The following is a 91,807-nucleotide window of genomic DNA, read 5'->3' as shown; positions in this document are numbered from 1 at the left end:
GCGCCACGCGCGAATCGCCTTCGGCCACTGCGCCACGCGCGAATCGCCTTCGGCCTCCGCTCCCGTTGGTCGCGCCAGGGACTCTCGTCCGTTGGAAAGAACCGCAGGTTCCTCCACTGCGCGAGACGAAAAGACGTCTCGCTTCGGTCGGAATGACAAGGCGGGTGTGCGTACTTGGCGTGCTTTGCGTCTTTGCGCTGAAGAGCGATCGGCGGAGTGGTACGAACCCCTCTATGCTCTCCGTGTCCTTTGTGGTGAATGGGGTTATTTCTTTTCCCGAACAAGCGGAGCTTGGACGGGGCACCCTCATCCCCGCCGTTTGAGGAAGAACCGCAGGTTCCTCCACTGCGCGAGACGAAGTGCGTCTCGCTTCGGTCGGAATGACAGATTCATTGAGATTCGAGGGAGCCCACCCATGACCAACGGCGTGTCATGGGTGGGCTCCCGGCCTGATCGCGACCAGCGGGAGCGCGTGCCGAAGGCAATTCGCGCCACGCGCAGTGGGGGAAGGCAAGGGGCCTGGACGGCCAGTCCCTAGATTTCGGGGAAGAAGTCGAAGAAGGCGTCGATGCTCTGGCGGAGCTGGGCTTCGATCTGCTCACGGGTGCCTTCGAGCAGGTGCAGGGTGACGCCGGCCTGGTTGCCGTTCTGCAGATTGACGGTGCCTTCGCCGACGGTTTTGACCTCATCGGCCGGGAGCAGGCGCATGCCGTAGACGAGCGCGAGGTTAGCCATAATCGTTTCTCCTTTGCTTGCCAGTGAGAAGGGGCGGACAGCCTGAAAGCTGCCCGCCCCTCGGATTGTTTCCTGAGTTTTAGCGGCCGTGCTCTTCGAGATACTTCTCGACTTCGAGCGCAGCCATGCAGCCGGATCCGGCGGCGGTGATGGCCTGGCGGTAGCGGCGGTCCTGCACATCGCCGCAGGCGTAGACGCCGGGGACGCGGGTCATGACGTTGTCATGCGTGCGGACGTAGCCGTCGTCGTCGAGATCGATCTGCCCGGCGAACATCTTGGCGTTCGGCACGTGGCCGATGCCAAGAAAGAGGCCGCTGATGGGCAGCTCGGAGAGCTCACCGGTCAGGGTGTCGCGCAGTTTGAGGCCGCGGACTTCCTTCTCCTCGACGCCCAGAACTTCCTCGACCGCGGTGTTGGTGCGGAAGACGATATTCGGGTGGGCGATGGCGCGTTCGAGCATGATGCGCGAGGCGCGGAAATGTTCGCGGCGATGGAGCAGCGTGACCTTGGAGGCGAAGCGGGTCAGGAAGAGAGCCTCTTCCATGGCTGAGTCACCGCCGCCGACCACGGCGATCTCACGGCCGGAGAAGAAGAAGCCGTCGCAGGTGGCGCAGGAGCTGACACCGTGGCCGATGAGAGCCTGTTCGGACGGCAGACCGAGCCAGCGCGCCGAGGCGCCCGAGGCGATGATCAGCGTGCGGGTGTGGATGGTCTCCTTGCCCAGGTTCAGCGCGAAGGGGCGCTTGGACAGGTCCACGGACACCAGGTGGCCCATGCGGAACTCGGTGCCGAAGCGGGCGGCCTGCAGCTTCATGTTCTCCACGAGTTGCGGACCCTGGATGCCTTCCGGCCAGCCGGGAAAGTTCTCGACCAGCGTGGTGATGGAGAGCTGTCCGCCGGGCTCATGGCCTTCGAGGACGAGGGGCTTGAGGTTGGCACGAGCGGCGTAGATGGCGGCCGTGAGGCCGGAACAGCCGGAGCCGAGGATGACGGTATCGCGAATCTCAGAAGACATAGTCAGGGCTTTCCAGATTGTAACCGTCTGACTATGACAGTGGACTGTCATAGTCGAACAGTGAACGCCATAGTTTGATGAACCAGGACGTTCTACGATTCATGCCGTCCCGATGACACCCTTATCGGCCCAAAAGAAGTGATTTTCAGTGCGTTGGGCGGAGACGCGCATCGGCCATAGCTCCGGCGGCGATGGCGAGCCAGTAGACGGCGATGTCCCAGAGGGAGAAGAAGCGGCCGAGCAGCAGGATGCCGGGCAGGGTGTGGCGAAAGGCGTCGAGTCCGGGTGCGTGGTAGAGCTTGATGCATTCGACCGCCGTGGCAATGAGTCCGGCGAGCAGCGCGGTCCGGGGGATTGGCCAACTGGAGACGAGCGCCGAGACGATCCAGTAGACCATCAGCGCCCATAGCGCCGAGCCTCCGTACTTCACGAGGACGTAGGGGAGTCCGAGCGAGACGAAGCGGATCGCGAGGCCCGCGGCGATGGTGACCAGGATGAGGGTGAGTGTGAGTGCTAGGGGGCGAGGAGGCATTGGTGCAATAACGTTAGTATCTGAACATGGCGAATGAAGGAACAGTGCTGTATCGTCCCGTTGGTCAAAAAGAGTTGGATCTGATCGCAGAGTTAGATTTCAGGGCATTTCCGCCTCGTCTTGAGTGGCAGCCGATCTTCTATCCCGTGCTCAACGAAGAATACGCCAGCTTTATCGCACGCGAGTGGAACACCAAGGACGAGGCTTCCGGCTATGTGGGTTATGTTCTTCGCTTCTCAGTGCAGTCGGAGTACTTGTCGAGCTTCGAGGTGCAGAAGGTCGGTTCAGCAACCGCCCTTGAATATTGGATTCCCGCCGAGCAATTAGACGAGTTCAATCGCAAGATTATCGGGAAGATCGAGATTATCTCGGAGTACAGACCGACGTCTGTCTCGTGATTTGCTTGCTGGCGTGGGTACCTGAAACAAACCTCTTTGAGGGTTTGGCGTGCTTGGACGGGTGGCCCATTCAAGCCCTCTTTTGGCTTGAGTGGGGCGGCGTGACTGCCGGACAGAGTACTTCCGCAGCTCTTTCCCGTTTTCTTGCCGTCCATGCCGATTCGATCTCGACTCTTCCATCGATGCCCGTAGCGTAATGCCGGAAGCTGCTCCACGGCCAATCGTCGGGCCGTTCGCACAGTCCGCGCCTCACCGGATTGCGATGGATATATCGCAGCTTTTCGAGGAATTGCGCCTCATTGCGCACGTTGAAGTCGTAGTAGAGCTTTTGCCAGAAGTGCTCTGCCTCGCCGATTCGTCTCCGCGCCACACCTTGCTTGAGCGACTTGAGTGCATCGGCCAACGTGCCTGTACCGGGCTCGCTCAGCAGCAGATGGACGTGCTCGGGCATGACGACGTATCCATACACGGAAAGATCGAAGCGGATTCGGATGCGCTCGAGCGCGCTCTCGAACGTACTTGCGGCCTCTTCACTTGCAAGCAAGACTCGGCGCTGATAACAGCAAAACGTCACGAAGTGACTTTGACCGGAGGCCTGAAAGCGAACGAGCCGCGATGGCATCGCTCCAGCTTAGGAGGCTGGTCCGCCCCACTCAAGCCAAAAGAGGGCTTGAATGGGCCACCCGGATTTCATTTTGGGTTAGAAGCTGCCTTATCTCCCCAGCGCCAGACCCGGGTCGGCGGATAACGTCTCCGGCGCGAAGTCGCGGCTTAGGAACTTGGGCCACGCGGCGGCGGCGATCATTGCTGCGTTGTCGGTGGAGAGTGCGAGCGAGGGGAAGGCGATGTATAGGTCGCGGTCGGCGGCCTCGGCGGTGAAGCGGACGCGCAGCTCGCGGTTGGCGGCGACGCCTCCTGAGACCAGCAGCGTGGTCGCGCCGAGCGCCTCGGCGGTGCGGAAGGTTTTGCGGCGGAGGTCGTCGACGACGGCACGCTGGAAGCTCGCAATCAAATCCAAGGTCGGCTGGTCGCAGACCGCCAGCACCTCGGCCAGCGCGGTCGAGGGCTTCGCGTCGGGCATCGTGGCCAGCACGGCGCGACGATGCTCGATGGATGCCTGCATCTCGTGGACCTGCGTATAGCGGAGCACCGCAGTCTTGATGCCGCTGAAGGAAAACAACGTGTCTGGTATTTCGTGCTGAAGATCATCGCCGGAAGCGAAGGCTGTGCTGCCTTCGGAGAGATGTTCATCCTGCTCCTGCGTGGCCATGTACGAGGTGATGCCCTTGCGGCCTCCGCGATGGGCCTTGGCCTTGATGTTCGAGATAGCAAACGGCACGGCGTGCGGGTTGCCGTGCGCGGCCAGCGCGTCGATCCACGGGCCGCCGGGGTAGCCGAGGCCGAGCAGCTTGGCCACCTTGTCATAGGCCTCGCCGGCGGCGTCGTCGAGCGTGCGGCCCACGTTGCGGTAGCTCCAGCTTTCGCCCGTGTGGCGGGCGAGATAGAGATGGGTGTGTCCGCCGGAGACGACCAGCGCGAGCACGGGACCATCAGGCAGTTCGCGGTCTTCGGCCTCGGCCAGCTGCGCCTGCTCGAGCAGGACAGCATGGATGTGGCCTTCGAGATGATTGATGGCGATGAGCGGCTTGCCGAGCGCGAAGGCCAGCGCCTTGGCGTAGCTGATGCCCACCATGAGCGCTCCGGCGAGGCCGGGGCCGGAGGTGACGGCGATGGCATCGATCGAGGAGAGCGCGAGGCCGGCCTGTTCGACCGCCGCTCGAACCACCGGCACGATATTGCGCAGATGCTCGCGCGAGGCCAGCTCCGGCACCACGCCGCCGTAGGGCGAGTGGGTGGCGATCTGCGAGGCGACGACGTTCGAGCGAATGGCCGAGCCGCGCTCGACGATGGCGGCGGCGGTCTCGTCGCATGAGCTTTCGATGCCGAGGATAAGGCCGGTGGGCAGGGTCGCGAGGGTCACCGCTCTATGTTAGCTGCTTCGCGCGGCACGCCTTCGGCACGCGCTCCCGCTGGTCGCGAGCTTGGATGGGTAGGGTGCCCGACGTCTCGCATTTAAGACGTGGGATGGCACGATCCCCGACGGTGGGGATGATTTCAAGCCGATTCAACGGAGATAAGAACGATCGATTCGCTTTCGGCACACACTCTCACCGAGTTGCCGATACGGGATTTCACCGGTGCTTTTCTCTGTTCCGGCATCGAGGCAGGAAGTGTCCCGGACGTAGGATTTGTGCGTGCGATTCCGTGCCTTCCTCCTGCCCGTCTTTGTCTGCCTCTGTGCCATGCCCGCTCGGGCGCAGGAGTTCTCCGTGCGCGCGGTGGACGCGAGCAGTGGGAAGCCTCTGAAGGGCATGCGGATCGCTGTGCGTTATGACTGCGGCAGTCCGGGGCCGGTGTGGAATCTGCAGATGCGATGCCGGCTGATGCAGCGCAAGACAGGAGCGGACGGCGTGGCGCATTTCCCGGAGGCGGGCTCGCTGCGCGCCATCGACAGCATCTACCCGGAGCCCCGCGCCTATGAGGTGGTCTGCTGCGAGATCGCGAAACCGGTCATCCCGGGCTCGGCAACCATCACATTCCGGCACAAATCCCTGGGCGAGAGGCTGGAGCAGCTTTTCGGGATCGAATAGACCTGCCATCGGCACGCGCTCCCGCTGGTCGCGGTTTTGAGGTCCGCGTTTAGGGGGAAACCGCAGGTCCCTCCACGACGCTTCGCTCCGGTCGGGATGACATGGCTTGGGGGTATGGGCGGAGAATAGGAACAGGGCTGCGCAGTGCGCTGCTTCTTCGGGTGAGGTGTGGGGATGGGGCAGCAGGGAAGCGCAGGGCAAAGTCATGCTGCGCAGCAAATCGCAACAGGGGTCGTCTCGCGCTTAAGAGCAAACGGTTTTGAGGCGTTCTTCGTAGGCGGATGCGTGCGCGATCTTCTGCTGGGGCGCGAACCTTCGGATTTCGATGTGGCCACCAATGCGCGTCCGGATGTGGTGATGCGAATCTTTCTGAAGACCTTTGCCGTGGGCGCGCACTTCGGCGTTGTGCTGGTTGCCAATGAAGTCGACGGCGAGCAGATCGTCACCGAGGTGGCGACCTGGCGCAGCGATGGCGCGTATTCGGATGGGCGACGACCGGACTCGGTGCGCTTCTCGGATTCTGCGGAAGAAGATGTCGTCCGGCGCGACTTCACCATCAATGGCATGCTGCTCGATCCGCAGGTGCTTGCGGAGACGGGGGATGTCGCAGGCGCGGTTACGGACTTTGTCGGCGGTCGCGCCGATCTCGAAGCCGGGCTGGTGCGGGCCATCGGCGATCCGTATGTGCGCTTTGAGGAAGACAAGCTGCGCATGCTGCGGGCGGTACGCTTCGCGGCGCGATTCGGGTTCGCCATCGAAACGAAAACAGCGGCGGCGATCCGGGCTCTGGCTTCGAAGATCGAGCAGGTGAGCCGCGAGCGGGTGCGTGACGAGCTGACACGCATGCTGACCGAGGGTCATGCGCGGCGGGCCTTCGAGCTGCTGGATGCGACGGGGCTGTTGCGCGAGGTGCTGCCCGAGATCGACCGCCTGCACGGGGTCGCCCAGCCGCCCGAGTATCACCCCGAGGGCGACGTGTGGGTGCACACCATGATGTTGCTCGAACAGTTGCCGGAGAGCGCATCGCCGACGCTGGCATGGGGCGCGCTGCTGCATGACGTGGGCAAACCCGCGACCTTTACGCCTGCGCCCGCCGACGGGACTGGAAGAATTCGCTTCAACGGGCACGTTGAGGTGGGAGTGAAGATTGCCGAGGATATCTGCCGACGTCTGCGCTTCTCGAATGACGACGCAGCGCAGGTTTCGTTGCTGGTCGAGAACCACATGCGCTTCGGCGACGTGAGGAAGATGAAGGAGTCGACGCTGAAGCGCTTCTTCCGGCTGCACGATTTTCCCGAGCATCTGGCGCTGCACAAGATGGACGCGAGCGCGAGCATCGGCGACCTGACGCTGTGGAATTACGCAAAAGAGAAGTACGAGGCGCTCTCGCACGAGGAGGTGCGGCCAGAGCCGCTGATCACGGGGCGGGATCTGATCGTGGCGGGGTACAAGCCGGGGCCGAAGTTTCGCGAACTGCTGGCCATCGCCGAAGACGCGCAGCTCGAAGGGCGGGTGCGCACGAAGGATGAGGCGATGGCGCTGGTGACAGCGCTCAGCGCTCGGATAAAAGCTTAAAAATATCTGTCATTCCGACCGAAGCGAACCGGAGGCGAGCGCAGTGGAGGAACCTGCGGTGAGGCTGCTCGCATTGGAAATTCCTCAATCTGACGGGCAAAGAACCGCAGGTTCCTCCACTGCGCGAGACAGAACTGCCGTTTCGCTCCGGCCGGAATGACAGCTTCTGCTGATAGAGGACAGTCTTCTAGGAACATTCTGTCTGAATGCTCTGTGCTCGGGATAGGACTACGGCTGGTTCGCGATCTTCGTCTCGCCGGTGTGGGTGTCGATCGACCAGGGGCGCAGCTCGGGCAGGGACATGTGGCCGTCGCCGATCTCGAGCGGCATCCAGATATAGCGGGAGTCGGGCAGGGTCTTCGGCTCCCAGCGATCGCCGATGTAAATCACCGAGGTGGTCTTTGAGCCGGTGACCTTGAGCAGGAAGGCGGACTGCGAGTCATAGGTGTTGGTCGCAGGCGGCGCGATGTTTTCGAAGGCGGTCCAGGGGCCGGCAAGCGTGGGCGCGGTGGCGTAGACGTTGGGGTTGGGCTTCCAGCCGGACATGTGCGAGCCGAGCACATAGTAGAGGCCGTTGAGGTGGACCAGCGCTCCACCTTCGAGCGGCGCGTGCACGAAGCTGGTCGATGTCTTGACGTCAAGGTAATCGTCGGAGAGCTGCGCGATATAGAAGCCGCCGGTGGGGCGCGACTCGAAGATGAGATAGGCCGAGCCGTCGTCGTCGACAAACTGGCCGATGTCACGGCTCTCCTGGTTGAGCGGGCGGAAGCTGCGCACGTAGGTGTAAGGGCCGGTGACGCGCTTGCTAGTAGCGACGGCGACGCGCGCCATGTCATAGCCGTGGCCGTGCCCACCGGGGCCGGGCCCGTCGAGATGCACATACATCACGTAAGTCTTCGTCTTCGCGTTGTAGAAGACCTTTGGCCGCTCGAGGATGATCCAGTCGCCAAGCTCGGCGGTGGGCTTGAGTTGGAAGACCTGCCCGCGATACTGCCAGTGCGCGAGATCGCGCGAGGCATAGCAGGCCACATAGCGCGTATTGGGATCGTTCGTGGGCGTGCGGTCTTCGCCGAACCAGTAGAAGAGCTTGCCCACGCGGATGACTCCGCCGCCATGCGCCTGGATGGGTACGCCGCGGTTATCGAGCCAGACGTCTCCGGGATGGATGAGGCTGGCAGGCTTCTGGGCGTGGAGAGTGAGACTTAGGCAGAGAACAACAGCGGCCAGGAGCAGGCGGTAGGGGCGCATCGGGGCCTCGGGAGTGGAGTCTGCGCAAGTATAACCACGCGAGGCATTTTTACTGCTTCCCACGTCTCAAGGGCGAGACGTGGGGCACCCGATTACACCCTATTCCCTACACCCTGCATTCTTACTGCTGCTGGGGTTGCGGGTAGGCCTGCTGCTGCTGGGGATACTGACCCTGCTGCTGGCCCTGCTGATCCTGTGCGGATGGGGCGGTGCCGCGGGGCAGATTCGGCTTGGGGCGGTCGATCAGTTTGAAGCCGTCACGGACGACGTAGAAGTTCTGCTCGGGCAGGTCGGCTTCGAGGAGATCGCCGTCGCGGCCGTAGAAGAGCTCCACCGAGACCGGGTTCTGCTCGCCGACGACGACGGTCGCGTGCTGGACGTCGACCTGATTGCCGCCGAGGCGGCCGCGGACGCTGGGGTCAGGGGTGATTTCGGTCGGGACGAGGAGGCCTTCCTGCTTGGGGATCAGCACCCACGAGGTCTGCGGCTTCTGGATCACGATCTGGGTGAGCAGCGTGTAGGCGGCCGGGTCGAGGTCGGCGAGCAGGACGAGGTGCTGGTGGCGGTCGACGGTGTTCTGGGTGTTCTTACCCTCGGCGCCGATGGCGAGCTGAAACTCACGGCCGGTCGAATCCGTGCGGACACCGAAGGTCACCGGCTTGCCGTTCACGTTGGCCGAGATCTGGCTGCTGACCAGGTTCAGTCCCTTGTCGACGTGTTGGGTCTGATTGAACGAGTAGTTGAACTTGGACAGGCTGAGCTTGCCCTGCGAGGTGAGGGTATAGCCGACGCCGGTGGGCTGGACGGTGCGGTCGGCCACGCCGACGGTCTTGTCGCCCTGGTAAAGGATGAAGTGCGCGGAGCCGGAGGGCAGCGATTGGGCCATGGCAGCCGCAGGAAGGGCAAGTACAGACAGCAGAAGAGCGTTCAGCAGGCGCATGATCGGTTCCTTTCCTAGTGGAGACGCGAAGTCTCCTGCACTTGGATAGAACCCGGGTTCGCCAAAAAAGTTGGACTGCCGTCCAGGCCTTTCGCCTTCGGCCTCCGCTCCCGTTGGTCGCGATTGGGGGGCCATATCTCAGGAGCGGGACATGGGGCACCCGGCGGGGTGAAGTCGCGCGATAAGAGAACCGCAGGTCCCTCCACTGTGCTCGCCTTTGGCTCGCTTCGGTCGGGATGACAGGCTTCTTTGAAAATCGTGCCAAATACAGGCAGTCAGAAGATGTATCGACACTCCTTGGTGCTGCCATGCGCGAACAGCCCCGCAGCTTTGAGGCTGCGGGGCTGTTCGTTTTCGTTTTCCGTCAAGATTCCAGTGAGACCCACCCATGACGAACGGCAAGCCATGGGTGGGGCACCCTGTTTGTCGCGACCAGCGGGAGCGGAGGCCGAAGGCGATCCGCCCTGCGCGCAGCAGCTAGGCCTTCTTGGCGGTGTCGAAGCGCTTGTTGATCTCGTCCCAGTTGACGACGTTCCACCAGGCGGCGAGGTAATCGGGGCGCTTGTTCTGGTACTTGAGGTAGTAGGCGTGCTCCCAGACGTCGTTGCCGAGGATGGGGAACTTGCCGTGGAGCAGCGGGCTGTCCTGGTTGGGGGTGGTGAGGATGGCGAGCTTGCCGCCGTCCCAGATCAGAAAGCCCCAGCCGGAGCCGAACTGCTTGGCGGTAGTCTCGTTGAACTGCTTCTTGAAGGCTTCGAAGGAGCCGAAGTCCTTGGTGATCTGTTCGGCGATGGCGCCGGTGGGCTCGCCGCCGCCATTCGGCTTCATGATCTGCCAGAAGAAGGTGTGATTCACGTGGCCGCCGGCGTTGTTGCGGACGACGGTGCGAATGTCCTCGGGGATGCTGTTGAGGTTCTTGAGCAGGTCCTCGGGGGTGTGCTTGGCCAGGTCGGGATGCTTCTCGATGGCGCCATTCAGATTGTTGACGTAAGTCTGATGGTGCTTGTCGTGGTGCAGCTTCATGGTCGCTTCGTCGATGTGGGGCTCAAGGGCGGCGTAGTCGTAAGGAAGGGGGGCAAGTTCGTAGGCCACTGCGATATCTCCTTGATTCAGTTAGCGATGTTGCGGTTGAGAATACCTGGGACGCTGGGGCTCGCATGAGCCGGCGATAGCTGCGTCCTCGATCATAATGGATGCGGAATATGAGGAAAGGGTGTAGGAACTGCTTCGCGCAGGGCGATTCGCCACTTCGCGTGGGGCGATTCGCCTTCGGCACGCGCTCCCGCTGGTCGCGGAGCTGGAGTTCTTCGTTCGGCCTGGAACGGATGGTGTACGGGTATTCGTGTTCCCACGTCTGAGAGTCCAGATGTGGACACCCTGGGCTTTTCTTCTTTTGCGTCTCTGTCATTCCGACCGGAGCGGCGGCAGGCCGCGGAGTGGAGGAACCTACGGTTCTTCGCTGGTCGGGGAAATTGTGGGTGGTTTTACTTTCCCACCCAAGCGGAGCCTGGATGGGGCACCCGTATTGTCGCTAATGAAGCGAAACGCAGGTTCCTCCACTTCGCTTCGCTCCGGTCGGAATGACAAATCTGTTGTTTGAGCCCTGAGCCCTGATTGCGGGGCAGTTTCAGCGCACGCGCTCCGCCCGGTATGCTGGTGAGTAAGAGAAGTGCAGGCCCCTCCGATGTGCTCACTGTGTTCGCTCCGGTCGGGATGACATGGAAAGGAAACCGCTCCCCCGCGGAAGAACAGCACGGTGATCGATGGTCCGTAGCCAGAGCTGCGGTCTGTACGACACAACCTTCGCGGCGGGATGGCGTCTCAACAGGCATGCTCGCCAGAAGCTGGAAAGATGAGTGCGTGGGATTGGACGGATGCCGGACCGTCGTTTTCTGGGTGAAGTGCATCTCTTTAAGAACACGACTGCTTTGACTCAAAAAGAATTAACTCGGAGACAGCTCCTGCGTAAGGCCGGGGCATCGGGCGTGTTCGCTCTTGGCGCACCGGCAGCGCTGGCGGCAGGCTTTCAGAACCAGACTCAGGCGCCGCCTGTGAAGCCAGGACAGGAGCCGAAGACCGAGCAGCAGGCCGCGCAGCAGTACAAGCCGACGCTCGGCAACTTCATCAACCGGCCTCTGACCCAGGTGTCGAGCGCCGCCGACCAGCTGCTGGACGACCTCGAAGGCCGGGCCTGCGACTTTTTTTACCAGGAAGCGAGCCCGAATACCGGCCTGGTGCGCGATCGCGCGACGGCGGTGGGCCAGTCGCTGAGCCGGGTAGCGAGCATCGCGGCCACGGGCTTCGGGTTGAGCGCGATGTGCATCGCGGCGAAGCGAAACTATCTCTCCCCTGCGCTCTGCGAGGCGCGCGTCGAGAAGACGCTGGCCTTCCTGCTTGAGGAGTGCCCGCACGAGCACGGCTTCCTCTACCACTTCATCGACATGGAGAGCGGGCAGCGTATGTTCGGCTCCGAGCTCTCGTCGATCGACACCGCGCTGCTGCTGAGTGGGGTACTGCTGGCGCGGCAGTATTTTGCGCACAATGAGCGGATTTCGGCTCTGGCGACCACGTTCTATCGCCGCGTGGACTGGCAGTGGATGCTCAACGGCGGCACCACGCTCTCGATGGGCTGGCTGCCGGACCAGGGCTTCCTGCAGCATCGCTGGGACATTTATTCCGAGCTGATGACGATGTACCTGATGGCGATCGGCTCGCCGACGCACCCGATCCCCGCCGATACATGGAACGCGCTGCAGCGGCCGGTGGTGAACTTCGGCGGCATCCAGTACATCAGCGGTGTGGCTCCCCTGTTTATCCACCAGTACGCGCATGCCTGGTGCGATTACCGCGGAGTGCGCGACCTGCACACGAACTACTTCAGCAACTCGATCGCGGCGACGCGCGCGCACCAGGTGTGGTGCATGGTGCTGGGGCAGAAGTTCAACTGGATCGACCAGGACCTGTGGGGGATTTCGGCCTCGGATTCGCGCACCGGCTACCGGGTGTGGGGTGGTCCTCCGGCGATGGGCGATCCGGACGGCACGGTGGTGCCCTGCGCGCCCGCCGGGTCGCTGCCGTTTCTGCCGGCCGAGTGCTCGCACGTGCTGCTGAATATCAAGGACAAGTATCCGAAGGCATGGACGCGCTACGGCTTCGTGGACGCGTTCAATCCCAAGGCGAACTGGTATGCGACGGACATTCTCGGCATCGACCAGGGGATCAGCCTGATCATGGCGGAGAACGTGCGCACGGGCTTCTGCTGGGAGTGGTTCATGAAGAACGCCGAGATCGTCCACGCGATGAATGAAGTGCAGTTCCATCCGGACCCTGAGGCGAATTCGCAGATTTTGTGAAGTAGCTTCTAGCCGCTGGCTTTGAGCTTCTAGCTGCTGGGGCGGCTGATCGCTGGACGTGGGGCGGATCGCCTTGGGCACACGCTCCCGTTGGTTGCGATCTGGGTTTGTGTGAGACCCACCCATGACGAACATCTGTCATGGGTGGGGCACCCGATTCTGTGCGGTGGAGACGAAAAGGGGTGCCCCATCCAAGCTCCGCTTGGGTGGGAGGTACGGACTCCCTCCCCTCTTCCCAGGCACCTCTCTGGATACCTCTGCAGAACGCTTTGCGGCCTTGGCGTCTTGGCGGGAACGGGATGTTCGCGGCGGTACACCCTCTCTGTGATGAGAGGTCTTTGTCCCCCCTCCCAGCAACATCGGCTTGAGTGGGCCACCCGGGTTCTTTCTTCCGCCCCCGTTTTTAAGTCGCCGGTTTTTCCGGATGAGGTCGACGGTGTTTGCGAAGGGTAGGGTGCCGGGCATCTGACCCGGTTGTGTCTTCTTTCCCGGTGCGTTTTTGGCCCGATTACGGAAACTTCCCGGCATTTCGTCTCAAGCTGGGGCGGTTGGGCGATACTTCGAGGCGAAACGAAATGGATCGATTCGCCGATCCGTGGAATCCTTAAAGACAGGCGCACCGCTTTCCGGGGTATCTCGCTGAGAATTCTTGTGGGATTCATCCTCCGGACCGGGGTGTGCGCTGTAGCGTGAGTAGCGTCAGAAGCACTTCCATCCCCTAACCGGCCCGCGTAAGGGACGCGCGGGTTTAGAGAGGCCGCCGGGTTCGCGGCCATGGAGAGCGCCCTGCAGATGAGCGAACTGACTCCGCAATACAACTGGCTGACGCAGCAGGGCCCCGCCTTTGGCGGTCCGGGCGTCACCCCGCGCTGGACCTCCGCCGTGAAATCGGCGGTCGGCACTGCCTATGCCGCTTCGAGCCGTGCCTGGTTCACGATTTCGCACGGCATCCTGAACGAGATCTACTACCCGACCATCGACCGTCCGCAGATGCGCGACATGGAGCTGCTGGTCACCGACGGCGAGACCTTCTTCCACGAAGACAAGCGCGATCTCGACCATGAGTTCGCTTACATCGATCCCGATGCGCTGGGCGTGCGGCTGACCTCGAAGGACCGGGGCGGCCGGTACACGATCGTCAAGGAGGTCATCAACGATCCGCACTACCCGGTGGTGCTGATGCGGGTGAAGATCACCGGTGACGAGGCGGTGCTGGCGCGGCTGAAGGTGTACGCGCTGCTTTCGCCGCACATCGACGGCGGCGGCGCGGGAAACTCGGCCCGGGTGGCCGATGTGGCCGGGCGCAAGACGCTGGTCGCCTACAAGAACCAGACCGCCCTGGCACTTTCCGCCAGCTGCGGCTTCGAGCGCGCCAGTGTGGGCTTTGTGGGCACGAGCGATGGCTGGCAGGATCTCCGCCACGACATGAAGATGGACTGGGAGTTCGGTTCGGCCGAGGACGGCAATGTCGCGATGATGGGCCAGCTCTGCGGACAGGCAGCTCGCGATTTCACGCTGGCCATCGGCTTCGGCGACGGTATCCACGCGGCGCTGACGACGACCACCGGCGCACTGTCCACTCCCTTCGAAAAACACTTAAAGCGCTTTCTGGAGCAATGGCACCGCGCGGACAGCCCGGCCGAGCTGGGCACGCATTCGACCGACGGCGGCCGTCTGGCGCAGATCAGCCACAACGTGATCCTGGCGCACGAGGACAAGACCTATTCGGGCGCGTTCATCGCCTCGGCGTCGATCCCGTGGGGTTACTCGAAGGGCGACGACGACCTGGGCGGCTACCACCTGGTGTGGACGCGCGACATGGTGCAGAGCGCTTCGGCACTTTTGGCCTGTGGGCGCGTGGACACGGCGCGCAGGGCGCTCACCTATCTGGCCTGCACGCAGAAGCCGGACGGCAGCTTCGCGCAGAACTTCTGGGTAAATGGCACGCCGTACTGGACCGGCATCCAGCTGGATGAGGTCGCTTTTCCGATTATCCTGGCCTGGCGCCTGTGGAAGGTGGACGGACTCGGCAACTTCGACGTCTTCCACTTCGTCGAGCGGGCGGCGGGCTTCCTGGTGCGCAATGCGCCGGTTACCCAGCAGGAGCGCTGGGAGGAGAATTCGGGCTACTCGCCCTCGACGCTGGCCGCGGTCATCGGCGGCCTGATCTGCGCGGCGGAACTGGCGCGGGCGCATGGCGCCGAGGAGCTGGGCAGGTTCCTCGAGGAGCATGCGGACTGGATCGAGTCGCACCTCGACGAGTGGACGGTGACCGAAGAGGGCGTGCTGCATCCGGATGTGAAACGGCACTACATGCGCATCCGTCCGCCGGCCTGTGGTGAGACCTATGCGCGCGAGGGCTGCGAAAAGGGCATCGTGCGGCTGGCGAACCGCGCTCCGGGCGAGCGGTTCGACTTCGAGGCGCGGGAGATCATCGACGGCGGCTTCCTTGAGCTGGTGCGTTACGGCATCCGCCGCGCCGACGATCCGCTGATCATCGATTCGCTGAAGGTGGTCGATCATGTGCTCAAGATCGATACGCCGAAGGGCCCCTGCTGGCGGCGCTACAACCATGACGGCTACGGGCAGCAGAAGGACGGCGGTCCCTTCGAGCATTACGGACAGGGACGCGCCTGGCCGCTGCTGACCGGCGAGCGCGCGCACTACGAGCTGGCCGCGGGCAACGACATCCAGGACCTGATCCACACCTACGAGAGCTTCGCTTCCGAGGGCGGCATGCTGCCTGAGCAGATCTGGGACGCTCCGGATCTGAAGCCGGAAGGGCGTCCGATGCTGCACTTCGGCGGCCCGGCCGGTTCGGCGCAGCCGCTGGTGTGGGCGCATGCCGAGTACCTCAAGCTGCTGCGCTCTGCGCTCGACGGCAAGGTCTTCGACCGGATCGAGGCGGTGGAAAAGCGGTACGCGCAGACGACGGAACGGCGGGAGTCGCCGATCGAGGTCTTCAAAATGCGCCGGCCGATCCGCAAGGTGAAGGCAGGCAAGCGGCTGCGGCTGGTTTCGCGGCGGCATTTCCGCGTGCTCTGGAGCATCGATGGCTGGAAGACGGTGCAGACGATCGACAGCATGCCGGTGGGCTTTCCGGGCACGTACGTGGATATTCCGACCGAGGCAGGGCGAGCGGCGCGGCTGACATTTACCATATTCTGGACGGCCGAAGACCGCTGGGAAGGCCGGAACTTTGACGTGGACGTGTTTACGGCGAGCTGAGACAGAGGCTGCCGCGTTCACGAAATTTTTGCAGATTGCGTCGGAATGCGGGCCGGGCGAGGCTCTGGCCGGTGGTTACGGCAAGCCCTGCCGCATTTAGGATGACAAGTGGGACACCCAACACCGAAAGGTAAGTGCATAGAATGAGCGATCTCGATCAACTGTCGATCAATACCCTCCGTCTGCTGGCCGTGGATGCGGTCCAGAAGGCTAACAGTGGCCATCCGGGAGCGCCGCTGGGCGATGCGCCGATTGCGTATCTGCTGTTCCAGAAGCTGATGAAGCACAACCCGAAGCACTCGAAGTGGTCCAACCGCGACCGTTTCGTGCTCTCGAACGGCCATGCTTCGGCGTTGCTCTACTCGGTGCTGCACCTGAGCGGCTACAAGGTATCGATCGAAGATCTCGAGCAGTTCCGCCAGTGGGATTCGAAGACCCCGGGTCACCCGGAGTTCGGCCACACGGATGGCGTCGAATGCACCACCGGTCCGCTGGGACAGGGCTTCTCGATGGCCATCGGCATGGCCGCGGCGGAAAAGCACCTGGCGGCTGTATACAACCGCGACCAGTTCCCCATCGTCGACCACTACACCTACGGCATCCTGGGTGACGGCGACCTGATGGAAGGCATCTCGCACGAAGTCGCCTCGCTGGCCGGCACGCTCGAACTGGGCAAGCTGATCTTCTTCTACGACGACAACCTGATCTCGCTCGACGGCCCGACCGACCTCTCCTACACCGAGGACGTGAAGAAGCGCTTCGAGGCCTATCACTGGCAGGTGATCGAAGTGCACGACGGCAATGACCTGGCTGCTCTCGAAGCCGCCGTGGCCGAGGCCAAGAAGGAAACCAAGAAGCCCACGCTGATCAAGGTCCGCACCGTCATCGGCTACGGCAGCCCGAAGGCCGGCACCAACAAGGTGCACGGTGAGCCGCTGGGCGCCGAGGGCGTGAAGGAAACCAAGAAGAACTTCGGTTTCCCCGAGGACAAGAGCTTCTACGTTCCGGAAGAAGCAGCCAAGAACTGGGGCAAGACGGTTGAGAACGGCGCCAAGTACGAAGCGGAGTGGAATGAGCTCTTCGCCAAGTACAAGGAAGCCTATCCGGCCGAAGCCGCCGAGTACGAGCGCGTCTTCGCCGGCAAGCTGAAGGAAGGCTGGGAGAAGAGCCTGCCCACCTGGGCTGCGGATGCGAAGCCGGTTGCGACCCGTACCGCGGGCAACCTGGTGATGAACGCCTTCGCCAAGGAAGTTCCGGAAGTCTTCGGCGGCGCGGCCGATCTGACCGCCTCGACCAAGACGATCTTCAAGGACAGCGCCAACTTCCACGTAGACCCGAAGGGCCGCAACGTCTTCTTCGGCGTGCGCGAGTTCGGCATGTCCGCGATGGTCAACGGCATGTCGGTGCACGGCGGCCTGATTCCTTACGGCTCGACGTTCTTCATCTTCAGCGACTACGCCAAGCCGGCTCTGCGCCTTTCGGCGCTGATGCAGTCGCACTCGATCTTCGTGTTCACGCATGACTCGGTCGCGGTGGGCGAGGACGGCCCGACGCACGAGCCGATCGAGCAGCTGATCGGCCTGCGCGCCATCCCCGGCCTCATCGATCTGCGTCCGGCGGACGCGAACGAGACGGCGGCGGCCTGGCGTGTGGCCCTCGAGCACAAGGCTCCGCACTTCCTGGCGCTTTCGCGTCAGGATCTGCCCCTGCTCGACCCCTCGAAGCTGGATATCTACGAGGGTGTGAAGCACGGCGCGTATGTGGTGGAAAAGGGCGGCGATTCGCCGGACCTGATCATCCTCGCCACCGGCGCGGAAGTCTGGACGGCGATCAAGGGCGCGGCCGAGCTGGCCAAGGAAGGCATCACGGCGCGCGTCGTCTCGGTACCCTCGACCAAGCTCTTCGACAAGCAGAGCGATGCGTACAAGGCGGAGATCCTGCCGGCGGGTATTCCCCGCCTGGCGGTCGAAGCCGCGGCGACGCTTGGCTGGTGGAAGTATGTCGGCTCGAACGGCGACGTGATCGGCCTCGACCGCTTCGGCGCGTCGGCTCCGGGCAACCTGGTCCTCGAGAAGCTGGGCATCAGCGCGGCGAACGTGGCGGCAAAGGGCAAGGCTGTGGTCGAGAAGGCCGCGGCGCTGGCCAAGTAACAACGGCTGGGCATGGCGTGCGGACTGCGAATGGTCCGCACGCCGGCTCCGGCGCAAGCGGTGCACGACGGCAAGGGCGCTGCCGGCAGTTTCCAGGCGACCACAGGCAGTTCCGGCCCGTCTTAACAGGTACAGGGTGCGCGATGGTGCAACGGCGCGACCTGTCACTCTCACCGCACAGCACGATTGAAACGACTCTGCATTTCTTTTCTTAACCCGCAACGACAGCAAGAAAGACAAGGGAAATCCATGAGCGAGATCACTACGGTTCTCTGGGACATCGGCGGGGTTCTGCTGACCAACGGATGGGACCGTTACAGCCGCGCACGGGTGCTCAAGCAGTTCGGCGTCGATGAGGAGAAGTTCGAGGCGCTGCATCCCGAGGCGAACGACGCCTGGGAGAAGGGCTTCATCACGGCGGACGAGTACCTGCGACAGACGGTGTTTACCGAGACGCGGAGCTTTACGCCGGCCGAATTTCTGGCGGCCATGAAGGCCGAATCGACGCTGCTCGAGAACACGGCGCTGCCGGTTCTGGAAGAGCTGGCCTTTTCGAGCTCCATCGGCATCGGCATGCTGAACAACGAGGCGAAGGAACTGAACGACAATCGCATCGAGAAGTTCGGCCTGCACCACTATTTCGACGTCTTCTTCAGCTCCTGCTATGTTGGGCTGCGCAAGCCGGAGGAGCGGATCTACCGGCTGGCGCTGGATGTGCTGCAGGTAGAGGGTGACTCGGTGGTCTTCATCGACGATCGCGAGAACAACGTCGAGGTAGCGAAGTCGCTGGGCATTCACGCGATTCATTACAAGGACAAGAGTCCGGACGATTTGCGTGCCGAACTGCTGAAGCTGGGCCTCGAGCTTGGCGGCGATCAGGACGACGACGGACAGGACGAAGAGTAAGACAAAGATTCGACCCGGGCTTCAGAGCGAGCGCGGGGCATCCAAACAAACGATTCAGGAAAACCGGAGGAAGCAAGCGATGGAACTGGGAATCATTGGACTTGGCAAGATGGGCGGCAACATGGCCCAGCGTCTGCATGAGGGTGGACACAAGGTTGTAGGCTTCGACTTCAGCGCGGAAGCGGTGAAGCGCCTGAACGACGCGGGCTCGAAGGGCGTCAGCTCGCTCGAGGACCTGGTCAAGAGCCTGACCGGCCGCCGCGCGATCTGGATCATGGTTCCGGCCGGCGATCCGGTTGACGAGACGATCGCGAAGCTCAAGCCGTTCATGAGCAAGGGCGATATCTTCATCGACGGCGGCAACTCGAACTACAAGGACTCGCAGCGCCGCTATAAGGAGCTGAAGGCGGAAGGTTTCGACTTCGTCGACGTAGGTACGTCGGGCGGTGTCTGGGGCCTGAAGGAAGGCTACAGCATGATGATCGGCGGCGATGACTCGCCGGTGCAGTACCTGACCCCGATCTTCGAGACGCTGGCCCCCGCGAAGGACAAGGGCTGGGGACACACCGGTCCTGCCGGCGCCGGCCACTTCGTCAAGATGGTCCACAACGGCATCGAGTACGGCATGATGCAGGCCTATGCGGAAGGCTTCTCGATCTTCAAGGCGAAGGAAGAGCTGAAGCTGGATCTGCCGCAGATCGCCGAGATCTGGCGTTACGGCAGCGTGGTGCGTTCGTGGCTGCTCGACCTGACCGCCGAGGCTCTGCACAAGAACCCGACGCTCGACGGCCTCGAGGCCTACGTTGCGGATTCGGGCGAGGGCCGCTGGACGGTCTTCGAGGCGATCGACCTGAACGTTTCCGCTCCGGTCATCACCGAGTCGCTGATCCGCCGCATCCGCTCGCGCGAGCAGAACAACTTCACCGATCGTATGATCTCGATTCAGCGCAACGCCTTCGGCGGCCACGCCGTCAAGAAGGACTAAGCGCGTTTCCTAGGAACATGGCCGGCGGTAGGGAGAATCCTGCCGCCGGCATTTTCAGATATATGTGCATGTGTGTCTCCCGGTGCTGCGACCACTTCGCGGGGTCGTGAATCCAACAGCAGGAACCATAGACAGAGAAAGCAAGAGAGCAAGGAGGAAGCATGGCGACCACAGAGATCAAAATTGCTCCGGAAGATGTAGCCAGCGCGGCTGGCGCACACGAACGGATTCCGGAACCGGGGGTCGTCGTGATCTTCGGCGCTTCAGGCGACCTGACCAAGCGCAAGCTGCTGCCGGCGCTGTTCCATCTTGAGCAGCAGGGCCTGCTGCCGGAAAAGATCCGCATCGTGGGCGTGGCGCGCCGCGACCTGGGCGACAGCTTCGCCAAGGATATGCGTGCCGGCATTCTCGAGTTCGGCGGCGTGAAGGAAGACGACGAGAAGCTCGAAGGCTTTGTCGACAAGGTCAGCTACCACGCGATGAACTTCGACGACGATGGCGGCTACGAGGCGCTGAAGGAGAAGCTGGCCGGATACGACAAGGAGCTCGGCACCAAGAACCGCCTGTTCTATCTCGCGGTGGCTCCGGAATACTTCTCGGATATCGTCGATCACCTCGGCAAGCACGGCATGGCGAAGTCGGACGAGGGCGCGGTGCGCGTCATCATCGAGAAGCCGTTCGGTCATGACCTCGAGAGCGCGAAGGCGCTGAACGCGGACATCAGCAAGGTCTTCGCCGAAGAGCAGATCTTCCGCATCGACCACTACCTGGGCAAGGAGACGGTGCAGAACGTGCTCGTCTTCCGCTTTGCCAACGGCATCTTCGAGCCGGTCTGGAACCGCAACTACATCGACAACGTGCAGATCACGGCGGCCGAGAGCATCGGCATCGAGGGCCGTGGGCCGTTCTACGAGAAGGCCGGCGCGACCCGCGACATCCTGCAGAACCACCTGATGGAAGTGCTCTCGTTCGTGGCCATGGAACCTCCGGTGAGCTTCGAGTCGGATGCGGTGCGGCAGGAAAAGCTGAAGGTATGGAAGGCGATCCGCCCGATCAAGGAAGAGAACACGGTGCGCGGCCAGTATGGCCCGGGCACGGTGGGCGGCAAGGAAGCGATCGGTTACCGCCAGGAAGACCGCGTGAGTCCGGAGTCGCAGACCGAGACCTTCGCCGCGGTGAAGCTCGAGATCGACAACTGGCGCTGGGCGGGCGTGCCGATTTACATCCGCGCCGGCAAGCGTCTGGCCAAGCGCGTCACCGAGGTGACGATCCAGTTCAAGCAGCCGCCGATGCGCCTGTTCGACAAGGCGACGAGCGGTCCGTGCGGCGAGGTGCAGCCGAACCTGATCACCATGCGCATCCAGCCGGATGAGGGTATCTCGCTGCGCTTCGGCGCGAAGCTGCCCAGCCCGGACATGACAGTGTGCCCGGTGGTCATGGACTTCAAGTATGCGCAGGCCTTCGGCGCGAATACCGCCAACGGCTACGAGCGCCTGCTGCTGGATGCGATGCTCGGCGACGGCACGCTCTTCGCGCATCGCGACGGCGTGGAAGTGACCTGGGAGCTCTTCACCCCGCTGCTCGAGGCGTGGACGAAGACCAAGCTGGACTTCCCGAACTACGACAGCGGCACGTGGGGACCGAAGGCCTCCGACGAACTGCTGGCCCGCGACGGCCGGAAGTGGCAGAAGCTATAACCAAGTGACAACCTTGACGGGGATCCGGATGCCGGATCCCCGTTTGGCATCAGAAAAAGAGTAAGAAACGCCCCAGCCGGGGCATTTCGCGGATGAAAAAGCTTTTCAAGCGGATTTAGGGATAATTGACTCACATGGCAAAGACAACGCAGGTAGAGTACCGGGTCTACGAGGGAGCGGCAGAGCTGAGCAGAGCGGCCGCGGAGCATTTTCTGGAGTCGATCCAGGCAGCGGTTGCGGCGCGCGGCATCGCGCGGGTGGCGATCTCCGGCGGTAGCACGCCGAAGCGCACCTTCGAGCTGCTGGCCAATGCCTCCGAGCGCTATGAAAAGGAACTGCCGTGGGACAAGATCGCGCTCTTCTTCGTGGATGAGCGCACGGTTCCTCCGACGGATAAAGACAGCAACTTCCGCATGACGAAAGAGGCGCTCCTCGATCACGTGCCGCTCAAGCCGGAGCAGGTGCATCGCATGGAAGGCGAACTGAACCCGGAAGAGGCGGCGGCGCGCTACGAGTCGACGATCCGCAACCAGTTCAAGCTCGAAGGCGCGGAGACGCCGGTCTTCGACGTGCTCGCACTGGGCATGGGCGACGACGCGCATACGGCCTCGCTCTTTCCGCACACCGAGGCGATTCATGAGCTGGCCAAGATCGTTAAGGCCAATCACGTTCCGCAGAAGGACACCTGGCGCATCACGCTTACCTGGCCGGTCATCAATGCGGCGCGGGATGTCTTCTTCCTGATCGGCGGCAAGGACAAGACCGATCCGCTGCACACGGTTCTGCAGGGCGAGTATGACGTGGAGACCTATCCCTCGCAGCTGATCCAGCCGAAGAGCGGCAAGCTGCTGCTATTGCTGGACAAGGACGCGGCGGCGAAGCTTCCGCCGGTGGGTGCGGACGGCGTGGGCCGTCTGGAGGTTACCCGATGATCCTCGCCGGCGACGTAGGCGGCACCAAGGTTCACCTGGCCCTGTATGAATTCCAGCAGGGCCGGCTGACCCATGTGCACGACGAGAAGTATCCCGCGCAGCAGCATGCGGGCCTGGAAGAGATTGTGCGCGAGTTCCTGACCGCGAACGGATCGCCGAATGTGACGGCGGCCTGCTTCGGCGTGCCGGGACCGGTACGCGGCGGACGGCTGAAGTTGACCAACCTGCCGTGGATTCTGGATACGCGCGAGCTCTCAATGCACCTGAAGATCGAGCACCTGTTCCTCATCAACGATCTCGAGGCGAACGGCTACGGCATTCCCGAGCTGGCCGCCGACCAGATCTTCGAACTGAGCGCGGGCGACTCGGGCGTGGTGGGCAATCGCGGACTGGTCTCGGCGGGCACGGGCCTGGGCGAGGCAATTCTCGTCTGGAACGGCAAGTCGCATACGCCGATGGCCTCCGAGGGCGGTCACGCCGACTTTGCGCCGCGCAACGAGCTGGAGATCGACCTGCTGCGCTACCTGCAGAAGGAGCTCAACGGCCGCGTGAGCTATGAGCGCGTGGTTTCGGGCATCGGCCTCAAGAATGTCTACAGCTTCCTGCGTGATGACAAGAAGCTGGAGGAGCCGGCATGGCTCAAGGAGCGCATGCAGCAGGAAGATCCGAACGCGGTGATCGGCGAGCTAGGTGAGTCCGGGGAAAACGAGCTGTGCACGAAGACGCTCGATATTTTCGCGGCGGTCTACGGCGCGGAGGCGGGCAACCTGGCGCTGAAGGTGCTCTCGGTCGGCGGCCTGTATCTCGGCGGCGGCATCGCCCCGAAGATCATGAAGAAGATGAAGGACGGCACGTTCATGAAGGCCTTCACCGACAAGGGACGTCTCAGCGACCTGCTGGTGCATACTCCGGTGCGGATCATCCTGGACAGCCGTTGCGCGCTGCTGGGCGCGGCGGCCTTTGCGGAAGCACGCGCGGCCGAGCTCTCCGGCGCAAGCGCAAGGGCAGCCTCACTATGACGACAGGCGGACGTTCGATGAAGAAGATGTTGCTGAGTGTGGCCGTGCTTCTGGGCTGCGTGCTGGCGGTGCCGCGTGCCTTTGCGCACGCGGTGCTGGTGTCGTCGACTCCGGCGATCCACGGCACGCTGCACGGGCCGGACGTGGAGTTTGTGCTCAAGTACAACTCCCGGGTGGACGGCACGCGCTCGTCGCTGACGCTGGTGAAGGTGGGCGGTGCTTCGCAGGCGGTGACGCTTGAAAAGCAGCCCGCGCCGGAGCAGCTGCTGGCGCACGCCAAGCTGGGCGCAGGCGACTATGCGCTGCGCTGGCAGGCAGTGGCGGCGGATGGGCATATCTCCCGCGGCGAAATTCCTTTCACTGTGAAGTAATCAGCGAAGTACTCGGCGGAAAGCAAACGAAAGTGGTCTGGTTCTCGCAGGTGTTCGACCTGCTTTCGGTAATCCTGCGGGCCTTCGGGCTCGCATTTGAGGCGCTGACACTGGGGGGATGGCTGGTCCTCTTCCTGGTGACAGCGCCTTCTGTCTTCAATGGCGAAGCTGTCTGCTCGGATGCCTCCCGGCGCGCGGTGGCGCGCGGAGCGGCGTGGACTGCGCTGGCTCTCGCCGTGGTGCAGGCACTGTCGGCGGCGGAGAGCGCGGTCGAGCTGATGAGCAGCTCGGGCATGCGCTTTGCCGAGGTGGCGTCGGCGGAGTTCTTCCGCGCAGATGTGGCCATCGTCGTTTCCGCGCTGGTGCTTTTCCTCCTGCTGCGGCTGATGGCGAGGAGCTCCATGCGCTGGCCGGTGTGGCCGGGCGCGATCTTCGCGCTGGCTCTGTTATCCGGTTCGGTGATGCTGAGCCACGCTCCCTCGCAACTCGAACATCGCGGACTGCTGGTGGTGCTTACGGCGGCGCATCATGCGGGCTCGGCCGCGTGGATCGGCGCCATGCCCTGGCTGTTGATCGCGATGCGGCGCGTCGGCGGCGAGCAGGCCCAGGTGGCGCGCACGCTGCATGCGATGGCGCGGCGCTTCTCGGCGATGGCCATAGTGGCTGTAGCAACGCTGACGGCTGCGGGCGCGGGCATGGCGTGGTACTACGTGAGGTCTTGGGATGGCCTCTATGGCACGGCCTACGGCGCGCTGCTGGTGGCGAAGATCGTGCTGGTTGCCGTAGCGCTCTGTCTCGGGGCCTCGAACTGGTGGCTGCTGCGCGCGACGCGCGGCGACGCGCAGCCGGTGCTGGTGCGGCTGCGGCGCTTCAGCGAGGCGGAGATCGGGCTGGGCTTTACGGCGATCCTGCTGGGCGCATCGCTCACGGCGCAGCCTCCGGCGGCGGATATCCACGCCGATCGGCTCACGGCGCACGAGGTGATGGCGCGTTTCGAGTGGAAGACGCCGCTGCTGACGACGCCGTCATTTGACAAGCTAAGCAAGCGGCAGGCGCTCAAGGACGATCTCGAGGAGACATCGTTCACCGGCGGGTCGGAAAACGATGCGATGGACCGTGCCTGGTCGGAGTACAACCACCACTGGGCGGGGATCATCGTGCTCGCGGCCGGGCTGCTGGCATGCTTTGCGCGGCTGGCCGACCGGGACCATGCGCCGCGTCTCTTCCGGGAGTTGCTGCGGGGTTGGCCGCTGCTGTTTATCGGCCTCGCGGTGTTCATCCTGCTGCGGGGCGACCCCGATGCGTGGCCGCTGGGGCCGAGGCCCTTCTGGGGCAGCTTTGCCGAGGCCGAGGTACTGGAGCACCGGATATTTGCGGTGTTAATCACCGGATTTGCCGTCTTCGAATGGGCGGTGGAGACCGGGCGGCTGCGGCAGCGGTGGGCGGCGCTGGTGTTTCCGGCGATGTGCGCTGCGGGCGGAGCCTTCCTGATGACGCATTCGCACGCATTGGGCGAGGTCAAGGACGAGACGCTGGTGGAGATGAGCCATACCGCGATCGCGGTCTTCGGCGTGCTCGCTGGATGGAGCCGCTGGGTAGCGTTGCGGCTGAGCCCGCGCGATGCGCGAGCTGCCGCGGTGCTCAACTGGGTATGGCCGGTGTGTCTCGCGCTGGTGGGTCTGGTGCTGCTGGATTATCGCGAAGGCTGAGGGACTGGCCGTCCAGGCCTTTGCTTCGCGCGACGCTTCTTTTGGCCGCGGATCGGGTCTGTGTATTCCCACGTCTCAGAATCGAGACGTGGGGCACCCAGGTTCTTTTCTTCGCCGATACAGATCTGTCATTCCGACCGGAGCGGCCGCAGGCCGTGGAGTGAAGGAATCTGCGCTTCTTTGCCCGATTCGGAGGAGAACTGCAGGTTCCTCCACTTCGCTTCGCTTCGGTCGGAATGACAGATGCTTCTATCTGAGCCCTGAGCCCTGAGCCCTGAGCCTGAGCCCTGAGCCCTGAGCCGCGGCCAGCGGGAGCGGAGGCCGAAGGCGAGCCGCCCTGCGCGCAGCAGCCCTGTGGATGCGATATCGTGAAAGAGGTGTCATTTTGCGGCGCCCCCGCGCCGGCCGGACGCTATTTCAATCCTGAGGCAGTGCATGTCTGCTTGTATCTTCCGCGTTCTGCGCGGCGCCGTGCTTTTTGCTACCACTGCGGTTACGTTTTCCGCCTTCGCGCAACGTATTCCTGACAATGTGATTCCCGAGCACTACGTGCTTTCGCTCACGCCGGACCTCAAGGCGGCGACCTTTGCGGGCAGCGAGAAGATCGATGTCGTGGTGAAGCAGCCGACCGATGCGATCACGCTGAACGCAGCCGAGATCAAGTTCGAGAGCGTTTCGGCGAAGGTGGATGGCAAGGACCTGAAGGCCGACGTCACGACAGACGACGCGAAGGAGCAGGCGACCTTCCACTTTGCGAAGACACTGCCTGCGGGGCGCATCACACTGGCCGTGGAATACACGGGCATCCTGAACGGGCAGCTGCGCGGCTTCTATCTTTCGAAGACCGCCAAGCGTAATTACGCGGTGACACAGTTTGAGCCGACCGATGCGCGCCGCGCGTTTCCGTCCTTTGACGAGCCGGGCTACAAGGCCACTTTCGATGTGAGCCTGACCGTCGATAAGAACGACACAGCGATTTCGAACACGAACATCATCGCCGATACGCCGGGGCCGATCGTCGGCGAGCACACGCTGCACTTCGCCACGACGCCGAAGATGTCGACGTATCTCGTCGCCTTCCTGGTGGGCGACTTCCAGTGCACTTCGGGCGAGAGCGATGGCGTGCCGATCCGCGCCTGCGCCACGCCGGACAAAGTGCAGTACACGAAGTTCGCGGTGAAGGCCGCGGAGTACGTGCTGCATTATTACGACACCTATTTCGGCATCAAGTATCCGATGCCCAAGCTGGACATGATCGGCCTGCCGGACTTTGAAGCGGGCGCGATGGAGAACTTCGGCGCGATCACCTATCGCGAGACCGACCTGCTCATCGACGAGAACACCGCGTCGGTGGGCGCGAAGAAGAATGTGGGCCTGGTGGTGGCGCACGAGATGGCGCACCAGTGGTTCGGCGATATGGTGACCATGCAGTGGTGGAACAACCTGTGGCTGAATGAAGGCTTCGCGACGTGGATGGAGAACAAGCCGATCGAGGCGTGGCATCCCGAGTGGAAGATGACCGAGGATGTGGCCGAGGGTCTGAATGGCACGCTGAATCTTGACGCGCAGCGCACCACGCGCACGATCCGCGCGGAGGCGAACACGCCGGACGAGATCAACGAGATGTTCGACGGCATTACCTATGGCAAGGCCGGCGCGATGCTGCTGATGGTCGAGAACTACGAGGGGCCGGAGACCTTCCGCAAGGGCGTGCATAACTATCTGGCCGCGCACATGTACGGCAACGCGACAGCGGAGAACTTCTGGGATGCGCAGACCGAGGTAAGCCACAAGCAGATCGACAAGATCATGAACAGCTTTGTGTCGCAGCCGGGCGAACCGATTCTGAACTTCACCGAAGCAAAGGATGGCAGCGTGCAGGTAAGCCAGCAGCGCTTCTTCCTGAGCCCGAGTTCCAAGGCCGATGGTCCGCAGCAGTGGTCGGCGCCGGTGTGCTTCAAGACTGGAACCGAAGGCGGCAGCTGCGAGGTGCTGAATGGGGATCAGGCGACGCTGAAGACGCCGCAGGCTCCGTTCTTCTTCGCCGACGCGGAAGGCAAGGGCTACTACCGCTCGAGCTATCCGGAGAATGTGTACAAGCAGATCGTTGCACATGTGAACGATCTGACGCCGGAAGAGCGCATCGCCCTGCTGGGCGACCAGTGGGCGCAGGTGCGCGCGGAGAAGGCCTCCGTGGCGTCTTACCTGAGCCTTGCTGAAGCGGTGAAGGATGACAGCAGCGCAGGCGTGGTGGGCACGGCGCTTGGCGCGGTGAATACGATCTACGGCCAGATTGCGGCGACGCCGGAAGACAAGGCATCCCTGCGTGCGTGGGTGGTGAAGACCTTCAAGCCGTCGCTCGATCGGCTGGGCGAAGCCTCGTCTTCAGACTCTCCGGATAAGCGCGAGCTGCGTGCGACGCTCTTCGGCGCGGTGGGCGGCATGGGCAAGGATCCGCAGGTGATTGCCGAGGCGAAGACGATCGCGGCGAAGTATCTCGCCGACCAGGGCTCGGAAGATGCAACGCTGGCGCAGACTGCGCTGGGCATTGCGGCGGCCAACGGCGACGCGGCTTTCTACGATCAGCTGCAGAAGATCGCGGAGACATCGACGAATCCCGAGCTGCAGGAAGAGGCGCTGCATCTGCTGGCGAGCTTCGAGAATCCTGAGCTGGTGAAGCGGACCTTCGAGTATGCGATCTCGGGCAAGGTGCGCAACCAGGATTCGCCGTTCCTGATCCTCGGCCTGATGCGCGGCTCGTCCACACGCGATCTCGCGTGGCAGCTGATCCAGCAGAACTGGGACAGAGTGAGCGCGCAGATGACGACGATGATGGGCGGCTACCTGGTGGCGGGCTCGGGCAGCTTCTGCTCGGCCGACAAACGCGACGCGGTGGTGGACTTCTACTCGACGCACAAGGTGCACGCGGCCGAGCGGGCGCTCTATCGCGCGAAGGACCAGATGAACGACTGCATCGAGCTGCGCTCGGCGCAGGAGCCGAAGCTGAAGAACTGGCTGGGCGAGTAGTTCGCGCTTCGTTGTACAGAAAGCGGGCAGGGGCTTCGGTCTCTGCCCGCTTTGTTTTGCAGCGGGGGAGTTCTGTTCCTACGTCTCAGAATCGAGACGTGGGCACCCGGCTTTCCAATCTAAGATGAAAAGCGGAGAGGTATTTGTGAGTACGTTTGCGGAGAGGCTTTCGGCCATCGAGGAGAAGATTGCGGCGGCGTGTGCGCGGGCCGGGCGGTCGCGGGACGAAGTACGGCTGATGGCGGTGTCGAAGACGCATCCGGCCGAAGCGATCGAAGAGGCCGTGGCTGCGGGCGTGCGTTTGTTCGGCGAGAATCGTGTGCAGGAGTTCGAGCGCAAGAGTGAGTCGTTGACGACTGTTGTGCGTGCGGGGGCGGTGCGCGAAGGAATAGCCGTGCATCTCATCGGGCATCTGCAGTCGAACAAGACGGCGAAGGCCGCGAAGCTCTTCTCCGGTGTGGATACGGTCGATTCGCTGAAGGTGGCCGAGCGGTTGAGCGAGGCCGCGCTGGCGCTGGGCGCGCAGCTGCGGGTGCTGGTGGAGATCAAGCTGAGTGATGAGGCGGCGAAGACCGGCGCGGGTCCGGATTCAGAGGAGCTGCGCCTGCTCTTCGAGCGGGCAGCGGATCTCAAGGGCATTGCGGTGCGCGGCGTGATGACGGTGCCTCCGCTCGATGACAACCCGGAGACGGCGCGGGCGTGCTTCCGGCGCCTGCGGGAGCTGCGCGATGGCTGGGCACAGGCTTACCCGCGGCTGAGTTTCGACGAGCTTTCGATGGGCATGTCGGGGGACTTCGAGATTGGCATCGAAGAAGGCTCGACGCTGGTGCGCATCGGCACGGCGCTCTTCGGCAAGCGCGAGTATCCCGCGGCTTGAACTTTCAGGACGCAGTGCGTGACGAGACCGGCGGCGTGAGCATCGCGGTCCGCGTGACGCCGCGCGCGAGCAAGAGCAAGATCGCGGGAATCTATGAAGATCCCGATGGCGCGCGGGTGAAGATCGCGCTGGCCGCGCCTCCGGTGGATGGCAAGGCAAACGAAGCACTGGTGGCCTTTGTGGCCGAGGTGCTGGGCGTACCGCGCTCGGCGGTGACGCTTATGGCCGGAGATACTTCACGCAGCAAGCGCCTGTGGGTGGCGGGGGGTGCTGCGCGGGATGTGGTGTCGCGGTTGGAAGCAGAGTGCAGGGGATAGGGATTTCTTTCGCTTCCCACGTCTCAGAGTCGAAACGTGGGGTACCCGGTATTCTCGCTTTTCGAAAGAACCGCAGGTTCCTCCACTGCGCTCGCGCTGCTCGCTTCGGTCGGAATGACGCATCTTCTTATGAGGGAATGACGTTCCCACTCTCAGGGGCGACAGCTTGAGGGGCCGTTGCATATTCTGCGCTTCTGCGAGGATGTGTCCGGGATGTAGACTCTTCTTTCATCTCCCATTCAATCTTGCAGTCGTGTCTGGAGTCCGATGTCCCCTTTGTATGCTGCTGTTCTGGGCGTGATCGTTGTCACGCTGCTGGTTGTTTCGCTGCTGCGCGCGCGCACGGTCAAGACGAAGGCGGATTTCCTGGTCGCGGGGCGGTCTCTGCCTGCATTTGTGCTGGTCTTCACGCTGCTGTCGTCGTGGATCGGCTCAGGCTCGCTGCTCGCCGGGGCGGAAAATGCCTATCGGCACGGCTTTGTGGCGCTGTGGCAGGGAGGCGGCGGATGGGCCGGCCTGCTGCTGATTTACTTCATCGCACCTCGCGCGCGGCGCTTCGCGCAGTTCACTATTCCCGATCTGCTGGAGGCGCGCTACAGCCAGCTGGCGCGCGTGCTGGGTGTGATCGCGGTGCTGTTCGCGTACACGGCCATCACCAGCTACCAGTTCATCGGCGGCGGCGACATCCTGCACCTCATCTTCCCGACGGTGATCTCGGCGACGCAGGGCAAGATTCTACTGGCGGTGTTTGTGACATTGCTGACGGCGATCGCGGGCATGTCGTCGGTGGCGTATATGGACGTGGTGATCGGCCTGCTGGCAACGGTGTCCATGCTGGTGGCCTTCCCGGTGCTGGTGCATGGCGCGGGCGGATGGGATGCGGTGCATCACGCGCTGCCTGCGACGCACTTCCAGTTGCTGGGCGACCTTACCTTGATGAAAGCGCTTGAGCTCTTTCTGCCCACGTGCCTGCTGATGCTCGGCAACCAGTCGATGTACCAGAAGTTCTTCTCGGCGAAGAGCGAGAAGGACGCGCGCGTGGCTGTGGTGGGCTGGATCGTGGGTACGGTGATTCTCGAGACAGTCATCGTGGCGCTGGCGGTGGTGGGCTCGGCGCTCTTCAAGGGCGGCGAGGTGGCGAATCATCCGCGCGAGATTCTCGCCTACAGCGCGCTGCACGGCATGCCGGGCGTGCTGGGTGCGATCCTGATGGGCGCAATCTTCGCGAAGGTGATTTCGACGGCCAACAATTACCTGTTCTCGCCGGCGACAAACCTTATCGAGGATGTCTTCGCCCGTTATATCGCGCCGGGTGCTTCGAACAAAACGATCCTCATCGTTTCGCGCCTGATGGTGGTGCTGCTGGGAGCGTGGGCGCTGTGGCAGGCGATGGGCACGGAATCGGTGCTGGCGAAGGCTCTCTACGCATATACGGTGTACTCAGCTGCACTCACGCCGGTGATCCTCGCAGCCTTCTACTGGAAGCGCGCGAATGCAGCGGGCGCGGTGAGCGCGATCGCGGCGGGCACCATCGTGACGGTCTTCTGGGATACGGCTTTTGTGCATTCGCATTTGCCCGCTGTCATCGCCGAGCGCGATGCGATCTTTCCGGCGCTGATCGCGGCGGTCTTCTGCCTCTTTGCGGTGAGCCTGGCGACGAAGCCTCCGCGGCCGGAGCAGATTGCCTTGACGGCAGGGGATAGGGTGTAGGGCATAAAGCTCTGGGGCCGTCGGGTTCCGGAGGCAGTTTTTGCAGAAAAAAGATTTGTAACTGTATCGATGGCAAAAGGCCTGCTCTTATGGAGCAGGCCTTTTGCGTTGCGGTTGGGGGAGGGAATCTTTCGGGGATCACGGGGCGAGTGTGTTGATGAGCGCGGCCTTCGGGCTTCCCCAGCCGGTGACGAGGTCATAGCCGGTCACGGCGGAGTAGCTGCCCGACTTGCCGCTGGTGATGTCGTGGAAGTCGGTGGCGTAGGTGGAGGTTAGGTTGTCGGCGTAGATGGTGGCGTTGAAGAAGCCCGCGTAGGACTGACCGTTCGCCGCCGCCTGCTGGTTGGAGAGGGCGATGAAGCCGGCCCACATGGGCGCGGCGAAGCTGGTGCCTCCGTACTCGTTGGCGAGGCAGGTGGTCTGGTCGGCGCAGGTGTAGAAGGTGAAGTTCGCGTTGGCGGAGACGTCAGGCCCGTTGCGGTAGGTGGTCGAACCCTTGTTCGTCGAGGTGATGACTCCGGAAAGCTTCTGCCACGCGGGGATGGCGATCTTGTCGGGAGAGATGCCGCCGCCCGAGTCCGCCCACGCCGTCTCCGAGGCCCACGGGCCCGCGGCCTTGGTGGTGGTGAGGTCGGTGCCGCCGACGGAGATCACGTAGGCCGCATCCGCGGGCCACGCCTCGTTGCGGGTGGACCAAGTGGAATCGTCACCGGAGGCGGCGAAGAAGCTCTGGCCCTGCGCGGCCATCTTTTCAAAATAGGGATTCAGCGTCGTGGGGTCGGCGGGCGTCCATCCCCAGGAGCAGCCGATGGTGGTGGGCAGCGGGCTGTGCGTGGTCATCGCGCCGAGGATCGCGGTATCCGTGGAGCCGATGTACATGACCAGCGAGGCGAGGCCGGGAGCCATGCCGAGGGCCTGCGTCATATCGAGTGTCTGTTCGGTGTCATCACAATCGCCGCCGGCGCGGCTGTAGACGCAGGAGGTCGAGGTGCCGTCGACGGAGAGCAGTGTGATGGGCACGGAGTTGGTCTGTCCGACGTTCTTGTAGTAGGTGGTCAGGTCGGCGAGATCGGTGCCTTCGTATTCGAAGAGTCCGAGGTTCTGTCCGGCGCCGGTGAGCGCGGTGCCGCCGTAGTAGGCTGCGCGCATGTCGCTGCCGAGGAAGGACGCCGACGGGCCGGAGCCGGTGGTGGCGTGGGTGACGAGCGTCTTCGCGTCGACGCCGAGCTTCGCCGCGGTCTGCGTGCGGCTGGCGTAGAGCGGGTGCGGCACCGAGTAGTTATCGAGACCGGAGACGTGCCAGAGCGAGAAGCTCAGCGTGGTGGTGGGCTCGCGGTCAGCGGCGTAGAAAGTGCGGCCCGCGGCGGAATCCCTGTACGTGTTTAGCGTTATGTGGAAGGCCGATTCGATCGCCGAAACGGTGCCTTTGACCTGCACGTCCAGGCTGCCGAGGGAGCCGCCGGTGACGGTGAGTTTGTTGGCTTCCGCGAACTTGACCACCGCGTTGTAGTCGGCCTGTGATGGGCCGAAGCGGGCGGTGAATTCAGCAGGCGTGAGGTAGTGATGATAGCTCGCAGTGGAGGGATTGTAGAGATCTTCGAGGAAGCTCTGGAGGCCCGCCTCATCGCTGAGCGGAAGCACGATGTCGAGCGCGAGCGTCTGCGTGGAAGAGAGATGGCTCACGTATTCCGCGCCTCCGCTGCGAACGGCGTCGCGGACGTGATGCGTGGAGACATACTGCGCGTGAGCGGCGGCGCAGGCAAGCAGCGACGCGGTACACAGGGAAAGGCTTCGCGCAAGCGAACAACGAAGCGCGGCGGGCATCGCGATTCTGAACGGAGCTGGGCTCATTTCGGGTCCTCTGGTGCGGGGATGGAACAGCAGCAACAGTCGGCCAGCGAAGAGAAGGCGGGAGCGGTACGCAGAGCGGTGACCGCGGGCCGGAGCAAGACGTGCCGGTCACAGTAGCACGGAAAAATTCCGCACTGCAACGAAATCATGCATGCGAGCGGAGCACGCAGGTCGCATGTCCTTTCGTCACCTCTTTTGTATCTGTAACTGTGCGAGTTCTAAATCGACAAGAGAAAGAGGGCACAACTGGCAGGATTGCGGAGGCTCCAAGGGAGGCGTTGAGGATGCCGGGGAAGCCGAAGGCACGCGACGTGCAGGAAAGGGAATCGTGCGGTCCCGCCCCTGCCGATTCTCTCAGCAGGAGCGGGTATGGAGCGTTTTGCAGGGCCTTGTTTAGCGGTGACCGCCGCCGCCACCGGGATGGCCGCCGCCGGCGAAGCCGGGGTTGTGTTCGCCGCCGCCATCGTGGCCAGCGTTGCCGATGTGGCCGCGTCCATCGCGCGCTTCGTTGCCGTGGAAGCCGCCGAAGGCCGGCTCGCCGCGACCCGGCATGGGGCCATGGTAGCCGTAATGCGGGTCAAAGCGGTTATCGACGTGGCCGTAGAAACCACGCGGTCCATGGAACCAGGGTCCGGCACCGATAAAGACGCCGCCAACGAACCAGTCCGGGCCGTAGTAGCCGTAAGGGGCGCAGTTATACGGGGCGTAATCGAAGTATCCGTACGGGCAGACCGGCGCCGCTCCGATATTGACGACGACCTGCGCCGCCGATACCTGGTGCGCGCTGCTGACCAGCGCGGCACTGAGAGCCGTGAATGCAAGCAATTTCCAACGTGACATAAACCCTCCTAAATCGGGCGATGCTGCTGTATGAGTGTAAAGTAGGATGTCTTTCGGTGTCGCAAACGTGGCTTGAACGGCTGCATTTTTGTGCTGGCCATAGCGTTTCCATTGATCTGAATCAGGATTTTCGGAGCCCGCCCCGCAGAAAGGCTGGCGGAAGGGCTTCTGCGGCACGAAACATGCCCGTGCGTTTTAATGCCGCCGCAGCTTTCCGCAAGCAAAAGCCCCGGCCGGACGCCGGGGCTTTTGCTGCACATGTGAAGCATGTCTACTTCAGGGGCTTGCGCGCGAAGTAATACAGTGAGAAGGCCAGCAGCGCGAACATCACCACGGATAGAGGCTGGTGGTTGAGCAACTCATACGGGCCGGAGCCGGGGGCAAACCAGAGATGAAGAATAGTGTGGAATTTGTCTTCGTAAAGCTTACGGCTGACGCCGAGTAAGCCCACGATGCCGCCGGCGGCGATGAGTCCGCTGGCATAGAGCGAGCCGGGCGAGACTTCGCTCTCGGTTTCCGAGGCATCGCCGCCGGCGCGGGCCACGGCGCGGTCGACCATCCAGCGCACGACGCCGCCGACGAAGATGGCGAGCGTAGTTCCGATGGAGAGATACGCGCCCACGGCGAAGGAGAGCGAGCGAATGCCGAGCAGCTCAATCGCAATCACCAAGAAGACGCCGAGTAGGACGAGTCCCCAGGGAAGCTTGCGCGAGAGGATGCCGTTGATGACGGTAGCCATCAGGCGGCCCTGCGGCGCGGCGGCCTTTTCGCTCCCGATGCCCTGCGACCACTGGATCTCGATGTTGCCGGTTGCGGGGTTGTAGAGATATTTGCCGTCGGCAAGGGTGGGCGAGCCGAGCGCGTTGAGCAGCACGTACTGCGAGCTGTCGACGAAGTGGCCGGACTGGGCCTGTCCGGCTGCGTTTGGCTCCGTCAGCTCGATGCGCGGACGCGAAAAGTGCTGCTGCTGCACCTGCACGCCGGAGGGTAGCGCGGAGAGGCTGAGCGCGATGGGAGCCTTCATCGGCTTGAAGGTTTCCAGACCCTTGTTCATGGCGTTGAGCGTGAGTCCGATGGCGAAGACCGAGACGCCGACGCCGATCATGACGGCGAGCTGCTGCTTCCACGGCGTTGCGCCGACAAGAAAGCCGGTCTTGAGATCCTGCGAGGTGTCGCCTGCGTTGGCCGCCGCGATGCAGACCACGCCGCCGATGGTGATGGCGAGCGCGCCGAAGGCCGGGGCGGTCCATCCTTTGACGAGGAAGATGGCGGCGGTAGCCATCAGCGTGGCGATGGTCATGCCGGAGATGGGGTTCGCCGAGCTGCCGATGAGGCCGACAATGCGCGAGGAGACGGTGACGAAGAGAAATCCGAAGAGTACGACGAGCAGCGCTGCGGCGAGGTTCGCGAACCAGCTCACCTGCGCGCCGGGCACGGGCTTCAGTGTGAGGAAGAGGAACATCAGCAGCACCAGCAGCAGGCTTCCGCCGATGACGACGCTCATGGGCAGATCGTGCTCGGTGCGCTTCGCCGTCGATGCCGAAACATTCTTGCCGATGGTCTTCGCGCCTGCGGTAAGCGCGCCGATGATCGTAGGCATGGTCTTGAGCAGCGTGATGAGGCCGGAAGCGGCGACAGCGCCTGCGCCCATGGGGCGCACATAGGTGCTCCAAAGGTCAGAGGGCGACATCTGCGAGATGGGTACGGTGCCGGGGTAGACCGGGCCGGGTACATGCACGCCGAAGAAGTGGATCATGGGCATGACCACGAGCCAGCTGAAGACGCCGCCTGCGATGAGCACGCCCGCCACGCGCGGTCCGATGATGTAGCCCACGCCGAGATACTCGGGCGTGGCATCGGCGCGGATGGCCGAACCGGGGAGCCACTTGGGTTCGTAGTTCGGCGTGCCGGGCCATGCGCCCAGCAGGTTCTCGTTCTGGAAGAGCGTGTAGACCGCGCCTAGTCCGAGGCCGAAGAACACTCTGCTGGCAAACGATCCGCCCTTTTCGCCGGCGATGAGCACGTCAGCGCAGGCGGTGCCTTCGGGATAAGTGAGGTTGCCGTGCTCTTCCACGATGAGCTGGCGGCGCAGCGGGATCATAAAGAGGACGCCGAGCCATCCGCCGAGCAGCGCCAGGATGAAGATGCGCGTGTACTCGAGATCGAAGCCGAGGAAGATGAGCGCGGGCAACGTGAAGATGACGCCCGCGGCGATCGACTGGCCCGCATTGCCGGTGGTCTGGACGATATTGTTCTCAAGAATGGACGCCTTGCCGAGCGCGCGGAGAACGGAGATCGACAGCACCGAGATAGGGATGGACGCGGCGACCGTGAGCCCGGCGCGCAGGCCGACGTAGACGGTGACGGCTCCGAAGATGATGCCGAAGATGGCGCCGAACAGGACGGCGCGGACGGTGAACTCACGTCGCGACTCCGCGGCGGGAACGAAGGGTTGGAACTCGGGCTGAGCAGACACGCGGAAAGAACCTCCGGACTAGCCGTCCAGGCTGCTACGCGCAGGGCGAACCGCCTTCGGCAGTTCGCTCCCGATGGTCGCGGTCGCAGGGGAACGGATGTTCCTGAAAACTACAAAGCTACATCCTATCCTGCTATGCCTCATCCTGTACCCCACGCAAAGTGACCGCCGGTTTGCGCGGGGTGCTCATATCCTCCGCTCTTCCGTGTGAGTGCATGTGAGCCCCATCCATGACCAGCGGTTTGTCATGGGTAGAGCACCCGGCGATGACGGAAGCACTACACCCCACACCCTATTCCCTATACCCTGTGTTGCATGGGTTATCCGCCGCAAATACCGATGGCGCCGCCGCCCCGGCAGTCGAAGATCGACCGCTTCTGGCAGCGGGTGACTGAGGGCATGGCGCTGAGCGAGCTGTGGATGCAGTTCCGCCGCGATGCGACCTCGAGCTACCGGCTGTATTCGAAGGATGTGAACGCGGCGCGTGGGGAGGACCCTTCGCAGCGCAGGGGCTGGAGCCTGGTGCTGCGGCAGTACTTCTGGGCGATCGTGGAAAAGCTGACCCCGGCGCGGCGTGTGCTGCTGCTGGCGGCGCTGGTGCTCATCTTCCTGCCCGGCGGCGAGTGGTCGCATGAGACGCCGCATGGCGAGGTGAAGGTCTTTGCGCTGGATCTCCACTTCTACGGCGGCCTGCTGATGTTCGCACTGCTGGTGCTGGAGGTGGGCGACCGCGTGGTGATGAAGCGCGATCTGCAGATCGCGAAGGAGATCCAGGAGTGGCTGCTGCCTGCGCAGCCGCCGGCGGTCCCGGGCGCGGAGATCGCATTTCTCACGCGCCCTGCGAATACGGTGGCGGGCGATTACTACGATGTCTTCGCGCGGCTGCGCCCGTCCGAGGCGGAACGGTCTGCGGGCGAGACGTATCTGCTCGCCGTGGCCGATGTGGCCGGCAAGAGTGTGCCCGCGGCCATGCTGATGGCGACCTTCCAGGCGAGCCTCAAGACGCTGAGCGCGACACATGGACCGCTGACCATGCTGGTGGAGCGGATGAATCGTTATGCCTGCAGCAACAGTCAGAACGGGCGTCGATTCACGACGGCTTTCATTGCGGAGTATGACCCGGCAACGCGGCGGCTGACGTATGTGAACGCGGGACACAACAACCCCATCCTGCGGCGTGCTTCCGGGCAGATCGAGCGGCTGGATGTCGGGGGTATGCCGCTGGGCATTATGGATGGTGTGCCCTACGCTTCGGGCGAAGTGTTGCTCGCATCGGGCGACTTGCTGGCGATCTTTACCGATGGCCTGACAGAGGCCGAGGACCTGCGCCAGCAGGAGTATGGCGAGATGCGCCTGCAGGTGATGCTGCACTCGGGTGCAAGATTGCCCGCGCGAACGCTGCTCGAGACGATCATGGTGGACGTCGACCGCTTCGTCGGCGGAGCTCCGCAGCATGATGATGTGACCTGCCTGCTGATGAAGGTGCTCTAGCTGCTGCGGTCGGAATGACAATGTCGTGGGATAAGAGAATGTTGTTCCCTCGATAGGATCTGTCATTCCGACCGAAGCGAAGCGGAGTGGAGGAACCTGCGGTTCTGTGCATCACCGCCGGGTGCCCTACGTCTCGATTCTGAGACGTGGGAACGTACGATCCGTGTCTGCGTTTATCCAAGCCTGCCGTATGCTCGCTTCATGCGGGTGCGCAGGCTGCTGGCCTATGCGGCAATTTACTTTCTGTGGGGCGGTTCCTTCCTCGGAATTCGCGAGGTCGTGGCGGTGCTGCCGCCGTTCTTCGCGGCTGCCTTTCGATTTTTCTCGGCGGGCACGCTGCTGCTCGTCTTCGCGCTGCTGACTTCGCGCAAAGAGAGAGCAAGTGGTCCGTTTTCCCTGAGCGGGCGCGAGTGGCGCAATGTGGCGCTGCTGGGGCTGGTGCTGTTCGTTGGTGACTACGCCTGCCTTTTCTGGGCCGAGCAGCGGATCGCCTCGGGTATTGCGTCGGTGATCGCGGCGACGATCCCGGTGTGGATCTTTGCAGGTGAAGTCTTCATATTGCGTACCCAGCGGCTGGCGGCGTGGCCGATGGTGGGCATCGCGCTGGGTTTTGCCGGCGTGGTCGCGCTGACGTGGGATTCGGTGCGGGGCCGCTCTCTGGGCTCGTTCGCAGGAGTGCTGGTCGCGCTGCTCGGATGCCTGTGCTGGTCGGCCGGCACGCTGCTTTCGCGCAGGCTGCGTCTGCCTGCATCCCGGGTGGTGAATGCGGGCTGGCAGATGGCGATCGGCGGGGCGATGCTCTTCGCGCTCTCGGCGGCAACCGGCGAGTGGGGACATCTGCCGCATGGTGTGAGCCTGCGGGCGGTGGTCGCGATGGCATATCTCATCGGCGCGGCATCGATCGTGGCCTTTACGGCCTACGTGTGGCTGCTGGGGCATGAGCCGATGGGCCGCGTGGCCAGCTACGCGTATGTAAATCCGGTGGTGGCGCTGGGACTGGGCGCGGCGCTTGCGGGCGAGCGGCTGTCGGCAGTGGAGATGGCGGGCAGCGCGCTGGTGGTGATGGGCGTGTTTGCGACGCTGCGGGGGAAGCGGGGTTAGCGGCCAGACAGAAAACGGCCAGGGATGAAGCGGCCAGCTTTCTCACTGACTGCTGGCCGTACTTGTGACTGGCTGCCCAAATCCCCTTGTCCCCCCACTCAAGGCAACACCGGGCTTGAATGGGCCACCGTCGGGTCTTCTGGCGCTTTTTTCTCCCCGAGCAACCCAACAGGCGTATACTCACACGCAACGGCGGCTTCCAGCACGCCGCCGAGCGAGGTGCGCTTTCAGCAGTCAACGAGACCGGCTGACGATCGAGCTTCCCGAAAGCCAGACGAGTGCCTGGCGCGCAGTGGTTCGCGTGCTTCGAAGTTCACCGCCTGGTGCATCCGCTGGTCCTTCGCTCCTGAGACAATGCCTTTCCGCGTGTTTCCCCGTTGACTGCCGGGTTTGCGGTCTTCCTTTCGCGGAATCCTCTTCCGCGCCTGTCTGCTCCGCCTGCTGGAGCGACATCTCTCTCGAAAAAAATCCTGTGTGCCGCCGGTGTGGTGAGCGCCTTGTTGCGTCCGAGACTCCTGGTGAGGATTGCCGGATGTGCGAGCTTGCGCCTCCGCACTTTACCCGCGCGGTTGCGTGCGGCCCGTATGACGGCGCAATGCGCCCGCTGCTGCACCTGCTGAAATACGACGGCCTGGAACCGGTGGCCGGACAGATCTCCGCGCTGCTGGCCGCGCGCCTTTCTGCGGAGAGCGATCTTCCTGCCCAGATGTCGGTCGTGCCGGTGCCTCTGCACCGGGCGCGTCGCCGTGAGCGCGGATTCAACCAGGCGGAACTGCTGGCGCGCGGTGTGGTGCGTGCGATGCGGGGCCTTCGTCCCGAATGGAAAGGAGCGCTCAACGCGAGAGCGCTGCGAAGAGTGCGAGCGACCCAGAGCCTGGCAGGCCTGAGCCTGTCCGAGCGCCGGCGCGTGTTGCGCGGCGCTTTTTTTGTCGCCGAGCCGGAAGCGATCGCGGGCAGGGATGTTCTGCTGGTCGATGACATTTTCACCACAGGTGCGACGGTCCGCGCTTGCGCCTTCGCGCTGAAGCGTGCCGGCGCGGCGACCGTGTGGGTGGCGACGGCGGCCCGCGCGCAGAAGGCCGAGGCCACGGCACGGTTCGAAATGCCGCAGGAAGAGGCGGCGCAGGAAGAGTTTCGCGAACCGACGGCGGACGAGATGAGGCAGGACGCGGTGGTGTGGCGGGGTACGGTCCATTAGCCGCACGAGGAAGGACTTTTGATCCGGAGGGTCGATGTGCCGGGTGCGCTCGAGGGAACGACGGAGGGGAAAGGATGTCGCTGGGAAAGGCTATGATCCACGCTCGCAAGCAGAAATCACTCGCCAAGTGCCACACGCTTTCGCATGCCGAGAGCCGCGTGGCGGTTGAGTCCGTTGAAGTGCGGACGCGTTTCAACTCCGCCATGCAGACGCCGGTGCTGGTGCTGAATGCCTCCTACGAGCCGATCAACATCTGCGGGGCGCGCCGCGCGCTGGTGCTGGTGCTGAAGGGCGTGGCCCGCACCGAAGAGGAGCAGGGCGCGACGCTGCACGCGGCGCGGACGCGGATGCCCATGCCTTCGGTGATCCGGCTGCTCGAATACCGCCGCATCCCGCACCAGACACGGGCTCTCTCGCGCAAAAACATCCTGCTGCGCGACCGCAATACCTGCCAGTACTGCGGCATCGTGCTGCACTCGTCCGAGTTGACGCTCGACCACGTGCTGCCGCGTTCGCGCGGAGGCACCTCGACATGGGAGAACCTGGTCGCCTGCTGCCACAGCTGCAACCGCCGCAAGGGCAATCAATTGCTGCACGAGTTAAGGGATATGAAGCTGATGCGTGAGCCGCGCCCGTTCTCGCTGCACACCAGCCGGCACATCATGCGCATGATCGGCCACTCCGACCAGAAGTGGCGGAAATACCTCTACTACTAAGAGCGTCGCCCTTTGCGGCTGCGCCTTCGCTTCGAACTTGTCATTCCGACCAAAGCGACCGCAAGACAGAACAACTGTCTCGCTTCGGTCGGAATGACAACCGTCTTATAAGAACGGGCGTTCAGAAGGTGGTGACCTCTACCGCGTGCGCGACATCCGGTCGAGTTCCGCGCCTGCGAGCAGGAAGGCTCCCACACCGTACACGTAGCTTGCGCCGGGTGTGTAGGCTCCGGGTGCGGCTCCGATCGGCTGCACGTCGCCGAGGCGGCCATCCTGATAGACGTGCCGCACAAGGCCGGTCCAGCCGTGCTCCACGACTGGCTTGAAGCGTTTGCGGTCGAGGATGCCGTGATCGATGCCCCAGGTGATGGCATAGACGAAGAAGGCCGAGCCTGAGGTCTCGGGCTCCGGGTAGTCGGCCGCGTCGAGCAGGCCGGGACGCCAGAGACCGTCCGGGCCCTGGAGCTTCGCGACGGCGTCGGCCATCTCGCGAAACTTCTCGATGTAGAAGGCGCGGTGCGGATCATCGGCGGGCAGGTGCTCGAGCATCTGCGCGAGGCCGCCCATCACCCAGCCATTGCCGCGCGACCAGAAAAGCTTGCGGCCGTTCTTCTCATGCTTGTCGAGATAGGTGGCGTCGCGCGAGAAGAGGTGTTCCTGCGGGTCCCAGAGGAGATCCGATGTCCGCTGCCACTCATGATGCATATAGTCGCGATACTTCGCGTCGTGGGTGCTTTCGGCGAGCCCGGCCCACACAGGCGGCGCCATGAAGAGCGCATCGCACCACCACCAGACGGGCTTCGCGGGGTCGTCGGGGATTTGCATTACCTGATCGAACTGCGCGCGCATGGGCGCAAGACGTGCGGGATCGGGCTGCTCGCGGTAAAGCGCGAGATACGACTGCCCGATGGCCTGATCGTCGGCATGCTGCTGGCGTGGGCCGAGGGTCCAGTGATAGTGCGTGGCCACGCCGAGGACGAGATCGCGATAGGCCGGGTCGTGGAGCGTCTGCGAGGCGGTGAGCAGTCCGAGGTAGAGCGTGGCGTAGGTCCAGTCCTGACTGGGAGTGTCGGCGATGCGGCGCGCCTGCCAGTCGCCGACCCTGCGCATGGCGGCTTCAATGGCTTTGGGCTTGAGTGCGGGGGAGAGGTCGGTGGCGAAAGGGCCGGGATCGGCGGGTGCACCGCCCGCTGCGGGCTGTTGTGCCGATACGTTTGGGACGGTAAAAGCGAGGCATGCGCCGAATGCGGCGAGGGACAGCAGTCTTCCGATCGTTTTTTCGAGCACGTTCGCGAGATCTCCCGGGGGTGAGGCTCTCGAAACTTGTATCACGCAGGGAACTGGCTGCGCTAAGCGACCGATGATTGGCCTGTATCCGTCCGCGTCGCATTCTATGCGCGCACTCTCACCGTTTGTCTTCGCTCCGTACGCTCTGAGCTGTTTCGGGAACGGCAGCACGCCACTGTTTCATATTGAATCAGTTGCCTCCTTCGAGACCTTTCCTGCCTCTTTCTTCCGATTGTTTTGTGCTGAGATTCATTGTGCAGGCAGTTGCTGCCGACCTTATCCGAAGAGAGTCCGGGCGCGGATACAGGGGGAGACGGTATGGATACGAAGCACAGCGCGAGTGGTGGGAGCGGAGCCGGTTCGGTGAGACGACATCGGACACACCTATGCCAGAAACGCCTGCTCCAGATATGTCCGCTCCAGATATGCCTGCTCGCGTTGCTGCTGCCGTGGCTCTGCGGACTGCCGTTATACGGGCAGCTGAACTCCTCGACCTCCTCGGTGACGCTCTCGGCCACCATGGGCGAATCGCTCACAGTGGCGGCGACGCCGTCGAGTGTCTCGTTTGTCTTGCTGCCGGGCGGCGTGGCGCTGGGCGCCGTGCCGGTGGTTATCACCACGACGTGGGTGCTCTCCTCGTCACGCGCGAATGTGGTGCTGGATGCCTACTTCACCAGCAGCACGCAGGCTCTGATCAGCGGCACGACGAAGATTCCTCCATCCGAGGTGCTGGGGCAGGTGCTGACGGGCACGCCGGTGACCTACACCGCCTTTACGGGCACCGGCGCGCTGGGTCCGGCGGGCGCGGAGCTGACGCTCTTCACGCAGCCGATCACGGTGCTGAATTACTCGGCGCTGCGCGTCGATACGCTGACGCTTGAGGTCAACCTGGGCTCGCAGACGCAGCTGCCCGCCGGCACCTATACCGGCACGCTGACGCTGGCCGCGCAGGCGCTCTGAGCGGTGGAAGGAGAACACGCATGCGCACAGCCATCGTCGCAATGCTCCTGCTGCTGTGTGGACGGCTGTATGCGCAGACGGTCGAGCCGGTCATTGTGGAGTATCAGGGCAAGGGCGAGGGCCGGATCACGCTGACGAACACGGCCGACGTGCCGGTGGCGGTGGTGCTCGAGGCGAAGAGCTTCACCATCGGGCCGGATGGCAACGGGATCTTCCGGCCCCTCGACGAGGCGATTCATCTGCGTCTCTCTTCGACCAGCGCGCGGGTGATGCCGCACGACAAGTATTACGTCTTCTATTCGGTCGCAGCCGATCATCTGCCTGCGTGGCTGACGGTTTACGCGACCTTTTCGCCGCTGCACCATGGGCAGGCGATGGACCTGCGGATCATGCTGCCGCACACGATCTATCTCTACCAGAAGGACAGGCTGACGGAGGGCGATGTGAAGGTGAGCGCGGCGCGCTTCGATGCGCAGGCGCACAAGGTCATCTGCACGCTCGAGAATGAGAGCGGACGCCTGGCGCGGGTACGGCAGGTGAAGGTGACGGGCGGCCATGACGGGCACGATGAGGCCGACGCCGCCGGATTTCCCTTCCTGCCGGGCGCGGAGCGGCAGGTGGAGATCGCATGGAAGGCGGCTGAGGCCCCGGGCGAAATCGCCTTCCAGTTCGACGGCTTCCGGGTAAAGAGCGGGGTGGCCGCGGCTGCGCCATGAGAATGTCTCCGGCCTGCATCGTCGTTCGGGATGCGGCGCTGGCGACGATCCTTCTGATGGCGCTGTTGGCAACCACGCGAGAGGCCGGAGCACAGGCCTTCGAGCTGAAGGCGGGGAGCTCCTCGCTCTACGACTCGCAGGGCGGAACGATATGGATGCATGCACCCACCTTCGACGTTTCTGCGGGCGCGGGCCTCGCAGCGGGCCACGTCGTGGGTGGCTTGCAGGGGCGAAAGACGGTGGGCCTGACGACCTATACCCTGGGCACCGAGACGATTCCGTTTCACCTGGTGACGGACATCTTCGAGGACGGCTTTTATCTGAATGGCGTGGGAGCCAGCCTCGCGCGACGTCGTCCGTCGGAGGACGTGTTTGTCTTTGCCGGCGCGACCTCGAAGACCTTCGATTCGCCGTTCTTCGAAGGCGCGCAGGCGGAGGAGCCGGCGGGGATTCTCTTCTGGCGGAAGGCGTTCTCGCCGCGGCTAAGCTCGTTGAGCTCGGTGCTGCTGTCGGATCAGCTGACACTGATCGAAGGGCTGGATTTTAAGGCGTCGCCTTCGTCGCGTGTAGCGATTTCTTTGGGCGCGGGTGCGGGCCAACCATACGCGGCGGCAAGTGTGAAGCTGCGCAGCGAGAGGTTCGACGTGAAGGCCGCGTATATCGAGACGGGAAGCCGTTTTCGCCGTGTGGATGCCTCGCAGCCGCTGGTCTCCGAGCCGGTTCGCGAGAACTTGGAGCTGACGTTTCATCCCCGGGAAAGCATCGGCTTTACGGTGATGCGGCGGAACTACCTGACGCCGCTAGTCAACGTGCCGGATGGCGTGAGGAGCAGCGTGAACCAGGGCGCGATGACTCTCCATCTCGCAGCTACGAGTCTTTCGGCGACGGTCTTTGAGTCGTCGTTCGAGGGGCAGCGCGATGTGGGGGCGATGGTGATGGCGGACCGTCCCATCGGGCCGCACACCGATCTGGAGACGAGCTGGTTTGAGAGCCGTCCGGAGAGCGGCAACGCGACGCGCTCGCTGATGACGACGCTGACCCGGCAGCTGAGCCCGCGGCTGGATCTCTCGCTGACGGACAATACCTCGGCCGGTTCAAACACACTGAGCGTGGGTGGTAGCTGGCTCTCGAACCTGGCGACGGTAAGTGTGCAGTACCAGACCTACTACGTGCCGCAGATGGTCGCATCGCCCTTTGAGCAGGCCACGATGTTCGACGCGCGCATGCATCCGCTGCCGATCATGACGGTGGGCGTGAGCACGCTGGTGATGGCGAACGGCAAGGTCGGTTACACGGCGGAGCTGGACACGATGCTCGGCGAGCGCGGCATGCCTGGACCTCCGCGGCAGACGGAAGTGGGCCCGATGCTGCTGCGGGTATGCGTGAGCGACGAAGCGGGCGAGGGAGTGGACGGCGCGGCGGTGGAGATCGACGGGCGGATCATCTATGCCGACTCGATGGGCTGCTTTCTCCTGCGTGAGCACAAGGCGGTGCTGCACTCGCTGCGGGTGCTCGGAGACCAGTTCCTGGATGGCAGCGTGTATGAGGTGGTGGAGGCGCCGCGCGTGGTGATGAGTGCGCCGGAGAGCCATGCGGCGGAAGTGCGGATCGTGGTGCGCGCGGCGACGGGCCGCGTGCCGATCGGCGACTCCGACGAAAGCCCTAACCGGAGACGGGACTGACACCTGTGAGGCGGGTGTGGATCCGGTTTGTGTGGCTGATGTTTGCAGCCTGCTGCCTTGCGCCGGGCTCGCCGGAAGGCGTATTGCCGGCGCAGGTCATCCGCGTGCAAACACCGCGCCCGAAGCCGAATGTGACGGTTGGGGATACGCTGACGGTGTCGGCGACGCCGGCTTCGGTGAGCTTCCAATTGACGCCGGGCAGTCCGGCGCAGGCTTCAAGCGTGGTGAGTGTGACGACGACGTGGACGGGGATATCGCTACTGTCCTCAATTACGCTTTCGGCGTACTTCGCGAGCGCGACGCAGGCGCTCACGGGCGGGTCGCCTGTCTCGTCGATTCCATCCTCGGTGGTCCTGGGGAAGGTGCCATCGGGACTTCCGACCAGCTTTACGCCTTTCACGCAGACGGCGCCGCTGGGGCCTGTTGGCAGCGGGCTGCTGCTCTATAGCCAGACCTCGGTACTCAGCCTTGGAGGCAGCCGCACCGATGCGCTGAGCCTCGAGATTGACCTGACGACGTTGCCGCAGCTGCCCGCCGCTACCTATACCGGCGTGCTGGTGCTGCAGGCGCAGGCCTTTTAGCGCGAGAACGGGATTCCTACACCTTGCTCGGGCAGCTTGCTGCGGTCGTAATGACAGAGCGTCGTTATGTCTCTCTCGGCGCTGTGCTTCCCCACCGAAGCCAACATTGAGCTTGCATGGGCCGCCCAGCTCTTCTGCGGCTGCTGTGGGTTCTTGAAGACAAACGTTTGTTCTTGACAGCTCTAAAATCGCGGTGCTATCCATCCAGTCGCTCGCGAAAACAGGTATTCGCGGCGGTTACAAAATCTGGTTCTGACAGGACGATGCAATGCAATCCTCCCTTAGTGTGGGTACTCGAGGGCGCGGGAAAACTGCGTCTCTCTTTTGGATGGCGTGTGGCGCGGTGCTTGCGGTATGCGGTGCGATGAGTGCATCGGGTGTGGCGCAGGCGCAGACGGTGAGTGTGGTGCAGACCAATGCGGATCAGTCGGCGCTGCTGGCAGCTCAGCCTTCAATGGCTTTTCAGCCCGGCACCGGCACGCAGATGGCAATCGACGTGGATGACACGGTGCGCTTTCAGGCGCTCGATGGCGTGGGCGCGTCGTTCACCGATTCGGCGGCGTATCTCGTGTGGAACAAGCTGACGGCGGCGCAGCGCGCGTCACTCATGCAGGATCTCTTCGGCACCAGCGGCATTCACCTGAGCTTCCTGCGGCAGCCGATGGGCGCGACCGATCTGGCGCTGAGCAATTACACCTATGACGATCTTTCGGCGGGCGACAGCGATCCGCAGATGACGCAGTTCTCGATCCAGCATGACGAGGCCTACATCATTCCGACGATCCGGGCTGCGCTTGCGGTGAATCCCTCGATCAAGGTGCTGGCGCTGCCGTGGTCGCCGCCCGCGTGGATGAAGACGAGCCAGTCGACGGGTGGCGGCACGCTCGAGCCGGAGTATTTCCCCGCGCTGGCGAAGTACTTCACGAAGTTTGTGCAGGCCTATGAGAAAGACGGCGTGCCGATCAACTATCTCGCTGTGCAGAACGAGCCTCTGTATGAGACGACGGGCTACCCGACGATGTTCATGGCGGAGAACGACGAAGCCACGTTCATCGGACAGTATCTTGGGCCTGCTCTGCTGGCGCAGCGATTCAAGAATCAGGGTTGGAACTTCTCCGGCCAACACAGCGATGCTACGGATGCGACGCCGGGCATTCTTGGCTACGAGCACAACTGGGATAACCCGCTCTATCCGGAGCTGCTGTTGCGCGATCCTTCGGTGCGGCCATGGCTTACCGGCGTGTCGTTCCACTGCTATGCAGGTACGACGTCCGATGCGCAGGATGCGATTCACGATCTCGACCACGGCGCGCCGGTGTGGTTCACCGAGTGCACGGGCGGATCGTATGCGCCGGACTTTGCGACCAACCTGCCGAACATGGTCGAGAGCGACGTGATCAACGTGCTGCGCAACTGGGGCAAGAGTGTGACGCTGTGGAATATGGATCTGGACGAGAACGGCGGTCCGACTGTACAGAACGGCTGCACGGACTGCCGTGGCGTGGTGACGATTGACACCAGCACGACGCCCGCGACGGTCTCACGCAACGTGGAGTACTACGTGCTCGGGCATCTCTCGAAGTATGTGCAGGCGGGCGCATACCGCATCGCCTCGAACACATTCGGGACGGGCAGCGTGGAGGATGTGGCCTTCAAGAATCCGGATGGGTCGGTGGCGGTGGTAGTGCTGAACGATGCGTCGGAGCCGAGCACCTTCACGCTGAACTGGCGCAGCCAGTATGTGACGTACACGCTGCCTGCGGGCGCCGTGGCGACGTTCACGTGGCAGGGGTATCCGGGCTCCACGTTCGGTGTGACGGCTGGACCGGATGCGCAGACCGTGGCTCCGGGCGACGGCACTGGATTTGTCGTCGATGTCGATCACTACGGGCGCAGCTTAGGGAACGTGCGCCTCGATTTCGGCAGCCTGCCTTCGGGCGTGTGGGGACATCTGGAACCGCAGCTGTTCTCTTCCTCCAGTGCAGCGCAGCACTATGCGCTGCGGCTCGATGCTTCTTCAGGCGCGAGCTCGGGGACGTATCCGGTGACGGTGACGGGTGTGCAGGGCAATACACAGCGCAGCTCGACCGTGCAGCTGACGGTGGGCGGCGAGGAGACGCCCTATGGCGGCACGGCGTGGGCGATCCCGGGTGTGATCCAGGCGGAGAACTTCGACAACGGTGGCAAAGGTGTGGGGTACTTCAACCTTGCGACCACAGACCAGGGCGGTGCGAGTTATCGGCCGACGGAGACGGTCGGCATCGAGGTGACGAGCGACACCGGTGGCGGCTACGACGTGGGCTACACCGATGAAGGGCAGTGGCTGAAGTACACGGTGAATGTGCAGCAAAGCGGTCTCTACACTCTGCAGGCGCGGGTGGCTTCGCTGGGTGATGGCGGCTACTGGCATGCGGAGTTCGACGGACGGAACGTGACGGGCAACCAGTACACGCCTGCCACCAACGGCTGGCAGACATGGGAGACGATGTATAGCCCGGTCTTTCCGCTTACGGCGGGCAAGCACATGATGAAGATCGTCTTTGATGGCAATGGGCCGACTGCCGGCATGGGCAATTTCAACTGGTTTGCAGTGGAACCGGTGACGGCCTCCACGCCGTACGGCGGCACGGCGGCTTCAGTGCCGGGCACCATCCAGATGGAGAACTACGACGCAGGCGGCAAGGGCGTTGCCTACTGGAACGGCAATACAAGTAACAGTGGCGGTGACAATTACCGCCCGGGCGATACGGTCTACATCGAGGCGTGCTCGGATACGGGCGGCGGCGCGGATGTGGGCTCGACGAATCCGGGCGACTGGCTGAACTACACCGTGAACATCGAGCGCGCGGGCCGTTACACGCTGCGCGTGCGGGTGGCGACAGACGTGGGCGGCGGTGTCTTCCATCTTGCCGTGGACGGGCACGACGTCAGCGGGCCGATCACGGTGCCGGAGACTGAGGGCTGGCAGACATGGCAGACGCTGGAGGTGCCGAATATCCAGTTGCCTGGCGGCACACACACGCTGCAGATGGTGATGGATACAGGCGGCTACTACAACACCATCTCGAACTTTAACTGGTTCTCGCTCGAGTAGGACGAGCGCGGGAATCATGTTGCGGCCGGCGAGAGAATGTGGGTCTCGCCGGCCGCATTTTTAGTTGTGATGTTAAAAAGTTTCGCCGACCAGCTCTTCGCTCTTCTTCCATAGTGTTTCGGCGCTGGCTTCGTCGAGCGCGTAGGCGCGTATGCCTTCCCTGGCGACGGTGATTTCGGCGTTGTCAGGAACGGTGTGCGCAACATGGCAGTCCTCGCAATACTTGCCGCCAACTTCCTCGGCAGGAGCGACGACAGCGGCCCAGACGGAGGTTGCGGCGCCCTGCGGGACGGTCTTCCACTGGAAGGGCGGCAATCCGGCCGCGGCCTGCTGCTCGTTGATCTGCGTGATAAAGGCTTCGATGGCGCCGGGCTCCATATGGCGGGCAAGCTCGGTCTGGATGCCTCCGGGATGCACAGCCGCCGCGCGGATGCCGCGTGCGCGATGGCGCTTGTCGAAGGCCACGGCGAAGAGGATGTTGGCGGTCTTCGAGCGGCCATAGGCCGCCCAGGGGTCATACGGCGTGTGCTCGAAACCGGGATCGTCGATGCTGACGTTCGAGAAGCGATGGCCGGCGGAGGAGAGATTCACGAGGCGCCCGCCGTCGCGCAGCAGCGAAGCGATGCGGTTGACGAAGACGAAGTGGCCGAGGTGATTGGTGCCGAACTGCGTCTCGAAGCCGTCGGCGGTGTGGCCGAAGGGCGTGGCCATGACACCGGCATTGGCGATGATGATGTCGAGCGGCTCCGCCTTCGCGATCAGCGTGTCGGCCGCGGCGCGGACGCTGGCAAGGCTGGCGAGATCGAGCTCGAGGACCTCGAAGCTGCCGCCGGAAGTCTTCGCCGCATCGCGGACAACAGCGGTGGCGCGGTCGGCCTTAGCGAGGTCGCGCGCGGTCCCGACGACATGCGCGCCATGGGCGACGAGAGCACGGGCGGTTTCGACGCCGAGGCCGGCCGATACGCCGGTGACCAGGATTCGCTTACCCTTGAGGGAGATACCCTGGAGGACGTCCTCGGTGGTGGAGGAGTAGCCGAAGGGCTGAGTGGCGGTCGACATTTGGATCTGCTCCTTGTTGATGTGTGACGGGTAGGTGCGCTGTGTGACGACAGCAGCAGGTTCGGGAAAAGGAAAATCTGAAGCGGAGAGTGTCTCCGGTAAATATAGATAAACGGAGAGTGGCTCCGGTTGCAAGAATCGGGATGAAAAAAACTCAGACGAAGCAATCTGCCGCGAGCGCGGCGAAGACGGCCCTAGGGAAGAACTCGGCGGAGAAGCCTGCTGGCAAAGCGGCAGAGGCGGAGCGGAAGCCTCGGGCGGATGCGCAGCGCAACCGCGAGCGGATTCTGGCCGTGGCCAAGGATGCCTTTGCGCGCGCCGGCTCGGAGCCAAGCATGGACGAGGTGGCGCGGCTGGCGAAGGTCGGTCCGGGGACACTCTATCGAAATTTCCCCTCGCGGGATGCGCTGATCGAGGCGCTCTACCGGACGGAGGTGGAGAAGCTGGCCGACTCGGCGCAGGCGCTTTCCGCGAAGCTGGAGCCGGTGGCGGCGCTGCGGGCCTGGTTACTGGTGCTGGTGGACTATATGGCAGCCAAGCGCCTGTACATGCCGGCTCTGCAGACGATGGTGTGCGGCACGACGGATGTCTTCGCGGCTACGGGAGAGGTGCTGATCGGCGCGATGGATATGTTGACGTCGCGCGCGGTTGCAGCGGGAGAGATTCGTGCCGATGTGCCGCCGATGGACCTGATGCTGGCGCTCTTCGGTGTGGCTTACGCAGGTCCCAGCGAGGATTGGCAGGGCCGGGCGCGGCGGATGGTGGATGTGCTGCTGGCCGGGGCGCGGCCCGCGTAAATTTCATTCCACGTGACTGCACGATGGGCAGCTCGCGTGTGGGGCACTGGTTCACGCGGACTCCTGCTAGAGTCTTGTGCATGTTCCGGAGACTGCTTCTCATCGCTCTTCTATGCAGCGCCTGCGCGGTGCATGCGCAGACGCCTGCCGATATGGCTGCCAACGAGGGGATCTGGCAGGGATATGACGGCGAGCTGCGGTATGCTTCCCGTCTGCTGATCTCGATTGCGGATGCGATTCCTGCGGAGAAGTACAACTGGCGGCCTGGTCCAGGTGTGCGCTCGGTGAGCGAAGTGATCATGCACATCGCCCAATCGAACTACTACCTGCTGAGTGTGACCGGGCCGAAGATGCCCCCGGAGCTTGAATCGAATGATGCGGAGAAGAAGATTGTGTCGAAGGTCGAGGTCGTGGGCTATCTGCGGCGGTCTCTCGATGCAATCAAGACGGCGCGGGCGCAGCTGAAGCCCGGCGACCTGCAGCGCAAGGTGAAGATCTACGGAGAAACCGTGGATGTGGACGGGATGTACCTGAGAATCCTGTGCCACGACAATGAACACATGGGGCAGCTGATTGCATACGCACGCGTGAACGGCGTCGTGCCGCCGTGGTCGGCAGGCGTGGTGCTGCCGAAGTAGGCGGCACCACGTACAACGCTGCCCGTTGCTCCTAAAGCCCTTCGACGCTCAGGCGATCCCGACGCCTGCCAGGAAGGTGCGCATGCTGCTGACGACTTCCGTCAGGTGCGTCTCGAGCGCGAAGTGGCCGGTGGGGAGAAACTGCACTTCGGCGTTGGGGATATCGCGCTTGAATGCTTCGGCCCCAGCGGGGATGAAGTACGGATCGAACTTGCCCCATACGGCGAGCAGTGGCGGTTTGGCGGTGCGGAAGTACTCCTGGAACTTCGGATAGAGCTTCACGTTGTTGGCGTAGTCGAGGAAGAGGTCGAGCTGGATGTCGACGTTGCCGGGGCGAGCCAGCAGCGCGGCATCGAGCGTGTAGCTCTCGGGCCTGACCAGCGAGGGGTCGGGGATGCCGATCGAGAGTTCACGGCGTATGCCTTCGGCTGTGAGGGCGCCGCGGATGGCGTTGCGGTGCTCAAGGGTGGGCTCACGCCAGTAGCGCTGAATCGGCTGCCACGCATCGCCGAGACCCTCTTCGTAGGCATTGCCGTTCTGCGAGACGATGGCGGTGACACGCTCAGGCGCGGCCAACGCCAGGCGGAAGCCGGTGGGCGCTCCGTAATCGAAGACATAGAGCGCGTAGCGGTTCAGCTTGAGCGCCTGGGTGAAAGCGAGGATGGTCTTTGCGAGAGCTTCGAAGGTGTAGGTGTATCCGCGTTCGGCAGGGACCTCGGTAAAGCCAAAGCCCGGCAGATCGGGCGCGATGACGTGATAGCGATCGGCGAGGCGGGGAATCAGTTCGCGGTACTGGAACGACGACGTGGGGAATCCATGCAGCAGCAGGATGACCGGCGCATCGGCGGGACCGGCTTCGCGATAGAAGACACGAACGCCGTCGGCTTCGATGAAGTGATGCGAGGTGAGCGGAATATTCGGAGTGTCGGCCATGGGTTTCCTCCCTTGAGATGCAGCGTGAAAAAGGTTGTGAAAGCCGCTCCGGTCGCGGAGGGCGTCGAGACTTATCAGCGCAGATGCGAGAAAGCTGCGGCGGTTAAAGTTTCGAGAATAGTTCAAGGACCACCTTGCCTTTGCTGCCTTTGGCGACGGCGTCGTAGGCCTGTGCGATCTCAGCGGGCGCGAAGTGCTGTTCTGACAGCAGCGGTTTGAGTTGATTCTTGTCCGCAAGCTGCGCGGCCTGTTGCAGGATATGTCCGTGATGCGCCCTGGCTCGTCCGGTAAGCATGGGCAGAAGCGTGAAGACGCCGGAGTAGCTGGCGGCACGGAAGGAGAGTGGCGCGAGGGCATGCGTGCCCCATCCGAGGCAGGTGACGACGTGGCCGGTGTAGTAGCGGGCCGCTTTGAACGATGCGTCCAGCACGCCGCCACCAAGCGTGTCGTACACGATGTCGAAGCCTTTGTCGCCGGTGTACTGCGCGACGTACTCTTCCACTGGCGTGTGCCTGTCTATGGCGATTGCGCCGAGCGCTTCGACGATGGAGCGCTTATCTTCCGACACGGTGGCGTAGACCTTCGCGCCGTGGGCCAGTGCGATCTGTACTGCTGCGTAGCCAACGCCTCCGGCTCCGGCATGAACGAGCACCGTTTGCCCGGCGTGGACCTTCGCGCGATCGACAAGGCCTTCCCACGCGGTGATGGTGACGAGCGGCAGCGCGGCAGCCTGCCGCATGGTGAGAGCCTTCGGTTTATGCGCGAGCAACGCGGCATCGGCGATGACGAACTCGGCCAGCGTGCCCTGCAGGCCGCCGACTCCGCCCACCATGCCGTAGACCTCATCGCTTGGATGGAAGCCATCGACTCCAGCGCCGGCTTTGACCACGGTGCCGGCCATGTCCAGTCCGAGCACGGCGGGCAGCGGCTGCTTCGCGTGCCCCGCAGCTCCGGCGCGGATCTTGGTATCGAGAGGATTCACGCCGCTGGCGGCGATCTTCACCAGCACGTGTCCGGGAGTGGGCTCGGGAGTGGGGATCTCTGTTTCGCGAAAGGGGCCGTTTGCAACTTCTACGATGTATGCCTTCATGGGTTTGTCTTTCATCTCGATTTTCGGAGCGTTTCCTTTGAGGATTTCGGGTCGACCGCAGTGGGTGCAGAGGAGAACAGCACGGTGAGCCCTTCCATGAGCGTGGGGTGGGCGAGGATGGCGTCGCGCAGCGCGGTGTAGGGAAGATTTCCGATCATGGCGATCTGCACCGCGGACATGATCTCTCCGCCGTCGACGCCGAAGATGGTGAAGCCGAGGATGCGGTCGTCTTCGCCGACGAGTGCCTTCATGAAGCCGCGCATCTCGGACAGCGTGCGCGTGCGCAGAACCGCGGCCATGGGGATTTTGAAGAGACGATACGCGATGCCTTTCGTCTTCGCTTCGGTCTCGCTCAGGCCGACGCGCGCGAACTCCGGGTCCGTGAACATAGAGAAGGGAACCTGGCGTCCGGTGGTGGTGCGATGGCCTCCGCTGAAATTGTCGCGCAGGATACGGAAGTCGTCGAAGGCGATGTGTGTGAACTGCGGACTTCCCGCGACTTCCCCGTTGGCCCACACGCCCTCGGCTGTGGTTTCGAGGCGCTCGTTCACCTTGATGTAGCCGCGTGCGTTGAGCTCCACTCCGGCGAGTTCGAGTCCGATGCCCGCGGTGTTTGGAGTGCGCCCGATGGTGACCATCAGGTGGGTGCCTTGTAGCGTCTTAGTCTCGCCACCCTGTTGGTAGGTGATTTCGACGTTCTGGCCGGAGATACCGGCAACCTGCTTGACCGTGGCTCCGAGAAGGAGATCGATGCCTTCGTCGCGCAGCAGCGACTCCATGCCGGTGGAGATGTCGGCGTCCTCGCGGTGCAGGAGCGTGGTGTTTCTGTCGAGCACGGAGACGCGGCTGCCGAAGCGGCGCATCGCCTGCGCGAATTCGAGTCCGATATAACCGCCGCCGAGCACGATGAGATGGCCGGGCACGGTATCGAGTTCGAGTGCTTCGATGTGCGTGAGCGGTTTTGCCTCCTCCAGTCCGGGAACCTTCTCAAGAGCCGCGTGCGTGCCCGTGCCGATCAGGATTTTCTTCCCGTGGAGCAGCCGCGTGCCGCCCTCTTTCAGATCGACCTGGATCAGCTTCGGGCCGACGAAATATCCGCGTCCGAGGATGAGGTCGACGCCGGAGTTTTTGAAGTTGTTGCGGTGGATGTCGACGAGACCCTTGACCATGGCGCGCTTGCGATCGATGACCTTTTCCATATGGATGGTGTAGCCCGGAGTCTCGATGCCGAATTCTTTTGCGCGGGCAAAATAGGAGGCGACCTTGGCGCTGTGAATGATGTTCTTACTCGGCAGGCAAGCGATGTTCGGGCAGGATCCGCCGATCCATCTCTGTTCCACTACCGCAACACGCTGGCCCTGCTTCGAAAGTGTCCAGGCAAGATACTTCGATCCTTCGCCACTTCCGAGGACAACAAGGTCGAATTCTTCAGGCTGGGTGTCGTTGCGTCGTTCGTTCGTCATCGCATCCTCCGTGCATGGGTGCGCTGTCTCGCATCATCGGATCATGATGCCTTGAGATACCGTGAAAGCGATCTATGGATTGCAGGACAGTCTGCAGGTGAAGCGCGGTCTGCGAATGAAATACTACGAGTGAGACGCCGCCGCTTACGGCTGCCGTCGCAGGATCGATGTCGATCCGGGCCTACAGAGCGATGCGTCCGAATCGGCTTGCCTTTCAGGCGGCACATGCTTTATGTATGGTCGGGCATGTGCCGGGCCGGGTTCGCTTCGGACAATGTGGGAGAAAGCATGGGAGCAGTCGCAGGACGTGTGCCCGCTCCTGTTCACGGCGTTTGCTGATCTTCGTATCGGATCTTTGCGCGTTAAGGATGAGCGGCATGACACCTGCGCCGGATAACGGGACGGTTCCTCTCTTCAGTTCTCGCTCGGTGAGCGAGGTGCTTGAGCACCTGCTTTCGCTGCTTCAGGCGAAGGGTGTCACGATCTTTGCGGTCATCGATCACAGCGGAGAAGCGGCGGCTGCAGGCTTTCAGATGCCAGCGACGAAGGTGGTGATCTTCGGCAACCCGAAGGCAGGCACGCCGGTGATGCTGGCGGCGCCGGACAGCGCGCTCGACCTGCCTTTGAAGATCTTGATTGCGGAAAACGCGGATGGGACGACGCGCATTGTCTATAACAGCGTCGCGTATCTGCGGGATCGTTATGGCTTGACGCCGGAGGTCGTGGCCAATCTCGCCGTTATCGATCAGCTTGCTGCGGCAATCGCGCACTGATGGTTCCGGCCGCGGTGTGAAGGCGGGCACTCCGGCGATACCACTTGAATCAGCGGAGGGCGTACAGATGCGAAACTACCTGCTTGCTTCAGGGATGACTCTGATGCTTTTCAGCACGCCAGCTTTACAGGCGAAGGCTCCGTCCTCCGCGGCGCAGAAAGCGATTGTCACTACGATCGAATCCGCGCTGCGTGCGGCCGCGACGGAGAACACGCGAGGCTTCGAAGATGAGGTCGCGTCCGGCTTTTACATGTATGACAATGGCCGGCGCTTCGATGCGCAGAGCATCATGGCGCTCATCAAGCAGGTGCATGCGTCAGGCACGAAGCTGGAATGGCATGTCACCGAGCCCGATGTTCATATCAGCGGCAAAACGGCGTGGATTGCCTATGTGAATCAGGGCTCGGTCACAAAGGATGGTGCGGTAGCCGAGAAGAAATGGCTGGAGTCCGCATTTCTTGTAAGAACGCACGAGGGGTGGAAGATCGCCTTCTGGCATAGCTCGGCCGCAGCGGCAGAGTGAGCCAAAATTGAAATGAACCCTGCCTCGTTGAATGCTTGGCGACAAGCTCTAGACGGGCGTCAGCGCCTTGCTGAGTCCATGCTTCTTTTCGAAGGCAGTCCGCTTCCTCGCGAGATACGTGGAGGTCGCGGTTTCAGGCCAGAGGCGGTCTCCCTTACAGGCGTAAACGACAATGTTGCCGTCCCTGTCGCGCGTGGAGATGGCGTGGCCATGAAAGGCCCGCTGGATGCGGGAGAATGCCTGCTGCCGCGTCGCGTCGCAGAGATTCACGACGAGCAATCCTTTCTCTGACAGCGCCTGATAGCAGTTCTCGTAGAAGCTTTCCGAACAAAGCGCTTCGGGCAGACTGTCCACATCGAAGACATCCACCAGCAGCACATCCAGATCATGAAAGCTGCGTTCCACGAATTGTGCGCCGTCTTCGCAGAGGATGCGAAAGCGATGATCGTCGTCAGGAACGAGGAACTTTTCCCGGAGCGAGATGACGTGAGGGTTGATCTCGACCACGGTCAGCGCAGCGCCGGGATGATGGCGATAACACCACCGGGCGAGCGATCCGCCGCCGAGGCCGATCAGTGCGATGTGCCGCGCCTCCGGCTTGAGCAGCTCAAAGGCCATCATGGTGCGCGTGTAAGTGAGCGCGAGGAAGTCTGGATTAGCCGGGAGCATCTGGCTCTGTACGTAATCCGACTGGAAGTGCAGGGTGAGCACGCCATTCACCTCGGAGACAACGGGGAGGGGAAAGGGGGATGCGGTATCTGCCGGATGTCGAGTGGGTATGGGGGTCGCTTTTCCCTTCATTCGCTTCCTATCGTACGCTGCGCCGGCTCAAGCATGCGGGTCGGGTTCATGCCGAAGAGGAGAGCGCGGCCGGAAAGAGAACGGGATCACTTTGTGGGAGGCGGCTTGACCTGGATCAATGCGATTGCCGGGTGGTGATGTTGAAATCCGGTTGAGTTGACTCTCGTATGAAGCTCGATCCCATCGAGAAACGCACGATCCTCTTCCACCGCGACGATCGGAAATCCATCGTGAGAGTTCTCCATCCAGTGAAATCAGCGTTCGCCTGCTTCCTCTTCCTCTGCCTTGGTCTCTTTCCTCTTCATGCGCGAGCTCAGGATGAGCCTTCGCGCGTCGGCATCTTTGCGACGGTCGGCGGAGGTAATACACAGTTTCCTCTCTATTCGGATAACTCGCTCGGGTTCAGGTTTGGCGCGTTCTACCAGCATTCGGCGCTGCTCGGCGCCGAGGTTCGCGCCGGGGTGTATCCAGTCGCGGCGCGCTACACGCAGGCTCCGATCACGGCGGGGTATCGCATTGGCCTGCGATCCTCGGAGGGTGAGTCTCACTCTTCCATCTGGAGAGCGAGCGCATGGAGCCCGTATGCCTATATCGGCGGAGGGTTTTCCTATGCGCAGGACTCGGGAACGCTGTATCTTCATCCACCCACGGAGTCACAGGCCGCGCCCGCATGGGAGTTCAGCGCAGGTTTGGACCATGCATTCCGGCACTTCTCGTGGCGCATCGCGGAAGTCTCTTACGTGAAAACGTACACGTCCCTGCACGACCTCAGAACGCCCTATCTCAGCACAGGGATCGTGTATCACCTGAAGTAGGATGTTCTGCTGCGACGCGCAGGGTGAGGTGCGGACTTCATGTCCCCCACTCAAGCCAGTGGAAGGCTTGAATGGGCCGCCATTTGTTTCCTGCAAACGCGCACTTCTAGCGTTGAGGCTTTTGTGGCTGCGGTTGTGGCTGCTGCTGTTGTGAGTCAGGCTGCTGGCCGTTGTTGTTGGTGATGTCCTGTCCCTGGAAGAGCACGCGCACGCTGGCGTTGAAGTGCTTGTAGTTGGCGTACTTCACCGTCTCGCGCATGTGCACGTCTTCACTCAGGTAGCCGTGGCCTCCGGAGAAGTGCAGGATGCCTTCGCCCTTGGTGTAGACGGGGAACCAGTATTTGCCGTCGATCTGCTCACGATAAGTCACGAAGGGTGGTGAGAGATCCTCGTGGCCTTTGCGCGTGTCATCGGGGACGTTCTTGCCGTCGGTTACGACGATCTGCAGATCGTGCTGGTCGACCCAGATGCGACCCTGGAAGTAGCGATGGGGCTTCTCGATCTTCTTGGGTGCGACGTCGAAGACATAGGTGTCGACGTCATCGATCTTCTGGCGTCCGGCATAGTGGAGGTCGTACTGCGCTACATCTTCTTTAGTGAGGACGAAGGGCAGGCGTTCTTCGATGTCCTGGAAGTCGGCCGGGGACATCTGCACTCGTTCGAGAGTGCTGGCCGGGGCCTCGACGACGTGCTCCATGTGCTTGCCGTCAGGATCGAAGGTGATGTCGGTCACTTCGTAATACTGGCCGTCGACCTTATTGTCGTCGTTGAGGGTCTCGACCTTCACACTGCGCGTATAGGTGTAGTTGGCGAGAGCTTGCCGGAAGGTGGACTCTTTCGCGGTGAACTGGTCGATGATCTGCTGCACGGGCACATCCGGCGCGGAGCCGTCGAGCGGGCCGAAGCCGGAGTCGAGAGGCATGGCGGTCCATGAGACCTGGGCGCTCGCGGCAGGCGCGAGTGCGGCGGCGAGCAGGCCGGCGAGAAGCAGTCTTGCGGCGGAGCGGGCAGCAGGAACGGGCACGCGGTGACTCCTTGACTACGCCTCCCATGGTAGCTCTTTGCGGGCATGCTCTGCCTGCCGTGTGCATCTCAGGGGAACAAGCCGCATAAAAAGGCTGGCGAGTCGCGTACACTGGCGTTACTATCCCCCTTTAAAAATGGACTACTACCAGGTTCCAACACTGATCCTGCTGTGGCTGCTTGTCGCAGTATTTGCCGCGTTAAATATTCAGCGGCGAAACTGGCGGCGCCGTCTCTGGCTGGCAGGATGGCTGCTGACCGCCACGCAGATGCTGCTGGAGTGCCTGGGAGCGCACGGGCCGTGGGCGACGGCGGGCATTACCTGCTGCGGAACGCTGGGCATGCTGATGTTCCTCGGGTCGCTGGCGGTTCCGTTCGTGGGGCAGCGGAGGATTGCATGGGTTGCGATCTTTGCCGTGCCTACGCTGGCCTACGTGATCATGGCGACGGTGGAGAATCCGGCCGGACCACTGGTTTACGCGGCCGAAGTCTCGGCCACGGTCGCATGCGCGGTGGTCGCCGTTGCCTGGAGCACGCGGCCGGTTTACACGCCTGCCTGGGTCACCGTGGGGTGGTCCTCGGCGATCTCGATCATCTGCCTCTACTTTGCCCTGCGAAACGATCCGGGCAGGGTCATGCAGGTGGCCGAGGCCGGAATTGGAATATGGACAGCGCTCCTGATCGGAGCGGTCTACCGGCGGCCGACGCCGGGCGTGATTTTCACCGCGGCAGGCTTCGTGGTGTGGCATGCGGCGTCCGTTCTGGTGACCATCTTCGCGGTCTCGTCGAGTTATCTGCTCCTGGTCGGGCGCTCGTCGAACCTGGTCCGCGTGGTGGCGGCCGTGGGCATGATCGCGCTGGTGCTGGAGGAAGAGACGCGGGAGAACGCAGAGGCGCAGCGGCGCGACCGGCAGGCACGCCGAGAGATGGAGCGTTATGCCGCGCTCTACTTCCCCGTAGGACCGCACGAAGACTTTATCCCCTTATATCGAGCCGTGGTGGAAGCAGCGTCCGAGGCGAGCGCGTTCTCCCTGGTGGGCGTGCTGGTGCGGCAGGTGCAGGGACGGATGCGGCTGGCGGCACTGGCCGGCGCGAACGACATGCAGGCGGCTGCTCTGGAGCGGCTCGCTGCCGAGCTGACGGAGCCCGAGTTGATGTCCGCCTGGGAAGAGGCGCAGGTGCGTCGCGGCCACAGGTTCGAGGTCGGCGACCTGGATCTGTGCCGGTGGTTTTCGCAGATGGATGCAGCGGAGTTTTCTGCCGATGATCCGGTGCGCGGGATCGGTATCAGCACGCGGGCCGGCGATCTGCAGGGCGTAATCCTGCTGGGCGAAAGAAAGAATCCCGCGGAGCGCTTTATGCCGGAAGACCTGATGCCGCTGCATCTGCTGGCTTCGCGGCTGGCGGCGGCGCGCGAAAGCTCGGCGATGCAGCGTCGTGTGGCGCAGTCGGAGCGGCTGGCGGGCATCGGGCGGCTGGCCGGTGGCGTCGCGCATGAGCTGAACAATCCTCTGACCGTGGTGATGGGCTATGCCGAGCTGATGGAGGAGATTCCGGTCTCGGAGAAGATGCACGAGTACGCCGGGGTGATTCGCCGCGAGGCGCACCGCATGCGGCAGGTGATCGAGGGGCTGACGCGCTTCTGGCGTCCGTCGCCGAGCCCGGTGGCAGCCATGGACCTGGAGCGGATCCTGCGACGGCTGGAGGAGGTATTGCGTCCGGAGTGCGAGCGGCAGGGCGTCCGGCTGGAGGTGAGCGCCGAGACGGGACTGCCCGCGGCGCGGGCCAACGGAGAGCGGCTGGAGCAGGTGCTGAAGCAGCTGGTATCCAACGCGGCGCAGGCCGCCGCCAGCGACGGCGAAGAGGCGCGTGTGCGGATGGAAGCCGGTCACGGGGAAGAGCATCTGCGCATTGTGGTCTCGAACAGCGGCGCGGGATTTCAGGAGCCGGAACGGCTCTTCGACCCCTTTGCCACGCTGAAGCCGCGGGATGAGGGCGCGGGCCTGGCGATGAGCCTGTGCTACTCGATGATTCGCGAGCTGGGCGGCGATATGAGCGCCTACAACCTGCAACCGCGCGGGGCGGCGGTGATCGTGGAACTGCCGGTAGCCATGCCGGACGAGCCGGGGAGTTTCAGGTCCGAGGCGCGCGGCGCATAAATGCTACATTCAATCAGCCGCCGGGCTTCTTTGCGGCGGCTGGAGGATGCTGGAACCGCATGATCGGCAAGCATTGGCGTACTGCGTTAACCCGCGTTTTAGGGCTTGGGGTTCTGAGTCTGGGGCTGTTCGCCGGCGGCGCGTGGGCGCAGACCGCGGCGAAGCGGCCGATGACCTTCGAGGACATGATGAAGATGCGGCGGCTGGGCGATGTCGCCGTGTCGCCGGACGGACGCTGGGTGATGTACTCGGCGACGGACGTGAGCCTCGCGCAGAACACGAAGACCTCCCATCTATGGATCGTGCCGGTTACGGGAGGCGAGCCTCATGCGCTGCTGGCTTGGGAGGCAGGTGAAAACCGTGGGCGCTTCTCGCCGGATGGCAGGCGCATCCTCTTTCAGAGCACGCGCGAGGGCGGCCAGCAGGTCTGGCTGGCGGACTTCGACGCGGAGACGGGGAAGATCGGCGAGCCGCACAAACTGACGTCGCTGAGCACCGAGGCGGACGGCGCGATGTGGTCGCCGGACAGCCAGTCGATCCTGTTTGTTTCGGCGGTCTATCCGGAATGTAACGATGACGGTTGCAATCAGAAGAAGGACGAGGCAAAGGCCGACTCCAAGGTGAAGGCGCAGGTCTTCACGCACCTCCTCTACCGGCATTGGGATCACTTCACGGATGATAAGCGCAGCCATCTCTTTCTGATCAGTGCGGACGGAGGCACGCCGCGCGACCTGACGCCGGGCGACGATCACGATGTGCCGCCGTTCTCGATGGGCGGACCGGATCCATATGCGTTTGCGCCGGACGGGAAAGAGATCGCCTTCGAAGAGAATCTCGACACGGTGCAGGCGACGAGCACCAACGTGGACATCTTCACGCTGCGTCTCGACGACGCGCATGCGAAGCCGGTGAAGATTTCGACGGCGGCGGGCGGCGATCATTCGCCTGCGTATTCGCCGGATGGCAAGTGGATCGCATGGCGCTCGCAGGCACGTGCAGGATATGAGAGCGATCGCTTCCGGCTGGTGGTGTACGACCGTGCTTCGAAGAAGATCGCCGAGCCGCTGCCGGACTTCGACCGCTGGGTGGATGAGTTCGTGTGGGCTCCGGACTCGCAGAAGATTTACTTCGCCGCAGGAGATACAGGCGAGGAGCCGATCTTCGTCACGTCGCTCGACGGCAAGCAGAGCAGCGAGCTGACGGATGAGGGCACCTACGGCGATCTGCATGTGACGCCGGATGAGAAGACGATTGTGGCCTCGCGCCAGACGGTGCGCGAGCCGGGTGACGTGGTTGCGCTCGAAACAGACCGGGTGCGAAAGACAGCGGCAGCGCAATCTGTGCATCGCACGGTTACATATGTTTCGCCAACCGGACTGGGCGTAGCGCAAACCTTTCTGGCGCAGAAGGACATCACGCATCTGAATGCCGCATTGCTCGAGGAATTGGACCTGCCGAAACTGGAGCACTACTGGTTCTCATCGCTGGGGCGGGTGCGTGTGGAAGGCTTTATTCTTCGTCCGCCGGGCTTCGACGAAACGAAAAAGTACCCCGTGAAGGTGTTGATCCACGGCGGCCCGCAGGGCGAGTGGGGCGACAGCTGGAGCTTCCGCTGGAACGCGGAGCTGCTTGCGGCGAATGGATACGTCGTGGTGATGATCAACCCTGGTGGATCGGTGGGCTACGGGCAGGCGTTTGTCGACCGCGTCAATCGCGACTGGGGCGGCAGGCCGTATGTCGACCTGATGAACGGGATGGATGCGGCAGAGGTGAAGTATCCGTTTATCGACAAGGGCCGCGAGTGTGCGCTGGGCGCAAGCTATGGCGGCTTCATGGCGGACTGGATCCTGGGGCACACGGACCGCTTCCGCTGCATCGTGACGCACGACGGCATGTTCAATCCGGAGTCCGCGTATGGGACGACGGAAGAGCTGTGGTTCAACGAGTGGGAGTTCGGCGGCACGCCGTGGGCGAATCGCGCGCTGTACCGGCGCTGGTCACCGATGCTTTCCGCGCCGAAGATGAAGACACCGACGCTGGTGATCCACTCGCAGCTCGATTATCGCCTCGATGTCTCGGAGGGATATCAGCTCTTCACCACGCTGCAGCGCATGGGCGTGCCGTCGAAGATGCTGTACTTCCCGGACGAGAGCCACTGGGTGGCCAAGCCGCAGAACTCCGAGCTCTGGTACAAGACGGTGAATGACTGGGTGGATCAGTGGACCAAGTAGCTGCGAACGAAATTGTTCGGCAGGCAGAGTAAAGGTATGCCGTTTGGACGTGTGAAGAAGACCGAGCCGCTCGATGCCGAGGCGCTGCATGAATATGCGGTGAAGGCGCTCGGGCGGCGGATGCGCACCGTCGCTGAGCTGACACGGCTGCTGCGCGGGCGCGTGGAAGAGGGTGCGCTGGGGCAGGCGAAGATCGACTATGTGCTGAAGCGGCTGAAGGAATATGGCTACCTGAACGATGCCGACTTCGCTGCGACCTATACGCGGCTACGCCAGGACAACATGGCGCTGGGGCAGCGGCGCGTGCGGCAGGACCTGACCGTGAAGGGCGTGGACAAGGAGCTGATCTCGGAGACGCTCGAGGCCGCCTACGGTGATGTGAACGAGGAAGAGCTGGCGCGGCGGCATCTCGAACGCAAGCGGGTGAAGAAGCCTGCGACCGACAAGGATGCGGCGCGAGTGATGCGTCTGCTGGTGCGGGCCGGGTTCTCGACAGGCGTGATCTTCAAAATCCTGAAGAGCTGGGATGTGGAAGGCGAGGCGCTGGCAGGGCTCGAGTCCGCGGGCGACGAGTTCGATCACGAGCCGGAACATTAAGGGCCGCCTCTCCCCGTAAGGAGAAAAACATTTCACCACGGAGGGAGTTGTGCTCTCCCACCCAAGCCAAATTCGGGCTTGAGTGGGGCACCCTGTTTCGTACCAACCCGGAAAGCGCAAGTTTGTGACAATGCCTCCGTGTCCTCTCTTCTCTCTGTGGTGAATTGCTTTTTGGTGAGTGCCCCGGCAGGGGAATCCTCCTAGTAAACTGTGGGAATGCAATACCGCTCCGGTTCCGATATTCGTGCGACCTTTCTGCGCTTTTTTGAGACGAAGGGGCACCGCCCCGTGCACTCGTCTTCGCTTGTGCCTGCCAACGACCCGACGCTGCTGTTCACCAATGCGGGCATGAACCAGTTCAAGGACGTCTTCCTGGGCGTGGAGCACCGCGATTACAACCGGGCCACCACCTCGCAGAAGTGCGTGCGCGCGGGCGGCAAGCATAACGACCTCGAAAACGTCGGCTTCACGCGGCGTCACCACACCTTCTTCGAGATGCTGGGCAACTTCAGCTTCGGCGACTACTTCAAGAAGGACGCGATCGCCTATGCGTGGGAGCTGGTGACCTCGCCCGAGTGGTTCGGCATCCCCAAGGACAAGCTCTACGTCACCATCTTCAAGGGTGAGAACGGCGTGCCTCGCGATGAGGAAGCCTACAACCTGTGGCTCGCGACGGGCGTGCCCGCGGAGCGCATCTTCGAGATGGGCGCCAAGGATAACTTCTGGCAGATGGGCGACACCGGCCCCTGCGGTCCGTGCTCGGAGATCTTCTACGACATGGGCATCGATGCGGCGGAGACGCCGGGTGTCGACAAGCCGTTCGGCGAAGACGACGCCCGCTATGTCGAGATCTGGAACCTGGTCTTCATGCAGTTCGACCGCAGCGCAAACGGAGAGCTGGCGCTGCTGCCCAAGCCTTCGATCGATACCGGCGCGGGGTTGGAGCGCATGGCCTCGGTGATGCAGGGCGTGCTCTCGAACTTCGAGACCGACCTGTTTACGCCGCTGATCAAGCGTGCGGCGGAACTGACGGCTGAGGCGACCGACGATCGCCAGAAGGCTTCGCTGCGCATCATCGCGGATCACGCGCGCGCTGCAACCTTCCTTATCTCCGATGGTGTGCTGCCTGCGAATGAAGGACGCGGCTACGTGCTGCGCAAGATTCTGCGTCGTGGCATTCGCCATGGACGTCTGCTCGGGCAGGACAAGCCGTTCATGCGCGACATGGTCTACGCCGTGCGCGATGAAATGGCGGTGGCGTATCCGGAGCTGAACGAGAGCGCGGATCGCATTGCGAAGGTCGTCGAGGCGGAAGAGCGGCAGTTTGCGCGCGTGCTGGAAGTGGGCGCGCGTCAACTGCAGGCTGCGATGGCGGAAGGTTCTCTTGCGGGCGACAAGGCTTTCCACCTCTACGAAACCTTCGGTCTGCCGCTCGACTTCATGACCGATGCGGCGCATGACGCGGGCATTCACTTCGATCTCGAAGGCTTTGAGAATGCGCGTGCCGAGGAGCAGGCGCGGGCGCGTGCCTCGTGGAAGGGCGGCGCGAAGCAGTCGGCGAGCCCGGTGTATCGCGAGCTGGCAAAGACCGATTTCGAAGGCTACGAGACGCTGCGCGTGGATGGCGCGGAGGTGCTGGCCATCGTGAAGGACGGCGTGGGCGTTCCGGCGGCTGCTGCGGGCGATGCGGTCGAGATAGTCCTGAACAACACAAGCTTTTATGCCGACTCGGGCGGCCAGATCGGCGATCGCGGGTGGCTTTACTCCGACGATCACAACGCGGTGATTGCCGACGTGAGCGGCTGCACCAAGCCGGTGCAGGGAGTCTTCGCGCACAAGGCTGTGCTGCGCACTCCGCTGGCTGTGGGCGCGAAGGTCGATACGGTGGTCGATGCCGACTTCCGCTACGCCACGCAGCGCAACCACACGGCGACGCACCTGCTGCACGCCGCGCTGCGCGAGGTGCTGGGCAAGCATGTGAAGCAGGCCGGATCGCTGAACGACCCGACGAGATTGCGCTTCGACTTCTCGCACTTTGCGCCGATTGCCGATGAGGAGCTGGCCGATGTCGAGAGCCTCATCAATAAGGAAGTGTTGGGCAACACGAAGGTCGACACGATTGTGGATGTGCCGATCGACGTGGCGGTGAACGAGTATCACGCGATGGCGCTCTTCGGTGAGAAGTACGGCGAGAAGGTGCGTGTGGTGAAGATCGGCGACTTCTCGACGGAGCTGTGCGGAGGCACGCACACCGGCGCAACGGGCGAGATTGGCGTGGTCAAGCTGATCGGCGAAGGCTCTGTGTCGTCGGGCGTTCGTCGCGTGGAAGCGGTGACCGGCCTGGGCGCGCTCGATGAGTTCCGCCGCGGTTTTGCCGTTGCGCAGCTCGCTTCGCAGTTCGCGCCTTCGGCGGAACTGACTCCGGCTGAATCGCTGCGCGTGCGTCTTGCCTCGCAGGAGGACGAGCTGAAGAAGCTGCGCCGCGAGCTGGATGAGGCGCGGATGAAGTCGGCGGCGAGCTCGCTCTCGAATGCCACCGATTCTGCTGTCGAGGTGAAGGGCATCAAGGTGCTGGCGCAGCGCGTGGATGCGCTCGATCGCGGACAGATGCGGACCTTGGTCGATAATTTGCGCAACAAGCTAGGCTCGGGCGTGGTGGTGCTGGGCTCGGCGGACAGTGAAGGCAAGGTAGCGCTGATCGTGGGCGTAACCAAGGACCTGACCGCGAAGGTGCAGGCGGGCAAGATCGTGGGTCAGGTGGCGAAGCTGGTCGGCGGTTCGGGCGGCGGACGCCCGGATATGGCCGAGGCTGGCGGCAAGGATGCCGGTCAGCTCGATGCAGCGCTGGCAAGCGCGGCGAAGGTCGTCGGAGAGTTGGTCGGATAACTGCTTCGCGTGGTGCGGATCGTCTTCGGCCTCTGCTCCCGCTGGTCGCGATGAGAACTCTGCGAACCCACCTCTCAGAAGCGAGAGGTGGGGCACCCGAATCCTCACTCTCCCGAACGCATGGATGTGAGACCCACCCATGACCAAGTGCTCGTCATGGGTGGGGCGCCTGAGATTGTTCCTCCCGCCCAGGCGGAGCTTGAACGGGGCACTCTGGTTCGTCATTTGTGAAGAGAACTGCAGGTTCCTCCGCTTCGCTCACTGTGTTCGCTCCGGTCGGAATGACAACCGAGGAAGGAATGCGCTTCAACGGAAGAAAGGCGCGTTTCGGTCGGGATGACGAGACGTTCTTCGGTCGAGGCCGAAGCTCTGTTGTTCACCATCGCTTCACTTTAAGGTTGCGAGCTGGGTTCCCCGTGCTCGCTGTGGGTTTCACTGTCCCCCTATAATCGCCTTGTAGTCTCTACTTTTATGCCGGTTTCTACTCCTTTTGCAGGACGCCATCGCCTGCTGCCGATTGCCGGCGGACTGATGCTTTCGTTGCTGATGAGCGCTCCGGGGCCGGCAGATGCGGCAGGCCGCGCGCCGTCGATTTCTGCTTTCGATCATGCGCAGCGGTTGCGCGAGGCGCTCGAAGGGAGGCCGGAGCGTGAGCGCACACGGCGCGAGTATGACCGCGTGATGGATGCCTACCGCGCGGTGTATCACGGCGATCCGCGTTCGGCGCGAGCCGATGCCTCAGTCTCGGCGGTGGCCGACCTGCTGGCCGAGGAAGGCCGCATCTTTCAGGACGACAAGGCGCTGCACGATGCGATCGGGCAGTATGACTTTTTGCGCAAGCAGTATCCAGGGAGCCGTTACCGCTTCAGCGCGCTGCTGACCATCGGCGAGATTTATCTGCGCGACCTGGATGACCGCGATCATGCGAAGGCCACCTTTCAGGAGTTTCTGAAGCTCTATCCGCAGAACCCCATGGCCAATGAGGCGCATGCGGAGTTGGCTACTCTGAGGCGCGGCGGTCCGGTGAAGACAAACCGCGGCGCTGCGACGGAGACGGCAGGTGTGGGAGCTGCGACGCAGCCCGCTGAGAACGTGCCCGAGGTGCGCGCGGGTGTAAATCCGCCGCAAAAGAAATCCGGCAAGAACACCGTACTGACAGCAGCGAAGCAGTCGCAGCAAACAGGCTTCCAGGAGCAGGATCTTGCGCCTCCGCCTGCGGGCAGCGTGGCGTCGACGCCTCCTGCCACTGCAAGTGCGGCTTCTTCGAGCCCGGCTGCGCCGGTGAGCGAGTCGCATGCGGCTGCGACCGATGCATCTCTGAATGCGCCTCCTCCGCCGCGGCGTGGCAAACTGCCGCTGATTACCGGCATCCGCCACTGGTCGACGCCGGTGTACACACGTGTGGCGATCGATCTGCAGGATGAGGTGCAGTATGAAGCGGTGCGTGTGCCGCATCCGGATCGCATCTTCTTCGACCTGCATGGGGCCAGACTTTCGCCGGAGCTGATCGGCAAATCGGTCGAGGTGATCGACGATGGATTCCTCAAGCAGATCCGCGCGGCGCAGTTTTCGAACGATGTGACGCGCATCGTGCTCGATGTAAGCGACGTGAGCGAATACTCGGCGTTCTTCCTGCCGAATCCGTCGCGTCTCATTATTGATATCCACGGCAGCAAGAATCATGCGCCGCCGGTGTACACCGCCTCGACTAAGCCGCCTGCGAATGTGCCGTCCGCAAATGTACCCGAGGTGCGTGCGCTGAACATCCCTGCCGCGCAGGTTCCCACGACTCCTCCTGCGCAGCACGCGGCCTCGCGGACATCGCAGGCAGGCGGACAGGGGAACGGCGGGAGTACGATCGGCATCGGTCCGGCCACGACGCCGGTGACAGCCATGGGCTCGCCAACCTCATCGACAACGAAGAGCCGGGCGGCTGCGCAGAGCGACGCGGCAACGCAGGGTGATCCCGCAGCGCTTTCTGATGTCGCGACACTTGGCCAGCAGCGAGACACGGTGAAGGCGACGAAGCATCCGACGACGGCGCCGGTGGTGCAATCGGTAGCCGGCACGCAGCCCGCTCCGCAGCCGGATGAAGTCGCGGCCGCGAATGCTCCTGCTGCAAATCCACCTGTTGGCTCCACGGATACGACGAGCGGCAGGAAGCGAAAGAAGCATGGCGATACGTCCTCGAATTCGACGACCACGGTTGCTTCCGCAAATGTGCCGGCGACGGTTACAAATGCGCCGACCGGCGCTCCTCCTGTCGATTTAGGCGCAACGGGCATCAGCGCTGGGGCTCCGCCTACCGCGGACGGACAGCGCTCGATGGTGCGCGCGCTGGGTCTCAAGATCAACCGCATCGTAGTGGACGCGGGGCATGGCGGGCACGATTCGGGCACGCTCGGGCCGGGCGGCATCCAGGAGAAGGACGTGGTGCTGGATGTGGCGCTGCGGCTGGGCGCGCTGCTCAAGCAGAAGCTGGGCGCGGACGTGATCTACACACGCGACGACGATACGTTTATCCCGCTCGAAACGCGCACGGCGATTGCAAACAAGGCGCAGGCGGACCTGTTCATCTCGGTGCATGCGAACTCGAGCCAGGATCAGTCGGCGCGCGGCGTGGAGACCTATTATCTGAACTTCACCACCTCGGCCGATGCGCTCGAAACGGCGGCGCGCGAAAACTCGGTCTCGGACGAGTCGATCCATCAGCTTTCCGATCTCGTGAAGAAAATTACGCTGACGGACAAGATCAACGAGTCGCGCGAGTTCGCCTCGGATGTGCAGCAGAGTCTCTACTCCGGCCTCGAGGATGGTAACCCCGGGTTGAAGGATCGCGGCGTGAAGAAAGCTCCGTTCGTGGTGCTGATCGGCGCGAACATGCCTTCGATCCTGGCGGAGATCTCGTTCCTCACGAATCCGAATGACGCGCAGGAGCTGCGCGATCCGCGCTATCGCGAGCGGATTGCCGAGTCGCTCTATCGCGGTGTGGCGCGATATGTGGGCAGCCTGAACGGTGTGCGCATCGCGGACGCTTCGCAGCGGAGCAAGTAGTCAGAACTCAGAGCACAGGACTCAGATTTCCTCTCATCGCAGCGGGATTAAGTCCTTCCTCCGACGCAGAGGCTGCAAGGTATCGCAAAGAGATGTGGGTAAGTACGAATGAGGTGTCGTACTCTCCCACCCAAGCGAAGCCTGGATGAGCACCCAGTATTCGGATTGCTACGGCAGAACGAAGGCAGAGCGCGACCATCGGGAGCCCGAGCTGAAGGCGATCCGCGCCACGCGCAGTGGTAGTCTCTCTGTTGTGAAGGTCTCTGGAGTAGCTGTTTCGGCCCGGCTGGCGCTGGGTAGTGTCGTATGGCTGTGCGGAGCGTGTGCTCCGATGATGGCGCAGTCTGCGCCCTCTTCTGCCGCGCCGGTGATGGTGACATTGCCGCATGTGCCGATCGCGCTGCCTGCGACGCTGGCAGGCTGGACACTCGAAGGGTCACCGCAGACAGGTTCGGACCCGGCGCAGGCCGATGCCGCGAAGGCAGCTCCTCTCAGGGAATACGGGCTCAGGCAATACGTGGCGGGAAGCTATCGGCATGGCGGCGCGACGCTGGCCGTGAAGGTGATGGGCTTTCCGGATGCGACCGGCGCCTATGGCGCATTCACCCTCTACCGCGCGGCGGGGATGCATCCGGCGGACTTCAATCTCGAAAGAGGGCGCGAAGGGGCAGTCGGGGATGGCATGGCCGTCTTCTGGACGGGGACCGAGTGCGTGACCGCAACGTCTTCGCATGTAGGCGCGGCCGAGCGGGATGCGCTGACGACCCTGGCCGCCGGACTGCCGAAAAATATCGGGCCGGATGGCGTGCCGCCACCGCTGCCAAGGTATCTGCCGGCGGAGGGCCCCGGTGGGAGCCTCGAACGGAACACGGTGCGGTACGCGGTGGGACCGGAGGGTTACGCCCAGGGTGGCGGGGTGCTGCCAGCCGGGGTGGTCGATTTCAGCCGGGACGCCGAGGTGGTGACCGGGCGTTACGGGCGCGAGACGCTCACCATCGTGGAGTACCCGACGCCGCAGATGGCGATCGCGAGCCAAAAGGCGCTGGAAGGGCTGCTGAAGGGCGGTGGGGCACCGGGAGGTCTCCAAAACGCCGTTGTGAAGCAGACGGGGCCTCTGATGGCCGTGGCGAGCGGCTCTGAGAAGCCGGCCGACGCCCAAAAACTGCTTGTTCGGGTGAAATACGACGCCGAGGTGACGGTCGACCGGACCGGCGAGGCGATGAAGGGCACCACCGAGGTGAAGAAAACCGCGCGCCTGCTGGTGGGAATCGTCTCGCTGACGCTGATTCTGGGTGCGGCTGCCCTGCTGCTGGGGCTTTTCCTCGGCGGCGGCCGGGCACTCTACCGGGTGATGCGCGGCAAGCCGGTCTCGACGCTGAACGATGAGGAGTTCATCACGCTGCACCTGGAGTAGGGTTCCGAGTGAGTAGGGTTCCGAGTACAGCTCCGCGAGTCTCAGGGCAGCCACTTTATCTGCACCTCGATTGGTGCAGATCGGGCGTAACTGGCTCAGGACAAAGTGATTTTTGCGTTTTCACGAAGCTTGTTGGAGAATAAAAGGCGAATATTGTACTCGAGGCGGCTGCGGAAGGGGTGTCCGTAATGCCTTGAATTCAGGCTGGTTGCAGAGGCCGGGATTTTGCCTTGACACCCCTCCGGCCCAAACTTAGTATTTCGCCAGAAAGTTCTGATGGCTTTGCCTCCGTTGGAACTATTCTCCCTAAAGAAAAGGCTGCCCTGTTGCCGGGCGGCCTTTTCGTTGTCCGGGCGCAGATTGGTGAGGCCTCTGAAATGGCATGGAGTGGCGCGCTGCGGGCTCTTCGCGAGCGGGAAGAGAGCCTGTGGAAGGATTCACGTGGAGGCGGCTTTACGCCCAAGCCGGGGAACGATAGAATCACGAAGGAAGGCCGACGTAGCTCAGTTGGTAGAGCAGCCGATTCGTAATCGGCAGGTCACCGGTTCAAGTCCGGTCGTCGGCTCCAGTCACGGCGTGCGGCCCGCTTCTGCGCCGCTTTTTCTTTTCCCGTAAAAATATTTGATTCTGTTCCGCTGGCTGGTTGCAGAGCCTGGGCATTCGCTCGCCTGTGCGTTCTGTTCCGCCGGAATCCTGTTGCCTGTGGAGAGAGAACTGCGGGTTCCTCCACTTCGCTCGCCTTTGGCTCGCTTCGGTCGGAATGACAGATGCTTCTATCTGAGCCCTGAGCCTCTACAGGCCGAGTGACTGCGCGGCCAGGGCTGTGCCTTCCACGCGGGCCCGGATCTTTGCGAAGGCGATCTCGCGCGAGGTGGAGCGGTCGTCGGCGAAGGGGGAGAAGCCGCAGTCGTCGGTGGTGCCGAGCTGGGCTGGCGGCAGGACGGACGCGGCCTCCAGAACGCGGTCACGAACCTGCTCCGGCGTTTCCACCGTAGTTGTGATCGGGTCGATGACCCCGATGAAGACGATCTGGCCGGGCTGTATGAGGTCGCGGACGATGCGGAGGACGCGCGGGCGATCCGGCTCGCTGGCCATCTGCAGGTAGAAGCGGCCGGTGTGCATCTGGAAGAGATCGGGCAGCAGCGAGGCGTAGTCGACATCGGCGCTGTGGGTGGAGTCGTGGTCGCCTCCGGGGCAGGTGTGGACGCCGATGCGCTGCCGCTCCTCAGGCGTGAAGCGGTCGAGAATCTGGTTGTTGAGCGCGATGAAGCTGCGCAGCAGACCGCCGGAGGGATCGAGGCGGAGCGAGAGCCGGGCCTCGGTGAAATCGATCTGGACAACGGCTGCACCGGCCTCGAGGGCGCCGCGGATATCCTGCTCAGCCTCGTCCAGGAGGTCGGCGAGGAAGGCCTCCCGCGGATAGCCGGGAATGGGCTCCTGTGGGTAGAGCAGGCTGAGCGCGGAGGCGGAGATGACGGCCTGCTTGAGCGGGCGCTGGGTAAAAGTGCGAGCCTTTTCGAGGAAGCTTTGCGCATGGACGCCATAGCGGAAGGGTCCTGCGGTGAGGCGCGGCAGTTGGCGGGTGTGGCCGCCTGCGAAGGGGATGACGACGCCATCGGGTGCGAGGCTGGTGAGGCCGGAGAGCGGATAGGTGGCGAAGCTGGGCTTGGTCTGCTCGCCGTCGGTGAGAATGGGCGAGCCGGTGGCCTCGAGGCGCTGGATGGTGTCGCGGAGGGCTTCGTCGAAGTGGGCCTGGAGGGCTTCGGGCGCGAGCAGTCCGGCCTGGGACTGGACGATCGCCTCAATCAATGCGGTGGGACGGGGAAGGCTGCCGATGGACTCGGTAGGGATGGGCATGGGGGCCAGTCTAGTCACCGCGCAGGAGGCGAGAATCCATCGAAAGAAGGATATTCCCGCGGGTGCCGACGGGGTGTCGAGGAGGGAACTTGCATCCAGTTGAGTACCGTGTTATCCACGGAAATTTCATTTTGCCTACTTGTTTGCGGGGGACTAAGTACCGATAATCGCGTCATACGTGAGCGACGGTCCCATTGCGAGTACACAGACTGTGACCCGATATAGCCGTCACGACGCCCTGCGCATCCTGCGCATTCCGGCCCGGCAACTGCGAGGCTGGGAACGCGCGGGACTCATTGTCTACTCCGAAAGCTACTCGTTCCAGGAACTGGGGCAGCTGTGCAAGCTGCGCGATCTGCGGGCTATGCGGCTTTCGGCGGCGCGCATCCGGGCGAGCGTGACTGCGATGCAGGCAGTCTCGGGCATGCTGAATCCGCTGGTGGAAGCGGGCTCGGCACGCAGTGGCTCGCGTCTGGCTTTCCGACACTCGGGCGCATGGATGGAGCCGGTGACCCGGCAGTTCGTCTTCGATTTCGACGGGCGTCAGCGTGTCTTTGAGGTGGAAGGCGGGCTGACGCAGGCAGAGAAGGCGCAGCGGGTGTCGACGCTGTTTCTCGACGCGGTGCGCTGCGAGGAAGCGGTGAAGCTGGAAGAGGCGATCGGTCTCTATCAGGAGATCCTGGAGCTGGACCCGAATCACGCGCCCTCGGCGATCAACCTGGGAACGATCTTCTACAACCAGCGGCAGTTTGGCCGCTCGGAAGAACTCTACCGGCAAGCCACGGTGTCCGACCCTGGGTATGCTCTCGCGTTCTTCGACCTGGGCAACGTGCTCGATGAGCTGCAGCGGGTCGGGGAGTCGATCGAAGCGTACAAGCGAGCCATCACGCTGGTGCCGAAGTACGCCGATGCCCATTACAACCTGGCGTTGGCCTATGAACGCAGGAGCGAGCGCCGCAAGGCGCTGCGCCACTGGATGGCTTACGTAAAGCTGGACCCAGTAGGTCCATGGTCGAACCACGCGCGCAGCCGCGTGAAGGCGATTCTCGAACGGGAAAAGCTTTCGATCGTGTGGAGACGGGAAGCTTCGTAGCGGGGCGTAGGCTCTGGCCCGCCTATCCGGCTTTCTGCTTTTTTACATCTCGTTTCACATCTCCGTGTCCCTTCAGAAACTGCGCGAAGCAGTCATCCACAAAGTGTTCGTCGAGCACGCCCGACCCGAGTAAGAGCCGATAGTAGAGCGATCCGTAGAGGAGATCGATTGCGGCCTCGATATTGAGGTTTTTCCGCAGAGATCCCTCGGCGATGGCGGCCCGCATGATCTTGCGAACGCCTTCGCGCCTCGGTTCGAGCCAGCGGTCGCGAAAGGCGGTTGCAAGCTCCGGATCGGATTGCGCTTCCGCCACGAGGGAGCGGATGAGGTTTCCCCGGGAGCTGCGAAAGAAGGCAACCTGCAGATCGAGCTGCAGGCGAAGGCTTTCGAGCGCGCTCCTTGCTTCAGGAAAGGCGGTTTCGCTGCCGATCAGCTCGAGCAGGGAATCCATGACCAGCGCTGCCTTGTCGGGCCAGTGCCGGTAGATCGTCATCTTCCCGACATTCGCTTTTGCGGCAATCTCGTTTACGGTGACGAACCGGAAGCCGCGCCGGGTCACCAGAGAAAGAGCGGCCTTCAGGATGGCATCGTGAGCCGACTGGCTCCTTGGTCTTCCTGTTCCTGTTCGCCCCGCTGCTGCCATGATTTTCGTCCTCCTGCCGGAAAAGTGCATCTTTCATGATACTCGCGGTATCGTATATGTGATATTCGATACCGTGAGTATCGTAAGGGGTGCGAAAATGAGCGTTGAAATGAGCAAGGTTATCATCGTTACCGGCGTTAGCAGCGGCCTGGGCAAGGCATTTGCGGTTGCCCTGCTGCAGGCGGGTTTTCGCGTAGTCGGCACCGTGCGCAAACAGGAGGCGGCGGAGGAGTTCGAGCGTCTCAAGCCAGGCGCGGCCTTTGCCCGCGTTCTCGACGTCACCGACGATCCCGCGCATCTTGTGGACGCGGTGAATGAGATCGAGCAGAGTGTCGGTCCGGTCTATGCGCTCATCAACAATGCGGGATACGGCCACGAGGGAACGCTGGAAGAGAGCTCGATGGAGGAGCTGCGACAGCAGTTCGAGGTGAATGTCTTCGGCGCCGTGGCGATGATCAAGGCCGTTCTGCCGCACATGCGTGCGCGCCGCGAAGGGCGCATTCTCAACGTGACTTCGATGGGTGGCCTGATGACGATGCCGGGCCTGTCCTACTATCACGGCAGCAAGTTCGCGCTCGAGGGCATCTCGTCGTCGTTGGCGAAGGAAGTCCGGCCTCTTGGGATCTACGTGACGGCGGTAGAGCCTGGCATGTTCCGCACCGACTGGGCGGGGCGCTCGATGGTCCGGTCGGAGCGCAGCATTGCCGACTATGACGCGATCTTCAATCCCATTCGTGAGGCTCGGCATGCGAGAAGCGGACGCCAGCCAGGCGATCCAGCCAGGGCGGGCAGCGTGATTGCGGAGTTTCTGATTGCGCCGGAACCACCGCAGCATCTGCTGCTGGGTCCTGATGCGTTTGAGTATGTGCAGAAAGATCTGGAGGCGCTCCGCTCCGAATTCCAGAAGTGGGAGCACGTGACGCGGTCCACGAACTTCGACGAGGCCGTGTAATTACCGGGAGGGAGCTTCGGGCCGAGGCTCCTTTGCCTTGTCCGCCGTATCTTCCGGGCGGCGGGCCGGGCCGATGCGGCGGATGTGTCCGGGCTCGGAGCGGCCGGGCCAGTTCTGGCGGGTAGCGGGCAGCTGGTCGGCTGCGGGATCGAGATCGCCGGGCTTCTGCGGATCGGGTTCCTGCGCCCATTGAGGGTTCATTGCGGAATGCATGGCCACACCTCTGCTCTTGAGATGCGGGTCTGCTAGCGCCGGGCGGTCTGCGGCTCGGCGATACGCGAGGTTAGGCGCGGATCAGGCTGTGACGCGGGCGGCCCTGCCGTACCGGAGTTGAGTCCGAAGCGGGCTGGAGTTCGCGGGTGAGGACTTCGCGGAGGCCGGCAGTCTCTGCCGGGACCGGCTCTGAGACAGTGGCGCCTTTGCGGGACTTCCAGTCCTGACTCCAATCCTGGCTCCAATCCTGGCTCCAGTCCTGCCCATAGCCATCCATCTGAAGGGTTTCGTCGCGGGTAGCAATCACGGCGGCCGTGACGACTCCCAAGGCAAAGCAGGCTGCACCGACCGCAACCAAGGACCACAGAAAGACGTGCACGTTCGGTTCCTCCGGTATCTGGAAACGGATGTTATCCGCGGTACAGAACGGTGGGAATTGATCCAGATCAAGCTGGAAGAGAACTTTTGTGGGATGGAGAGTGGCCGGCGAGGTATGGTGCGCGAGGCAGGACTCGAACCTGCGACCCTCTGCTTAGAAGGCAGATGCTCTATCCAGCTGAGCTACTCGCGCGTGTGCTACCAGGCCGCTTCCCGTCAGCTTTATGACGAGGCGGCCGATTTTATTGTAGCCATAACAGCGGCAAAGAGCACGGTTTTCCAGCGGTTACGGGCTTCGGATTGCGTCGCGCCCAGGGCGGAAGCGTATAGGGTGAAGGCGTAGCCGGGGGTGTCATCGATGTCAGCCGGGCGCAGGACGAGCTCGATACGGCCGACAGGCGAGGCTTGCTCCTGGCGCAGGTCGTGGACGATGGCGCGGGCAAGGTTCTCGATCTCGGCGAAGGCGGCGCGGCGGGCGGGCTCGGCAGGGATGATGTCGATATAGCAGGCGATGCCGTGGGCGATCTCGTCGGGCTCGGCGTCGAACTCGTAGGGATCGATGTCCTCGGGCGCGATTGGCCATACATCGCACTTTGAAGTGAAGGTGGGCGAGACGAAGGTAGGCAAGTCCGGCTGATTCAGTAGGAGCAGGGCCTCGGCCAGCTCGGGATACTCCACGGTCTCGGGCAGCGCGTGTGCTGCTTCGGGATGCAGGCGCAGGTCCGTAAAGCCTGTCCCCAAGCCTTCCCCGGATTCGTTTTCCTGCGGCGGCACCCAGGGAGCCACAATGACCGGCTCGTCGGGGCCGATGAGCGCGTCCCAGTCGACATTCATGCTGCTGCGCCGCTCACAGGGAGCGATTCCCGGGCAGCCTGGCGAGCCAGCCGTGGAGCGTGTCTTCGGCCCAGTACTCGACCTTGCGGCCCTGCGCTGGATCACCCGCAGCGAGGAAGGCGCAATGGCCGCCGCGGCTGGTCTCGGCGAGGTGCACGTGCGGGTTGGCGAGTAGCGCGGCGCGGGTCTCAGGGCGCATGACGATGAAGGGGTCGTCGGTGGAGTGGATGATGAGCGTGGGCACGCGGAAGTCCGAGGCGAAGTGCGAGCTGGCGACAGAGTGGTGGTAGTGCGTCGCTCCCTCGAAGCCGCCGAAGCGCGCGACGATGTGCTCATCGAAGTCACGCATGGTGCGGATGGCGTCGATATCGGTGCCGCCGTAGATGCGCGGATAGAGCGCGGCCTTGCGGTGCAGGCGTCCGCGCATGTTGCGCAGGAAATGCCGCATATAGATGTAGTTCGAGCGGCGGTGCAAGGCGTCGGAGGATGCGGCGAGGTCCATCAGCGGAGAGACGCCGATGACGCCGACGAACTCCGGCGGTGGTGCGGAAGCGACTTCGCCCGCGTATTTCAGGATGAGATTGCCGCCCATCGAATAGCCGAGCAGCGCGATGCGCCTGAGTCCCCGAGCCTCAACGAGATTTGTAACCAGCGCGGTTACATCTTCAGAGCGGCCGGAGTGATAGATGGTGGGGCAGAGATGATCGGTGCCGCCGCAGCTGCGCATGTTCATGCGGATGACATTGTGTCCGGCGGCGAGGGCGCGCTCCGTGTTGCCGAGCACATACTGCGAGCGCGACGAGCCTTCGAGGCCATGCACGATGATCAGCGTGAGGCGATCGCGGCGCACCTCTTCCGGCTGCCAGTGGCAATGGCAGAGGATGTGCGAGGGGCCGTAGCCTTCCACCGGTCCTTCCACTTCAATCAACAGCTCTTCGGGCTCAGGCAATGCGGGACGGCGTGGGATGAAGTTTCCAGCAAGGGTCTGGAAATGGCCGTTGCGCAGGCGCCGGTGAGGCGTGAAGGGGCGCAGCCATGTGGCCTCTGCGAGTTCTTCCTGAAGCGTGCCGTAAGCGGCGGTCGTGCTCATACAGTGCGGATTCCTTCGAGTACGCTGACCGCGCGCAGGGCGCCGTCGGGCTCTTCATCATGCCTGAAATAAGCATAGACGTCGCCCGCTCCATCGAGTTGCCGGGCGCGTTCGATCAGCCGCGCGCGGATGGCATCGAGCTCGGCTTGTGCGTACGCGGAGCGCCGGAAGCGGTAGCAGGCGAAGTTTGCGGTGGCAAGGTCGGGCGTGGTCAGCTCGTCGCTTTCCGCGACGCAGAGCGTGGCTTTCTGCCTGCGCAGCAGGGTTTCGAGCGCGGAGAGGTTCGGCTCCTCGAACCAGCTCTCGTGGCGAAACTCGAAAGCAATGCGATAGCCGCGCGGGCATTCCTTGAGAAAGGCGGCGAGGCGGTCAAGATCGGCCTTGAAGTTGGGCGGGAGCTGGAAGAGCAGTGCGCCGAGGCGTCCTGCCTTGCGGACCGGTTCAAGCGAAGCCACGAAGGCGTCGAGATCGGCGGCAGCATTTCTGAGCCGCAGGATGTGGGTGATGCGTTGCGGAGCCTTGAAGGAGAAGCGGAATTCCGGACGATCCGGCATCGCGAACAGCGTGGAAGCTGCGGAGTCCGCATCCTCATGCGGGGCCGTCGCTTCAAGCCAGCCGGCGATCATCTTCTCGGTCGGCAAGGCGCGGAAGGTGTAGTTCACCTCTACGGAGTTGAGCCGCGAGGCGTAGTAGTTCAGAAATTTCTTTGCCGGGACGCCTGCGGGATAGAAGCCGGGTTTCCAGGAGGCGTAGGCCCATCCGGAGCAGCCGACGAAGAGATGATCCCTGGCAGAGTCTGCGGCAGAGGTCGCGGACTTCCCGGGCTTGGCTGAGGATTTCACTGGAATGGTGTTAGCGTCAGGCTGAAGAGCGCGGATCCTGTATCTGGTTGATACTGGGGCGGCTAGTGGGGATCGAACCCACGACACCCGGTGCCACAAACCGGTGTTCTGCCACTGAACTATAGCCGCCGTGACGCTTTTTCGATTGTAGCATCGGCACCGGGTCTGTGGGAGCACCCTGTGGAAGAAGTGTGCATCTTATGAGTGAGATGGCCCGGAATATGCCGCAGGGAACCGCAAAAATGCCGGAAATTCTGCCGCCACTGCGCGGACGAACCCGGCTGGGGCGCCGGATCTTCGACGACGAGAATCTGGACCTGCTGTCGCACGTGCTGGATGACTGGTTCCGGATTCCGGGGACGTCGATTCGCTTTGGCATCGATGGCATCATCGGGCTGGTGCCGGGCGTGGGCGACATCCTGGCCGGACTGGCCTCGTGCGTGATCGTGGTGGCGGCCTGGTTCCGCGGCGTGCCCTACGTGACGCTGGCGCGAATGGTGGCGAACCTCGGCATCGACGTGCTGATCGGCGCGATTCCGCTGCTGGGCGACGCCTTCGATATCGCGTGGAAGGCGAACCGGCGGAACTATGCGCTGCTGACCCGGCATATCGCCGAGCCGCACCGGCACACGTGGAAAGACGCGATCTTCCTCGGCGCGATCCTGCTGGCGCTGTCGGTGGTCTTCACGCTGCCGGGACTGCTGGTGTGGTGGCTGATCGTGCAACTGGTGCGCGGACACTGAGATACCGGTGATGCGGCCGCATACTGCGGTACAATCTGGTTTGTGCGCGGGGGCTTTTGCAGCAGCGAGAGCCGGGAGCGCCAAGTCGGGGCGTAGCGCAGTCTGGTAGCGCATCTGCTTTGGGAGCAGAGGGTCGGGGGTTCGAATCCCTCCGCCCCGACCATCTAACCTCTTCCATCGAGCGCATCGCTCAACTCTTCATTCTTGCCTTGGGATTTTGCGTAGCTGTCGCGTTCCGCTCGAGGCTCTTTCGCCGGAGAGCTGTTCTGCCGCATTGCGCAGCCATTTTCTAAATCTTGCGTCGGGGTTCGAGCCGCTCGTGGCAAGCCGATGAACCTCAGCCCAGGTGGTGGAACGGATGAGTGTCACCAGTTGTGCGGCTTCGAGTCGAGTGGCGGCATCGGGGCGTGCTGACCGGCGCTCCGCTGCGAGGACCCCTGCGAGGATTTCTTCGTATTCGTCCCAGAGACGTAAGAGACGGGAATGCAGCACGTCACTCTTGCCGTAGCCTCGCTGAAAGTCTGTGAGCCTATGTAGGACCGATCCTTTCTGGCGCGTGAGTCGGATCAGGGTCTCTGCTACGCAGTACGCAGGTGAAAGGCCAGCCGCGCGAGCATGAAGCGATGCAGCTACCGTATCGATCAGAGAGGTGTCCTGAAAGAGCAGGTCCTCTTTGGAGCGAATGTACGTGAAGAGCGTCTTCACGGAGATATTTGCCGCATCCGCAATCTCGGCGACAGTTACGTTGTCGTAGCCGTGTTGTTCAAAGAGTTTCTCGGCGCAATCGCGTATTGCGGCGCGTGTCAGCTCTTTTTTCCGGTCGCGAAGTGATAGCGGTTCTTTGGACTTTATTGGCAAATCGGCCACGATCTATAAACCTTCTGGTTCTTAACTTCTCTTTATAGTCCCTCTATTGTGACATTCATGCGGCACGTCTTCATTAGAAAGTCGCTTGACTATAAAAAGTAAGTGACTTTACTTTTAAGTGTGGCATCTGCCACGTGAGGGCGGAGGAGTTTGAAGATCATTCTGACCGGCGCCACCGGATTCGTCGGGGCATGCACTCTGCAACATCTCGTAGCCGACCGGCGAGTCAGCAAAATCATCTGTTTAACACGCAAGTTGTTTCCTGCTGATTCGCCAAAGGTCAATCCGATTCTTCATGAAGATTTCGCGGTCTATGACGACGCTCTTTTGGATGAACTGGCCAATTCTCAAGCCTGCATCTGGACGCTTGGCGCCAAGGAATCCGATCTGGCAGACCGCGATGCTCTCGCAAGCGTCACCTACACATTCACGTTAGCGATGGCACGGGGTATTGCCGAGCGAGTGAAGCATCCTTTCACGTTTTGTTATCTCAGTGGCATGGGCGCGGATCAGGCGGAGAGCGCACGGCTGCCGTGGGAGAGAGCGACTCGCCACCTGAAAGGGCGAACCGAAAAGGATTTGCTCGCGCTTCAGGAGGACAACGCGAACTTCAGCGTTCATTGCTTTCGGCCAGGCGGCATCCTGCCCGATGATGCCAATCGTGTGCTGCGCTTCCTGCTCGCCCCGATCGTTGTGAGCGTCGGAGAGCTTGCCGACGCCATGATCGCAGAGTCTTTGGAGGAGAAGACATTTCGGAGACATCCCATCATTCACAACTCCGCGATGAAAGAACTCTATCGGACAAAAGATCTGGGCGTTCCGTTCCATGGAGGGAGTTAGCGAGGTCTAAGGCTGCCAGTCGGAGTGATCGGCATCGCGAAGTTGGATCTCGGCGATATCCGCCTTGATGCATGAGGCGGGCAGCGCAAGCGGAAAGCAGCTTTTCAAGAGGGATTCAGGCTAGGCGAAACGCATTTCCAAAAAAATCCCGCCTGAGACACGTGGCTCAGGCGGGTGGAGTTTGCCAAAAGGCAAAAGCGGTATGGAGAGCATCTGGCCCGGCATCGGTTACCGAGCTAGATGCCTGCTCCAACGTGGGTTAGAACAGCAACTTCAGCGAAAGCTGGATCTGGCGCGGGAAGTTCTGTTCCGTGCTGCCGATGGTGCCGTAACCGGACCACGCGCCAGGCTGGTTCGGGTTGGCCACGCTGGTGTTACGCGTGACGGCGGTGTTCGGGCTGCTGGTCGAAGGGCCACCGAAGATCGGCGTGTTGGTTGCGTTGAAGGCCTCGGCCTTGAACTGCAGCGTGTAGTCCCGATAGATCGGGAACTTCTTCTCAAGGCCCAGCTGCGTCTGCTGCGCGTAAGGAGCGCGCACAGCCGTGGTGCGAGGCAGCTCGGTGATCTTGGTGTATTCGGGGAAGCTGCTGAAGCAGCTGGATTGCGTGTTGTTGATGTAGCTCTTGTAGCTGCGGTGCTGCTCGACGATGTTGTAGTTGCCGCAGCTGAAGGCGCTGGTGTTAGGGAAGCCGACCGGAGTACCGCCGGCATTCTGGAAGATCCAGTCCAGCTGCCAGCCACCGATGGCCTCCTGTACGTAGCGGTTGGCATCGGTGAAGATGGCTCCGCCGCGTCCGATGGGCAGGTTGTAGAGACCGCTGAAGGCGAACTGCCAGGGGCGGTCGGTGCTGTCGATGGCCTTGTACGGCTTGTCGTCGACCAAACTCTTGGCGCTGTTGTTCAGGCGGCCAGTTGCGGTTTCGGTCTTCGACCAGGTGAACGAGGCCAGGATGCTGAGGCCGCGGGTGAGCGACGGGCCGTCGGTGAAGCGCTTTTCAAGCTTCGCGATCAGCGAGTCATAGAGTGTGTAGCCCTGGGGCACGGCATAGTCATAGAGATAGGCGTATTCCGAGAACGGAGCGATGAAGTCTCTTGCAATACGCTGCGAGGTGGAACCTACGCTGGTCGAGGGATCGAGCACGCCATAGTAGGGGTTGTTGATCTCGGTATCGAGGTACGCGTGGTCGGCATGCCCCTTGTCGAAGTCCGACTCCGAGATGCTGTCCATGTAGCGGCCCGCGCGCAGATGATAGGTGTGAGCGCCGACGTACTCCAGATCCCAGACGCTCTGCAACGGGGCAGAACCCTGGAAGCCGAAGGAGTACTGTTCGACGATCGGCACCTTGCGGTCGCGCTGATCGTAGGTCATGCCGGTGCCGAGGCCGGTGGAGAGACCGAGGCTGTTGCCTTCCGGAACCACATAGCCATTCGGATAGGGAGTGCCGGAGTTGAAGTAGCCCGACGGGGTGAGGTCGTTGTCGAGCGATTCGGTAAAGCCGGTGGTCTCTTCCCAGGTGGATTCCGCGCCCAGCTCGATGCCGAGCGACTGGCCAAGGCCGTAGCCGCCGCGCATGACGAGGTTGGGGCTCAGCGCATAGGAGAAGCCGAACTTGGGCTCGAACTCGCCGAACTGGTTGCTATAGGCGCTCAGCTTGCTGCTGGCAAACTGCGGGCCGCCGTAGATAGTGGAGGGGAAGGCTTCGCCGTTGGGGAGCACGATGCCGCTGCCGTTAATCTCGCTGCCGACCGGGTTGACGCAGGTGAGGCAAAAGCCGGCATTGAGGCGGTCGTTGCGCTCGCGGGGCGAGGTTTCCCGCTCGAAGCGAAGACCGAGGTTGAGGGTGAGGTGGGGCTTCACCTTCCAGTCGTCCTGGATGTAAGCCGCTTCGTCGTTGTAGGCCTCGTAGACGCTCTCGTAGTCCTGCACGGAGCCGCTCTCCGGGTAACCGAGGATGAGGTCGGCGATGGCTGCGCCGTCGCTGTTGCTCTGCTTCGGATTCTGCTGGGTGAAGCCGGCTCCGAAGGAGAACACGCCATTGGGCTGACCGATGCCGGTGGGGATGTCATGGAAGAGCATCAGGTCCACACCGTAGTGCAGGTTGTGCTTGCCCAGGGTGTGCGTGAGTGACGACGACAGCGAGTAGGTCTCGAACACGGTGGGGTTGGCTTCATTGCCGATGACGTTGGCAATGCAGCAGTCATCCATGTCGATTTCCGGCGCATACTTGTGCGTCGTGGTCGGGATGGAGGGCATGTTCAGGCCCAGGTCCGCGGCCGTCAGCGAGTCGAGACCGGCGGCGACGGTGCCGTCAGGATCGACGCTGTAGGCGCGGTTGAAAGAGACGCGCGTATCCCACACCAGCGTGGGGCTGAAGGTGTGCGTGACGTCGATGACCTGGGTAAGGCTGGAGCGATAGTTGTTGATGTCGCCCTGCGCGGCTGCGCCGGGCAGGCCTGAGCCATTGCGGTATTCCGTGCCGGACCACCAGGCGAACATGCCGTACATGCGGGTGCGGTCGGAGAAGTTGTAGTCGATACGGCCGATCGGCTGGTTGTACTGGTAGCGGCCCGGATCCGCACTGACATAGTTGTTGGTGTAGCCGCTGCGGTTGGCCGAGGGGAAGACCTTCATGATGGCCAGGCCGATGGGGCTGATGCGATTAGCGGGGATGATGTTTCCGGCGAACTGCTGACGGCTGTACGTTTCGCAACCACCCTGCGAGTCATACTGCGAGCAGGTGGTGGTCAGCGGATCGTAGATGCCGTTCAGGTTCATGGCCTGGATGTAGCCATTCAGGTTGATGCTGCCGCTCGTATCCGGAAACATGTCGCTGGTCAGGGTGGTCACGGTGACCGGGGCAGGCAGCACTTCACGCCAGCCTTCGAAGCTGCCGAAGAAGTAGGCTTTGCCGCGATAGAGTGGGCCGCCGAAGGTGCCGCCGAACTGGTTCTGGTTGTGGAAGGGACGCGATTCGCCCTGCTGGCTGTACTGCCAGTAGTTGGCCTCCAGGACGGAGTTGCGCCAGAACTCGAAGAGAGTGCCGTGGAAGTGGTCGCCGCCGCTCTTGAGAGCGGTGTTTACGGTGCCGCCGCCCACGCGGCCATACTGCGCGTCGTAGGTGTTGGTCATCACCTTGAACTCTTCCACCGCATCGACGTTGGGAGCGATGTTCCAGGTGCCTGCGCCGCCGCCGCCCTGGGTGGAAACCGGGGCGCCATTCAGCGTGAACTGGTTGTAGTTCCCCGACTGGCCATTGATGGAGTAGGCGTTCGACTCGTCCCATCCGCGGGTGCCCGAGTTACCGCTGGGGCCGAAGGTGGTGGTAGTGAATTTGGTGCCCGGCGTGAGGCTGAGCAGCATGTAGACCTGGCGGCCGTTGAGGGGCAGGTTCTGGATCTTTTCCGGATCCATGACAGTGCCGCCCGAGGCGTCTTCCGTATTTAGGCCGACGGCGTTCGAGGAGACGGTCACCGTCTCCGGCGCGGCGCCCGGCTTGAGCGAGAAGTTCAGATTGACCTTCGAGGTGACGTCGATCTGGATGTTGTCCTTGGTCACCTTGCCGAAGCCGGGGGCCTCAGCGGATACCGCATAGTTGCCAAGCTCGACGAAAGGGATATTAAAGTTGCCATCTCCCTGGGAGATGACGTGGTAGGTCTGTTGCGGACCGACTGCGGTGATGATGGCCTTGGGAATCACAGCTCCGGACTGATCGGTGACCTGTCCGGCGATGGTGCCGCGATAGTCCTGGGCCTGAAGGGGAAGGAGAGTGGCTAGAAAAAGAAGAAAAATCCCGAAGGCCTTTAGCCCGGGATGAATGTGCAATTTGAATCGCGATATAAGGGCGCGGTTCATCAAATCGATTGCCTCCGTGAGTGAAAAGCAAGCAAGGGCATGGCCGCCGGATAGCCCGGTAGCTTCGCCGTATGACCAGACACACGTTTCCTGTATCGTTCCAGAGGAACGATGTGTCCGACCTTCCAGTTGTGCAGGTGTCGTGGGTGCGACTGATGGCCATGGTAACGTCACCATGGACAGGAAATCCAGCACATTTTTGTAACAGGAAAATGTTTACCGATGAGGCAATAGCGGGATAACCGTAAGAGCTGCCGCTACTTCTCGCTCTCGACCTATCGCTTGCACGAGTCGGATGGCACCTCTGACGCTGTTCCCTCGAGCCTCATTCTGTGTTGGCGAGAGAATGTCCAGGATCTGGGGGAGACGATTCTGACGGAGATGATCCCGGTCTCGATGTGGCAACGTGTCTGGTCGCGCCAGTTTGCCGGGGAGCCTGCCTTTGGGCCTGCTCCCCGCTGGGTTCACCCTTTCCTGATTCCTGACATTCGTTGCTAAATCTCCGACGGCTGGTCGCTGGTTCCTGTGCGCCGTTCCCGAGGGTGAGGCTGTGCTGGATCGGCCTGCAACTGGACTCTCTCCAGCCGGGTAATTTTTTCAGCCAGGGCGAGGGTGATGAAGTGATTGAGTGAAATTCCTTCGCGTTCTGCCAGTTCCACTGCTTGCTGACGCATGGTCGGGGATAAGCGGAGCGGAAAGCAACGTAGACGTTTGTACTCCTCAGCCATTTCTAACTCCTGATCATTTTTCGACGTTTCCTCCGCAATCGTGCGGGAGGTTGGCTGAAGTTATCCTCTGCTGGACTCGCATGACTGCGGGGCAGGAGATGGTAATCAGCTCTCGATGATGATTCTGTGTAAGCTGTGAGGCTTTAGTCTCTGCGCTAAATAGTATCTTCCATGCTTGTGGGATGGATGGTGTGCGAAGGATGTCGCCTTTCGCATGAAATCCGTGTTTTATGGCATTGAACCCATATTTCCTGCCCCCTGCGCATTGATATTTGTTATCTCTCCATAGTTATAGTTTGCGCTTCGGCCGGAAGGATGAGATATCTCCGGTGCCTTCCATTTATTTCCACATGTTATGCCGTGAGCTATGTGGTTGCCTCTGAGGCAAGCATAAGCGCGAGTATTTCTATCTTTCCCGTGTAAATTCGCTTCCGCTTGCAGGGTGATGTCATTGGTGATGTTGAATCGCGGAAATTTCTCTTGGCGTGGTGTTGTAAAGGTCCCTAACGGACATACTATGGGCTGGACATAAGTAACCAGTCCGATAGGTACTGGTCGTCCTCCCCCCTCTGCAGTACTCGCTGAACGGGTATCTCGTTCGGCCTTTTGTCAGCGAACTCTTCGCATGAATATTTCGGCTACCAAAATGCGGCTCTCAGCCGCCCGCGGCGCCGTGTGCCTGTGACCAGCCAAGGAGCTATATCCCGATGCTTAAGCCTCAAACTCTCCCGCCGTTGCTCAGAAGATATGCGAGCACGACCCCAAGTCGCACTGCGTCCCCACGGGATGCTGCATGGAACTTTGTCGGCATCGTTGCCCTGGTGCTGGCGATCACCCTTACCGCGTTTCTCTCCGGCTGCGGCACGAGCGGCTATGCCGGCGCCGGCATCACCGGGCTCTCCGCTTCGTCGGTAACGCTGGATGCGGGGCAGCAGGTGGGCATCACAGCCAGCCTCTCGGGTAGCGAGGCGACACCGGCCTGGAGCCTCGCAGGAAGCAGCTGCAGCGGCAGCACGTGCGGCACGCTCTCCGCTGCGACCGGGGCCGATGTTACTTACACCGCGCCTTCGGGCATCACTTCGCAGTTGCAGGTGACGCTGACTTCGGCCATCACCGGTACGACGAATTCCAAGACAGTGAGCATTACCGTGAACCCCGATCCGACGATTACCGGCTCACTGCCGGCAGGCACGGTCGGCACCGCGTATTCGGCGACGCTTACGCCGAGCGGCGGCACGGGCACGCTGACGATGAGCCTCTCGAGCGGAACACTGCCCGACGGATTGACATTCGATGCAAGCACGGGAGTGATCTCCGGCACGCCGACTACGGCGGGCACTTCCTCCTTTGTGGTGCAGGTCGTCGACCAGAGCGTGACTCCCTATACCGCGACGGTCAATGAGAGCATCACCATCACCTCTTCCGGAACGTCCACGACAGCGCTCTCGCTGACGGGTGGCGTACAGCCAACAGGCACAGTCGGAACAGCGTACTCGACATCGCTGACGGCGACGGGCGGCGTAACGCCTTATACCTGGAGCATCGCATCGGGCACGCTGCCTGCGGGCCTCGCGATTTCTTCTTCGACGGGTGTTATCTCCGGCACGCCGACTGCGGCGGGCACTTCGACGTTCGTGGTGCAGGTGGAGGATTCCACTGGCGCGACGGCGACAGCTTCGGCTTCGATCACCATCAATGCCGCAGCTGCGCTGACGGTGACGACAAACCTGCCGGCAGGCACGGTAGGCACGACTTACACCGGCACGATCACCGCAACTGGCGGCACTGCGCCCTATACCTGCGCAGTCACCAGCGGCACGCTTCCTGCGGGTCTTACGCTGAGCGGCTGCTCCGTGACAGGCACGCCCACCACCGCAGGCAGCTCGGCTGTAACCATCACGGTGACAGATTCGAGCAGCCCGGCGAAGACTGGCACGGCCACGACGACGATCGTGATCAGCTCCGCGGCCAGCCTCACGGTCACCAGCACCTTCCCGGAGGGTACGGTAGGCACGGCTTACACCGGTACAGTTACCGCGACCGGTGGCACCGCACCTTATACCTGCGCGGTCACCAACGGCACGCTTCCTGCAGGCCTTACGCTGAGCGGCTGCTCCGTGACAGGCACCCCAACCGCTGCCGGCAGCTCAACTGTCACTGTGACGGTGACAGATTCGAGCAGCCCGGCGAAGACAGGCACGGCGACGGCGACGATCGTGATCAGCTCCGCGGCTAACCTCACGGTCACGAGCAGCTTCCCGGCGGGCACCGTAGGCACGGCTTACAGCGGTACAGTTACCGCGACCGGTGGCACCGCGCCCTACACCTGCGCGGTCACCAGCGGCACACTTCCTGCAGGCCTTACGCTGAGCGGCTGCTCGGTGACGGGCACTCCCACCGCTGTAGGCAGCTCGGCTGTAACCATCACTGTGACAGATTCGAGCAGTCCGGCGAAGACAGGCACGGCGACGGCGACGATCGTGATCAGCTCCGCGGCTAGCCTTACGGTCACGAGCAGCTTCCCGGCGGGCACGGTGGGCACGGCTTACACCGGTACAGTTACCGCGACCGGTGGCACCGCACCTTATACCTGCGCAGTCACCAGCGGCACGCTTCCTGCAGGCCTTGCGCTGAGCGGCTGCTCGGTGACGGGTACTCCCACCACTGCCGGCAGCTCGGCCATAACCGTGACGGTGACAGATTCGAGCAGTCCGGCGAAGACTGGTACCGCGACGGCGACAATCGTGATCAGCTCCGCAGCCAGTCTCACGGTCACAAGCAGCTTCCCGGCTGGCACGGTCGGCACGTCGTACACCGGCACCGTTACCGCCACCGGCGGCACCGCGCCTTATACCTGCAGCGTCACTACGGGCACTCTGCCTGCGGGCCTCACGCTGAGCGGCTGCTCGGTGACGGGTACACCCACGACAGCGGGCAGCTCGGCTGTAACCATCACTGTGACAGATTCGAGCAGTCCGGCGAAGACAGGCACGGCGACGGCGACGATCGTGATCAGCTCGGCGGGGACCCTTACGGTCACCACCAGCTTCCCGACCGGCACGGTGGGCACGGCTTATACCGGCACCATCACCGCGACCGGCGGCACTGCGCCTTACACCTGCGCCATCACCGGCGGCACGCTTCCTGCAGGCCTTTCGCTGAGCGGCTGCTCAGTGACAGGTACACCCACAACCCCTGTAACCAGTTCTGTAATCGTGACGGTGACGGATTCGAGCAGTCCGGCGAAGACGGGCACGGCCACGGCGACGATTACGATCGGCGCAGCGCCGCTGAGTCTCTCGGCTACGCTGCCGAACGCGATCGTCAACACCGCCTACTCGTATACGCTTCAGGCGACTGGCGGTACCGGCCCCTACACCTATGCGGTGACCGCGGGCACGCTGCCTGCAGGCATCACGCTCGCCTCGAACGGCGTTCTGAGTGGCACGCCCACGGCCACTGGCGCGAGCAGCTTCACCGTAACCGTAACCGACAGCACCTCGGCTACGGCCACCGATAACCTCATCCTCCTGGTGACGTACCAGTCTTCCCCGTACGACACGGAGCTTACCGGTCCCTACGCCTATCTCTTCCAGGGATATGACGACGTCGTGGCCGGCGTCCTCGCCTATCAGACAGCAGCCGTCGGCAGCTTTACCTCGAACGGCGCCGGTGTTCTCTCTGCCGGCGAGCTGGATGCCAACCATCAATCCTCAACCGCTTCGACCGGCAACACGGTGACGACGCAGACCTTTGTCGGTACCTACATCGTGAATTCCAACAGCACGGGATTCATCACCATTACGACTCTGAACGCCGACGGTACGACGGATCAGACCTCAACCTATGCCATCTCGCTCAAGGCTCCTGTGTCGCCGGCAACGGTCGCCACGGAAGGCAGCCTGATTGAGTACGACGACAACGAACTAGTCGGCACCAAGGGCAGCGGTACGCTCCTGCAGCAGACCACCTCGACCTTCTCTGCGGGCCTGAATGGCAGCTATGCCTTCGGTCTCCAGGGCGACACTCCATGCCTGGTCTCCTGCACCCTCGGTATCCTTTCGGGTCCGGTGGTCTCAGTGGGCCAGTTCACCACGGACGGCAGCGGATCGCTTACCAGCGGCGAGGCCGACACAAATATCGCAAGCACCAACTACCCCACCGCAAGCCTGACCGGCAGCTATGAAACGGCCGATCAGAATGGACGGCTTGCTCTGTCGCTCACCAACTCCGCCATCTCCAGTGGTGTATACCCAACCGACTACGCGGTCTATGTCGTGAACGCAGACGAGGCGTTTGTGATGTCGACCGACGTTCACTCCAGCTTTGTCCTGCTGGCCGGCACTGCGCAGCTGCAGGATTCGACCAGCTTCGACAACACAGCCCTGAGCGGACCCTTCATCGGGTACGAAAATGCTCAGACCAATCCTGGCCTGCTCGGCGTAACACTGCAGAGCGTGCTGGACTTCTCCAGCGCAACCATCTTCCGCGCAGACGGTGACGGCGCGGGCAACTGCAACACTACCAACGTCGATACCACCGGTCTCACCGGCCTGATCGATAGCCTCACCGGCCTCGCCAACGGCAACACACTGCTTGAGGCGCTGCTGGGCGACAGCAGTACAACAGGAACCGCAACCTGCCAGGTGACGAGCAACGGACGCGCGGAGCTGAACTATCCTGCCCCGTCGAGTCTGATCAGCACACTGCTCGGCCTGCTTGGCCTACCTACCGGTGCGCCTGATCCGCGTATCGTCTACCTCACCAGCCCGGGCACCGGCTACTTCCTTGAGAGCAGCTATGCCGGCCTCGGCCATATCGAACAGCAGACTGGCGCTCCGTTCAGTCTGGCCACCCTCGACGGCACCTATGTCGACTCAACCATCCCGGCCAGCTCGCTTGCCAGCATCACGACGTCCGGCTACTTCACCGCGGACGGCGCAGGCAACGCGACCTCAACCCTCTACGCCAACGTTGGTGTGGGCACGCTGAACGTACTCCAGCTCACCACCTCCACGCCGACGACCTACGCGTTGAATGACCCCAACGCCAACTCCACCACACCAGCAGCGACAGCAGGCCGTTATCTGCTCGGAGACGGTTCCACCGTTATCTACGCCATTTCTCCAGACAGATTCGTGTTGTTGAACACGAGCGTGTTGGCGACTTCACCCAGCGTGTCGCTGCGCGATTGTGCCGCGACACGCCACACCAGAAAGTTAAAACAAAGGGAGAGCGTGGGGTAGGGAA

69 protein-coding genes, 4 tRNA genes and 2 pseudogenes are annotated in these 91,807 nt (G+C 62.8%); 45 read left to right on the top strand and 30 right to left on the bottom strand.

The features are described 5' to 3' along the window. Positions 1-534: 534 nt before the first annotated feature. The 3 genes from QM649_RS08200 to QM649_RS08190 all read right to left on the bottom strand — a co-directional run bounded on the left by QM649_RS08200 (position 535) and on the right by QM649_RS08190 (position 2,282). Positions 535-735, bottom strand: a complete 201-nt coding sequence (locus QM649_RS08200) for an allantoinase (protein ID WP_415198538.1) — start codon at positions 733-735, stop codon at positions 535-537. Positions 736-814: 79 nt separating this feature from the next. Continuing rightward, on the bottom strand, positions 815-1,750 hold the full coding sequence (gene trxB / locus QM649_RS08195; RefSeq protein ID WP_415198537.1) for a thioredoxin-disulfide reductase: 936 nt from the start codon (positions 1,748-1,750) through the stop codon (positions 815-817). A 145-nt stretch (positions 1,751-1,895) separates the two neighbouring features. Continuing rightward, entirely contained in the window at positions 1,896-2,282 is a 387-nt protein-coding gene (locus QM649_RS08190) for a DUF2809 domain-containing protein (protein WP_415198536.1), read from the bottom strand. 26 nt (positions 2,283-2,308) lie between these two features. Between QM649_RS08190 and QM649_RS08185 the strand changes: the two genes are divergently transcribed. Continuing rightward, positions 2,309-2,680 (top strand): hypothetical protein, encoded by a 372-nt coding sequence (locus tag QM649_RS08185; protein WP_415198535.1) that lies wholly within the window; start codon positions 2,309-2,311, stop codon positions 2,678-2,680. Positions 2,681-2,750: 70 nt separating this feature from the next. Here QM649_RS08185 and QM649_RS08180 read toward each other — a convergent pair whose 3' ends face one another. Beyond that, on the bottom strand, positions 2,751-3,302 hold the full coding sequence (locus tag QM649_RS08180; protein WP_415198534.1) for an REP-associated tyrosine transposase: 552 nt from the start codon (positions 3,300-3,302) through the stop codon (positions 2,751-2,753). A gap of 90 nt (positions 3,303-3,392) precedes the next feature. Next, the gene (gene tsaD / locus QM649_RS08175; RefSeq protein WP_415198533.1) at positions 3,393-4,661 is read right to left on the bottom strand and encodes a tRNA (adenosine(37)-N6)-threonylcarbamoyltransferase complex transferase subunit TsaD; all 1,269 of its coding nucleotides are present in this window, start codon (positions 4,659-4,661) and stop codon (positions 3,393-3,395) included. A 274-nt stretch (positions 4,662-4,935) separates the two neighbouring features. Here tsaD and QM649_RS08170 point away from each other — a divergent pair, with 274 nt between their 5' ends. Both QM649_RS08170 and QM649_RS08165 read left to right on the top strand, forming a co-directional pair. Next, entirely contained in the window at positions 4,936-5,331 is a 396-nt protein-coding gene (locus QM649_RS08170) for a hypothetical protein (RefSeq protein ID WP_415198532.1), read from the top strand. 174 nt (positions 5,332-5,505) lie between these two features. Further along, entirely contained in the window at positions 5,506-6,906 is a 1,401-nt protein-coding gene (locus QM649_RS08165; protein WP_415198531.1) for a CCA tRNA nucleotidyltransferase, read from the top strand. A gap of 228 nt (positions 6,907-7,134) precedes the next feature. Here the strand turns inward: QM649_RS08165 and QM649_RS08160 are convergent, their stop codons facing one another. The 3 genes from QM649_RS08160 to QM649_RS08150 form a co-directional block, all read right to left on the bottom strand. Next, complete coding sequence (locus tag QM649_RS08160; protein WP_415198530.1) at positions 7,135-8,154, bottom strand: family 43 glycosylhydrolase; 1,020 nt, start codon at positions 8,152-8,154, stop codon at positions 7,135-7,137. 121 nt (positions 8,155-8,275) lie between these two features. Next, positions 8,276-9,094: a hypothetical protein gene (locus tag QM649_RS08155; RefSeq protein ID WP_415198529.1), complete on the bottom strand. Its 819-nt coding sequence runs from the start codon at positions 9,092-9,094 to the stop codon at positions 8,276-8,278. A gap of 477 nt (positions 9,095-9,571) precedes the next feature. Then, positions 9,572-10,186, bottom strand: coding sequence for a superoxide dismutase (locus QM649_RS08150; RefSeq protein WP_415198528.1), 615 nt, complete (start codon positions 10,184-10,186; stop codon positions 9,572-9,574). A gap of 893 nt (positions 10,187-11,079) precedes the next feature. Between QM649_RS08150 and QM649_RS08145 the strand changes: the two genes are divergently transcribed. From QM649_RS08145 to QM649_RS08080, 14 genes are all read left to right on the top strand, one after another. Next, a complete protein-coding gene (locus QM649_RS08145) occupies positions 11,080-12,447 on the top strand; it encodes a glucoamylase family protein (RefSeq protein WP_415198527.1) in 1,368 nt (455 codons plus the stop codon). A 792-nt stretch (positions 12,448-13,239) separates the two neighbouring features. Beyond that, positions 13,240-15,675 (top strand): glycoside hydrolase family 15 protein, encoded by a 2,436-nt coding sequence (locus QM649_RS08140; protein ID WP_415198526.1) that lies wholly within the window; start codon positions 13,240-13,242, stop codon positions 15,673-15,675. Between the two features lie 143 nt (positions 15,676-15,818). Beyond that, positions 15,819-17,825 carry a transketolase gene (gene tkt / locus QM649_RS08135; protein ID WP_415198525.1) on the top strand — a complete coding sequence of 669 codons (2,007 nt, stop codon included), beginning with the start codon at positions 15,819-15,821 and terminating at the stop codon, positions 17,823-17,825. A gap of 249 nt (positions 17,826-18,074) precedes the next feature. Next, on the top strand, positions 18,075-18,731 hold the full coding sequence (locus QM649_RS08130; protein WP_415198524.1) for an HAD family hydrolase: 657 nt from the start codon (positions 18,075-18,077) through the stop codon (positions 18,729-18,731). A 52-nt stretch (positions 18,732-18,783) separates the two neighbouring features. Continuing rightward, positions 18,784-19,716, top strand: coding sequence for a phosphogluconate dehydrogenase (NAD(+)-dependent, decarboxylating) (gnd, locus tag QM649_RS08125; RefSeq protein WP_415198539.1), 933 nt, complete (start codon positions 18,784-18,786; stop codon positions 19,714-19,716). Between the two features lie 161 nt (positions 19,717-19,877). Next, positions 19,878-21,413, top strand: coding sequence for a glucose-6-phosphate dehydrogenase (gene zwf, locus QM649_RS08120; RefSeq protein ID WP_415198523.1), 1,536 nt, complete (start codon positions 19,878-19,880; stop codon positions 21,411-21,413). Between the two features lie 134 nt (positions 21,414-21,547). Next, positions 21,548-22,345, top strand: a complete 798-nt coding sequence (gene pgl, locus QM649_RS08115) for a 6-phosphogluconolactonase (RefSeq protein ID WP_415198522.1) — start codon at positions 21,548-21,550, stop codon at positions 22,343-22,345. Beyond that, positions 22,342-23,364, top strand: coding sequence for a glucokinase (gene glk / locus QM649_RS08110; protein WP_415198521.1), 1,023 nt, complete (start codon positions 22,342-22,344; stop codon positions 23,362-23,364). The genes pgl and glk overlap by 4 nt, the downstream gene beginning before the upstream one ends. 17 nt (positions 23,365-23,381) lie before the next feature. Next, positions 23,382-23,735: a copper resistance CopC family protein gene (locus QM649_RS08105; protein WP_415198520.1), complete on the top strand. Its 354-nt coding sequence runs from the start codon at positions 23,382-23,384 to the stop codon at positions 23,733-23,735. A 32-nt stretch (positions 23,736-23,767) separates the two neighbouring features. Further along, a complete protein-coding gene (locus QM649_RS08100; protein ID WP_415198519.1) occupies positions 23,768-25,444 on the top strand; it encodes a copper resistance D family protein in 1,677 nt (558 codons plus the stop codon). A gap of 435 nt (positions 25,445-25,879) precedes the next feature. Next, positions 25,880-28,471 (top strand): M1 family metallopeptidase, encoded by a 2,592-nt coding sequence (locus tag QM649_RS08095; RefSeq protein ID WP_415198518.1) that lies wholly within the window; start codon positions 25,880-25,882, stop codon positions 28,469-28,471. Between the two features lie 145 nt (positions 28,472-28,616). Further along, positions 28,617-29,348 carry a YggS family pyridoxal phosphate-dependent enzyme gene (locus tag QM649_RS08090; RefSeq protein ID WP_415198517.1) on the top strand — a complete coding sequence of 244 codons (732 nt, stop codon included), beginning with the start codon at positions 28,617-28,619 and terminating at the stop codon, positions 29,346-29,348. After that, positions 29,345-29,665, top strand: coding sequence for a DUF167 domain-containing protein (locus QM649_RS08085; protein ID WP_415198516.1), 321 nt, complete (start codon positions 29,345-29,347; stop codon positions 29,663-29,665). Before QM649_RS08090 ends, QM649_RS08085 begins: the two co-directional genes overlap by 4 nt. A gap of 267 nt (positions 29,666-29,932) precedes the next feature. After that, positions 29,933-31,375: a sodium:solute symporter family protein gene (locus QM649_RS08080; RefSeq protein WP_415198515.1), complete on the top strand. Its 1,443-nt coding sequence runs from the start codon at positions 29,933-29,935 to the stop codon at positions 31,373-31,375. Between the two features lie 138 nt (positions 31,376-31,513). On the opposite strand, the gene QM649_RS08075 is transcribed toward QM649_RS08080, so the two are convergent. The 3 genes from QM649_RS08075 to QM649_RS08065 all read right to left on the bottom strand — a co-directional run bounded on the left by QM649_RS08075 (position 31,514) and on the right by QM649_RS08065 (position 36,542). Next, the gene (locus QM649_RS08075) at positions 31,514-33,199 is read right to left on the bottom strand and encodes a S53 family peptidase (RefSeq protein WP_415198514.1); all 1,686 of its coding nucleotides are present in this window, start codon (positions 33,197-33,199) and stop codon (positions 31,514-31,516) included. A gap of 420 nt (positions 33,200-33,619) precedes the next feature. After that, the gene (locus QM649_RS08070; RefSeq protein ID WP_415198513.1) at positions 33,620-34,066 is read right to left on the bottom strand and encodes a hypothetical protein; all 447 of its coding nucleotides are present in this window, start codon (positions 34,064-34,066) and stop codon (positions 33,620-33,622) included. Between the two features lie 271 nt (positions 34,067-34,337). Next, positions 34,338-36,542 (bottom strand): OPT family oligopeptide transporter, encoded by a 2,205-nt coding sequence (locus QM649_RS08065; RefSeq protein ID WP_415198512.1) that lies wholly within the window; start codon positions 36,540-36,542, stop codon positions 34,338-34,340. 339 nt (positions 36,543-36,881) lie between these two features. Between QM649_RS08065 and QM649_RS08060 the strand changes: the two genes are divergently transcribed. From QM649_RS08060 to QM649_RS08045, 4 genes are all read left to right on the top strand, one after another. After that, positions 36,882-38,033: a PP2C family protein-serine/threonine phosphatase gene (locus QM649_RS08060; RefSeq protein WP_415198511.1), complete on the top strand. Its 1,152-nt coding sequence runs from the start codon at positions 36,882-36,884 to the stop codon at positions 38,031-38,033. Positions 38,034-38,234: 201 nt separating this feature from the next. Next, the gene (locus QM649_RS08055) at positions 38,235-39,134 is read left to right on the top strand and encodes an EamA family transporter (protein ID WP_415198510.1); all 900 of its coding nucleotides are present in this window, start codon (positions 38,235-38,237) and stop codon (positions 39,132-39,134) included. A 532-nt stretch (positions 39,135-39,666) separates the two neighbouring features. Beyond that, positions 39,667-40,332 carry a ComF family protein gene (locus QM649_RS08050; RefSeq protein WP_415198509.1) on the top strand — a complete coding sequence of 222 codons (666 nt, stop codon included), beginning with the start codon at positions 39,667-39,669 and terminating at the stop codon, positions 40,330-40,332. Positions 40,333-40,424: 92 nt separating this feature from the next. After that, positions 40,425-41,048 carry an HNH endonuclease gene (locus QM649_RS08045; RefSeq protein WP_415198508.1) on the top strand — a complete coding sequence of 208 codons (624 nt, stop codon included), beginning with the start codon at positions 40,425-40,427 and terminating at the stop codon, positions 41,046-41,048. A 138-nt stretch (positions 41,049-41,186) separates the two neighbouring features. Here the strand turns inward: QM649_RS08045 and QM649_RS08040 are convergent, their stop codons facing one another. Next, on the bottom strand, positions 41,187-42,335 hold the full coding sequence (locus tag QM649_RS08040; RefSeq protein ID WP_415198507.1) for a glycoside hydrolase family 88/105 protein: 1,149 nt from the start codon (positions 42,333-42,335) through the stop codon (positions 41,187-41,189). A gap of 363 nt (positions 42,336-42,698) precedes the next feature. Between QM649_RS08040 and QM649_RS08035 the strand changes: the two genes are divergently transcribed. The 6 genes and pseudogenes from QM649_RS08035 to QM649_RS08010 form a co-directional block, all read left to right on the top strand. Next, complete coding sequence (locus QM649_RS08035; RefSeq protein WP_415198506.1) at positions 42,699-43,295, top strand: hypothetical protein; 597 nt, start codon at positions 42,699-42,701, stop codon at positions 43,293-43,295. A gap of 20 nt (positions 43,296-43,315) precedes the next feature. Next, the gene (locus tag QM649_RS08030; protein WP_415198505.1) at positions 43,316-44,011 is read left to right on the top strand and encodes a hypothetical protein; all 696 of its coding nucleotides are present in this window, start codon (positions 43,316-43,318) and stop codon (positions 44,009-44,011) included. Next, the gene (locus QM649_RS08025) at positions 44,008-45,693 is read left to right on the top strand and encodes a hypothetical protein (protein ID WP_415198504.1); all 1,686 of its coding nucleotides are present in this window, start codon (positions 44,008-44,010) and stop codon (positions 45,691-45,693) included. Before QM649_RS08030 ends, QM649_RS08025 begins: the two co-directional genes overlap by 4 nt. Positions 45,694-45,722: 29 nt before the next feature. Then, positions 45,723-46,274: a hypothetical protein gene (locus QM649_RS08020; protein WP_415198503.1), complete on the top strand. Its 552-nt coding sequence runs from the start codon at positions 45,723-45,725 to the stop codon at positions 46,272-46,274. A 268-nt stretch (positions 46,275-46,542) separates the two neighbouring features. After that, positions 46,543-48,858, top strand: a pseudogene (locus QM649_RS08015) (carbohydrate-binding protein); the annotation flags it as partial. 159 nt (positions 48,859-49,017) lie between these two features. Further along, positions 49,018-49,368 (top strand): annotated as a pseudogene (locus tag QM649_RS08010) (carbohydrate-binding protein); the annotation flags it as partial. Between the two features lie 72 nt (positions 49,369-49,440). Here the strand turns inward: QM649_RS08010 and QM649_RS08005 are convergent. Further along, entirely contained in the window at positions 49,441-50,427 is a 987-nt protein-coding gene (locus QM649_RS08005) for an SDR family NAD(P)-dependent oxidoreductase (protein ID WP_415198502.1), read from the bottom strand. 143 nt (positions 50,428-50,570) lie between these two features. Here QM649_RS08005 and QM649_RS08000 point away from each other — a divergent pair, with 143 nt between their 5' ends. Next, complete coding sequence (locus tag QM649_RS08000) at positions 50,571-51,224, top strand: TetR/AcrR family transcriptional regulator (protein WP_415198501.1); 654 nt, start codon at positions 50,571-50,573, stop codon at positions 51,222-51,224. Positions 51,225-51,304: 80 nt separating this feature from the next. Continuing rightward, positions 51,305-51,862, top strand: coding sequence for a DinB family protein (locus tag QM649_RS07995; RefSeq protein ID WP_415198500.1), 558 nt, complete (start codon positions 51,305-51,307; stop codon positions 51,860-51,862). 48 nt (positions 51,863-51,910) lie between these two features. On the opposite strand, the gene QM649_RS07990 is transcribed toward QM649_RS07995, so the two are convergent. The 3 genes from QM649_RS07990 to QM649_RS07980 form a co-directional block, all read right to left on the bottom strand. Continuing rightward, positions 51,911-52,795, bottom strand: a complete 885-nt coding sequence (locus tag QM649_RS07990) for an alpha/beta fold hydrolase (protein ID WP_415198499.1) — start codon at positions 52,793-52,795, stop codon at positions 51,911-51,913. A gap of 103 nt (positions 52,796-52,898) precedes the next feature. Continuing rightward, positions 52,899-53,885 carry a zinc-dependent alcohol dehydrogenase family protein gene (locus QM649_RS07985; protein ID WP_415198498.1) on the bottom strand — a complete coding sequence of 329 codons (987 nt, stop codon included), beginning with the start codon at positions 53,883-53,885 and terminating at the stop codon, positions 52,899-52,901. Between the two features lie 11 nt (positions 53,886-53,896). Then, positions 53,897-55,348, bottom strand: coding sequence for a dihydrolipoyl dehydrogenase family protein (locus tag QM649_RS07980; protein WP_415198497.1), 1,452 nt, complete (start codon positions 55,346-55,348; stop codon positions 53,897-53,899). A gap of 377 nt (positions 55,349-55,725) precedes the next feature. Here QM649_RS07980 and QM649_RS07975 point away from each other — a divergent pair, with 377 nt between their 5' ends. Together QM649_RS07975 and QM649_RS07970 are read left to right on the top strand one after the other, a co-directional pair. Further along, positions 55,726-56,121: a DUF302 domain-containing protein gene (locus QM649_RS07975; protein ID WP_415198496.1), complete on the top strand. Its 396-nt coding sequence runs from the start codon at positions 55,726-55,728 to the stop codon at positions 56,119-56,121. Positions 56,122-56,188: 67 nt separating this feature from the next. Beyond that, entirely contained in the window at positions 56,189-56,644 is a 456-nt protein-coding gene (locus QM649_RS07970) for a nuclear transport factor 2 family protein (protein ID WP_415198495.1), read from the top strand. Between the two features lie 48 nt (positions 56,645-56,692). On the opposite strand, the gene QM649_RS07965 is transcribed toward QM649_RS07970, so the two are convergent. Then, complete coding sequence (locus QM649_RS07965) at positions 56,693-57,445, bottom strand: fused MFS/spermidine synthase (RefSeq protein ID WP_415198494.1); 753 nt, start codon at positions 57,443-57,445, stop codon at positions 56,693-56,695. A gap of 167 nt (positions 57,446-57,612) precedes the next feature. On the opposite strand from QM649_RS07965, the gene QM649_RS07960 reads away from it, so the two are divergent. Continuing rightward, positions 57,613-58,260, top strand: coding sequence for a hypothetical protein (locus QM649_RS07960; protein WP_415198493.1), 648 nt, complete (start codon positions 57,613-57,615; stop codon positions 58,258-58,260). Positions 58,261-58,366: 106 nt separating this feature from the next. Here QM649_RS07960 and QM649_RS07955 read toward each other — a convergent pair whose 3' ends face one another. Beyond that, positions 58,367-59,284, bottom strand: a complete 918-nt coding sequence (locus QM649_RS07955) for a hypothetical protein (protein WP_415198492.1) — start codon at positions 59,282-59,284, stop codon at positions 58,367-58,369. Between the two features lie 136 nt (positions 59,285-59,420). Here QM649_RS07955 and QM649_RS07950 point away from each other — a divergent pair, with 136 nt between their 5' ends. The 7 genes from QM649_RS07950 to QM649_RS07920 all read left to right on the top strand — a co-directional run bounded on the left by QM649_RS07950 (position 59,421) and on the right by QM649_RS07920 (position 72,192). Then, entirely contained in the window at positions 59,421-61,442 is a 2,022-nt protein-coding gene (locus QM649_RS07950) for a sensor histidine kinase (RefSeq protein WP_415198491.1), read from the top strand. 59 nt (positions 61,443-61,501) lie between these two features. After that, the gene (locus QM649_RS07945) at positions 61,502-63,673 is read left to right on the top strand and encodes a prolyl oligopeptidase family serine peptidase (RefSeq protein ID WP_415198490.1); all 2,172 of its coding nucleotides are present in this window, start codon (positions 61,502-61,504) and stop codon (positions 63,671-63,673) included. Positions 63,674-63,709: 36 nt separating this feature from the next. Continuing rightward, on the top strand, positions 63,710-64,270 hold the full coding sequence (locus QM649_RS07940) for a regulatory protein RecX (RefSeq protein WP_415198489.1): 561 nt from the start codon (positions 63,710-63,712) through the stop codon (positions 64,268-64,270). A 216-nt stretch (positions 64,271-64,486) separates the two neighbouring features. Further along, the gene (gene alaS / locus QM649_RS07935) at positions 64,487-67,156 is read left to right on the top strand and encodes an alanine--tRNA ligase (protein ID WP_415198488.1); all 2,670 of its coding nucleotides are present in this window, start codon (positions 64,487-64,489) and stop codon (positions 67,154-67,156) included. A 471-nt stretch (positions 67,157-67,627) separates the two neighbouring features. After that, on the top strand, positions 67,628-70,210 hold the full coding sequence (locus tag QM649_RS07930; protein ID WP_415198487.1) for an N-acetylmuramoyl-L-alanine amidase: 2,583 nt from the start codon (positions 67,628-67,630) through the stop codon (positions 70,208-70,210). A 145-nt stretch (positions 70,211-70,355) separates the two neighbouring features. Then, positions 70,356-71,624 carry a DUF6599 family protein gene (locus QM649_RS07925; RefSeq protein WP_415198486.1) on the top strand — a complete coding sequence of 423 codons (1,269 nt, stop codon included), beginning with the start codon at positions 70,356-70,358 and terminating at the stop codon, positions 71,622-71,624. A 492-nt stretch (positions 71,625-72,116) separates the two neighbouring features. Next, a tRNA-Thr gene (locus QM649_RS07920) sits at positions 72,117-72,192 on the top strand. A 224-nt stretch (positions 72,193-72,416) separates the two neighbouring features. Here the strand turns inward: QM649_RS07920 and QM649_RS07915 are convergent. Continuing rightward, complete coding sequence (locus QM649_RS07915) at positions 72,417-73,481, bottom strand: cobalamin-independent methionine synthase II family protein (RefSeq protein WP_415198485.1); 1,065 nt, start codon at positions 73,479-73,481, stop codon at positions 72,417-72,419. A gap of 178 nt (positions 73,482-73,659) precedes the next feature. On the opposite strand from QM649_RS07915, the gene QM649_RS07910 reads away from it, so the two are divergent. Then, positions 73,660-74,574, top strand: a complete 915-nt coding sequence (locus QM649_RS07910; RefSeq protein ID WP_415198484.1) for a tetratricopeptide repeat protein — start codon at positions 73,660-73,662, stop codon at positions 74,572-74,574. A 22-nt stretch (positions 74,575-74,596) separates the two neighbouring features. On the opposite strand, the gene QM649_RS07905 is transcribed toward QM649_RS07910, so the two are convergent. Then, complete coding sequence (locus tag QM649_RS07905) at positions 74,597-75,217, bottom strand: TetR/AcrR family transcriptional regulator (RefSeq protein WP_415198483.1); 621 nt, start codon at positions 75,215-75,217, stop codon at positions 74,597-74,599. 109 nt (positions 75,218-75,326) lie between these two features. Here QM649_RS07905 and QM649_RS07900 point away from each other — a divergent pair, with 109 nt between their 5' ends. Next, positions 75,327-76,169: an oxidoreductase gene (locus tag QM649_RS07900; RefSeq protein WP_415198482.1), complete on the top strand. Its 843-nt coding sequence runs from the start codon at positions 75,327-75,329 to the stop codon at positions 76,167-76,169. On the opposite strand, the gene QM649_RS07895 is transcribed toward QM649_RS07900, so the two are convergent. From QM649_RS07895 to QM649_RS07865, 7 genes are all read right to left on the bottom strand, one after another. Further along, positions 76,170-76,382 (bottom strand): hypothetical protein, encoded by a 213-nt coding sequence (locus QM649_RS07895; RefSeq protein WP_415198481.1) that lies wholly within the window; start codon positions 76,380-76,382, stop codon positions 76,170-76,172. A gap of 70 nt (positions 76,383-76,452) precedes the next feature. Beyond that, positions 76,453-76,761 (bottom strand): hypothetical protein, encoded by a 309-nt coding sequence (locus tag QM649_RS07890; protein WP_415198480.1) that lies wholly within the window; start codon positions 76,759-76,761, stop codon positions 76,453-76,455. 115 nt (positions 76,762-76,876) lie between these two features. Beyond that, positions 76,877-76,953 (bottom strand) — tRNA-Arg (locus QM649_RS07885). Between the two features lie 29 nt (positions 76,954-76,982). Further along, positions 76,983-77,594, bottom strand: coding sequence for a hypothetical protein (locus tag QM649_RS07880; protein WP_415198479.1), 612 nt, complete (start codon positions 77,592-77,594; stop codon positions 76,983-76,985). A gap of 13 nt (positions 77,595-77,607) precedes the next feature. Next, a complete protein-coding gene (locus QM649_RS07875; protein WP_415198478.1) occupies positions 77,608-78,684 on the bottom strand; it encodes a YheT family hydrolase in 1,077 nt (358 codons plus the stop codon). Further along, complete coding sequence (locus tag QM649_RS07870) at positions 78,681-79,526, bottom strand: DUF72 domain-containing protein (RefSeq protein ID WP_415198477.1); 846 nt, start codon at positions 79,524-79,526, stop codon at positions 78,681-78,683. Before QM649_RS07870 ends, QM649_RS07875 begins: the two co-directional genes overlap by 4 nt. A 54-nt stretch (positions 79,527-79,580) precedes the next feature. Further along, positions 79,581-79,655 (bottom strand) — tRNA-His (locus QM649_RS07865). A 71-nt stretch (positions 79,656-79,726) separates the two neighbouring features. Between QM649_RS07865 and QM649_RS07860 the strand changes: the two genes are divergently transcribed. Together QM649_RS07860 and QM649_RS07855 are read left to right on the top strand one after the other, a co-directional pair. Then, positions 79,727-80,269: a DUF4112 domain-containing protein gene (locus QM649_RS07860; RefSeq protein ID WP_415198476.1), complete on the top strand. Its 543-nt coding sequence runs from the start codon at positions 79,727-79,729 to the stop codon at positions 80,267-80,269. A gap of 86 nt (positions 80,270-80,355) precedes the next feature. Next, a tRNA-Pro gene (locus QM649_RS07855) sits at positions 80,356-80,432 on the top strand. A gap of 35 nt (positions 80,433-80,467) precedes the next feature. On the opposite strand, the gene QM649_RS07850 is transcribed toward QM649_RS07855, so the two are convergent. Beyond that, positions 80,468-81,136: a TetR/AcrR family transcriptional regulator gene (locus tag QM649_RS07850; protein WP_415198475.1), complete on the bottom strand. Its 669-nt coding sequence runs from the start codon at positions 81,134-81,136 to the stop codon at positions 80,468-80,470. Between the two features lie 150 nt (positions 81,137-81,286). On the opposite strand from QM649_RS07850, the gene QM649_RS07845 reads away from it, so the two are divergent. After that, the gene (locus QM649_RS07845) at positions 81,287-81,976 is read left to right on the top strand and encodes an SDR family oxidoreductase (protein ID WP_415198474.1); all 690 of its coding nucleotides are present in this window, start codon (positions 81,287-81,289) and stop codon (positions 81,974-81,976) included. A 259-nt stretch (positions 81,977-82,235) separates the two neighbouring features. Here QM649_RS07845 and QM649_RS07840 read toward each other — a convergent pair whose 3' ends face one another. Both QM649_RS07840 and QM649_RS07835 read right to left on the bottom strand, forming a co-directional pair. Then, entirely contained in the window at positions 82,236-85,829 is a 3,594-nt protein-coding gene (locus QM649_RS07840) for a TonB-dependent receptor domain-containing protein (protein WP_415198473.1), read from the bottom strand. Between the two features lie 494 nt (positions 85,830-86,323). After that, on the bottom strand, positions 86,324-86,557 hold the full coding sequence (locus QM649_RS07835) for a toxin-antitoxin system HicB family antitoxin (RefSeq protein ID WP_415198472.1): 234 nt from the start codon (positions 86,555-86,557) through the stop codon (positions 86,324-86,326). 707 nt (positions 86,558-87,264) lie between these two features. Here QM649_RS07835 and QM649_RS07830 point away from each other — a divergent pair. Beyond that, positions 87,265-91,803: a beta strand repeat-containing protein gene (locus QM649_RS07830; RefSeq protein ID WP_415198471.1), complete on the top strand. Its 4,539-nt coding sequence runs from the start codon at positions 87,265-87,267 to the stop codon at positions 91,801-91,803. The last annotated feature ends 4 nt before the right edge of the window (positions 91,804-91,807 follow it).

This window comes from Silvibacterium sp. (assembly GCF_047605705.1).
In the GTDB taxonomy this organism is placed as follows: domain Bacteria; phylum Acidobacteriota; class Terriglobia; order Terriglobales; family Acidobacteriaceae; genus Silvibacterium.
This window is presented reverse-complemented; position numbering and strand designations above follow the sequence as displayed.

Bases quoted from the DNA above. Each gene is read 5' to 3' on its own strand.
- QM649_RS07965 (WP_415198494.1), bottom strand. From the start codon at position 57,445: ATGAAGGGAAAAGCGACCCCCATACCCACTCGACATCCGGCAGATACC.
- QM649_RS07915 (WP_415198485.1), bottom strand. From the start codon at position 73,481: ATGCCCATCCCTACCGAGTCCATCGGCAGCCTTCCCCGTCCCACCGCA.
- QM649_RS07830 (WP_415198471.1), top strand. From the start codon at position 87,265: ATGCTTAAGCCTCAAACTCTCCCGCCGTTGCTCAGAAGATATGCGAGC.
- QM649_RS08095 (WP_415198518.1), top strand. From the start codon at position 25,880: ATGTCTGCTTGTATCTTCCGCGTTCTGCGCGGCGCCGTGCTTTTTGCT.
- zwf (WP_415198523.1), top strand. From the start codon at position 19,878: ATGGCGACCACAGAGATCAAAATTGCTCCGGAAGATGTAGCCAGCGCG.
- QM649_RS08005 (WP_415198502.1), bottom strand. From the start codon at position 50,427: ATGTCGACCGCCACTCAGCCCTTCGGCTACTCCTCCACCACCGAGGAC.
- QM649_RS08030 (WP_415198505.1), top strand. From the start codon at position 43,316: ATGCGCACAGCCATCGTCGCAATGCTCCTGCTGCTGTGTGGACGGCTG.
- QM649_RS07985 (WP_415198498.1), bottom strand. From the start codon at position 53,885: ATGAAGGCATACATCGTAGAAGTTGCAAACGGCCCCTTTCGCGAAACA.
- QM649_RS08080 (WP_415198515.1), top strand. From the start codon at position 29,933: ATGTCCCCTTTGTATGCTGCTGTTCTGGGCGTGATCGTTGTCACGCTG.
- QM649_RS08045 (WP_415198508.1), top strand. From the start codon at position 40,425: ATGATCCACGCTCGCAAGCAGAAATCACTCGCCAAGTGCCACACGCTT.
- QM649_RS07900 (WP_415198482.1), top strand. From the start codon at position 75,327: ATGAGCAAGGTTATCATCGTTACCGGCGTTAGCAGCGGCCTGGGCAAG.
- QM649_RS07940 (WP_415198489.1), top strand. From the start codon at position 63,710: ATGCCGTTTGGACGTGTGAAGAAGACCGAGCCGCTCGATGCCGAGGCG.
- QM649_RS08200 (WP_415198538.1), bottom strand. From the start codon at position 735: ATGGCTAACCTCGCGCTCGTCTACGGCATGCGCCTGCTCCCGGCCGAT.
- alaS (WP_415198488.1), top strand. From the start codon at position 64,487: ATGCAATACCGCTCCGGTTCCGATATTCGTGCGACCTTTCTGCGCTTT.
- QM649_RS08060 (WP_415198511.1), top strand. From the start codon at position 36,882: ATGGCGCCGCCGCCCCGGCAGTCGAAGATCGACCGCTTCTGGCAGCGG.
- QM649_RS08155 (WP_415198529.1), bottom strand. From the start codon at position 9,094: ATGCGCCTGCTGAACGCTCTTCTGCTGTCTGTACTTGCCCTTCCTGCG.
- QM649_RS07905 (WP_415198483.1), bottom strand. From the start codon at position 75,217: ATGGCAGCAGCGGGGCGAACAGGAACAGGAAGACCAAGGAGCCAGTCG.
- QM649_RS07960 (WP_415198493.1), top strand. From the start codon at position 57,613: ATGAAGCTCGATCCCATCGAGAAACGCACGATCCTCTTCCACCGCGAC.
- QM649_RS08160 (WP_415198530.1), bottom strand. From the start codon at position 8,154: ATGCGCCCCTACCGCCTGCTCCTGGCCGCTGTTGTTCTCTGCCTAAGT.
- QM649_RS08055 (WP_415198510.1), top strand. From the start codon at position 38,235: ATGCGGGTGCGCAGGCTGCTGGCCTATGCGGCAATTTACTTTCTGTGG.
- QM649_RS07875 (WP_415198478.1), bottom strand. From the start codon at position 78,684: ATGAGCACGACCGCCGCTTACGGCACGCTTCAGGAAGAACTCGCAGAG.
- QM649_RS07995 (WP_415198500.1), top strand. From the start codon at position 51,305: ATGTTCCGGAGACTGCTTCTCATCGCTCTTCTATGCAGCGCCTGCGCG.
- QM649_RS07840 (WP_415198473.1), bottom strand. From the start codon at position 85,829: ATGAACCGCGCCCTTATATCGCGATTCAAATTGCACATTCATCCCGGG.
- QM649_RS08165 (WP_415198531.1), top strand. From the start codon at position 5,506: ATGGGGCAGCAGGGAAGCGCAGGGCAAAGTCATGCTGCGCAGCAAATC.
- QM649_RS07930 (WP_415198487.1), top strand. From the start codon at position 67,628: ATGCCGGTTTCTACTCCTTTTGCAGGACGCCATCGCCTGCTGCCGATT.
- QM649_RS07990 (WP_415198499.1), bottom strand. From the start codon at position 52,795: ATGGCCGACACTCCGAATATTCCGCTCACCTCGCATCACTTCATCGAA.
- QM649_RS07925 (WP_415198486.1), top strand. From the start codon at position 70,356: ATGAGCACCCAGTATTCGGATTGCTACGGCAGAACGAAGGCAGAGCGC.
- QM649_RS08050 (WP_415198509.1), top strand. From the start codon at position 39,667: ATGTGCGAGCTTGCGCCTCCGCACTTTACCCGCGCGGTTGCGTGCGGC.
- QM649_RS07945 (WP_415198490.1), top strand. From the start codon at position 61,502: ATGATCGGCAAGCATTGGCGTACTGCGTTAACCCGCGTTTTAGGGCTT.
- QM649_RS08180 (WP_415198534.1), bottom strand. From the start codon at position 3,302: ATGCCATCGCGGCTCGTTCGCTTTCAGGCCTCCGGTCAAAGTCACTTC.
- QM649_RS08070 (WP_415198513.1), bottom strand. From the start codon at position 34,066: ATGTCACGTTGGAAATTGCTTGCATTCACGGCTCTCAGTGCCGCGCTG.
- QM649_RS07975 (WP_415198496.1), top strand. From the start codon at position 55,726: ATGACACCTGCGCCGGATAACGGGACGGTTCCTCTCTTCAGTTCTCGC.
- QM649_RS08140 (WP_415198526.1), top strand. From the start codon at position 13,240: ATGAGCGAACTGACTCCGCAATACAACTGGCTGACGCAGCAGGGCCCC.
- QM649_RS08025 (WP_415198504.1), top strand. From the start codon at position 44,008: ATGAGAATGTCTCCGGCCTGCATCGTCGTTCGGGATGCGGCGCTGGCG.
- QM649_RS07880 (WP_415198479.1), bottom strand. From the start codon at position 77,594: ATGAATGTCGACTGGGACGCGCTCATCGGCCCCGACGAGCCGGTCATT.
- QM649_RS07860 (WP_415198476.1), top strand. From the start codon at position 79,727: ATGAGTGAGATGGCCCGGAATATGCCGCAGGGAACCGCAAAAATGCCG.
- pgl (WP_415198522.1), top strand. From the start codon at position 21,548: ATGGCAAAGACAACGCAGGTAGAGTACCGGGTCTACGAGGGAGCGGCA.
- QM649_RS08075 (WP_415198514.1), bottom strand. From the start codon at position 33,199: ATGCCCGCCGCGCTTCGTTGTTCGCTTGCGCGAAGCCTTTCCCTGTGT.
- QM649_RS07970 (WP_415198495.1), top strand. From the start codon at position 56,189: ATGCGAAACTACCTGCTTGCTTCAGGGATGACTCTGATGCTTTTCAGC.
- QM649_RS08190 (WP_415198536.1), bottom strand. From the start codon at position 2,282: ATGCCTCCTCGCCCCCTAGCACTCACACTCACCCTCATCCTGGTCACC.
- glk (WP_415198521.1), top strand. From the start codon at position 22,342: ATGATCCTCGCCGGCGACGTAGGCGGCACCAAGGTTCACCTGGCCCTG.
- QM649_RS08130 (WP_415198524.1), top strand. From the start codon at position 18,075: ATGAGCGAGATCACTACGGTTCTCTGGGACATCGGCGGGGTTCTGCTG.
- QM649_RS07950 (WP_415198491.1), top strand. From the start codon at position 59,421: ATGGACTACTACCAGGTTCCAACACTGATCCTGCTGTGGCTGCTTGTC.
- trxB (WP_415198537.1), bottom strand. From the start codon at position 1,750: ATGTCTTCTGAGATTCGCGATACCGTCATCCTCGGCTCCGGCTGTTCC.
- tkt (WP_415198525.1), top strand. From the start codon at position 15,819: ATGAGCGATCTCGATCAACTGTCGATCAATACCCTCCGTCTGCTGGCC.
- QM649_RS07980 (WP_415198497.1), bottom strand. From the start codon at position 55,348: ATGACGAACGAACGACGCAACGACACCCAGCCTGAAGAATTCGACCTT.
- QM649_RS07835 (WP_415198472.1), bottom strand. From the start codon at position 86,557: ATGGCTGAGGAGTACAAACGTCTACGTTGCTTTCCGCTCCGCTTATCC.
- QM649_RS08000 (WP_415198501.1), top strand. From the start codon at position 50,571: ATGAAAAAAACTCAGACGAAGCAATCTGCCGCGAGCGCGGCGAAGACG.
- QM649_RS08185 (WP_415198535.1), top strand. From the start codon at position 2,309: ATGGCGAATGAAGGAACAGTGCTGTATCGTCCCGTTGGTCAAAAAGAG.
- QM649_RS08105 (WP_415198520.1), top strand. From the start codon at position 23,382: ATGAAGAAGATGTTGCTGAGTGTGGCCGTGCTTCTGGGCTGCGTGCTG.
- QM649_RS07895 (WP_415198481.1), bottom strand. From the start codon at position 76,382: ATGCATTCCGCAATGAACCCTCAATGGGCGCAGGAACCCGATCCGCAG.